Genomic DNA, 113,328 nt, shown 5'->3' with positions numbered 1-113,328 from the left:
GAACGTGCCGTAGTCCACCTCGAAGTCATTGCGCGTGTCCAGCATCACGACCGGCCGGCCACTGTCGTCCACGCCCTGGTCGAGCCAGCGCGACAGCGTCTCCGGCGTCACGGCTGGCGGGCGCTCGGCCTGGTCGGGCCGCACCGTGGGCATGTTCATGCGGATGATCTCGCCCTTGACCTTGACCAGCAGCTTCTTGAACGGCACGGCCTCGCTCCAGCTCTCCTTGGGATCGAGGTCGGCAAAGCGCGGGTCCTGCTTCAACTGCGCCACCCAGCCGCGTACCGCCTCGGCTGTGCCCGCGAGGAACAGGTTGATGCCTTCTTCAGCCAGCAGCACCGTGCCCTTGAGGCCGAGGGCGAGTGCGCGCTGGTAGAGCAGTTCGCGCAGCGCCGCGCAGTCGGGCAGGGCGACGAACTTGTAGGAGGAGATGTTGAGGACCTGAGCTTCTTGCATGGGCCGAATTTTACGGATCCTCGGGCCGCCGCCCTCAGCGATAGGCTGCCGCGGACCAGGGCACGACGTAGATGTCGCCATTGCCGTTGCCAGGGGCGCGCAGGCGACGCTGAATCTCTTCATGCCTCAAGGGCCGCAGTGGCGGGCTGTCGAACTGGCTGGAAATGCGGTCGGCGAAATAGAGCGTGCCGCCGTCGGCGCTCACGAAGGGCGTGAATGCGCCGCTGCTGCCCGCGCGGTTGATGCTGGGCCCCAGATTGCGCGGGCTGCTCCAGCGTTCGCCATTCCGGAAGCTGATGTAGAGGTCCGCCTGCCCGTGACCGCCCGGCCGGCTGGACAGGAAGATCAGGTGGCTCTGGTCCGGCGCGATCCAGTGGTTGGACTCGTCATGGCCGCTGTTGATCGGAGCCGGCAGGGGCTCGGGCTCTGCGTAGCCGTCAGCCCCGAGACGCGACCGGTACAGCGTGCGCAATTGGGGTGAGGTGCCGGGGCGGCCGTTGGCGGCGAAATACAGGCTGCCATCAGCGGCGATGGAACTGTTGGTCTCCGAACCGCTGCTGTTGACGCGCGGGCCCAGGTGCCACGGCGCGCTCCAGCTGCCGTCGGGGAGGCGGTCCACCGCCCAGAGATCGAAATCCTCGCGGGCTGGCTCGCCTTCACGCAGGGGACGCCGCGAAGCGAAGACCAGGCGTTTGCCATCGGGGCTCAGCGCCGGATCGATGTCGCGCCAGCGGCCGGAGAAGGAGGCCACCTCGGGTTCGCTCCAACGCCCGTCGCTGCCCCGTCGGGACTCAAGAATGGCCTGGTAGCGGTAGCCCCGGTCGGCCTTGTTGAACCAGACGCTGCGGCCGTCCGGGCTCATGGCGAAACCCCATTCGTCGTCCCCGGTGGAGATGATGCCGGGCGCAAAAAGCTGTGGCCGCAGCTCCTGGCCGAGTACCGGCTCGGCCCATGCCATCAAGGCACTCAGCCCCATGACAAGCGTCCATCCTCGCATTCGCGGCCTCCAGGCTCTGTTCGGGTGCGCCGCACTATAGCCAGCGCAGGCCTCCCTGCCATTGGTCCTGGCGGGACTGCCGGTCGAGGTGTCAGCGCACCATCCTGTGCAGCATGCCGGTGACGGCACGTTGCATCAGGCTGCTACCAGCCAGGTCGGTGGCCAGGCCTTCGGCGCGCAGCCGCTCCAGTGCCCGGCGTGTCATCGAATGCTGGCCGCCGGCCAACTGGCTGGTGAACATGTAGAAGCCGCCGTTGTCGCTGCGCCAGAGCAACTGGGCGCTGGTCCACTGGCCCTGCAGGAAGAGCTTGCACCGCGTGCCCGGCTGCAACTGCTCGGTCCAGCGTGCGGCGGCTACCAAGGGACCGGTCTCGTCGTCGAGTCCCATGTGGACCGTGGGCAGGGCGGCGATGCTGGTTTCCTGGCTGCCCCATTGGTCGGCATCGGTCTCGGGCGGCAGCAGCTCGTCCATCAGCTGATCTTCGCTGAGCTGGTCCACCGGCTTGAGGCCGGGCATGGCCGCAGCCAGGGGCGCCACCGGTGCAGGCGCCATGGCGGCCACCGCAACCGGGGGCTGTACCGGCGCGGCCAGGCGGGTGCGCTCGCGGTGGACTTGCATCAGCTCGTCCAGCACCGGCGCACGGTCAGCCGGCGGCAGCTCGATCAGGTCCATGCCGCGCTGAAGCTGCTTGATCAGGGCCGGCAGGCGCTGGCGCAAGGCATTGCGCTCGGTGTCATTGTGGGTGGGCTCCAGCGAAGCCAGCAGCGCCTCGACGCAGTCCAGCAGATCCTGGGTGAGCTCGCACGCTTCGCCCTGTTCGAGCACGGCGCGCGTCAGCGCCTCGCTCCAGGGGCCGAGCAGGAATTCGAACAAAAGCGGGCTCAAGTGGTGCGAGGCCTGGGCCTGCTCCAGCACCTGTTGGCGCAGCAGCGGCAGCAGCTCGTCATGGCGCTCCTGCTTGGACAGTGCGAGGCGCGCGAAGACCGAGGCCTGCAGCTCGTCTTCCTGCTCTTGCTGGATGAAGCCGCGCACCTCGGTGAGCGCTTGGCTGAAGTCGGCCACGGCCCCGGCGCCAGGCCGGTTCAGGCGGTCCACCAGTTGCTCGACGAAGGCGAGGAATTGCCCACCGCGCGGGTCGCTGGACAGCGGATGGTCGCCGGCATGGTCTGCGATCTGGTTGATCAAGGCCCAGGTCGGATGCTGGTCCGAGCCGAGCAGGCCAGGCTCGTCCACCGCCAGCCGCAGCACGCTGGCCTGCAGACGGCAGATGGTTTCCTTGACCTGCGGCTCCAGGTCGGGGTCGGCCATGATCTGCATGAACAGCTGGCTCAAGAGCTCGGCCGTCTGGTCGTGGTCGCTGGCCGGGGTATGGGCCGGATCGTTGGCGTGCATGCGCTCGCGCAGATCGAGCAGGGCGCCGCTGCGGCTGACGTCGATGTCCTCGACCACGCGCTCCTCGGGCAGGATGGCGGCAAAGCCGGCCGGCTCCAGGCCCCAGGCGCGCAGGCGCTGGCTGGCCTGGTGGGCCAGGTCGCGCAGCGCCTCGGCCAGTTCGGCCGCTGCCGCCGAGACGCACAGCGCGCGGCTTGCCCTGTCTGTGCCGAGGCCGGCCGTGGCCTCGCTGAGCGCGCGGGCAAAGGCCGCCGGCTGCAGGCTGCCTTCGCCCTCCAGCTTGGCGGCCAGCTGGCTGAGTTCGCGCAGCTCCCATTCGGCGCGCGACTCGATCTGCTGGATGACGCGGGAGATCTCGATGGCCTGGTCGGCCTGGTCTTCGTCGACCAGGGTCAGCTGGTCGATGTCGAGCACCACCGGCCGTTCCTTCAGCACCGGCGCGGCCACGGGCCGAAGTGCTCCCCGAAAGCCCGCCAGCAGCAGCGGCTCCAGTGCCTGCTGCTGGCTGCGCCAGGCGTTCAGCGCCGCCCTTGTCGTGTCATCGCTGTCTCGTGGCGAGCCCTCGCGCAAGCGTTTCTCGGTGGTATCGACCAGCGCTCGGCAGAGCTCGGGCAGTTGGGCTTCCAGCGCTTGCAGATGGCGTTCCAGCATGGGCTTTGATCCGTACGGCTTGGTGGGGGGACTGCTCAGATCGGAGGCCGGTGGTGCGGGTGGGTCAGGGCAGTCGTCGCGACGGCGGCAGGGCGCTGCACAAGTCCACGCGCTCGGGGCTGTGGACGAACCAGCCGCTGCGGTGGCGGCGTGAATCCAGCCAGCGACGGAAGGTTTCGGTGTCGGTGCGCAGGATCTGCAGCTTGGGCCGCTCGGCCTCGGGCACATCGGCCAGCATGCGTACGCGTTGGATGGCCGTGCGCTCCTCGGGCTTCTCGTAGAAGCCGAGCGTGCCGGTGCCGCGCGGCAGGGCGGAGAGGCGCTCCATGCCCAGCACCACGCGGCCCACGGTGGTGATGTTGAGGTCCAGCGCGCGCGGCGCATGGCCGATCACGGTGTAGAGGCCGCTGCCGTCGCTGGAGTCGGGCTCGTTGCCGCGCGCTGCGCCGACCATGCCGTAGCAGTGCGTCAGCCAGGCGCGGCCGGTCTTGGGGTTGGCGGCCACCGGCCAGCCATTGACGAAGCCGGCCTGCGGCGCCCATTCGTCGGCATCGGGCAGCTTGGTGAAGTTGAGGCCCTTGAGCGCGCGGTCGAATTCCACCGGCGCCTTGACCAGGCTCTCGGGCTTGGCCCGGGCCTTGCCGGGCTCCTCCTCGGCGTCGCCCCATTGGGTGACGTAGTTGTCCTGCACGCGGATGATGGCTAGTTGGTCGAAGTAGCCGGCACGCACCAGGGCGGCGATGTTCTGCGCATGCTTGGGCGCAAATTCATCGGCCAGCTCGATCACCACCGGGCCCGAGGCCAGCTCCATCAGCAGGGACTTGTCGAGCGCGACGTCGCGCCAGTCGCTGGCTGACGCGGCCGCCAGCACTTCGGCGCTGCTGGGTTGCTTGGCGGCGGGGGCGGCGGCCTTGGCAGGTGCCTTGGCGGCCGTCTTGGTAGCGGGTTTCTTGGCGGGCTTGGCCGCGTGAGCGGTGAGGGTGGAGAAGGTGCAGAGCGCCAGCACGGCGGCAGCGCACAGGGTCAGGAAGGGCTTGGTCATCGGGCGTTCAATCGGGCGGTCAGCAGGGGCTGCTGACGGTTGGAATCTTGGTGGGCGTCAGCATAGCGTGCGCGAAGCTCGCCCGGACCGCACTACGGGTTCGTGCGTAGCCTGTGCGATTGGCGTTCGGCGAGACGGCCGACCCCGCTATTTACAATCGCGCATGGCTTTTGCCTACCTGCAAAGCCATGCATCGCCTCGCGGCGATTCGCCATGCCTTTGACCTCAGGTCAAAGCCTTGTGCGGGCTCCCTACAATCGCGCATGGCTTTTGTTCACCTGCGTACCCATACCGAGTTTTCCGTCGTCGACGGCACCCTGAGAGTCGACGATGCCGCTGCGGCGGCGGCCAAGGACGGGCAGGTCGCCCTGGCCATCACCGACCTGGCCAATCTGTTCGGCGGCATCAAGTTCTACAACGCCTGCCGCAAGAAGGGCGTCAAGCCCATCCTCGGCGTGGACTGCTGGCTGGAGCCCGAGGGCACTGACAAATCACCGACCCGGCTCCTGCTGCTGGTGCAGAACAAGCAGGGCTACCTGAACATCAGCGAGCTGCTGTCGCGCGCCTGGATTCAGAACGTCATCCGCAACCAGGCCTGCCTGAAGCTCGAATGGCTGGAAGAGCTGAACGAAGGCTTGATCTGCCTCTCCGGCGCCCAGCACGGCGCCGTCGGTGTGGCGCTCACCAACGGTGACCGGGCCAAGGCCCGAGAGGCCGCCAAGCGCCTGGCCGGCATCTTCCCGAACCGCTTCTACATCGAGCTGCAGCGCGCCGGCCTGCCGGGCCAGGAAAGCCTGGTGGCGGCCTCGGTGCCGCTGGCGGCGGAGCTGCGGCTGCCGGTGGTGGCCACGCACCCGGTGCAGTTCCTGACCGAGGACGACTTCGAGGCGCATGAGGCGCGCGTCTGCGTGGCCGAGGGCGAGACCCTGGCCAACCCCAAGCGCATCAAGCGCTTCAACGCCGGCCAGTTCTTCCGTCCGCAGGCGGACATGGAAAAGCTGTTCGCCGACATTCCCTCGGCCATTGCCAACACGGTGGAGATCGCCAAGCGCTGCAGCCTTTCGCTGGTGCTGGGCAAACCGCAGCTGCCCGACTTCCCCACGCCCATCCTGGCCGACGGTTCGCGCATGCCGATGGACGAGTACTTCCGCCAGCTCTCGTTCGAGGGCCTGGAGTTCCGCCTGCAGCAGCTCTTCCCCGATGAAGCCAAGCGCGAGGCCGAGCGGCCGCGTTATGTGGAGCGGCTGGAGTTCGAGCTGGCCACCATCATCAAGATGGGCTTCCCCGGCTACTTCCTGATCGTGGGCGACTTCATCAAGTGGGCCAAGGAGAACGGCTGCCCGGTGGGCCCGGGCCGGGGCTCGGGTGCAGGCTCGTTGGTCGCCTATGTGCTCCTGATCACCGACCTGGACCCCCTGCAGTACAACCTGCTGTTCGAGCGCTTCCTGAATCCGGAGCGGGTGTCCATGCCCGACTTCGACATCGACTTCTGCCAGGGCAACCGCGACCGCGTCATTGACTATGTCAAGGACAAGTACGGCCGTTCTGCCGTCAGCCAGATCGCCACCTTCGGCACCATGGCCGCCAAGGGCGCGCTGCGCGACATCGGCCGCGTGCTGGGCATGGGCTTCGGCCATGTCGATTCCATCGCCAAGCTGGTGCCGGCCCCGCCCGGCAAGACGGTGACGCTCGCTAAGCTGCCGCCCGATTTCGACCCGGCCAAGGCCAAGATGGTCTATGCCCGCCATGAGTCGCCCGAGATCGAGGAGCGTGAGCAGCAGGACGAAGAGGTCGCCGGCCTGCTGGAGATGGCGGCCCGCGTGGAAGGCACGGTGCGTTCCATCGGCATGCACGCCGGCGGCGTGCTGATCGCGCCCGGCAAGATCACCGACTTCTGCCCGCAGTACCAGCAGCCTGGTTCCACCAGCGCGGTGAGCCAGTACGACAAGGACGACGTGGAGGCCATCGGCCTCGTCAAGTTCGACTTTCTGGGCCTGGCCACGCTGACCATTCTGGAGCTGGCCAAGAACTTCATCGTTGCGCGGCATCCGGACCAGAAGGACTTCGACTGGGCCAAGGTGCCGCTGGCCGACAAGAAGGTGTTCGACCTGTTCGGCAAGGGCTACTCGGAGAGCGTGTTCCAGTTTGAATCGCCCGGCATGCAGCGGCTCTTGAAGGACGCCAAGCCCTCGCGCTTCGAGGACCTGATCGCGCTGGTGTCGCTGTACCGGCCGGGGCCTATGGACCTGATCCCGTCCTTCGTGGCGCGCAAGCACGGCAAGGAAGCGATCGAGTACCCGCATCCGCTGCTGGGCCAGGTGCTGGAGGAGACCTATGGCGTCTTCGTCTACCAGGAGCAGGTGATGCAGGCTGCCCAGGTGCTGGGCGGCTACAGCCTCGGTGGCGCCGACATGCTGCGCCGTGCCATGGGCAAGAAGAAGGCCGAGGAAATGGCGGCCCACCGCGAGCTGTTCCGCAAGGGCGCGGCCGAGAAGGGGCTGGACCAGGCCAAGGCGGACGAGGTCTTCGACCTGATGGAGAAGTTCGCGGGCTATGGCTTCAACAAGTCGCACGCGGCTGCCTATGCGCTGCTGTCGTATCACACGGCCTGGTTGAAGACGCACTACGCGGCCGAGTTCTACGCGGCCAACATGACCATCGAATCGGACGACACCGACAAGCTCAAGGTGCTGCTGAACGATGCCAAGCTGTTCGGCATCGAGTTCGAGCCGCCCAATGTCAACCTGGGCGTGCACCGTTTCGAGCCGCTGGGGCCGAAGAAGATCAACTACAGCCTCAGCGCGATCAAGGGCACCGGCGTCGGCGCTATCCATGCCATCGTCGCAGCCCGCAACGAGGGCGGCCCCTTCAAGAGCTTCTTCGACTTCTGCGCCCGGGTGGACCGCAAGGCGGTCAACAAGCGCGTGGTCGAGGCCCTGATCAAGGCCGGTGCCTTTGACAGCATCGAACCCGAGCGCTCACGCCTCTTGGCCAGCGTGGCCCTGGGCTACACCTATGCCGACAACCTGACGGCCAATGCCGACCAGGGCGGCCTGTTCGACTTCGACGACACCCATGGCTCCTCGGTGGCCGAGCCGCCGCTGGTGGAGGCCGCGCCCTGGAGCATCAAGGAGCGGCTCTCGCTGGAGAAGACCGCCATCGGCTTCTACCTGAGCGGCCATCTGTTCGACCAGAGCGGCGAGGAGGTGCGCCGCATGGTGCGCCGCCAAGTGGCCGACCTGCAGGACAGCCGCGAGCCCGTCATGGTGGCCGGCATCGTCAGCGACCTGCGCATCATCAACGGCAATCGCGGCCGCGTCGGCATCTTCAAGCTCGACGACAAGAGCGATGCCATCGAGGCCGTGGCCAACGAAGAGCTGCTGAACGCCAACAAGGAGCTGCTCTGCGAGGACGAGCTCCTGATCGTGCAGGGCAAGGTGCAGAACGACCGCTTCTCGGGCGGGCTGCGCATGAATGTCACTGCGATCTGGGACCTGGCCGCCGCCCGCGCCAAGTTCGGCAAGTTCCTGCGTGTGCCGCCGAGCTCGGCCATGCCGGTGCTCGATGAAGTGCTGAAGACCTGGCCGGCGCGCGCCACTGAAACCGAGCAGGGCCGCCTGGTGCAGGGCCTGCCGCTGCGCCTCTCGATCCGCCGGCCCGGCGCCGTGGCCGAGCTGGACCTCGGCGAGGCCGCCAAGTTCTGGCCTTGCGACGAGGCGCTGAAGAAGCTCGGCGAGGCGCAGATCGTCTACGAGTGACGTTGCAATGACGACGCAGCCCGGGGCGAGCCCGCTCCCGGGCGCCGGGATTCTGGGCGATGATGGCCGCCAAGAGAATGCTGCCGCCTCCATGTCCGACCTGAACAGCGCCGATCGACCCAGCACCGGCCTCGTGCTGACCGGCGGCGGCGCGCGCGCGGCCTACCAGGTCGGCGTGCTGCAGGCCCTCGCGCAGCTGCGCCGCGATGCTGGCGTGATAGGTGGTAACCCCTTTCCCATCATCACCGGCACCTCGGCCGGCGCCATCAATGCGGCCACACTGGCTTGCCAGGCGGACGACTTCGATGCCGCCGTCGATGGCCTGGTCTACATCTGGCAGAACATCCACGTCGACCAGGTCTACCGTGCCGATTCCTTTGGCGTGATACGCACCGGCGCACGCTGGATCACGATGATGAGCCTCGGCTGGGCGCTGGCGCGCTGGAAGCGCAGCCGGCCCAAGAGCCTGCTGGACAACGAGCCGCTCGGTGAGCTGCTGCGCCGCTGGGTGAGGCTGGAGCGGCTCGACGAGATGCTGGAAGCCGGCCACATGCAGGCGCTGGCCATCAGTGGCTCCAGCTACAGCTCGGGCCAGCACGTCACCTTCTACCAGACGCTCAAGGAGATCCAGCCCTGGCTGCGCTCGCAGCGCCTGGCGGTGCGTGCGCGCCTGACCATCGAGCACTTGTTGGCCTCGTCGGCCATTCCCTTCATCTTCCCGGCCGAGCAGCTCGACCTGGAAGGCCAGCCCGAGTGGTTTGGCGATGGTTCGATGCGCCAGAGCGCGCCGATCTCGCCGGCCATCCACCTCGGTGCCGAGCGCATCCTCGTGATCGGCGCCGGCCGCATGCACGAGCCACCGGGCCGGCGCGCGGCGACGCCGCAGGCCGAGGCCCACCCGAGCATGGCCCAGATCGCCGGCCATGCGCTGTCCAACATTTTTCTGGATGCGCTGGCCGTCGACATCGAGCGCATGCAACGCATCAACAACACGCTGTCCCTGCTGCCGCCGGAGGCGCGCCGCTCGACGGCGCTGCGCCCGGTCGAGGTGATGGTGATCGCGCCCAGCCGCCGCATCGACGACATGGCCGGCAAGCACCAGGCGGCCCTGCCCGCCACCATGCGCGGCCTGCTGCGCAGCGTGGGCGTGTCGGGCGAGGGTCCGGCGGCCCATGGCTCGGCCCTGACCAGCTATCTTTTGTTCGAGCCTGACTTCACCGAAGAGCTGATCACGCTCGGCTTCACCGACACCCTGGCCCGCCGCAGCGAGGTGCAGGCTTTCTTCGGCTGGACCGGCGAGCCGCCGCCGTTCGACCCGCGCCAGCAGCGCCGCCGCAGTGCCGGTTTTGCGCAGGCGCGCGTGGCCGAGGTGGAAGGCGGGCGCTGAACGGCCCTGGCTTCAGGGCTTGTAAGGCTGGCCCTGCACGCGCAGGCCCTGGTCAGACAGCTTGGCAGCGAGTTTGGGGCCGACGCCCGTCACGCGGCGGCGCAGGTCGGCCCAGCTCTCGAAGGGCCTGGCGTCGCGGGCTTTCAGCAGGCGCTCGGCGAGGTCGGGGCCCACGCCGGCGAGAGACTCGAGCTGGGCCTGCGTGGCCTGGTTGAGTTCAAGCGGCTTGGCGGCGCTGGCCAGCAGCGGCAGCGAGGCCAGCAAGAGCAAGAGGCGCCGCCGCATCAGCACTCTCAGTCGTGCTGCGCCCGCACCATGGCCGCGTAAGCACCGTCAGTGGCGAGCAGCTCGGCATGCGAGCCCGATTCCAGCAGCCGGCCGTTGGCCATCACATGGATGCAGTCGGCCGCGCGCACGGTGGAGAGCCGGTGGGCGATCAGGATCAGGGTCTTCTTGCCCTGCCACAGTTCCAGCGCCTGCTGCACGGCGCGCTCGCTCTCGGTGTCCAGGGCCGAGGTGGCCTCGTCGAACACCCAGATCGGTGCCTCCTTGTAGAGCGCGCGGGCAATCGCCAGGCGCTGGCGCTGGCCGCCGCTGAGCTTGCTGCCATTGGCGCCGACCGGCGTCTCGACGCCCTGCGGCAGGGTCTGCACGAAGTCCCAGAGATGGGCGGCGCGCAAGGCCTGCTCGAGGCGGGCCGGGTCGCGCGGCTGGGCGTAGGCCACGTTGTCGGCCACCGAGGCGTCGAACAGCACGATGTCCTGCGAGACCACGGCGAACTGGCGGCGCAGCGCGGCACGCTTCAGGTCCTGGATGTCGTGGCCGTCCAGCAGCACCTGGCCGCTGTCAGGCTGGCCGAAGCCGAGCAGCAGGTGGATCACCGAGCTCTTGCCGGCGCCCGAGGCACCGACCAGGGCGGTGGTCTGGCCGGGCTTGAAGGCGAGGCTGAGGCCGTCCAGCGCGGGGCGTTCGGCGCCGGGGTATTGCAGATGCACGTCCTTCAGCTCGATCTCACCGCGCGACAGGGTCAGGTCTTGCGTGCCGCGGTCGGGTTCGGCCGGCGTGTCGAGCAGGCTGAAGCAGCCGCGCGCGATCACCAGGGCATTGGTGATGGGCTGGGCCAGATCGCTCAGGTGGCGCAGCCGCGAGGTCATCAGGAGCAGGGCGGTGACGAAGGCGGCGAACTCCTCGACGCCGGTGTTGGTCTGGCGCGCCTGCAAGAGCGCGAGGCTCACGATCAGCGACAGGCCAATGCTGGCGATCAGCTGCGACAGCGGCTGGGTCAGGGCATTGGTGGCCGAGACCTTGAGCGCGCTGCGCTGCACCTTGAGGGCCTGCTCGGCAAAGCGGCCGCGCTCATGCTCGGCCGCGTCGAAGCTGCGCACCACGCGCCAGGCGCGGGTGATGTCATCCACCTTGTTGACCAGCTCCAGCTGGGCGTCGTAGTTGCGCGCGCCGATCCGCTGCACGCGCCGGTTGACCTTCTTGACCACGAAGGCCATCAGCGGCGTGGTGATCATCGACAGCAGGGTCAGCTGCCAGTTCAGGTAGAGCAGGTAGCCGAGCATGGCGACGGCGGGCAGGCCGTCACGCAGCACCGAGACCACGGTGCCACTCAAGAGCGTCAGCACCTGGTTCGGGTCGTTCACCACCTTGGTCACGGCCGCGCCGGGCTGCAGGCTGGTGTAGGCGCTGGCGTCGGCTTTCAGGAGCGCATCCAGCAGCGAGCGGCGCATGTCCATCACCGAGCGGGTCAGCGTCCGGTTCAGCATGTACTGGCCGAGGAAGCTGAACAGGCCGCGCAGCGCGAACAGGCCGATCAGCACCACGGGCACCCACCAGACCGAGAAGGACGAGGCCTGGAAGCCCTTGCCGAAGACGGTCTTCAGCAGCTCGGGGATCAGCGGCTCGGTACAGGCGGCGCCCACGTAGGCGAGGATGGTCCAGGCCAGGCCGATGCGATGCGGGGCCACATAGCGCAGCACCCGGCGGGCGGTGGTCTTCAGGTCGGGCGCGGTAGCGGCGGCATCGGTCATGGGGGCGGATTGTCGCTGCAGTCTGCGGGAGGGCGGCGGGGCGGTTTTCTCGTGTATCGTGCGCGTCGCCGTGGCCTGCGACGGCCCCGTCTGACCACCCCCGATGAAAATTGCCCACGTGCTCCTGACCCACCGCTTTGCCGGCTCCGAACGGCATGCCGTCGAGCTCGCCAATGCCCAGGCGCAGCAGCACGAGGTCTGGATGATTCTTCACCGGCGCGCCGCCGAGCAGCGGCCCGATGCCATTGCCCATCGGCTCGACCCGCGCGTGCGCGTGATCTTGGTCGGCGGCTGGAGCTTTCTGGCGGCCCTGGCGGCACGACGGGCCCTGCGCTCGCTGCCGCTCGATGTGGCCCATGCCCACCTCAGCTGGGCCTGCCGGGCCTTGCAGGGCCTGCGAGGGCATGGCCTGCGGGTGGCCACGCTGCACATCGACTACAAGCCCCAGCAGCATCGCTCGTTGGACGCGCTGATCGCCATCGCCCCCTGGCAGATGGCCCATGTGCCGGCAGAACAGCGGTCGCACTGCACGCAGATCGACAACTGGACCGTGGCCGGCCCCTTCGACCCCGCGGCCCGCCAGCGCCTGCGCCGCGAGCTGGGCTTTGCGGACAGCGATTTCGTGATCGGCGCGCTGGGCCGTGTGGAGGCCAGCAAAGGGCTGGACCTGCTGGTCGAGGCCTTCGGGCAGGCCCGTCCGCCCGGCTGCCGCCTGGTGATCGCTGGCCATGGGCGGGACTGGGAGCGGCTGCGCCGTCTGGCGCCGCCCGAGGTGCTGATGCCGGGCTTCGTCAGCCATCCGCAGCAGTGGTTCAGCGCTTTCGATGCCTTCGTCAGCGCGGCCCATTCCGAGCCCTTTGGCCTGGTCTTCCTGGAAGCCATGGCGGCCGGCCTGCCTGTCTTGGCCACGGCCTCGCAGGGCGCGCAACTGCTGGCCGGCACCATCCAGCGCCCCTTGCTGCCGGTGGCCGACGTGCCGGCCATGGCGCAGGCCCTGGCTGGCCTGGCCGAGGAGCGGCCGGCGCGCCGCAGCTACGACCTGACGCCCTACCGCATTGAGCGCGCGACCGAGGCAGTCGAGGCCTTCTACCGGCAACAACTGACCCTTGTCGCGGCGGCAACAGACCCCTGATTGCAGGGTGATCGCGAGATCGCGGCGCAGGAATCGTTGCGATACTCGGTGCCGTCCAGGGAGTCCGAGACGCCATTGAAGCCCCAGCGCTGGGAGCTGGCGTCCGCTTGCATTGCTTGCCGGTCCACCATGCAGTTTCCATCGATATCACAACGTCTGAGGGTCCTGCACTTCGTCACCGGCCGCTTCACCAGTGCCACCCAGGTGGCGATCGACCTGGTCGCCGCCGCCCCCGAAGGCCGCAAGCTCGAAGCCATGCTGGTGCTGCGCCGCAAGCGCGACACCGATGAAGCCCAGGTGCAGGCCCTGCGTGACCGGGGCTTGCGGGTCGAGCTGGTGCCGGGCTGGTTCCACTGGCTTTCGATCTGGGCCTTGGCGCGGCTGTGCCGGCGCTGGCGGCCCGACGTGGTGGTGGCCCATGGTTTTCCGGAGCACCTGATCGGCCGCTGGGCGGCTCGCGCGGCCTGGGTGCGGACCATGGTGCAGGTGGAGCACAACTCGCGCGAACGCTATTCGGCCTTCAAGCTCTGGCAGGCACGTTGGCTGGCGCGGCGCACGGCAGGCATCGTGGGCGTGTCCGAGAGCGTGCGCGCTAGTCTGCTTCAGCTGGGCATGCCGGCCGAACGCCTGCTTTCGATTCCGAATGGCATCGACCTCGGCCGCTTTGCCGGTGCCGAGAAGCGGCTTTACGAGGAGCGCGCGCCGGGCATCGTGATGTCGGCCCGTTTCGCGCGCCAGAAGGACCAGCTCACGCTGATCCATGCGCTGGCGCTATTGAAGAAACGCGGCCTGGTGCCCAAGCTGCACCTGGCCGGCACCGGCAAGCCGGCGCTGCGCGCGCGGGCCGAGGCCCTGGTGCGCGATCTGGGCCTCGGGTCACAGGTCTGGTTCATGGGCCACCATGCGGAGCTGCCCCAGCTCTTGATGAGCCAGCAGATCTTTGTGCTCTCCACCCATTGGGAGGGCATGCCCCTGGCCCTGCTCGAGGGCATGGCCGCCGGCTGTGCCTGCGTGGCGTCTGACGTGCCCGGCGTGGAAGGCGTGTTCGAGCATGGCAAGAGCGGCCTGCTGGTGCCCGAGCGCGACCCCCAAGCGCTGGCCGCGGTGCTGGAGCGCCTGCTGCTGGAACCGGGCTATGCCGCCGGCCTGGCCTCGGAAGCGCGCCTCCATGCGATGCGCCATCACGACCGCAAGCTGATGATGCGGCGCTACGAGCAGCTGCTACTTTCGCTCTGAGCTTTCAGAGGCCTGCAGGATGAGGCTGAAGCGGCTGCCCTGGCCGGGCTGGCTCTCTACCTTGATGTCGCCGCCCATCTGCTGCGCCAGCAGCCGGGCGATGCTGAGCCCGAGGCCGGTGCCCGGGCGGTGCGCGCCGCTGTCGAGGCGCTTGAAGGGCTGGAACAGCTGGGCCTGCTCGGCTGCCGTGAGGCCCGCGCCCTGGTCCTGCACGCTGATGTGCACCTGCTCGGCCAATCGTTCGGCCTGCACCCGAACCAGGCCTTGCGGGCGGTTGTACTTGCAGGCATTGCTGAGCAGGTTGGCCAGCACCTGGCCGAGTCGCAGTGCATCCGCGTGCACGGCCAGACCCGGTGGCAGCGGCTGCAGTTCCATCGTCACGCCATAGGCCTGCTGCTCGGGCGCGGCCAGCTCCAGCGCGGCCTGCAGCGCCGGCGCGAGCAGCGTGGGCTGGCAGCTGATGCTGAAGCGGCCGGCGTCGATGCTGCTGATGTCCAGCACGTCGTTGACCAGGCTGAGCAGGTGCCGGCCCGAGTCGGCGATCAGTTGGATGCGGTGGCGCTGCTTGTCGCTCAGTGCCTCGCCGTTCGACTCCATCAGCATCAGCTCCGAGAAACCCAGCACCGCATTGAGCGGCGTGCGCAGCTCGTGGCTGAGGCGAGAGAGGAACTCCATGCGCGCGGCGGCGCTGCGCTCGGCGGCCTGCTTGTCCAGCGCGAGCTGCTCCTGCTGCAATTGCTGCGTGATGTCCTTGATCACGCCCACCATGCGCTGCTCGCCGGCGCCGGGCTGGCCGCGAAGCATGGCGCCCGTCACCTCGACATGGCGCAGTTCGCCGTCCGGCGAAGACTCGGGCCGGATGCGGAAACGCTGGCGCAGCGTGCCGCTGTCGCTGACGGCGGCATCGAGCGCGGCCTGCAGGCCCGGGGTGTGGCTCGAGTCGACCAGGGCGCGCACGCGGCTGCGTGGCACCTCCAGGCCATCGGGGCTGTTCGGATTGATGGGCAGGCCGTAGACGGCGCAGGCGCGGGCGTCGAGGTAGACGCGGTCGCTGTGCTTCTGCCATTCGAAGACGCCCAGGCCATCGACCTCGGCCGCGAGCGACCAGCGGTGATTGGCCGCCTCCAGCGCCGCCTCGTAGCGGCCCTGGCGCTTCAGACCGGAGCGCTGCATGGCATAGGCGCTCAGCGTCAGCAGCAGGGCGGTCAGGGCCACGGTGGCCGAGAGCACCTGCAGCGTGGCGCGTGAGGCCTTGCCCAGTTCGGCGCTGAAGCTCAGCTCCTGCTCCAGGAGCTTCAACGCCAGCTGGTCGAGCGCCGCCAGCGTCTGCGCGAGGCGCTGCGGCCGTGCCACCGGGTCTTCGTTCAGGGTCTGTTGCAGGACGCCGGCCAGGGCCTGCAGCTCGGCAATCAGCCCATCGCCCTGGCGCCAGGCCTGCACGGCGGGTGCCATCAGGCGGCTGCTGCCGGCCCAGCGGTAAAGCCGGATCATGCCCGGCACATCCTCGGGCGCATTGCGGCCGCGCGCGAAGCCCTCGCTGGCACGCTGCCAGTCGAGCTGCGGCTCGTCCATGGCCAGGCGGGCCTGGTGGTCGCCCAGCGGCACCTGCATGGCCCGCTCGAAGGCGTGCAGCCGCGCAGGGTCGGCGCTGGCCGCGTAGGCGCGCAGCTCGTCGATGGCCTGGGCCCGGGCCTTGGACCATTGGCTCTCGCCACCCACATAGGCACGCGTGGCCGACAGCACGTAGAAGCCGCCCATGCAGAGCGCCAGCATCACCACATTGCCCAGCAGCAAGGGTGTCAGCACCAGCGCGAAAGACAGCCGCCGGCGGCGCGGGCCGGTGGCGTCGCCCGGCTTGATGCCTGAATCCATGGCGCCCCCTTGTTGCCACGAGTCCCGCTGCTCTCAAGCCCTTGCTGGCCGATGCGGCGGTATGTGGGGCCCAGTATGCGGTAAGGCCAGCGGCCCCGGGGGGCAGATCTTCATCAGGTCGAGGCTTCCAGCCAGCGCCGCAGCCGCCGGCCCAGCCCGTCCTTGACCTGCTGCCAGCGCGAGCGTGCAGGGCCTTGCTCGAAGAGGCGCCGGAACCACTCGCTCTGCAGCAGCTCGGGCTGGCGCGACTGGATCAGGGCGATGCAATGGGCTTTGACGGCCGCCGCTTCCTCGCCGGCGCTGCGGCCGTTGCGGTAGACCTGCGGGCCCTGGCCGGCCGGCGGACGGTGGCAGGCCATCACGGCATCCACCAGCACGCAGCGCTTCAGCCCGGTGAGCTGCTGCAGCGTGGGCATCAGGTAGCAGTCCATGCCTGCAGACGAGACATGGCCCCGGTACTGCTCACGGCCGGCCATGAAGAGGCTGCCGCGATAGAAAGGCATCGTCATCTCGACCCAGTCCAGCTCGCGGAACATCAGGCTGGCCTGGCGCAGCGACCAGCGGTGGGCGCAGCTGCTGTCGTGGCTGAGCGCGGGCGCGCAGACGTCGAGGCCCTCGCTTGCAGCCAGGTGCAGCAGGCGGTTGATGCTGCTCGTGGAGAGCAGGACGGCGGCGTCGATCAGCGCCACGTAGTCCGGCACCTCGCTGTTGGCCGCCAAGTGATCGGCCAGGGCCTGGTAGACCTGGCCCTTGCCTTCGACCTCGGCCGACAGCACCCGGCAGGACTGGCCGCGCAACTGGCGCTGGCCGGCTGCCTGGCGGCCCGAGGTGTCGAACAAGATCCAGTCGAAGTCCGCAGGCGCGTCCAGCTGGATCCTGGACCAGGGCTCGCTCAGGCCGTCCCAGCACACCAGGACCTGGCTGCGCGTGCGCACCCAGTTGCCGGCGCGCGGCAGGGCCGCCACCGGGTCTTGCGCTGCTGGCTGTCCTGCGGTCTTCGCTTGCACATCCTCTCCTGGCTTGAGTTCAGGCGGCGAGGCTGGCAGCAGGCTGCCGTTCAGCCGCCGCTGGCCGACTGCTTGCGGGTGCGGCGCATGCGCCGCTGCGCATTGAGCTGGCGCAGCCACAGGCTCAGGCGCTCACCCCAACTCGGCTGCACCCGGGCGATGCCGCCATGCAGCTCGTACTTGCTGGTGGCCCGCTGCGACTCCATGCCGTATTGCGCGAGCAGCTTCTCGACATCGCGCTGCGGGTTGAGCTCGGGGTTGTTCTTGTAGAGGTCGCCACCCAGCGGCCGTGTGTGCTTGACCGGCGTCGCGTCGAGGATGGCGACGGCGTCGCGGCGGCCCTTGCCGACCAGCTTGGGCCAGACCAAGTCCAGCCCCCAGCCGCTGCGGCTTTCGCCAAAGGTCTTGAGGCAGACCTTCAAGGCCACGCGGTCGAACAGCGGCGCCATCACCTCGACGAAGCCGACGTGGCGCAGCACGTACTCGGGCCGTTGCAGCAACGTGTCCCAGCTGTAGTAGGAGTCGTGCGTCAGGGCCGGCTGGGCCAGGCTCAGGCCAAAGCCATGGAAGAGCGCGAACATGCGGTTCAGCGTCTCGGTGGTGGCGGCCAGGTCGTCATCGGGGAACCAGAAGGCGTCGTACTGGTCGATCAGCGAGGCGTGCTCGGCCATCAAGTCGGCAATGCAGGACCACTTCGGGCCCGGGCGATGCTCGTAGTACTCGGCATCGGCCTGGTGCAGGCCTTGCTGCTTGCCGTAGTAGCTGATGAAGAGGTCGAAGTCGCGGTTCGCATCGGCGATCCAGCCGCGGTGCAGCGAAGCATCGCCGGCGCGCAGGATCACCAGGTTCTTGCGGCGGATCGATGGCGCGTTCATGCCAGGATCTCCTCGCAGGCCTTCAGCGCCGTGGCGACGATCTGGTCCATGTTGTAGTAGCGGTACTGCGCCAGGCGGCCCACGAAGGTCACGCCCTGCTGCTGTTCGGCCAGCTCGGCATAGCGCTTGTAGAGCGCCTCGTTCTCGGGCCTCGGGATCGGGTAGTAGGGGTCGCCCTCGGCCTGCGGGTACTCGCGCACGATGGACGTGCCGGCGTGCTGTTGCCCGGTCAGGTGCTTGAACTCGGTGATGCGCGTGTAGTCGTGGTCGTTCGGATAGTTGACCGTGCCGACCTGCTGGAACTGCTCGACATCGGCCAGATGTTGGTGATCGAAGCGCAGGCTGCGGTAGGGCAGCGGGCCATGGCAATGGTCGAAGAAGGCGTCGATGGGGCCGGTGTAGACGATGTGCTCGGCCGGCGGCTCGGCACGCAGCTCGCGGAAGTCGCAGTTCAGCCGAAGCTCGATGCCGGGGTGGTCCAGCATGCGCTCGAACATGCGGCCATAGCCTGCTGCAGGGATGAACTGGAAGCTGTCGCCGAAGTAGCGGTCGTCGTCGTCATTGCGGGTCGGGATGCGCGCCGCGACGCCGGCCGAAAGCTCGCTCAGGTCGAGGCCCCATTGTTTCTTGGTGTAGCCACGGAAGAACTTGTCGCAGAGGTCGGGGCCGACCGAGTTCAGCACCACGTCCTCGCTGGTGGCGAGCGGGCTGCGGGGCTGGCGCACGCTGTCAAGGTAGGCCTGCACCTCGTCGCCCGTGAGGCTGAGGCCGTAGAGCTTGTTGATGGTCGTGCGGTTGATCGGGATGGGCAGCAGTTGCTCGCCGACCTGGGCCAGCACGCGGTGCTCGTAGAAGCGCCAGTCGGTGAAGCGCGAGAGGAACTCGAACACGCGCTTGCTGTTGGTATGGAAGATGTGCGGGCCGTAGGGGTGGATCAGCACGCCATGCTCGTCGACCCGGTCGTAGGCATTGCCACCGAAGTGGTCGCGGCGGTCGATCAGCAGCACCTTGCGGCCGGCCTCGGCCAGCATGCGGGCGCAGACCGAGCCGGCGAAGCCGGCGCCGACGATCAGGTGGTCGTAGTTCTTGCGGGCAGGGTTGTTCATGCGAGTGCTCCGCTCAGCGTGAGTGCAAGCGGTTGAGGAAGGAATAAGCCGCCTTGTGGCGGAACTTGCGCCAGCGCGCGGCCAGGCCGCCCTTGGGCTTGTCGCCGATGCTGCTCTCGAAACTGGTCTCGTCCAGTTCGATGGCCGCCGGCTCGATGCCCTGGATGACCAGGCCGTTCTCCCAGAAGTGGCGCAGGTCCACGTCGATGGGGCGGCCGAAGGGCAGGCGGCTCTTGACGAGCTTCTCGGCGCCGCTGCGGCTGATCACATAGCCGGCCGTCAAGCTGGGGATGCGGGCGTAGTCAACGAGCTGGCTGCTCGCCGTCAAAGGCCGCTGGCCACGCAGCTTCTCGCGCTTGCCGGTGGCGGGACGGCCGAGCAGCTTGACCATGTCCCAGCCTGCAGGCAAGGCAGCAATGGCCTCCACCACCGCGCCGAACTCGGGCTTGAGCTTGACGTCGTCCTCCAGCACGACCAGGGCGGCATGCGGCGAGTCGAGCAGCCATTGCCAGGCGCGCAGATGGCTGGCGTAGCAGCCCTTCTCGCCATTGACCAGGGGCTTGTGGAATCGCTGTGTGTTGAGTTCGGGCGAGTAATAACGTGATTGTTCGGCGTCCGTCAGCGCTGTCCACAGCGTGGCCGGGAATCGCTCAGCGGCCAGGCCCAGCCCGGCGAACTCGGCCTCCATGCGCTGCCTGCGTACAGCGTCCCGGTCCAGGTTCACATACAGGATGGGGAGCATCACTCGTGCCAGTGATCGGCAATCCAGGGCGCGGGCTTGGCATGGCGCCAGTTGCCGTTGCTGCGGCCTGCCAGCGCGTCGGGCGGGTTCATCACGCCGTGGAAGATCAGGATGCGGGCGTCCTTGGGGATGAAGGGCGCGCGGAAGTAGTTCGTGGGCCAGCGCGGGATGCAGTGGTACTTGTAGCTGGCGCACCAGGCTTCGTCCCAGTACCTCAGCATGCCCTTGGCCTGCATCTCGTCCGACAGGTAGGCCTGCTCGTTGCGGAACTTCTGGCGGATGGCGTCGAACTCGGCGCGGAACTTGACCAGCACCTCCGGATGGCGGCCCAGCTCGAAGCGGTAGACCGAGGAGTTGCCGGTGATTCGCCAGGGGCGCTTCCAGTCGTGAATGATCAGGAACTCGCCGGGCACGTAGAAGAACTGCGTGATGTCGCCGACGATGACCACGTCGAGATCGAGGAACAGGGCCGTGCCTTTGAGGCCGTAGGACTCGACCAGCTCGGTGCTGAAGGTGGTCAGCTTGGTCCAGCCGCGCTCCGGGCTGCCGGCGGGCAGCTCCAGGCTTGGAATCGGGAAGCATTCGACCTCGCTGCGTATGCCTTCGGTGCGGTCAGTCAGGCAGACGAAACGGAACTCGCCACGCAGGTGACGGCGCACCATGGCGTAAAGCCGGTTCACGTACTCGGGGCCGTACTTCGTGCCCCATTTCATGCAAAGGATGACGCGGTCTGGAGCCACGACGCCGGGCGCTTCCTGCGAGGGGAGGGTGGGAGTCGTCATCAGAGTTCTTCGACGTGGCGTGGCGGGTAGGAGTCCCAGGTCAGGCAACCGGGGCACTGCCAGAAGTAGTGCTGGGCCTCGAAGCCGCAGGCCGCGCAGCGGTAGCGCTGCAGGGGCCGGCTGGCGCGCTCCAGCGCTGTGCTGACCAGGGCCTGCTCGGTGTCGCCCTGCAGCGGGCCGCCTTGCAGCAGCAGCTTGGCGGCGGAGAGCATGGGCTGCTCGCGCAGGTGGCGCAGCAGGCGCTCGCGCTGGCGGCTGGGCTCGGTATCCAGCAGGGAGATGGCCTGCAACAGTTGCAGGCTGGGTGCACGCTGGTAGCGGGCGCTGAGCGTGTCCAGGGCGCGCTCGGTCAGCTCGGGCAGGCCGCTCGCCTTCGCGGCCTCGGCATAGTCCTTGGCCACCAGGTTGAAGGCTTCGGCGTTGGAGGCCAGCAGCTCGGCATAGGCGGCCATGGCCTGCTCGGGCTGTTGGCGGCGCGCCAGCATCTGGCCGGCCAGCACATGGGCGCGGGCCGCCTGCGGCGCGAGCTTGCGGGCTTCGGCCAGCAGTTTCTGGGCCTCCTCGTCCTGCTGACGGGCCTGGGCCTCGAGGGCCAGTTCGCACAGGAAATGGGCGATGCGGCTGCTGAACGAGCCGGTACCCATCTGCTCCAGATGGCGGGCCACGTCGGCGGCCTTGCGCCATTCGCGCGAGCGCTCATAAAGCGACAGCAGGGCCAGCTCGGCCTCGGTCTCGAAGCGGCTGCCGCTCAAGGCCCGGAATGCTTCTTCGGCCCGGTCGAACAGGCCGGCCTTCAGGAAGTCTTGCGCCAGCGCATGCTGGGCGCGGTCGCGCTCATGGGCCGGCAGGTCGCCGCGCTGCAGCAGGTGCTGATGCACGCGCACGGCACGCTCGTATTCGCCGCGGCGGCGGAACAGGTTGCCGAGGGCGAAGTGCAGCTCCGAGGTGTCGGGGTCCAGCTGCACGGCCTCGATGAAGGCGTCGATGGCCTTGTCCTGCTGCTCGTTCAAGAGCAGGTTCAGTCCCTTGAAGTAGGCCTTGGGCGCGTCGCGCTGCTCGCGCTTCAACTGGCGTACATCGAGGCGCGAGGCCAGCCAGCCCAGCGCGAAGGCCACGGGCATGGCGATCAGCAGCCAGCGCAGGTCAAAGTCCATCGCGGGGCAGGGGGGAGTGGTTCAGGGAATCGCCGCTCGGCTGGGCGGCCGGGGCCAGGTCTTGCTGGCGGCGCGCCAGGCGGCGGTGCCGCCACCAGGCCGGCACCATGGCCAGCACGCCGATGGCGCAGCCGAGGCCGAACACCAGCAGCACCACGATGACCAGGGGCGCATGCCATTCGTGGCCGAAGAACCAGCGCACGGCAACGTCCTGCTGGTTGTTCAGCGCGAAGGCGAACAGGGCGAAGAAGAGGAAGGCTCGCAGGAGCCAGGTGATCAAGCGCATCAGGCGGCGATTCTAGGCGCGGCCCGGTGTCATTCGTCAGCGAAATCAGTCTTGGGCGGCTGGGCGTCCACGGCTTCGCGCAGGGCCTTGCCGGGCTTGAAATGGGGCACCAGCTTCTCGGGGATCAGCACCTGCTCGCCGCTGCGCGGATTGCGGCCCATGCGGGGCGGGCGGCGGTTGACCTGGAAGCTGCCGAAGCCGCGGATCTCGATGCGGTGGCCGCGGGCCAGCGCGTCGGACATGGCGTCCAGGATGGTCTTGACGGCGAACTCGGTGTCGCGCTGCGTCAGCTGGGGAAAGCGGTCGGCCAGGAGAGCGGCGAGGTCGGATCGGGTCATGGGATGTTCTTGTGGTGTTGGCAAAAAAACAGGCTCGCACCCTCATCGAGTGGCGAGCCTGCGGCGGTCACCAGCGGCAACCCCGGAGGGTTGCCGGTTGGGTCACAGTTTAGCCGTTGTTGTTGTCCAGCTTGGCGCGCAGCAGGGCGCCCAGGCTCGTCGTGCCGGCGTTCTCACGCTCCGACGTGGCCGACAGGCGCTGCATGGCTTCCTGCTGGTCAGCGTTGTCCTTGGCCTTGATCGACAGCTGGATGTTGCGGGTCTTGCGATCCACGTTGACGATGATGGTGGTGACTTCGTCGCCTTCCTTTAGCACGTTGCGGGCATCTTCAACGCGGTCGCGCGAGATTTCCGAAGCGCGCAGGTAGCCCAGCACGTCGTCAGCCAGTTCGATCTCGGCGCCACGGGCGTCGACCGTCTTGACCTTGCCGGTCACCGACATGCCACGGTCATTGACCGAGGTGTAGGTGGTGAACGGGTCGCTGTCCAGCTGCTTGATGCCCAGCGAGATGCGCTCGCGCTCGACGTCCACGGCCAGCACGATGGCTTCGACTTCCTGGCCCTTCTTGAAGTTGCGCACGGCAGCTTCGCCAGTTTCTTGCCACGACAGGTCGGACAGGTGCACCAGACCGTCGATGCCTTGAGCCAGGCCAACGAACACGCCGAAGTCGGTGATCGACTTGACGGGGCCCTTGACGCGGTCGCCGCGCTTGACGTTCTCAGCGAACTCTTCCCACGGGTTGGCCTTGCACTGCTTCATGCCCAGGGAGATGCGACGCTTGTCTTCGTCGATTTCCAGGACCATGACTTCGACTTCGTCGCCCAGGGAGACGATCTTCGAAGGAGCGATGTTCTTGTTGGTCCAGTCCATTTCGGACACGTGCACCAGACCTTCGATGCCCGGCTCGATTTCAACGAACGCGCCGTAGTCGGCGATGTTCGTGACCTTGCCGAACAGGCGGGTGCTGGTCGGGTAGCGGCGAGCAACGCCGAACCACGGGTCATCGCCCAGCTGCTTCAGGCCCAGCGAGACGCGGTTCTTCTCGGCGTCGAACTTCAGGACCTTGGCGGTCAGTTCCTGGCCAACCGTCACGACTTCCGACGGGTGACGGACACGGCGCCATGCCATGTCGGTGATGTGCAGCAGGCCGTCGATGCCGCCCAGGTCAACGAACGCACCGTATTCGGTGATGTTCTTGACCACGCCATTGACGATGGCGCCTTCGGACAGCGTCTCGAGCAGCTTGGCGCGCTCTTCGCCCATCGAAGCTTCGACCACAGCGCGGCGCGACAACACGACGTTGTTGCGCTTGCGGTCCAGCTTGATGACCTTGAATTCCATGGTCTTGCCTTCGTACGGGCTCATGTCCTTGACCGGACGCGTGTCCAGCAGGGAACCCGGCAGGAAGGCGCGGATGCCGTTCACGAGGACGGTCAGGCCGCCCTTGACCTTGCCCGACACGGTACCGGTCACGAAGTCGCCCGACTCCAGTGCGGTTTCCAGCGACAGCCACGAGGCCAGACGCTTGGCCTTGTCGCGCGACAGGATGGTGTCGCCGTAGCCGTTTTCGATGGCGTCGATGGCCACCGACACGAAGTCGCCGACGTTGACTTCGAGCTCGCCCTGGTCGTTCTTGAATTCTTCGATGGGCACATACGCTTCGGACTTCAGGCCGGCGTTGACCACGACGAAGTTGTGCTCGACACGGACGACTTCGGCCGAGATGACCTCGCCGGAACGCATGTCAGCTTTTTGCAGCGATTCCTCGAAGAGGGCTGCGAACGATTCCATGCCGGAGGCTTGGGCGGTTTGGGTTTGGGACATTGTGTTTCCTGTGCCGACCTGACAAGGCGTTTGACGGGCGGCGGTTGCAAGCAGAGCTTGCGGGGTTAGGTTGATGAGTTCGCCGCCCTCGGTGAACTGACGTTCGAGAGGAAGGGCGGCGGGCCCGGTTTGGCCTTGCGGCCGGCTGCTCACTGGTTCAACGCTGAACCCTTGAACGGCCTGGCTTCGGCCCACCAGCTGAGCACCAGATCCCTTGATTCCTCAATGGTCTGGGCCGAGTTGTCGAGCTTCAGCGCGTCTGCGGCGGCCTGTAGCGGCGACGCTGTACGACCTTTGTCGCGGGCGTCACGTGCTTCCAAGTCCTCACGCAAGCCCGCGATATTAGCCGAAATTCCCTTAGCAATCAATTGCTTATGCCTTCTCTCGGCCCGCGTGGAGGCGCTGGCGGTGAGAAAAACCTTCAGCGGCGCGTCCTGGAAGACCATGGAGCCCATGTCGCGGCCATCGGCCACCAGGCCCGGCACGCGGCGGAAATCGAGCTGCAGCTCGTTCAGGGCGGCCCGCACCGGCGCGTGGGCGGCCACCTGGGAGGCAGCGAGGCCCGAGGCTTCCTCGCGCAGGGCCTCGGTGATGTCCTCGCCGGCCAGCCAGACGCGGCCCTTGGCGAAATGCAGGTCCAACTGGGCGGCGACGGTGGCCACGGCCTCGGGCTCGTCCAGGTCGATGCCGGCACGGCGGGCAGCCAGACCGGTGGCGCGATACAGCGCACCGGAGTCCAGCACCCAGTAGCCGAGCTCATGGGCGACCACGTCGGCCAGCGTGCCCTTGCCGGAAGCCGTGGGGCCGTCGATGGTGATCACCGGAATGTCTTCGGGCCGGGCCGTGACCACCTCGAACAGCGTCTCGAAGTAGTCCGGGAAGGTTTTGGCCACGCATTGCGGCTCGAGGATGCGCACCGGCACGGTGGCCTCGGTGACAAGACCATTGAAGGCCGCCAGCGAGAAGCACATGGCGACGCGGTGGTCGTCGTAGGTGTGGATGGCGGCCGGCTGCCAGTCGCGCAGCGGATGCACGCGCAGCCAGTCCGGCCCTTCTTCGACCTCGGCGCCCAGCTTGCGCAGCTCGGTGGCCATGGCCACGATGCGGTCGGTCTCCTTGACGCGCCAGCTGGCGATGTTGCGCAAGGTGGAGGGGCCGTTGGCATAGAGCGCCATCACGGCCAGCGTCATGGCGGCGTCGGGAATGTGGTTGCAGTCCAGGTCCAGCGCCTTCAGCGGCCAGGCGCCGCGCTTCACTTCGACGGCATTGGCCTCGGCACGCACCACGGCGCCCATGGCCTCGGCCGCTTCGATGAAGCGCACGTCGCCCTGCAGCGAGGCGCTGCCCACGCCTTCGACGCGGATCGGCTCGCCCGTGGCCGCAATGGCGCCCAGGGCCACGAAGTAGGAGGCCGACGAGGCATCGCCCTCCACATGGATCTCGCCGGGCGAGCGGTAGCGGCTGCCAGCCGGAATGGTGAAGCGCTGCCAGCCTTCGCGGCGCACCTCGATGCCGAAGCGCTTCAACAGCTCCAGCGTGATGTGGATGTAGGGCTTGGAGATCAGCTCGCCGATCACGTCGATGTGGATGTCCTGCTCGGCCACCAGGGGCAGGGCCAGCAGCAGCGCCGTGAGGAACTGGCTCGACACATCGCCGCGCACGCGCACCGGCTCGGAGAGCGTCAGCTTGGACGAGCCCGTCAGTCGCAGCGGCGGATAGCCCTCGTTGCCCAGGCAGGCGATCTCGCAGCCCAGGCCGCGCAGTGCGTCGACCAGGTCGCCGATGGGCCGCTCATGCATGCGCGGCACGCCGGAGAGCTCGAAGCTGCCGCCCTGCGTGGCGGCCAGCAGGGCGAGCGCAGCCGTGAGCGGCCGCATCGCGGTGCCGGCGTTGCCGAGGAAGAGCTGGGCCTCCTTGGTGCGCAACTGAGCGCCGATGCCAGTCACCTTCAAGGGCCCGCCGGCCACCTGCTCCAGCTCGCAGCCCAACTGCTTCAAGGAGGCCAGCATCACGGCCGTGTCGTCGGAATCCAGCAGGTCATGGACCAGGGTCTGGCCTTCCGAGAGGCCAGCCAGCAGCAATACGCGGTTGGAGATGCTCTTGGAGCCCGGCAGGCGCACCGTGCCGGCAGCCGAACGCAGCGGCGGCAGGTCGAGGAATGGAATCTTGAACATGAACGGGAAACGAAAAGAGGGGGCCTAGCGCTGCGAGCGCGGGGCGGTCAGCTGGCCCATCTGCCATTGGCTGCGGTCCTCGGAGACCTGGCGGATCATCTCCTCCAGGCCGCTCGCGTTGCCGCTGACGATCAGGGTTTCGAGCCGGTCCAGCGCCTTGCGGAAGGCGCGAGACTGCTTCAGCACCTCGGCCCGGTTGGCCATGAGGATGTCGCGCCAGACGGTGGGTTCGCTGGCGGCGATGCGGGTGAAGTCGCGGAAGCCCGGCCCGGCCAGGCTGAGGAAATCGCGGCCAGCCGGCTGCCTGGCCACCGACTGGTAGTAGGCAAAGGCCAGCAGATGCGGCAGGTGGCTGACGGCAGCAAAGGCGGCGTCGTGGTTCTCCGGCGTCATCTTGAGCACCTGCGTGCCCATCGCCGACCAGGCATCGGTGGCGCGTTGCACCAGCGTGGGCAGGGTCTCGGGCAGCGGTGTCAGGATGACCTGGCGGCCCTGGTAGAGCCCGGCCTCGGCATGCTGGATGCCGCCCGATTCCTTGCCGGCAATCGGGTGCGCCGGCACGAAGCTGGCCATCTTGTCGCCGAGCACACGGCGCGCCGCCTCGACCACATCGACCTTCGTCGAGCCCACGTCCATGAAGAGCGTGCCCGGCGTGACCAGGTGGCGGATGGCCTTCAGCGTGGGCTCGGTGGCCGAGACCGGCACGGAGATCAGCACGATGTCGGAGCCCGAGACGGCGAGGAGTGCCGATTCGGCGGCCACGTCGATCACGCCCATGCGCTTGGCGGTCTCGGTGGTGGAGGGCGACTTGCTGTAGCCCACCACGCGCTTGACCAGGCCGGCCTTCTTGAGGGCCAGCGCGAACGAGCCGCCCATCAAACCGCAACCGATGACGCCGAGCTGGTTGAACATTGCTTACTGCCTTGCTGCTGCGCTCAATGCACGTCCAGAGGATAGGTGCCCAGCAGCTTGAAGTAGGCGCAGACGGCGCGCAACTCGCGCAGCGCTTGCGCCATGTTCGGCTGCTCGGGGTGGCCCTGCAGGTCGATGTAGAAGTAGTACTCCCACTGGCCCGAACGCGCCGGGCGCGATTCGAAGCGCGACATCGAGACGCCATGCTCCTTCAAGGGCACCAGCATGTCGTGCACCGCGCCGGGCTTGTTGGTCACCGAGACCACGAGGCTGGTGCAATCGTGGCCCGAGGCCTTTGGCGCCGGGTGGCGGTCCGGGTGGGTAACGATGGCGAAACGGGTGCGGTTGTGGGCGTCGTCCTGGATGGCCGGCGCCACGATGTGCAGGCCGTACTCGCTGCCGGCGCGCTCGCTCGCCACGGCGGCCAGGCGCTTGTCCAGTGCCGCGAGGCGTGCGCCTTCGGCATTGCTGGAGACCGGGCGGCGCTCTGCATGCGGCAGGTGCGTGGACAGCCAGCCATGGCACTGAGCCAGCGCCTGCGGATGGGCGCAGACCGCCTGGATGTCTTCCAGCGAGTTCTCCTTGCGCAGCAAGTTGTGGCGCACGAACAGGCTGGTCTCGCCAATGATGAACAGTGGTGTGGTCAGGAACAGGTCGAGCGAGCGGGCGACAACGCCTTCGGTCGAGTTCTCGACCGGCACCACGCCGAAGTCGGCCGCGCCGGCCGTGGTGGTGCGGAACACTTCGTCGATGCTGGTGCAGGGCACTTGCACGATGGAGGTGCCGAAGAAGCCGAGCGCCGCCTGCTCCGAGAAGGTGCCGGCCGGGCCGAGATAGGCCACGCGCGTGGGCGTCTCGAGCGAGCGGCAGGCCGACATGATCTCGCGCCAGATCGGTGCCACCGATTCGCCGCGCAGCGGGCCGGGATTGCGGGTCTTGAGCCCGTCGATCACTTGCGCCTCGCGCTCGGGGCGGAACACCACCGAGCCTTCCTTTTTCTTCAGTTCGCCAACCTCTTGCGCCAGCGCGGCGCGCTTGTTGACGAGGTCCAGCAGTTCACGATCGACCGCGTCGATCTTGTCGCGCAGCGCCAGCAGCGCCGGGTCGGGGGTGGCAGGTGCGCCCTCAGCCATTTTGAGCCTCAAAGTCTTTCAGGTAGGTGCACAGCGCCTGCACGCCTTCCAGCGGCAGGGCGTTGTAGATCGATGCACGCATGCCTCCCACCGACTTGTGGCCTTTGAGTTGCAGCAATCCGCGCGCCTTCGCTCCGGTGAGGAAGGCGTCGTTCAGTCGCTCGTCGCGAAGGTAGAACGGAACATTCATGCGCGAGCGGCAGTTCGCCGCCACGCGGTTTTCGTAGAGACCAGACGCATCCAGCGTGCTGTAGAGCAGGGTGGCCTTGTCGATGTTGCGCTGCTCGATAGCGGCCAGGCCGCTCTTGCCGGCGTAGCTGAAAGCCTTCAGCCACTGGAACACCAGGCCGGCGATGTAGATCGAATAGGTGGGCGGCGTGTTGAACATCGAATCCGCTTCGGCCACGGTCTTGTAGTCGAAGGCCGAGGGGCAGATCGGCAAGGCATGGCCGAGCAGGTCCTCCCGCACCACGACGATGGTGAGGCCGGCAGGGCCGATGTTCTTCTGCGCACCGCCAAAGGCGAGGCCCACACGCGCCCAGTCGACGGGGCGCGAAAGCACATGCGAGGAGAAGTCGATCACTAGCGATGCGTCGCTGCCCAGCGCCTTCAGGTCGGGCAGCTCGTGGAACTCGATGCCGTCGATGGTCTCGTTACTGCAGACATGCACATAGCTCGCGCTCTTGCTGAGCGCCCAGCTCGCGGGCGCGGGCAGGCTGCGGTGCTGATCGTCGGCATTCGAGGCGGCGATGCGCACCTCGGCATAGCGGCGCGCCTCCTGGGCGCTCTTCTTGGACCAGGAGCCGGTGACGACGGCATCAACCACGCCACCTCGGCTCAGGTTCATGGGCACGATGGCGTTCTCGCCGAGGCCGCCGCCCTGCATGAAGAGGATGCGGAAGTTCGTCGGTACCTGCAGTAGCTCGCGCAGGTCGCCCACGGCCTGCTCGTAGATCGAGATGAACTCGCGGCCGCGATGGCTCATCTCCATCACGCCCATGCCTGAGCCTTGCCAGTTCAGCATCTCCTCGGCCGCCCGTTGCAGCACGGCTTCGGGCAGGGTGGCGGGGCCGGCGGAGAAGTTGAACGGGCGGGGTTGGCTCATTGGCTGCGGCGGAGGGCGCGGGTTACTTCTTTGCAGCGGGCTTGTTAGCCGTTGCTGGCGCTGCGGACTGCGGTGGCGGCGTCAGGCCCAGGTGCTTGACGATGTTGTTGCGCAGCGTGCTGAGCTTGGTGTTGAGCGTGGGCCCCATGTCGGCCAACAGTCGCTCCTGCAATGCTCGGCCCATCTCGGGGCTGACGGCATCGAACTTCTTCGCCAGCGGCGATTCCAGCCATGCGACCAGTTGGCGCAGCTCGTCCTCGTTGAACTTCTCGTCCAGCGACTTGCCGATGACCTCGGGCGCCACCTTGACGATGCGCTCCTTGACCAGGGGCACGGACTCGTCGCCGAACTTCTTGACCTCGGCATCAATGGCCTTGCCCACGGCCTCGCGCTTCTCGACAGGCACTTGCTGCATGGCGATGCGCACTTCCTGGCCCATGGGGCCCAGCGGCGCAGCGACCAGGGTCTTGGCGAGGCCCTCGGCGTTGCCGGTCTGGATGGCGATCAGCTTGGCGATCAAGTCCTTCTTGGCAGCCGTCGGAGCCGCAGCCGAGGCCGGCGTGGCTTGTGCGTTGGCCAAGCCAGCGCAGGCGGCGAGGGCCAGGGCGGCCAGCGTGTGCTTGTTGATCAAGTTCATTCCTTGGTGGAGGCGTCGTCGCCGGCGGTGTTGTCGGTGCCATCGGCTTCGCTGCCCTCGGCGTAGGCGCCTTGCTCGTTCGCATCGTTCTCGACGATGCGCTGCAGGCCCGACAGCTTCGCGCCGTCGTCCAGCGCGATCAGGGTCACGCCTTGCGTGGCGCGGCCCAGCTCGCGGATCTCGGAGACGCGGGTGCGCACCAGCACGCCCTTGTCGGTGATCAGCATGATTTCGTCGTCCGGATGGACCAGCGTGGCGGCCACGACGCGGCCGTTGCGCTCGCTCTGCTGGATCGCGATCATGCCCTTGGTGCCACGACCGTGGCGCGTGTACTCGGTGATGGCGGTGCGCTTGCCGTAGCCATTTTCGGTGGCGGTCAGCACGCTCTGGTTTTCGTCTTCGGCTACCAGCATCGCGATCAGGCGCTGATCGGGTTCGAGCATCATGCCGCGCACGCCGCGGGCGGTGCGGCCCATCGGGCGCACATCGTCTTCGTCAAAGCGCACGGCCTTGCCGCCGTCGCTGAACAGCATCACGTCGTGCTTGCCATCGGTCAGCGCGGCACCGATCAGGTGGTCGCCTTCATCCAGGTCCACCGAGATGATGCCGGCCTTGCGCGGGTTGCTGAAGTCCTTCAAGGAAGTCTTCTTGACCGTGCCCATGGCCGTGGCCATGAAGATGAAGTGATCTTCAGGGAAGCTGCGGAACTCGCCGGTCAGGGGCAGCACGACGGTGATCTTCTCGTCCTGCTGCAGCGGGAACATGTTGACGATGGGTTTGCCGCGCGAGTTGCGCGAGCCCTGCGGCACTTCCCAGACCTTCAGCCAGTAGACGCGGCCGCGGTTGGAGAAGCACAGGATCCAGTCGTGCGTGTTGGCGATGAAGAGCTGGTCGACCCAGTCGTCTTCCTTGGTCTGCGTGGCCTGCTTGCCGCGGCCGCCGCGCTTCTGCGCGCGGTACTCGCTCAGCGCCTGGCTCTTGATGTAGCCGGTGTGCGAGAGCGTGACCACCATGTCGGTGGGCGTGATCAGGTCTTCGGTGCCGAGCTCCTGCGCGTTGTGCTCGATCACGCTGCGGCGGGCGCCCAGCTTGGTCTGGCCGAACTCCAGCTTCACCTGCACCAGCTCTTCGCTGATGATGGTCGTCACGCGGGCCGGTGTGGCCAGGATGTCCAGCAGATCGGCGATCTGGGCCATCACGTCCTTGTACTCGGCGACGATCTTGTCCTGCTCAAGGCCGGTCAGGCGCTGCAGACGCATCTGCAGGATTTCGCTGGCCTGGTCTTCCGAGAGGCGGTAGAGGCCGTCGTCCTGCATGCCATAGGCGGCGGGCAGGCCTTCCGGGCGGTAGGCCAGGCTGCCGCCTTCGGCGCGGCTCAGCATCTCGCGCACCAGGGACGAATCCCAGCTCTTGCTCATCAGCGCCGTCTTGGCCACCGGCGGCGTCGGCGAGGTCTTGATGGTCTCGATGAACTCGTCGATGTTGGCCAGCGCAACGGCCAGGCCTTCCAGCACATGGCCGCGCTCGCGGGCCTTGCGGAGCTCGAAAATCGTGCGGCGGGTCACCACCTCGCGGCGGTGCTCCAGGAAGACCGTGATCAGGTCCTTCAGGTTGCACAGCTTGGGCTGGCCGTCGATCAGCGCCACCATGTTCATGCCGAAGCTGTCCTGCAGCTGCGTCTGCTTGTAGAGGTTGTTCAGGACAACCTCGGGCACCTCGCCGCGCTTCAGCTCGATGACGACGCGCATGCCGGACTTGTCCGACTCGTCCTGGATGTGGCTGATGCCCTCGATCTTCTTCTCGTGGACCAGCTCGGCTATGCGCTCCAGCAGCGTCTTCTTGTTAACTTGATACGGAATCTCGTCAACGATGATGGCCTGGCGCGCGCCCTTGTCGATGTCCTCGAAGTGCACCTTGGCGCGCATCACCACCTTGCCACGGCCGGTGCGGTAGCCATCACGCACGCCATTGATGCCGTAGATGATGCCGGCAGTCGGGAAGTCGGGTGCCGGGATGATTTCCATCAGCTCGTCGATCGAGCAGTCCGGGTTCTTCAGCGAATGCAGGCAGGCGTCGACGACCTCATTCAGGTTGTGCGGCGGGATGTTGGTGGCCATGCCCACGGCAATGCCGGAGGAGCCATTGACCAGCAGGTTCGGGAGCCGCGTCGGCAGAACCAGCGGTTCCTTGTGGCTGCCGTCGTAGTTCGGCCCGAAATCGACGGTTTCCTTGTCGATGTCGGCCAGCAATTCGTGGGCGATTTTGTCGAGGCGAATTTCGGTATATCGCATCGCCGCCGCGTTATCGCCGTCGATGGAGCCGAAATTACCCTGGCCGTCGATCAGCATGTGGCGCAGGCTGAATGGCTGGGCCATCCGCACGATGGTGTCGTAAATCGCCGAGTCGCCGTGCGGGTGATATTTACCCATGGTTTCACCGACCGCCTGTGCCGACTTGCGGTACTTGGCGTTGTAGGTGTTGCCCATCTCGTTCATCGCGAACAGCACGCGGCGATGCACCGGCTTCAGGCCGTCGCGAGCATCGGGTAGGGCGCGCCCAACGATCACGCTCATGGCGTAGTCGAGGTAAGAGCGGCGCATCTCCTCTTCAAGGCTGATGGGCAGTGTTTCCTTGGCGAACTGGGTCATGCGCTGGGCGCGGCTCGCACCCTTGCGGGCGGGCCGAGATGCTATGGATTCGGAAGCGCAGATTCTATTCGCGCCGCGCTGTAGTACCTGCGCAACAATGGTGCGGCAGCGCCCAGCGCCGGGGCGCCACAATGCAGGCGGACAAGTGCCCTATGGCACAATCGTTGAGTCCCTGGGAGAAACCCGCATGTGCGGTGTTCTGCTTAGGTTTCAATCCCCGTGTATGGGCATTCTCGCAGGGTCACTGCGGCATTCCTTGAGAGGAGAATCATGAAGAAATTGAATCGCGTGGCGTCGCTCTTCGCAGTCGCTCTTGTCGCCAGTTCCGGTGCATTCGCTCAAGCTTCGGCACCGCAGGTGATCGACAACTGGCGCGCCACCGACGGTACCGTCTGGAAGAACGGCACCAACGAATATTGCTGGCGCAACAACTTCTGGACGCCGGCCACCGCCGCCAAGGATTGCGACGGCGCTCCCAAGCCCGTTCCGGTCGCCGCACCGGCTCCTGCACCGGCCCCCGCTCCTGCACCGGCCCCAGCTCCCGCACCGGCTCCGAAGCCTGCTCCTGTCGCCCCGGCCGCTCCGGTCAGCGAAAAGGTCACCTTCGCTGCTGACGCCTTCTTTGACTTCGACAAGGCTGTCCTGAAGCCCGAAGCCAAGTCCAAGCTGGAAGACCTGGTCAGCAAGACCAAGGGCATCAACCTCGAAGTCATCATCGCCGTCGGCCACACCGACAGCGTCGGTAGCGACGAGTACAACCAGAAGCTGTCGGTCCGCCGCTCGGAAGCCGTCAAGGCCTTCCTGACGGGCCTGGGTGTCGAGAAGAACCGCGTCTACACCGAAGGCAAGGGCGAGAAGCAGCCCGTGGCCGACAACAAGACCGCTGAAGGTCGCGCCAAGAACCGCCGCGTCGAGATCGAAGTGGTCGGCACGCGCAACCGCTAAGCACTCGCTGAGCACTCGGTTCGCCGAGTCTCAAACCTCCCCTGGGAGGTTCGACAAAGCCCCGCCCCGGCGGGGCTTTTTACTTTCCGCCATCCGCTACGATTGCGCCCGCCATGACGATCAATGCCGACCCCCAAGAGCTGGCCAAATTCGGCGAGCTGGCCCACCACTGGTGGGATCCCGAGAGCGAGTTCAAACCGCTGCACCAGATCAACCCGCTGCGCCTGGCCTGGATCGACGGCCTGTGCCCGCTCGCTGGCCTGAGAGCCCTGGATGTGGGCTGCGGCGGTGGCATCCTCGCCGATTCGATGGCCCGCAAGGGAGCCCAGGTCCTGGGCATCGACCTCTCGACCAAGCCGCTCAAGGTGGCCCAGCTTCACGCGATGGAAGCCGGCACCGAAGGCGTGGACTACCGCGAGGTCGCCGTCGAGGCGCTGGCCGCTGAGCAGCCCGCCAGTTTCGACGTGGTGACCTGCATGGAAATGCTGGAGCATGTGCCCGACCCCGCTTCCGTGGTGCAGGCCTGCGCAACGCTCGTCAAACCGGGCGGCTGGGTGTTCATGTCGACGCTGAACCGCAACCTCAAGTCCTTCATGCTGGCCATCGTCGGCGCGGAATACGTGTTGAAGATGCTGCCGGCCGGCACGCATGAATACGCCCGCTTCATCAAGCCCAGCGAACTGGCCCAGTACTGCCGCAACGCTGGCCTGGAGCTGCACAGCAGCAAAGGTCTGAGCTTCAACCCGCTGACCCAGCACTACAGCCTGGGCACCGACACCGACGTCAACTACCTGCTGGCCCTGCGCAGACCCGCATGAGCGCGGTGATGGCGATGAACAAGCCCGCCCTGGGCTCTGCGCTGCGTGCCGTGCTGTTCGACCTGGACGGCACCCTGGTCGACAGCGCCCCCGACCTGGCCGGCGCCACCAACGAGATGCTGCTGGCGCGCGGCCTGCCGGCCCTGCCGGTGGACTACCTGCGCCCCATGGTCGGCGCCGGTGCGCGCGGCATGATGGGCCTGGCCTTCCAGTGCACGCCGCAAGACCCGCGCTTCGAGGCTCTGAAAGCCGAGTTCTTCGACCGCTACGAACTGCGTTTGTTACAGCAGACCCAGGCTTTTGCTGGTGTCCCTGAATTGCTGGACGCGCTGGAGGCCGATGGCCTCGCCTGGGGCATCGTCACCAACAAGTCCGAACGCTTTGCCTTGCCCCTGACCGCCGGCCTCGGCCTCGCTGTGCGAGCCGCGGCCGTGATTGGCGGCGACACCACGCCGCACACCAAGCCCCACCCGGCGCCGCTCCTGGAAGCCGCACGCCGCGCCGGCGTGGCACCCGAGCACTGCATCTACGTGGGCGACGACCACCGCGACATCCTGGCCGGCCGCGCCGCCGGCATGCAGACGGTGGCTGTGTCCTGGGGCTACCTGGGGCAGGGCGAGGCCATCGAGGACTGGGGCGCCGACCTGATCGCTCACACGCCCGCCGAGCTGCTGCGCTGGCTGCGCGCTTGAGTGAATCTGGCGCATATCCTGATGGTTATTCTTGGCCGCCGCTCTGCATAAATATGCAAGGCGGGGTCTTGAACTTCGACCAACTGGCATAATCTGCAGTCTTCTGGGGCCGACCAGGTTTCGACGTGGGTGCGGATCCGGAGTGGGGCATGCCGAGGACCAGTCACCTCGTAAATCCATCTGGAAACAAAGTAACTGCAAACGACTCTACGTTCGCACTCGCTGCTTAATTGCAGATGAGCTTCTCAACGGTTGGCCAATGGGCCGGGCTCAAGTCGCAAGACCGAAAGCTGAGAAGTCACTCACATTGGCTGGTTCCTTGCCGGGTCACTCGGCAGGGGACGAGATTCAGTGACTGGCGGGAAAGCTAGCGTGCCCATGCGCGAGTTGACCGCGAGATTCAAATCAGAAGGCTAAGCATGTAGATCTGCCCGGTGATGGCTGACGGACGGGGGTTCAATTCCCCCCGGCTCCACCAAACAAGCATCAGCGAGATGCACAAGAGTGCGAAAGGCCCAAGTTGATAGCAACTTGGGCCTTTTTCTTTGCTTGCCTTGCTGCTGCTGCGCAGTTCGGGTGAGCCGGGGAATTGAACCCCCGTCCGAGAGCGGCGGCGTGCAGCCGGTGCGATCAGCGCCGCATCATCAGCTCCCTGATCACATGCACCGGCGCACTCCCATAACTCAGGAACTGCTCATTGAATCCCTTGACCTTGAACTTGTCGCCGAGCTGGGCCTTGCGGGCTTCGCGCAGTTCCATGATCTCGCTGTAGCCTGAGAAGTAGCTGGTCAGTTGCACCGAGCTGAGTTGCACGCGGCGCCATTTTTCGCGGGCTTCCTGTTCGGTCTGGAAGGCCTGGCGGATCAGCATGTCCAGGGCCTCGGCTTCGCTGATGCCCTTCACGTGCACGCTGTAGTCGAGGATGGTGTTGGTGACGCTGCGCAGGTTCCACTTGCACCACATCAGCCACATCTCGGGCTCGTTGCCGCCGTAGCCGCTCTCCAGCATCAGGCGTTCGCTGAACACGGCCCAGCCTTCGACCATGGCGCCGTTGCCGAACAAGGCCTTCACCAGCGAAGGCGACTTGTTGGCGTAGACCAGTTGCGTGTAGTGGCCAGGAATGGCCTCGTGGATGTTGAGGATCTGCAGCATCCAGTGGTTGTATTCGCGCAGATTGCTCTCGGCTTGCGCGTCGCTGATGTCGTCCATCGGCGTCACGTTGTAGTAGGTGCGGTCCTGCGGGCGGTAGGGGCCGGGGGCCTCGATGCCGGCGCCGGCCACGCCGCGCTGGTAAACCGGCGTTTCGCGCACCACCAGGGGCTTCTTGGCGTCCATGGTGAGCAGGTCGTGCTTGATCACCCAGTCCTGCAGCACCGGGATCTGGCGGCGGATTTCCTTGAAGAAATCGGCGCGGGCCACGTGGCGCTCGCTGAGCTTGGCGATGACCTGGCCGACTTTGGCGGTGCGGTCGGCGGGCTTGGGCGCGTCGCCGAGGGTCTTGGTCCAGAGCTGGTCGGCGAGCTGGTCCATCTGCGCCAGCAGTTGCTCGCGTGCGGCCAGGGCCTTCTCGTAGGTCTGCTCGGCCGTGCGGCCGGACTGGATGTCGAGTTTGAACTTGGGCTCGTACAGGGCCGCGCCAATGCGGAAGGAGCGGGCGCTGGCCGGGTTGGCGAGCAGGTTCTTCTCTATGCCCTTGAGGAAGTCGACCTGACCGTTGATCGCGGCCTTGGCAGCGGCGATGCGCTCGGCCAGCAAGGCCTTCTCGGCCGGCTTCAGGGCCTTGGCGGCCTGGCCGGCCTTGGCCACGTCGTCCAGCACGCTCACATTGCCCGGTGCCTGCCGGATGGCCAGTTGCGTGTGCTCCAGCGTCGGGTGCTTGATGCTGGCCTGGGTGGCGAGGTAGTAGGCCGGGATGCTGGCAATGCGCTCGGACAGCGCGCGCAGGCGCTTGGGCAGCGGCGCGTAGTCGGTGCTGAGCATCAGGTCCAGTGCGCCAGCCACGCCGTAGCCGGCCGGGTTCCATTCGAACTCGCGGAAGGTGGCGAGGTAGAAACGGTCGGACTCAAGCTTGTTGCGCAACTGGGCCAGATCGGTGCGCTGGTTGACGGTGAGCTTCGCTTCTTCAACGGCGGCAAAGCGCTGGAGCCAGTCTTCTGCGAAAGCCAGTTGCCGCGCCCGCGTTGCCGCGTCTGGCAGGGGCAGCTTGGTGGCTTGCTCGTAGCGGCCGGCGTAGAGCGCGGCATCCGGGTCGACCTGCCACAGCGCTTCGATGAACTGATGCCTCAGTCGATTGAAGGCCGGGTCTTGCGCCTCGGCCTCGCTGGCGCTCGCTTTGGCTGGCGTGGCGGCCTGGACTGCAGGGGCGGCGCCCAGTGTCAGCGCGGCCAGCAGGCCGGCTGTGGTCAGGGCGGTACGGATGAAATTGTTCTTGGGCATGGGCTTCTTGTCTCCTCGAAGCCCGGCAGCATAGCGGCATCAACCCAGCAGCCAGCCACTCACCCGGTAGGTCACGAAGGCAGCGAAGTAGGCGAGGCCGAACAGATAGCCCGCCATGATCAGCGGCATGCGGTAGCCGCCGGTCTCGCGCTTGACGGCGGCCAGCGTGGCCATGCATTGCGGCGCGAACACATACCAGGCCAGCAGCGAGAGCGCCGTGGGCAGGCTCCAGCTCTGCGCGATCAAGGGGCTCAGGGCCTGGGCCGCGTCTTCGGCGGTGGAGGAGAGCGCGTAGACCGTGCCCAGCGCGCTGATCGCCACCTCGCGGGCGGCAAGACCTGGTACCAGGGCGAGGCTGATCTGCCAGTTGAAGCCGATCGGCTCGAAGATCACGGCCAGGCCGCGCCCCAGCCAGCCGGCGATGCTGTACTGGATGGGGGCGCCAGTGGCGCCTTCGGGCGCGCCCGGGAAGCTCGACAGCGCCCACAGCGCGATGGTCAGGATGAGGATGATGCCGCCCACGCGGCGCAGGAAGATCTCGGCCCGCTGCCACAGGCCGATGGCGATGTTGCGCGGATGCGGCCAGTGGTAGGTGGGCAGCTCCATCATCAGCGGCCGGGTCTGCTTGCCGCCCGTGAAGCGCTTGAGCACCCAGGCCACGGCCATGGCGCCGACGATGCCAGCCAGGTACAGGACGAAGAGCACCAGGCCCTGCAGCTCGATGCCGCCCCAGAGGCTGCGCTGCGGGATGAAGGCGCCGATCAGCAGGGCGTAGACGGGCAGTCGGGCCGAGCAGGTCATCAGCGGCGCGATCATGATCGTCACCAGGCGGTCGCGCGGGTTGGCGATGGAGCGCGTGGCCATGATGCCGGGGATGGCGCAGGCAAAGCTCGAGAGCAGCGGGATGAAGCTGCGGCCCGAGAGGCCGACCGAGCCCATCATGCGGTCCAGCAGGTAGGCGGCGCGAGGCAGATAGCCCGACTCCTCCAGCACGAGAATGAAGAAGAACAGGATCAGGATCTGCGGCAGGAAAGCCAGCACGCTGCCGGCGCCGGCAATGATGCCGTCGACCAGCAGGCTGCGCAGCCAGTTGTCGGGCAGCAGGGCCGTGGCTTGATGGCCCAGCCAGGCCACGCCGGCCTCGATCAGGTCCTTGGGCGGCTCGGCCCAGCTGAACACGGCCTGGAACAGCAGGAAGAGCAGCACGGCCAGCAGCGCCGGCCCGAAAACGGGATGCAGCACCCAGCGGTCCACACGGTCGCTCGGCAGCTCGCTGCTTTGGGCTGCCAGGCCCAGTTCGCCGAGGATGCTGTTGACGCGGGCCTGGTCCGCCTGTTCGACCTGGTCATGGCCGCCAATGCCCGAGATCTGCAGAGGGCGCCAGTTGTCGCGCTGCTCCAGCACGGCGGTCAGCTCGGCTATGCCTTCGCCGTGGGTGGCAACGGTCTTGATCACGGGCACACCGAGGCTGCGCGACAGCGCCTCGGCATCGATGTGGATGCCGCGTCGCGCTGCCAGGTCCGCCATGTTCAGGGCCACCACGCAGGGCAGGCCCAGGCGCTGGATGCCCATCAGGAGGCGCAGGTTGCGGCGCAGGTTGGTGGCGTCGAGCACGCAGACGACCAGATCAGGCTGGCGCTCGCCCTTGGCGCGGCCGGCCAGCACGTCGCAGGTCACGCGCTCGTCGGGCGAGCGCGGGTAGAGGCTGTAGGTGCCGGGCAGGTCGAGCAGGCGGAGCAGCTTGCCGCTGCTGGTCTTGATGCGGCCTTCCTTGCGCTCGACGGTCACGCCGGCGTAGTTGGCCACCTTCTGGCGGCTGCCGGTCAGGCGGTTGAAGAGGGCGGTCTTGCCGCAGTTCGGGTTGCCCACCAGGGCCAGTTGCAGGCCGGGCGGATGGACGTGGATGGGGGCGGTGTGCTGTGTCATGCCGCTTCAGGTCGCGGCATGCACGCTGATGCAGGCCGCCTCGGCCTTGCGCAACGCGAAAGTGGAATGGCCGATGCGCACCACCAGCGGGTCGCCGCCCAGTGCGGCCCGCGCCATCAGGCGCACCGGTTCGCCGGGCACAAAGCCGATCTGCTCCAGCCAGGGGCCCCATTCCGGCGCTTCGGCCGGTGCCTGGACGGCATGGACCAGCATGCCGGCGCCGATCTGGGCGTCGGCCAGGGTGGTGTGAGAGTGGGTGGGCTTCATGGGCTTGGGCAGAGCAATGAAGCGCATCTTAAACGAGATTGATTCTCATTGTCCTGGTCGGGTGCCTGAATCGGCACGTTCTTTGACGCCCCGCAATGGTGCCTGCATCAGCCTCCCCAAATGGATGCGCCGCAGCTGCTTTCAGAATTTGCGCAAACGCGCCAATGCTGGGGCGCAAACGTTTAGTATTTCCAGCAGGCTGCTTGTACACTGCGGCTCCTTAAAATGCCGGCAAAGCAGCTTCGGGCCCGGCCCGAGGGCGCGATATAAAGCGGCAGGCGCCGGGCAAGGCGCCACCTTCACAACAGCCAGATCGGTATTCCCATGAAGCTTGTGTCCTCCTCGTTCAGTCTCGGCGTGGTCGCGATGGCCTTGTCTGCGTTTGCCAGCCTGCCGGCTGCGGCCGACCCGGCGGTGATCTTCGACATGGGTGGCAAGTTCGACAAATCGTTCAACGAGTCGGCCTACCGGGGCGTGGAGCGCTGGAAGCAGGAAACCGGCAAGAACTACCTCGAGTTCGAGATCAGCAACGACACCCAGCGCGTGCAGGCGATCCGCCGCATGGCCGAGCGTGGCGCCAGCCCCATCATCTCCATCGGCTTTGCCCAGGCCTCGGCCCTGCTGCAGGTGGCCAAGGACTTCCCCAAGACCCAGTTCGCCATCATCGATGCCGAAGTGAAGGCACCCAACGTGCAGTCCGTGCTGTTCAAGGAGCACGAGGGCAGCTTCCTCGTTGGCGCCATGGCCGTGCTGTCGAGCAAGACTGGCAAGGTCGGCTTCGTGGGCGGCATGGACATTCCGCTGATCCGCAAGTTCCAGTGTGGCTACGAGCAAGGCGCCAAGGTCGCGAACCCCAAGGCCGAGGTGTTCTCCAACATGACCGGCACCACCTCCACCGCCTGGAACGACCCCACGCGTGGCGGCGAGCTCGCCAAGGCCCAGTTCGCCAAGGGCTCGGACGTGGTCTTCGCCGCAGCCGGCGGCACCGGCTCGGGCGTCTATCAGGCCGCCAAGGATGCCGGCAAGCTGGCCATTGGCGTGGACAGCAACCAGAACCACCTGCAACCCGGCACCATGCTGACCTCGATGGTCAAGCGCGTGGACGTGGCCGTTTACAACGTGCTGAAGGGCTGGACCGGCGGCGTGCAGGTGCTGGGCCTGAAGGAAGGCGGCGTGGACTACGCCATGGACCAGCACAACGCCAAGCTGGTGAGCGCCGCGCTCAAGACCAAGGTCGACGCCTACAAGGCCGACATCATCGCCGGCAAGGTGAAGGTGGCCGACTACATGGCCGACGGCGCCTGCAAGTACTGATAGCACGCGCTCTGGCATGTCTGAACTGAAACGCGGCGCGGGGGCTGCGCCTCCAGCCGTCGCCCTGTGCGAGATCGACAAGCGCTTCGGCGCCGTGCGGGCCAATCGCGGCGTGAGCCTGGCGGTGGCCGAGGGCACGGTGCATGGCATCGTCGGCGAGAACGGTGCCGGCAAGAGCACGCTGATGGCCATCCTCTACGGCTACTACCAGGCCGACGGCGGGCACATCGAGGTGCGTGGCGAGCGCGTCAGCATCGCCAACTCACACCAGGCGATTGCCCTCGGCATCGGCATGGTCCATCAGCACTTCATGCTGGTGGACACGCTGTCCTGCCTCGACAACGTGATGCTCGGCGCCGAGCCCAGCTTCTGGCTGAAGCCGGGTGCCAAGACGGTACGCGCCGGCCTGCAAAAGCTGATGGACGAGACCGGCCTGCAAGTGCGGCTGGACTCGCTGGTGGGCGACCTGCCCGTCGGTGAGCTTCAGCGCCTCGAGATCCTGAAGGCCCTCTACCGGGGTGCCCGCATCCTGATCCTGGACGAGCCCACGGCCGTGCTGACGCCGCAGGAAACCGTGCAGTTGTTCGAGACGCTGCGCAAGCTGCGCGAACGCGGCACGACCATCATCATCATCACGCACAAGCTGAAGGAAGTGATGGCCCTGTGCGATGCCGTCACCGTGATGCGCGCCGGCCAGGTGATCAAGACCTGCGCCATTGGCGAGACGAATCCTGAGGATCTCGCCGAGTCCATGGTGGGCCGCAAGGTCAACCTGGGCCGCACCGCTGGCGCTGCGAAGGCCGGCAGCGAAACCCGCCTGAGCGCCCAAGGCCTGAGCCTGCGCAACGAGCAGGGCGTGCCGGTGCTCTCCAACATCATGCTCCGCCTGCAGGCCGGCGAGATCGTCGGCGTGGCCGGTGTCTCGGGCAATGGCCAGAGCGAGCTGCTGGAAGTGCTGTCCGGCATGCATGCGCCCGACGCTGGCGAGCTGCAACTGGCCGGCCAGAAGTTTGGCGCGAGCAACTGGCTCAACCCCAGCCGGGCTCGTGAGCTGAAGCTGGCCCATGTGCCGGAAGACCGCCACCTCTGCGGCATGGTGATGAGCTTCCCGGCCTGGGAGACGGCGGCGCTGGGCTACCAGCAACAGTACGCGGCCGGGCCTTTGGGCTGGGGCATGGACCAGGCGCGCATGCGCAGCCTGACCCGCGAGATGCAGGAGCGCTTCGACGTGCGCCCGCGCGACGAGAACCTCGGCTCCAGCAAGTTCTCCGGCGGCAACCAGCAGAAGCTGATCCTGGCCCGCGAAATCGGCCAGGCGCCCACCGTGCTGCTGGTGGGCCAGCCCACGCGCGGCGTGGACATCGGCGCCATCGAATTCATCCACAACCAGCTGCGCGCCTTGCGCGATGCCGGCTGTGCCGTGCTGCTGGTCAGCTCCGAGCTGGACGAGATCCTGGCCCTCGCGGACCGCGTGGTCGTGATGAACGGTGGCCGCATTACCGGCGAGCTGGCCATCGAACAATGTGACGAGAAATCGCTGGGCCTCTTGATGGCGGCCCAGGCGAGCGAAGTGACGGAAGCCACCGCATGAGCCATCAAGCCATCTCACTGCCGCGCTGGATCGACATTGGCCTCTTGCCACTGTGGAACCTGCTGGTTGCCTTGCTGGTGACCGGCGCCGTCGTGCTGCTGATCGGGCAGAGCCCGGTCCAGGCCTTGAGCCTGCTGGTACAGGGTTCGCTCGGCAGCGTGCGTGGCCTCGGCTACACGCTGTACTACGCCACCACCTTCATCTTCACCGGCCTCGCGGTGTCGGTCGCCTTCCATGGTGGCCTGTTCAACATCGGCGGTGAGGGCCAGGCCACCTTCGGCGGCCTCGGCGTGGCGCTGCTGGCGCTGGCGCTCGGCCCGCTGCTGCCGGCGCCGCTGCTGCTGCCCTTGCTGGTGCTGGGTGCGGCCGTGTTCGGCATGGTGTGGGCGGCGATCCCGGCCTATCTGCAGGCATGGCGCGGCAGCCACATCGTCATCACGACCATCATGTTCAACTTCCTGGCCAGCAGCCTGAACGTCTACCTGCTGGTCAACCACCTGCGACCCAAGAGCAGCATGGCGGTGGAGAGCGCCGACTTCGTCGACGCCGCGCGCATGCCGGCCCTGCACGAGCTGGCTGCCAAATTCGGCGTGGAGCTGCCGTCCTCGCCGCTGAATCTGAGCCTGATCCTCGCGCTGTTGGCCTGCGCCTTTGTCTACTGGTTCCTGTGGCGCAGCCGGGCGGGCTATGCCCTGCGTGCCGTGGGCAGCGCGCCGCAGGCCGCGCATTACGCGGGCATCAAGCCGCGCATGCAGGTGCTGCTGGCCATGGGCCTGTCGGGCGCGCTGGCCGGCATGGTCGGCGTGAACGAGATTTCCGGCGTCCAGGGCAAGCTGACGCTGGATTTCGTGGCCGGTGCCGGCTTCACAGGCATCGCCGTGGCGCTGATGGGCCGTAACCATCCGGTCGGCATCATCCTCGCCTCGCTGCTGTTCGGCGTGCTCTACCAGGGTGGCGTGGAGGTGGCTTTCGAGATGCCCGGCTTCAGCCGCGAGATGGTGGTCACGGCGCAAGGCCTGATCGTGCTGTTCGCCGGTGCGATGGCGGCCGTGAGCGCGCCCATGTTCGCCAAGCTCTATGCGGCGTTCAAGAACAAGAAGGGAGCCGCCCATGGATGAGATCCTGATCGGCTCGGTGCTGGGTTCGACGCTCCGCGTCACCACGCCGCTGCTGCTCTGCGCGCTGGCCGGCCTCGTGTCGGAGCGTTCCGGCGTGATTGACATCGGCCTCGAAGGCAAGATGCTCGCCGCTGCCTTTGCAGCAGCCGCTGTCGCCAGTCTCACCCATTCCACCGGCTTTGGGCTCGTGGCCGCCATTGGCGTGGCCTGCCTGTTCTCGCTGATCCACGGCTTTGCCTGCGTCACCAATCGGGGCGACCAGGTGGTCTCGGGCGTGGCGCTCAACATGGTGGCGGCGGGCCTGACCGTGGTGCTGGGCATTGCCTGGTTCAAACAGGGCGGCCAGACGCCGCCCGTCGATGCCGATGTGCGCCTGACCGGCCTGATCCCGGCCTGGAGCGAGCCGGCTGGCGCGGCCGATGCGCTGGGTCCCTGGCTGGGCGCCATCGTCGGCCATGGCCTCTTGAGCCACAACATCCTGGTCTACCTGGCCTTTGCCGGCGTGGCCGGCGTCTGGTTTTTCCTGCAGCGCACCAAGCCGGGCCTGCGCCTGCGCGCCGTGGGTGAGAACCCGGCGATGGTCGATGCGGCCGGTGTCTCGGTCACCAAGCTGCGCTACGCCGCCCTGATGATCAACGGCCTGCTGTGCGGCCTCGCGGGCAGCTACCTGGTGCTGGCGCAGAACGCTTCGTTCTCTCCCAACATGACCGCAGGCCGTGGCTTCATCGCCCTGGCCGCCATGATCTTCGGCAAGTGGAAACCGCTGCCGACGATGTTCGCCTGCCTGCTGTTCGGCTTCCTCGACGCCGTGGCGATCCGCCTGCAAGGCGTGTCGCTGCCGGGCATCGGCGAGGTGCCTGTGCAGGCCATCCAGGCTTTGCCTTATCTGCTCACCGTGGTGCTGCTGGCCGGCTTCATCGGGCAGGCGCTGGCGCCCAAGGCGCTGGGCCGACCCTACATCAAAGAGCGCTGAAGGAACGCCGATGTTCGAGATTTCCGACGCGCTGCGGCAGCAATTGCTGGCCGCCTCGCTGGGTGCGCGTCAACATTCGCATTCGCCTTACTCGAAGTACGCGGTCGGTGCCGCCGTGCTGGACGAGCAGGGCCGCATCCACGTGGGTGCCAACATCGAGAACGCCGCCTATCCTCAAGGCTGGTGCGCCGAGACGACGGCCCTCGGCGCGATGCTGATGGCGGGCGGCCGCAGCGTGAAAGCGGTGCTGGTCACCGGCCCGGGTCCCGACGTCATCACGCCCTGCGGCGGGTGCCGGCAGAAGCTGCGCGAGTTCGGCGGCCCGGACCTGCTCATCATTGCCGGCGACCCGCGCGGCATCCAGCAGCAATGGACCCTCGAGGACCTGCTGCCTTTCAGTTTCGGCCCCGAGCATCTGAAGCTCTGAGCATCACAGGAGAACAACAATGATCGACAACAAGACCCTTGAACCCAAGATCGCCGACACCGTGGCCAAGCTGAACGCGCTGTTCGGCGCTGCGCCGGCCGTGGCCGTGGTGCTGGGCTCCGGCTGGGCCGGTGCCGTGAGCCATGTGCAGGACGCCAAGCATCTGGCCTACACCGAGCTGCCGGCCTTCCCGCAGCCGAAGGTCGAAGGCCATGTGAACGAGATCGTCGTCGGCAAGATCGGCGAGCAGGCCGTGGTGATGCTGCGCGGCCGCGCGCACACCTACGAGAGCGGCGATTGCACTGGCATGGCCGGCGCCTTGCGCAGCCTCAAGCGCTGGGGCGTGCAGGTCGTGATCCAGACCAATGCCTCGGGCTCGCTGCGTGCCCACACGCCGCCGGGCAGCCTGATGCTGATCGCCGACCACATCAATGCACCCCAGCGTTCGCCGCTGATCGGCGAGCAGGGCAGCGAGCGCTTCGTCGACATGAGCACGGCCTATGACCTGGAACTGCGCCAGCACGCCAAGAAGATCGCGCAGACCCAGAACCTGATGCTGGGCGAGGGCACCTATTGCTGGGCCGTGGGGCCGCAGTTCGAGACGCCGGCCGAGATCCGCATGTTCGCCGCCTGGGGCGCCGATGCCGTGGGCATGAGCACCGTGCCCGAGACCATCCTCGCGCGCCATGCCGGCCTGCGCGTGATGGGCCTGGCGCTGATGACCAATATGGCGGCCGGCCTGTCGGCCGAAGCGCTGACCCATGCGCTGACCTTGCAGCAGGCCCAGGCCTCGGGCGAGCGCGCCTCGGCCTTCCTGGCCGCCGTGATCAGCAGCCTCGCTGGCCTGGAATCGCTGAAGGCCTGACGCGATGCCCAAGCTTGAGCAAGCCGCGCGTCAAGCGCTGCAATGCCTGGACCTGACCAGCCTGAACGACGGCGACACCGCCGCCGACATCGAAGCCCTGTGCCGCCGCGCCCAGACGGCGCACGGCCCGGTGGCCGCCGTCTGCGTCTGGCCGCGCTTCGTGGCCCAGGCCCGCTCGCTGCTGCCCAAGGCCATCAAGGTCGCGGCCGTGGCCGACTTCCCCGACGGCGCGCTGGACCTGCCGCGCGCCCTGGCCGATATCGCCGCCATCGCGCAAGCCGGTGGCGATGAGGTGGACGTGGTCCTGCCCTACCAGGCCTTGATCGCCGGGCAGGGCAGCGAGGTGGCCGAGTTCCTGGCCGAGGTGCGCCACGCCAGCCAGCCGCTGACCCTGAAGGTGATCATCGAAAGCGGCGAGCTGAAGACGCCCGAGCTGATCGCCGAGGCCACGCGCCTGGCGCTGATGGCCGGTGCCGATTTCGTCAAGACCAGCACCGGCAAGACGCCGGTCTCGGCCACGCTCGAGGCGGCGGCCGTGATGCTGAACGAGATCAAGGCGAGCGGCCTCGCCAACGCCGGCTTCAAGGCCAGCGGCGGCATCCGCACGGTGGCAGATGCCGCCGCCTACATCGAGCTGGCTACGGCCAAGCTGGGTGCAGACGCGGTGCAGCCGGGGCGCTTCCGTTTCGGCGCGAGCGGCTTGCTGAACGACATCGAGGCGCAGCTGTCGGGGCGTACCGCTGCTGCGTCTACCAGCGGCTATTGAGTTAGAAGAAAAGCAGGTTGTCCATGCTGGCCCAAGAAATCATCCGCGCCAAGCGCGACGGTCGTGCGCTCGACGAAGCGCAGATCCAGAACTTCGTGCGCGGCCTGGTGGACGGCAGCTGGAGCGAAGGCCAGGTGGCCGCCCTCGGCATGGCCGTGTTCCTGCGCGGCATGGGCCGCGACGAGGCCGTGCTGCTCACCCGCGCGATGATGAACTCGGGCCGCGTGATGCGCTGGCCTGACATGCCCGGCCCGGTGCTGGACAAGCATTCCAGCGGCGGCGTTGGCGACAAGGTCAGCCTGATGCTGGCGCCCATGGTGGCGGCCTGCGGCGGCTATGTGCCGATGATTGCCGGCCGGGGCCTCGGCCACACCGGCGGCACGGTGGACAAGCTCGAAGCCATTCCCGGCTACCGCGTCACACCGCCGCCGGAAGACTTTGATCGCATCGTCCGCACGCTGGGCTGCGCCATCATTGGCCAGACCGGCGACCTGGCTCCGGCCGACAAGCGCTTCTACGCCACGCGTGATGTGACAGCCACGGTCGAGAGCGTGCCCCTGATCACCGCCAGCATCCTCTCGAAGAAGCTGGCCGCCGGCCTCGAAGGCCTGGCCATGGACATCAAGTGCGGCAATGGCGCCTTCTGCGATACCCGCGAGATGGCGCAAGACCTGGCCGAGAGCATCGTGGCCGTGGGCGGCGGCGCCGGACTGAAGATCCGCGCCCTGATCACCGACATGAACGAGGTGCTGGGCTTCGATGCCGGCAATGCCATCGAGATCCGCGAGACCATCGCTTACCTGCGCGGCGAGGTGCGCGAGCCGCGCCTGCACGAGGTGACGCTGGCGCTGTGCGCCGAGATGCTGGTGCTGGGCGGCTTGGCCGCCGACACGGCGGCCGCGCGCATCAAGCTGCAGGCCGCACTGGACAGCGGTGCTGCCGCCGAGAAGTTCGCCAAGATGGTGGCGGCCCTTGGCGGCCCCGCCGATCTGATGGACAAGCCCGACGCCTACCTGGCGAAGGCTCCGGTCATCGTGCCGGTGCCTGCGCAGCGCGCCGGCTTCCTGAGCCAGGTCAGCACGCGCGACATCGGCCTCGCCGTGGTGGAGTTGGGTGGTGGTCGACGCCAGGCCAGCGACAGCATCGACATGAGCGTTGGCTTCAGCAATTTCCGCCATCTGGGCGACAAGCTGGCAGCTGGCGAACCCATTGCCATCGTGCATGCGGCTGATCAAGCTGCGGCCGAGCGAGCCATCGCGGCGGTGCAGCAAGCCTGTGTGCTGTCCGACGTGGCCGTGGCCGCCACGCCCATCGTGATGGGCAGCGTTGGCTAAACTGCCGGCCCTGTTCTTGATTCCGAGTTCCCATGCCTGCCGACCCGTCCGATCAGCCCGTCCCTCCCGTCCAGCCGGAGGCGACTGACACCTCCAAGCACCGCCCGATCAAGAGCTTCGTCGTGCGGCCGGGTCGCATGGGCACGGGCCAGGTCAAGGCGTTGGCCGAGCTGGGCCCGCGCTTTGTGCTGCCGTTCAAGCAGGAGCGGCTGAAGCCGGCCGAGGCCTTCGGCCGCACAGCACCGGTGGTGTTCGAGATCGGCTTCGGCATGGGTGCCGCCACGGCACAGATCGCCACAACCTTGCCCGAGATCGACTTCATCGGCTGTGAGGTGCACGAGCCCGGCGTCGGTGCGCTCTTGAAGCTGATCGGCGAACAGGATCTGAAGAACATCCGCATCTTCCAGCACGATGCCGTCGAGGTGCTGGAGCACATGATCGCGCCCGGCTCGCTGGCCGGCATGCACATCTTCTTCCCCGACCCCTGGCACAAGAAGCGCCACAACAAGCGCCGCCTGATCCAGGCGCCCTTCGTGGCCAAGCTGGTCAACTACCTGGCCCCGGGCGGCTACCTGCATTGCGCCACCGACTGGGAGCCCTATGCCCAGCAGATGCTCGAAGTGCTGAGTGCAGAACCGGCCTTGCAGAACACGGCCGACGGCTATGCCGAGAAGCCGGCCTACCGCCCGCTGACCAAGTTCGAGAACCGCGGCATCAAGCTGGGCCACGGTGTCTGGGACCTGGTGTTCAAGCGTCGCCCTGCGGCGCCTTGACCAGGCTGGCAGCGGCCAGGATCACCAGGCCCACGGCCAGCGGCAGGGTCGCAATGAAACCCAGTTGCTTGAACCCCAGCGCCCCAAACAGGCCGCCGACGAAGAAGGCCAGCACCAGGCTGGCATGAATTCGCAATCGGCGGCGGTTGGCGAGCACCTTGGGCTGAGACCCGCCCCGGTTCCAGTAGGCCAGTTTGCCAAGTTCAAGGCCCAGGTCGGTCAGCAGTCCCGTCACATGCGTGGTGCGGATTTCCGCATTCGAAATCTTGGTGATCAGGGCGTTCTGCAGCCCCATCACGAAGCACAGCAGCAGCGCGGTCAGGGAAACCCGCTCGATCTGGTGCGGCAGCAACTGGCTGCCGATCAGGCCGAAGGCCAGCAGCAGCAGGGCCTCGAGCACCAGCGTCGGCACAAAGGCCCAGGCCGGCCGGTGGCGGCGGCTGAAGTTCACCAGCAGGGCGCAAGTCGACGCGCCTGTCACGAAGCTCAGCACGGCCAGCAGGGCGCCGAGTGCCGCCGAGATTTGGGCCAGCGCCAGGCTGTCGGCGGCCATCGAGACCATGCCCGTCATGTGCGAGGTGTACTGGCCCACGGCCAGGAAGCCACCGGCGTTCAGCGCGCCGGCCACGAAGGCCAGGCCGGCTCCGAGGTGCAGGTTCGCCCGCGCAGTGCGCACCGGCGAGGCGAGTTCGGCGAGGTAGTCGACGGGCATGGGAGGCGGCAGCGCGACAGGGTAGCGGGGAGGGGCTCAACCATAGCCGCTTTGGCCGGGCCTGCTAGAGTGCGCACCCATGTCGGATGCACAGCTACCACTCCAAGGCAGGCATGTCCTGCTCGGCCTCTCCGGCGGCATCGCCTGCTACAAGTCTGCCGAGCTGGTGCGCCTGCTGAGCAAGGCCGGCGCCACCGTCCAGGTCGTGATGACTGAGGCAGCCGAGCAGTTCATTACTGCCGTGACCATGCAGGCTTTGTCCAACGGGCCGGTGCTGACCAGCCAGTGGGACGCCCGCGAGCCCAACAACATGGCCCACATCAATCTGAGCCGCGAGGCCGACCTGATGCTGGTGGCCCCGGCCAGCGCCGACTTCATCGCCAAGCTGGCCCAGGGCCGGGCAGACGAGTTGCTGAGCCTCACCGCGCTGGCGCGCCCGATGGAACGCTGCCCGCTGCTGGTCGCTCCAGCCATGAACCGCGAGATGTGGTCGCACCCGGCGACGCAGCGCAATGTGGCGCAGATCGCGGCCGACGGTGCCACGCTGCTCGGCCCCGGCAATGGCGACCAGGCCTGCGGCGAGATCGGCGATGGCCGCATGCTCGAAGCGGCCGAACTGCTGGACGAGGTGATCGCCTTCCTGCAGCCCAAGCTGCTGGCCGGCAAGAAGCTCTTGATCACGGCAGGCCCGACCTTCGAACCCATAGACCCGGTGCGCGGCATCACCAATTTGTCCAGCGGCAAGATGGGCTTTGCCATCGCCCGTGCCGCGCGTGAAGCGGGCGCCGAGGTCACCCTGGTGGCCGGCCCGGTGCATCTGCCCACGCCGCGTGGCGTGCGCCGCATCGACGTGCAGACGGCTCAGCAGATGTTCGATGCCGTGCTGCCAAGCGCCCCGCGCCACGATGTGTTCATAGCCACAGCGGCCGTGGCTGATTGGCGCCCAGCGGCCAGCAGCGAGCACAAGATCAAGAAGGATGGTTCCGGCACGGCGCCCAGCATTGCGATGGCCGAGAACGCCGACATCCTGGCCTCGGTCGCCGCCCTGAAAGATCGACCCTACTGCGTCGGCTTCGCCGCCGAAAGCCAGGACCTGCTGAAGCACGCCAGCGAGAAGCGCCTGCGCAAGAACATCCCGCTGATCGTCGGCAACCTCGGCCCGGCCACCTTCGGCCGCGATGACAACGCCTTGCTGCTGATCGATGCAGCAGGCAGCCGCGAGATTCCCCACAACGACAAACTGAGCCTGGCGCGCGAACTGATTCGCGAGATCGCCGCGCGACTCCCACGATGACCACTGTTGACCTGAAAGTGCTCGATGCCCGCATGGCCGAGCAGCTGCCCGCCTACGCAACCCCCGGCAGCGCCGGCCTCGATCTGCGTGCCTGCCTCGATGAGGCGATCACGTTGGAGCCCGGCCAGACCACGCTGATCCCGACGGGCCTCGCGATTCACATCGCCGATCCGGGCCTGGCCGCGATCATCCTGCCGCGCTCGGGCCTGGGCCACAAGCATGGCATCGTGCTCGGCAATCTGGTCGGCCTGATCGACAGCGACTACCAGGGCCAGCTGATGGTCAGCTGCTGGAACCGCGGCCAGACGGCTTTTGTGATCAACCCCATGGAGCGCATCGCCCAGCTGGTGCTGGTGCCGGTGGTGCAGGCCACGTTCAAGCGGGTCGATGAATTCGATGCCAGCCACCGGGGAGAAGGTGGCTTCGGCTCGACCGGAAAAACCTGATCAGTGCAAGGGCTCGTCGGGAGGCGCGCCGTTCGTCACAAGACTGAACACCGGCTCGCCGATGGAGCCGGCTTCCAGTTCCTCTTCCGTCGCTTCGCGCACGTCGCGCACCTTCAGGTACATGCGCAGGCCGATGCCGGCGAGCGGGTGGTTGCCGTCCAGCACGACATGCTCGGGGTAGACCTCGGTGACGGTGTAGATCGCGTCCGGCGGCATGTTCTCGGTGGCAGCGCCTTCGGGCATGCCTTCGAACTGCATGCCAACAGCCACGTTCTCGGGCATCAGCGTGCGTGATTCAAAGCAGACGAGGCCGGAGTCGTAGTCGCCGAAAGCGTCTTCGGGCTCCAGGGCCACGCTGGCTTCGAAGCCGGCCTCCTGGCCGTCAATGGCTTCCTCGACCTTGGTGAACAGGTCCTGGCCGCCGTAGAAAAACTCAAGCGGCTCGGCCAGTTCGTCGATCAACTGGCCTTGGGCGTCTTCGAGTCTCCAGCTCAGGGAGACCACGCAGGGGGCGGAAATTTGCATCGCCGGATTGTTTCATACCCGCGATGCCGCGAAGCGCAGCACGGCTTTGCAGCCGGGCCCGTCCTCGCGCGGCGAGAGGCTCAGCGCGCCGCCATGGGCCTCGGCGATCTGGCGGCACAGCACGAGGCCTATGCCCGTGCCCTCGGGCTTGGTGCTGTAGAAGGGCACGAAGAGATTGGCCGGGTTGGCGATGCCCGAGCCCTGATCCAGCAGGCAGAGCTGCAGCGGCTCGGGCTGGCATTGCAGCAACAGCGGCGCGCCGCCGGCCTCGACGCCGTTCTTCAAGAGATTGATCAGGAGCTGCTCGATCTGCGCCGGGTCGCCGTAGAAGGGCAGGGGACCGGGGGCCTGGAACTGCAGTTGCAGTTTGGCCTCGGGCAGCATGGCCGGCAGGCGCTGCACCAGTTCCGCCAGGTCGAACACGCGCTTGCGCGGCTCCGGCAGGCGCGCGAGGGCGGCATAGCGGCGCACGAACTCGGCCAGGTGCTGCGAGCGCTCCTGCATGATGGCCAGGCCTTCGTCCAAGTCCTGGTTCAGGTCCTGGTTCAGCTTGCCGCCGTCGGCCCCGAGCTGCTTGCGCAAGGTGGCGCTCAGGCTGGCGATAGGCCCGAGCGAGTTGTTGACCTCATGGCTCAGCACCCGAAGCAGCCGCCGCCAGGCCTGCAGCTCCTCGTTGCGCAGCACCTGCTTCAGGTCGGTGATGAAGAGCAACTGCTGCTCCTGGCCCTCGACCTGGTAAGTCTGACGCCTCAGCCGCCACAGGCCCGCCGCACCGGGGAAGACATGCTCATGCAAGCGCTCCACATCGGCCTCCAGCAGCGAGGCGAGGCCCAGCGATTCGGCGCTGCGGCCGAGCACGGCCTCGCGCGGTTGCTGAAGGAGCGCGAGCGCGGTCGGGTTGGCAAGCAAAAGGCGCTGCGCGGGGTCGAACACGCAGATCGCCACGTCGATGCTGTCGACCACGCTGTCGACGAGCCGCAGCGCTTGCTCGGAGCGCAGGCGCTCGCGGTGCAGCACCTCGGCCAGGCGGTTGATCTGCTCGCCGAGTTCGTCCTGCTTGCTGGCGCGCCGCAGGCGCAGGCTGTAGTCGCCGATGGCCATGCCTTCGACCACATTGCCTATGGTCTGCAGCTGGAACTCGGCGCGCGTGCGCAGCGCCCAGGCCGCGCCCAGCCAGATGGCAGCGCTGCCGGCGAGCAGCAGCAGCTTGGGATAGATCAGCCAGGGCAGGGGCCACACCAGCACCAGAAGGGCCACCCAGGCCGGCGCGCCGCCCAGCAGCGCCAGCGCGAACAGCTGGTTCTTGAAGCCCAGGCGCGAGCGCGGGGTGTTGCTCACAGGCCGTGCTTCTCGAGCCGGCGGTAGAAGGCCGAGCGGCTGAGCCCCAGTGCCTGCGCGGCCTGCAGCGCATTGCCGCCGGAGCGCCGCAGCGCGGTGGCGATCAGCAGCTTCTCGGCTTCGTCCAGCGTCATCGCCTCGGGGTCGAACGAGGACGAGGCCTGCGGCGCGAGGCCGAGGTCGGCCGCCGTGATCTGCTCGCCGCTGGCCAGCAGGCTCACCCGCTCCATGCAATGCGCCAGCTCGCGCACATTGCCCGGCCAGCGGTGCAGGGCCAGCGCGCGGCGCGCCTCGTCGGACCAGGCGCGCAGCGGCCGCCGGTAGCGCTCGGCGAAGCGGGCCAGGTAGAGGTCGGCCAAGGCCTGGATGTCCTCGCCGCGCTCGCGCAGCGGTGGCAGGTGCAGTTGCACGCTGTTCAGGCGGTACAAGAGATCGCGGCGGAACAGGCCTTGCTCGACCATCTGCGTGAGGTCGGCATTGCTGGCCGCGATCAGGCGCACGTCGGCGCGGCGGGCCTTGGCCGCGCCCAGGCGCTCGAACTGTCCGCTCTCGAGCACCTGCAAGAGCTTGGCCTGCTGGTTGAGCGGGATGTTGCCCACCTCGTCGAGGAAGAGCGTGCCGCCATCGGCCAGCTCGAAGCGGCCGATGCGGGCCTGGCGCGCATCGGTGAAGGCGCCGCGCTCATGGCCGAACATCTCGCTCTCGAACAGGCTGTCCGGGATCGCGCCCATGTTGATGCTGATGAACGGGCCGGCCGCCCGCGCCGAGGCCTGGTGGATGGCCTGCGCGAGCTGGGTCTTGCCACTGCCGTTCTCGCCGGTGATCAGCAAATTCACGTCGGCGCCGGCCACGGCCTGCACTTGCAGCATCAGGGCCTGCATGGCCGGCGAGCCGCTGACCCAGGGCCGCGCCGGCGAGGCCGACGCTTTCAACAAGGCGTTTTCGGCTGCGAGCCGTTGGCTGGCCTGGCGGCTCAGGCGCAGCTGGCTCAGCGTGCGCAGCATGCTGGCCAGGCGGTTGTTGTCCCAGGGTTTTTCGATGAAGTCGCTGGCCCCGAGGCGCATGGCCTCGACCGCCAGGGCTACCGTGCCCCAGGCTGTCATGGCGATGATGGGCAGGCCAGGGTCCTGGCTGCTGATCTGCCTGATCAGGGCCAGGCCCTCGGCACCCGAGGTGGTGTCGGCGGCGTAATTGAGGTCGGCCAGCAACACGGCGGGTTCGCAGGTCGACAGCTGGGCCAGCGCCTGCGCCGGCGAGTCGGCCAGTTCGACCTCGTAGCCCTCGCTTCTCAGGAAGATGCGCAGGGCTGCGCGCACGGCGGCATCGTCATCGACGACCAGGATCAGCGGTTGGGCGGGCATGCGGGCGGGTTCTGAGTTGCGCGCATTCTCCACTCACTCATAGCGCAATGCCGCATTGGGGATCAGCGCGATGGCGCGGCGGGCTGGCAGCCAGGTGGCGAGCATCACGACCGCCGCTATCAGCGACCCCACGAGGGCCGCGCCTATCAGCAGGTCGGGCCCTATCTCGGCCATCTGGGCGAGGATGGTCCAGCCGAGGAACAGCCCCAGCGGCAGACTCAGGCCGATCTGCCACAGGCCCTGGCGCAGCAGCAACCACAGCACGGCCGAGTCGCTGGCACCGACGGCGCGGCGCACGCCGATCTCCTGCGTGCGCAGGGTCACGGCGCGGCTGGCCACACCGTAGATGCCGGTCACGGCCAGCAGCAGGGTCATCAGGCCCAGGACCAGGCACAGCGCGGCCTGTACGTCATTGCCCGATTGGGCCACGCGCTCGCGCTCCTCGGCGCTGTAGACACGCTCCAGCGCCAGCGCCGGATCGGCCTTGGCCACGGCACGAATCAGCAGCTCACGGCTGGCGGCGTTGTCGGGTGCGCCGACCAGGGCGATGTCGACCTGGTCCGGCACGGACTGGCTGAGCGGCAGGTAGACATTGGGGAAGCCGCGGCCTTCCTGGTTGTTGACGCCATGCGTCATGTGGGCCGTCACGCCGACCACGGTGATCCAGTTTTGTCCGGTCTTCTTGTCGTCGGGCGAGATGGCAAAGCGCTTGCCCAGCGGGTCCTGGCCGGGCCAGTGCTGCTCAGCGAAGTTGCGGTTGACCACGGCCACCTTGAGGCTGTCGGCCCGGTCGTTGGCATCGAACTCGCGGCCGGCCAGCAGCTTGACTTCCATGGTCTTGAGATAGCCGGCATTGATGCTGTAGGCCCCGACGACCGGGTAACGGTCATCCTGCACCACCATGCCCTCGGGCTGCATGTCCTCCCAAGAGCGCGCGCCGCCGCCGGGCAGTGAGGTCGTCAGGCCCACGCCGAAGCCACCGGCCTGCTCGCGCAGCGCGGTCTCCAGACGGGCCCACAGCTGGCCGCGTGCAACCGGGTCTTGGTACACACGGAAGCGCGGCACCAGCTGGGCCGTGAGCACGTCTTCCATGCGTGCCCCGGAACTGGCATTCAAGCGTTGTTGCGCCTCGTAGCTCTGGCCGCTCGAAACCAGCAGCAGCAGGCTGGACAGCGTGATCTGCACCCACACCAGGCCGCGGCTGAAATAGCCGGCGGCGCGCCCCGAGGCGCCGCGTTGGCCGTCGCGCAGCACGGCTGCCACATCGACCCGCGAGGCGCGCCAGGCCGGCAGGCCACCGACGCCCAGCGTGACCAGCAGGCTCATCAGCAGGCCATAGGCAGCGGCCTCCGGGCTGAGGCGGAAATGCAGCCAGAACGGGATCTGCTCGCCCGCGGTGCGGGTGATCTGCTGCTGCGTGATCTCCAGTGCCCAGGCGCTGAAGAACATGCCGATCAGGGTGGCGGCCAGCGACAGCAACAGTGCCTCGCCCAGCATCTGCTGGATCAGGCGGGCGCGCGGTGCGCCCAGGGCGGCGCGCACCGCCACCTCTTGCCGGCGCTCGTTGGCCCGCGCCAGCAGCAGGTTGCCGGTGTTGATGCAGACCAGGCTCAAGAGCAGGCCTACTGCGACTGCGAGGGCCAGGTAGATGCTGTCGCCATCGGAGAAGCCCCAGGCGCTGTAGTTCAGCGCCCGCACGCCGACGCGGCCATTGCTCTTGGGGAAGCTGGTGGCCAGTTGCTGGGCGATGAGGTTCAGCTCCAGCTGAGCCTGGGCCGGCGTGGCGTCGGGCCTGAGCTTGCCCAGGGCCATCACATGCTGGGCCGTGCCCATGCTGTAAGCCTGCGCACGGGCGGCGCCGGCTGGCGGCTCGAAGGGCGTCCAGACCTGCTGGTTCATCGGGAAGCGCAACTCGGCAGGCGCCACGCCGACGATCTCGGTGTCGATGCCGTTGATTTTGATGTGGCTGCCCACGATCTTGGCGTCGCTGCCGAAGAAGCTCTGCCAGACGCCGGCGCCGATCACGGCCACCGGGGGCGCACCGGCTTGTTCGTCGCTGGCCTGCAGCAGGCGGCCGAGCACCGCGCGTTGGCCCAGCCAGGGCCAGATGGCGGCGGGCACCTGGGCGGCCTTGAAGTTTTGCGGCCGGTGTTGCGCATCGCTCAGCGTCACCGTGGAGATCGTCAGCGCATGCAGGCCCTCGAAGCTCTTCACGCCCGCGGCATAGGCCAGGTAGTCCAGGTAGTGGATGCTGCGGGACTGCGTGCGGTCGCCGTCGCGCGTCGCTTCCAGCGGCAGCAGGCGGTGAGCGTCGGGGAAGGGGATGTCGCCCCGGGCCGAGCCCAGGAAGAGGGCGCTGCAATAGATGGCAAATCCGAGGCCGCTGCCCAGAGTCAGCAGGGCCAGCAGCGTGAAGCCGGGCGCCTTGGCCAGCGACTTGAAGGCCTGGCGCAGATCGTCGAGGAGGTTCCGCATCTCAGATCACCTCGGCAGCGCCGGCGCGGCTGGACTGCTCATGCAGAGGCGTGGGCATGTCGGCCACCACACGCCCGTCGAACAGCGAGACGGTGCGCTGGGCGGCTGCCGCATAACGCGGATCGTGCGTGACCATGCACAGCGTTGCGCCGCCGGCATGCACGTCGGCCAGCAGCTGCATCACCAGCTCGGCATTGCGCGAGTCCAGGTTGCCGGTCGGCTCGTCGGCGAGGATCAGGCTGGGTTTGCCGACGAGGGCGCGCGCAATGGCCACGCGCTGCTGCTGGCCGCCCGAGAGCTGGGCCGGGTAATGGCGCGCGCGGTGGCCCATGTCGACCTGGGCCAGCACCTCGGCCACGCGCTCGCGGCGCTCGGCGCGGCCGAGGTCGCTGCGGTAGGTCAGCGGCAGGGCCACGTTGTCTTCCACGCTCAGGTCGCCGATCAGGTTGAAGGCCTGGAACACGAAGCCGATCTGGCGGTTGCGCAGTGCGGCGCGGGCCCGGTTGTCCAGCCCGTCCACGCGCTGGCCGGCCAGCTCGTAGCTGCCGCTGCTCGGGCTGTCCAAGAGGCCGAGGATGGCGAGCAGGCTGGACTTGCCGCAGCCCGAGGGGCCGCTCACCGCCAGGAACTCGCCGCGCCGGATCTGCAGGTTGATTTCGTCCAGCGCGCGCGTTTCCAGCTCGTCGGTCAAGAAGGTCTTGGCGATGCCGCGCAGTGAAATCACGATCTCGTTCTGTTTGTCGTTCATGGTTTTCTCCTCGTTCTCCATCTGGGTGTTCATTGTTGAATGCTGACGCGCTGCGACTGGCGCCAGCCGCTGGTGTCCGAGACGACGATGCGCTCGCCCAGCTTCAATCCGCTCTTGATGGCGATGCGGCTCACGGCCGCCGCGCCGAATTGCACCTGGACCGGCACGGCCACTCCATCGGGGCCGATGCGGTAGACGCTGGCAGCGGTCTCGCCCTGGCTGAACACCGGGCGCTGCACCTGCAAGGTGTCGGCCAGGTGGGCCAGCTCTATCGTGCCGTCCACGCTGAGGTCGGGGCGGGCGCCGCGCGGCAGCGCGCCTTCCAGGCGGATGTCGACCTTGACCACGCCATTGCTGACCTTGGGCGCCACGCGGCTGACCACGCCGGTGATCACGCCATCCGGGGTGCCGCTGCGCAGGTCCACCGAGGCGGAGAGGCCCGGCGCCAGGTCGCGCGCCTGCGCTTCCTGCACCTGGATCTCGGCGTAGAGGGCGTCGGCGCGGGCGACCTTGGCCAGGGCGGCGCCGGGCAGCACGCTCTGGCCCGGCTGCAGGGCCAGTTCCTGCACGATGCCGTCGATGGGCGCGCGCAGCTCCAGCGCGGCGGCCAGCTCCCGGTCGCGCTGCAAGGCCTTGGCGAAACGGGCCACGGCGGCCTGCTTGGCAGCGAGTTGGGCCTGGCCGTTGGCGCTGCAGCGCTCGAGCAACTGGCGCTCCAGGGCCAGGTTTTGCTTGGCCTGCTCCACGTTGAACTGGCTGCGCTGGTAGGCGAGCTTGGAGACCATGCCGTCCTTCTGCAGCTCCTGGTCGGCCGCCCATTGCAGATCGGCGCTGCGCAGGGCCAGCTCGGCCCGCTGCAGGGCGGCGCGCTGGTTCAGCTGGCTGCTGTCCAGCGTGGACTGCAGCGCGCGCAGCTCGGCCTCGGCCTGCTGCAAGGACCAGCGGCTTTCCTCAACCCGCTGCAGCAGCTGCGGGTTGAGCAGGCGCAGCAGCACGTCGCCCGCCCTGACCCGGCTGCCCGCCTGGGCCTCGATGCGGTCCACCCGGCCCTCGGCCTGGGCGGCGACCCAGCGCACGTCGCTCGGCAGCAGCACGCCGCTGGCACGCAGGTTCAAGGTCAGCGGGCCGCGCTCCACCGTGGCCACGGTGACCGTGCCCGAGCGAACCGACATCTCGGCCGGGCGCGCCCGCAGTCCAGCCACCAGCAGGGCGAGCAGGGCCAGGCCGGCCAGTGCCAGGCGTGGCTGGCGGCGGCGCCACCAGGCTTGGTCGGAAGAGGTCCGTTGGATGTCCATGGCCCTTCATGAGCAGGACGCGTGCCAGGGCGGAATCGAAGCTTCAGCGAACCCATTGCACAGTGAGCGGGCCCTGATGCAAGGCAAGCTGTCCTGAAATCGGGACGACAGCCGTCTCAATTCCGGAACGCAGGGCGGGCAGAATGCCGGCCATGGACATCACCGCAACCACCCCACTGCTGGGCGGCCTCTCGCCCGAGCAGTTCATGCGCAAGCACTGGCAGAAAAAGCCGCTGCTGGTACGCCAGGCCTTGCCCGGCATCACGCCGCCGGTCGACCGCAAGCAGCTCGCCGAGCTGGCGGCCGACGAGGACGTGGAGTCGCGCCTGGTCACTGCCTTTGAGGGTCGCTGGGCGCTGCGTCAGGGGCCGGTTCCCAGGCTGCCGCCGTTCAGCAAGCCGGGCTGGACGCTCTTGGTCCAGGGACTGGAACAGCACTCGGACGCAGCCCGTGAACTGCTGGACCGCTTCCGCTTCGGCCCCGAGGCGCGGCTCGATGATCTGATGATCTCCTACGCCAGCGAGGGCGGTGGCGTCGGCCCGCATTTCGACTCCTACGACGTCTTCCTGATCCAGGTGGCCGGCAAGCGCCGCTGGCGCATCGCCGCGCAGAAGGACGCCGTGCTGCGCGAAGACGTGCCGCTGAAGATCATTGCCAACTTCCAGCCCGAGCAGGAGTTCCTGCTGGAAGCCGGCGACATGCTCTACCTGCCGCCCGGCTGGGCCCATGACGGCGTGGCCGAGGGCCCGGATTGCATGACCTGTTCGGTGGGCTTCCGCTCGCCCTGGCGCGCCGAACTGGCCCAGGACCTGCTGCAGCGCCTGATGGACGACGAGGACGAACCCCGCGCCAACCGCATGTATGCCGACCCCAAGCAGGAAGCCACCGTCAATCCGGGCTTGATCCCGTTGGCTTTGCAAAACTTTGCACGTGAGGCCGCCGAGCGCGCCCTGAACGAACCGCGGGCGCTCGAACGCTCGCTCGGCGAGGCGCTGACCGAGCCCAAGCCGCGGGTGTTCTTCGAACCTGGCGAGCCGCTTGAGCCCGGCCGGGGCGTGAGTCTGGACCGCCGCAGTCGCATGCTCTACGACGCCGACCATGTGTTCATCAATGGCGAGTCCTACCGCGCGGGGGGCAAGGATTTCAAGCTGATGAAGCAGTTGGCTGACAGCCGCCAGCTGAGCGCTCGCGAGGTGGCCGGCCTGTCCGAAGGCGCACTCGACCTGCTGGCGCAGTGGTGCGAGGACGGCTGGGTACAGGCGGCCTGACCCCCGGGGGAATTCGGACCATGGAACACGGCGTCTTCACCGGGAGAGAGGCCTTTGTGGCCGCGTTGCGCGAGGGGCTGGTGTTGGCCGAAAAGCAGGGTGCTCGCGAGCTCTGCTGGCTGGATGCGGACTTCGTCCACTGGCCGCTTTCCGAGCCCGCCGTGCTGGATCTGCTGACCGCCTGGGCCCGGCCGCACCGCCGGCTGCGCATGCTCGCACCGCAGTTCGAGGCGCTGCAGCAGCGCCATCCGCGCTTCGTCACCTGGCGGCGCAACTGGGGTCATCTGATTGCAGCGCGGGCCTTCGAGCCCGAACTGCTCAGCGGCTCGGACCTCGTCGGCCTGATGCTGGCACCGGGTGCGGCTTGCGTCCGGCTGTTCGATGCCGAGCATTGGCGAGGTGCGATCAGCGCACCGATGGCCGGCGTTCGCGCCGATGAGCTGCTCAGCCGGCAGTGGTTTGATGCAATTGAGCAACGTTCCAGCGAGTCCTTTGCTGCCAGTACCTTGGGACTTTAAGGCCGGCTTTAAAACAGCCGCTACAATCGCCGGCTAGGTGTTGGGAGCGCTCGAGGCTTCCATGCCTTGCTCTTAGAAACTTCGGGCACGCAAGTGCCCGATGCTTCAAAAATTACCGGTAATTAGTTCTTCGTCAATCAGATCTGAGGAAAAGTGATGAAAAAGTCGATCCTGTTGGCCTCCCTGCTGGCTGCTGTTGCTCTGGCTGCTTGCGGCAAGAAGGAAGAAGCTGCTCCTGCTCCGGCTCCCGCCGCTGCTCCGGCTCCCGCCGCTTCGGAAGCCGCTTCGGCTCCCGCCATGGAAGCTTCGGCTCCCGCCGCTGACGCCGCTTCGGCCGCCGCCAGCAAGTAATCGGCTCTCCGATCACGCACAAGCCGCCTGGCGCAAGCCCGGCGGCTTTTGTCATTTCTGGTCGGCTGCAACAGCGCCGATAGGCTCAGCTGATGTCAAACCAGGCCGTGCCTTCCAGCTGGTCGGCCACCTCGAGCGCCGCCTGAAGGATCACCGGCTGCAAGGCCTCACGGACCAGCTCGGGCCGGTTGTTCTGGGCGCTCAGATGGGCCGCCACCACGCGGCCCAGGCCCGCATGCTGGCATTGGCGCAGGATCTCGGCAGCTGTCTCGTTGGACAGATGGCCGTGGCTCCCCAGGATGCGCCGTTTCAGCGAGGCCGGGTAACTGGAGGCGCGCAGCAGCGCCTCGTCGTGATTGCACTCCAGCAGCAGCGCGTCGCAGCCCTGCAGGGCCGCCAGCAGCTGCGGAGCAGGAGAGCCCACGTCGGTCAGCACGCCGAGGTTGTGCAGGCCATCGCCGCAGCGCAGCTGCAAGGGCTCCTCGGCGTCATGCGGCACCGAGAAGGGCCGGAGCTCCAGGTCCCCGAGGGCGAGCGTCTCGCCGTCACGCGTGAGGTGCAGCAGGGTGGGATCGAAGTCCTCGTTGCCGACGGCCCGCCAGGTGCCCCGGCTCATCCAGAGCGGGATGCGCCAGCGCTGGGCAAAGCCGAGCGCGCAGCCTATGTGGTCGCCATGTTCATGGGTGATGAAAATGGCGGCCAGCTCGGTGGCCGCACTGCCGGCGCGCTCCAGGCGGCGGTTCAGTTCGCGCTGGCTGAAGCCGCAGTCGATCAGCACCTGGGTGCTGGTGATGCCCTGGCTGGCCTCGACCAGGGTGGCATTGCCACCGCTGCCGCTGCCCAGGCTGCAAAAGCGCATGTCTCGACCCGAGGTCCGTATCAGTTCGAAAGCGGCCAGGCGGCGCTGTTTTCTTCGACCGTCAGGCCGCGGGCGGGCACCGGCGGGACCACGATGGGCGTGACTGCTGCTCCCGGCAGCGCCGGGCCTTGCGGGTCCAGCGCTTTGCGGGCCAGGTCCTGCAGCTGTTCCCAATGGGCTTGCAGCATCGCGTCCTTGCTGCTTCGTGCCGCTGCGGCAGCAAACTGGCGCTCCAGCCCGCGCAGCTCGACACGGGCCTCGGTGCGGCTTTCGTCGCTGGCCAGCAGGGCGGTCAGCTGCTCCATGTAGATGCGGTGCATGCGGCGGCGCAGCGGCGCCGGTGCCGGCTGGCCCGGCGCCAGCTCGCTCAGCACGGTCTGGCGCAGGTCGGCCAGCAGCAGCGGCAGGCGGTAGGCCTTGTCGCCGAGACTCAGCTCCTGGTCCTGCAGGCGGGCCAGGCGGGTGCGGTCCAGCAGGGCGCGCAGGGCACCGCGCTGGTTGGACTGCAGGCGACCGGCCGGTTCCTGCGGCGGCAGACGCTCAATGACACCGGGTTCAAACAGCCATTGCGGCGTGCCGAACAGCTGCTCGGCCAGGAAGCGCACGGCGCGCGACTGGCGCTGCCGATCCAGCGCCTGGAAGGTGGCGCCGGCTTGCTCGCCATGTTTGTTCTGCGTGTCGTAGCCGCCCACCTGGTTCAGCACATGGGCGAGTTCTACCGTCCACTGATTCCAGACGGCGTCATACAGCACGGCCAGCAACTGGTCGTCCTCGCCGGCCTGCAGGGCCATGGCCGGCAGGTGCTTGACGATGCGCTGCAGGTTCTTGGTGCCGAGGCCCGTGGCCACCACCGGATCGGCGTCGCCGACGGCTTCCACGTTCTCGCCCGCGTCGCCCAAGCGGTTGGGCGAGGTGAAGCGCAGCCAGGGCTTGCCGTCCTGCTCGCGCAGCCAGCCGTTCAGCGTGCTGCGCTCTTCCTCGGGTGTGGCCGCATTGGGCAGCGGCGTGTAGCCCCAGCGCGTGGCGAACAGGTCATAGGGGCCGACCTTGGGAATCAAGAGGGCCGGGTCGACCTTGTCCTCGGGCTGGACCAGGTAGTTGAAGCGGCTGTAGTCCATGATGGAGGCCACATGGCCCATGGTCTTGAGCCAGGCCGGGTCGCGCAGCTTGTCGACCGGGTAGAGCGAGCTGGACTTCATGTTGTGCGGGAAGCCGAGCGCATGGCCCATCTCATGGCTGACCACGTAGGCGATCAGATCGCCCATCAGCGGGTCGGGCAGCGGCAGCTTCTGGGCGCGCGGGTCGACAGCGCCGGCCTGCACCACGTACCAGTTGCGTGCCAACTGCATCATGTTGTGGAACAGCACGATGCTGGAGTTCAGGATCTCGCCGCTGCGCGGGTCGGTGATGGCCTGGCTGTAGGCCGTGGCAGCGACCGAGGGTACCCAACGGATGACGTTGTAGCGCATGTCCTCGGCATCGAACTCGGGATCCTCGGCCTTGCTCGGGAAGGGGCGGGCCTGCACCGCGTTCTTGAAGCCGGCGGCCTCGAAGGCCACGTTCCAGGACTCGACGCCTTGCTTGATGTACGGCATCAGCCACTCGGGCGTGGCCTTGTCCACGTACCAGACCAGGGGCTTGACCGGCTCGCTCAGCGCTGCGGCGGGGTCCTGCTTCTCCAGGCGCCAACGGGCGATCAGGCGCTGCGGCTTGATGCCGTGGGCGTCGACGGCAAAGTCGATGCGGCGCACTTCCTGGAAGCCGATGCGGTCGTCGGCCAGCCGTGGCCGCATGGCCTCGCGGGGCAGGCGCACGAGGTTGTAGGCCACGTCTACCGTGCCGCTGCGCACGGGCACGGCCAGCGCCGCGGGCAGCCCGGGGATGGCCGGCGTGCCGCCGAAGCTGTAGGTGTGGGTTGCGTTGATGCGCACGCTCTCGGCAAAGGCCTTGAACTGCTCGATCTGGCTGCGGCTGCTGTCCATGCCAACGGCGCGCAGGGCCGTGCGGGTGGCGAAATCGCCCCATTCGCTGGTGAACAAACGGCTCACGTCGACCACCGGCGCCCCCGACTTGGCATAGGCATCGACCGGCAGGGTCAGCAGGATGGCTTCGCGCTGCGAGTCCTGCACGGCCCCCGCCAGCGCCTGCCCGGTCGGGCTCACATAGGACTGCGAGACGCCTTGCAGCGAGATCTTGTTGTTCTTCAGGTTGAAGCTCAGCAGCTGCTGGTTCAGCGTGCGGCCCACGTGCTCGACACCGGCCGGCACGGCCGTGGCGGTGGCCGCCAGCAGCAGCGGCTGACCCAGCAAGGCCTTGGGAATTTCGAAGTACAGCTTGCCCTTGACCATGTGCACCGTCAGCAGGCCGCGCTGCGTGGTGGCGTCGGGCGTGATCACGCGCTCATAGGGGCGCGGCTCCCCGGGCACGCCGCCCATGGCTGCGGCCATGGCGGCCATCGCGGACAGGTTGGGCGCGGTGGTGGGTGCTGTGGTCGGCGTCGGCGCTGATGCCGGCGTGGCTGGCGGCGGCACCTGGGCCGCGGCCAGGCTGCAAGCGATGCCGAGGCTGGCGGCGACGATCTTGAGGTGATGTTTCATCATGACTTTGTAGTTCCCCCTTAGCGAAATGGATACGGCGCGATGGCCTGCACTGGCGCTGAATGGAAAACGGCGGCGCGGTGCAATACCGGGCCGCCGTCATTCACCGAGAACGCTGTCCGGAACTCAGCGCAGATCGTCCATCAGCAGGCCGAGGATGCGCTTGGCGTTTTCGTTCGTCTGCTGCTGGCCCTTGTCGTCCAGCACCATGACCGTGCTCTTCTCGCCCTCGGACTTGACCGAGACGCGGTAGCGCGAGGTGGTGGAATCCTTGGCGCCGAACAGCTTGGCGAAGAAGCCCGGCTCTTCCTTGCCGACCATGTTGGGGTCGGCGTAGCGCAGGAAGAACAGGCCCTGGCTGCGGTCACGGTCTTCAATGGTGAAGCCATGGCGGTCCAGCGACTGGCCGACACGGCGCCAGGCGCGCTCGAAGCCTTCGGCCACCTTCAACTCATTGGGCACATCGCTCAGGGCGCGGCGGCTGGCGCCGGGCAGCAGGGCATCGGCGGCCGTGGCCGGCGCGGCGGCGGAGGCGGCGGCCGTCACGGTGGCGGCAGCGGCCTTGGCCTGCTCTTCCTTGCCACCGAGGCGCAGCAGCAGGCGCGACAGCATCTCGGCTTCCAGCGACGGGTCGCTGGCACGAGCCTGCCAGGCCGTGTTCTTGCTCTCGGAGTTCGAGGTGTAGACCTCCTGCATGCCGCGATGCGTGACGCGCACCTCGGTGCCGCCATTGGCGCCGCGCTCCAGGCGGACGCGGTATTTGTCGCGCTCGCCGGTGGAGTACATGCCGTCGATCAGCCATCCGAGGCTCTTGCGCAGGAAGTCCTGCGGCAGCTTGGCGCGGTTCTCGTTCCAGCTGGTTTCGAGCAAGCCCAGCTCAGGCTGCTCCTGCGAGATCTCGAAGCCCTGGTCCAGCCAGAAGCCGCGCACCAGCGGCCACAGCTGCTCGGGCGTCTGCGGGCTGAACAGCCAGCGGTCGTTGCCGTTGCGTTCGACCTTCAACTCGCCGATGCGGCTCAGGGCCACCTTGTCGCTGCTCGGCACGGCCGTGGCCGCGCTCTGCTGTTGCTGCTGCATGGCCGAGGCGCTGATGCTGGCGCCTGGGGCCACCTGGCCGCGCGCGTCGCGGGCCAGCTGGGTCAGGTCGGGCGGCACGTCGAGGCCGGTGGTCTGGCGGGCGCCGGTGCGGTAGTCGACCTTGTCGCCGGACACAAGGCCGGAGAAGGCACTGCAAGCACTCAGGGCGACAACAGCCAGGGCCAGCGTCGAAAGGCGCAGGGCCTGCTTGGAAACTTGGTGGTAACGGATCACGCTTGAAATCTCCACGGCAGTGCCGGGTCAGGATGAGGGTGCGATTAGAGCAGAGATCGAGGGCCGCTCTTCAGAGCAGCCCGGCCTCGCGCATCGCCTGCTCGACGCTGGCCTGACCGGCCGGCGTCAGCTCGGTGATCGGCAGGCGCAGCGCCTTGCCGCAGCGGCCCAGGCGCGACAGCGCCCACTTGGCCGGGGCCGGGCTCGGCTCGCAGAACAGCTGCTTGTGCAGCGAGAGCAACTGGAAGTGGATGCGGGTGGCCTCGCGCACATTGCCGGCGAGGGCCGCCTTGCAGAGTTCGCTCATCGCCCGCGGGGCGACGTTGGCCGTGACGCTCACATTGCCATGGCCGCCGAGCAGCATCAGGGCGATGGCCGTGCCGTCGTCGCCGGAGTAGATCGAGAAGCCTTGCGGGGCGTTCTTGATCAGCCAGGCGGCGCGCTCGATGTTGCCGGTCGCTTCCTTGACGCCGAACACGCCGGGCAGCGAGGCGCAGCGCAGGGTGGTCTCGGGCGCCATATCGGCCACGGTGCGGCCGGGCACGTTGTACAACATCATCGGGATGTCGACGGCCTCGGCGATGGCCTTGTAGTGCTGGTAGATGCCTTCCTGCGAAGGCTTGTTGTAGTAGGGCACGACTGACAGCGTGGCGTCGGCGCCGACCTGCTTGGCGTAGTGGCTGAGCTCGATGGCCTCGGCCGTGTTGTTCGCGCCGGTGCCCGCGAGGATGGGCACGCGGCCCTTGGCATGCTCGACGGCGATGCGGATCACCTCGCGGTTCTCCTCCATGCTGACGGTGGGCGATTCGCCGGTGGTGCCGACGACGCCGATGCAGTCCGTGCCTTCGGCGATGTGCCAGTCGATCAGGGCACGCAGCGCGGGCTCGTCAATGCTGCCGTCCTCGTGCATCGGCGTGATCAGCGCGACGATGCTGCCAACAATCGGTTCCATGGGGGAGGGTTCCTAGGTCAATTTGGGCGGATTCTACTGAAGCCGCCGGGGCGATCTCTCAGGGCAAGGCGTGCCTGGGATGGGCCGGCCCGCCTGCGGCGAGCCGAACGGCGGCAACGCGCTGGACGAAGCGGCCGTTGACCCCGGCCTCCTCCTCCGTCCAGCCATTCTCATAGCCGACGATCTGCAGCCCCGCGCAGGCCTGCAGCAGTTCGCCCGGCTGCAGCAGGAACTCGGGCCGTGCCGGGCGGCCGACGGTCTGCTGGCCGTCTGCGAAGGTTTCGTAGATCAGCCAGCCACCTGGCGCGACCGCCTCGACGATGTTCGGCAGCAGCGGCCGCCACAGGTAGTTGCAGACCAGCACCAGGTCGAACTGCCGGCCCGCCAATGGCCAGGTGCCGCTTTCGATGTCGGCCTCGATGATCTCGGCCAGCCCTCGCAGCGGGGCGATGGCGGCGGCATCGCGGTCCACGCCGGCGACTTTCAATCCCAGCGATGCCAGGTGGCGCAGGTGGCGCCCCGAGCCGCACGCGAGATCCAGCGCCGTGGCGCCGGGACGTAGCGCCTGGGGCCAGCGGCGCAGCCAGGGAGAGACCTCGCTCATCAGAAACAGGCCCAGAGCTGATCAGCCAGGTGCTGCACCAGCGAGGGCTGGGCATAGGCCATGAAAATCAGGCCCAGCACGCCGGCGCCGGCGATCCACAGCAGCCAGCGTTTGAACATCATGCGGCGGCCACCTGGGGCCTGACGATGGCCGTCTCGCGCACCGGCAGATTGATCAGCGCGGCCACCACGCCAAAGCCCACGGCCAGGTACCAGACGATGTCGTAGCTGCCCGAGAGGTCGTAAAGCTTGCCACCCAGCCAGACGCCCAGGAAGCTGCCGATCTGGTGGCTGAAGAACACGAAGCCGCCGAGCATGGACATGTGCTGGATGCCGAAGATCTGCGCCACCACCGCATTGGTCGGCGGCACGGTCGAGAGCCACAGCACGCCCATCAAGGCAGAGAAGATGTAGACGCTCATCGGCGTCAGCGGCGCCAGCAGGAAGATCACGATGACCACCGAGCGCGCCGCATAGATGCCGCTGAGCAGGTAGCGCTTGGGGAAGCGCTGGCCCAGCGAGCCGGCCGCGTAAGTGCCGAACACATTGAACAGGCCGATCAGCGCCAGCGCATAGGTGGCGACCTGGGGCGAGAGGCCATGGTCCTTCAGGTAGCTGGGCATGTGCACGCCGATGAAGACGACCTGGAAGCCGCAGACGAAGTAGCCGGCCATCAGGAGCTGGAAGCTGCGGTAGCCGAAGGCCTCGCGCAGCGCCTGGCCGATGCTTTGCTGATGGCCCACCGGACCGGCGGCCTTGGGCTCACGCAGGCCGAAGGCCAGCGGCAGTATCAGGAGGGCCGCCAGAGCCAGATAGAAGAGGGCGTTCTGCCAGCCGGTGCCGGCGATCAGCCAGTTCTCCACCGGCACCATCAGGAACTGGCCGAAGGAGCCGGCGGCCGCCGCCACGCCCATGGCCCAGCTGCGCTTCTCGGCCGAGACATTGCGGCCGATCACGCCGTAGATCACGGCATAGGTCGTGCCCGATTGGGCCATGCCGATCAGGAGGCCGGCACTGCCGGTGAACGCGAGGCCCGAGGTGGACAGCGCCATCAGCACCAGGCCCAGCGCGTACAGCAGGCCGCCGACCATCAGCACCTTGAAGGCACCGAAGCGGTCCGCCAGCATGCCGGCGAAGGGACCGGCGGCGCCCCAGGCGATGTTCTGGATGGCCAGGGCGAAGGCGAAGGTCTCGCGGGTCCAGCCCCGCTCCAGCGTGATCGGCTGCAGCCACAGGCCGAAGCCGTGGCGTATGCCCATCGAGAGCGTGACGATCATGGCGCCGCACAGCAGCACCTGGGTCATCGAGAGTTTGGCGGCGGGGGTGGGGGCGGCGGCTTGCATCGGGCCAATGTAGCCAGATCAGGAATTCCTTGCCGACGCCGGGGCGACAGGTTTGGCGGCCGGCTTGGTGGAAGCTTGGGTTTTGGCCGGGGCCGGCTTCTTGGTGGGCGCCTTCTTCTTCGCCGCCGGAGCGTCGGTGCTGATGCCGGGCTGTTCGGCGCCGTCGGCCACGCCGTCCATCTGGGTCAGGATGCGGCCCTGCTTCACGCGCAAGAGCGGTGTGGTGATGGCCTTGGCGTCCTGCAGCGGGTCGGTGCCGAGCAAGATAAAGCTCGCCTCGCAGCCCTCGTCAAAGCAGCCGAGCTTGCGCTTGGGATAGAGGGCCTGCGGTGTGTCCATGCTGGACATCTTCAAAAGCTCGGCCGCGCTGAAGACGCCGAATTCGGCCAGCTGCTTGATCTCGGCCTGGGCCGTGCCGGTGAACAGGTCCGAGCCCACCAGCAGTGGCACGCCCGCCGCCTTGAGCCGCTCCAGATTGCGGCGCTGCACGCTGCGCAGCTTGTCGAGCTGCTGCGGCGTGGTCGGGAACAGCGAGGTCGCGGCGGTGGCCGTGATCACGGCGACCTTGGCCTGGGCCGCGCGCGCTGCCGCCTCGGGGCTGATCAGGAGCCGCTCCGGATCTTCGCCCAGCGGATTGAAGAAGCCGGGTAGGTCGGCAATCAGGTCTACGCCCAGCTTCACGGCGGCCTCGAAGTCGGGCGGGCTGTCCACATGGGCGACGACCCGCAGGCCATCGCGGTGCGCCAGTCGCACCACGGCCGCAGCGGTGTCGAGGTTGAGACCCAGCCGGCCCTGCAAGTCGGGCCGCGCGCGCAGCTCGGGCCGCTCATGGTTGCTCAGCACGATCTTGACCAGGTCGGGCTTTCGCTCGGCCACCTTGGCCCATTTGCGCTCGGCATCCAGCGCGCTGTCCATCACCAGCACGGCGCTGTCGTCCTTGCGGGCGGCCGGCGTCAGCTGGGCCAGCGGATGGCCGTCGGAGGAGGTGATGCAGGCGCTGGCGAACAGCGTGTCCACGCTATCGTGTCCATTCAGCCTGGCACGCGCGACCTCGGTGCCGGCCGGGTCGGCGCAGAGCTGGGCGCTGTAGAACACGCCATCCTGCAGGTAGCGCTGGCCGTAGTGCTCCACGCCCCAGGCGTTCTGCAGGTTGTGGTTGTGGGCTTCGGCCAGCGGCGGCACCAGGTACTGGCTGTGCAGGTCCATGCTGCGGTGGACCTTCTTGGGCTTCTTGCGGGTGAACTTGCCGTCCACCACGTAGAGCGTGGCGCGCTGGAAGACCTGGCCATCGAACCAGCGGGCGCTTTTCAGCTCCAGCGTCAGCGGGCTGCTGGCCTTGAAGGGCTCGGGCGATGCCGTCTGAGCCACGGCAGGGCCGGCGAGGAGATCCATGAGGGCCAGAAGGGCCAGGCAGGTCAGGGAGGGAAGGCTTCGCATGCTCGGGCGGAAATGAGAGCGCGCATCCTAAGCCCTGCGAGCCTCGCGAACGGCCTTGCGCCCTCCCTACAATCGCCGCCCATGGCGACATCCAAAGGCAGTACCCCAAGCGCCGAATACGGCGAAGGCTCGATCCGCGTCCTCAAGGGCCTCGAGCCGGTCAAGCAGCGTCCCGGCATGTACACCCGGACCGACAACCCGCTGCATGTGATCCAGGAAGTGATCGACAACGCGGCCGACGAGGCGCTGGCCGGCTTCGGCAAGCGCATCGACGTGACCCAGCATGCCGACGGCTCGGTCTCGGTGGCCGACGATGGCCGCGGCATTCCCTTCGGCCTGCACCCGGAAGAAGGCGTGCCGGTCGTCGAAATCGTGTTCACCCGGCTGCATGCCGGCGGCAAGTTCGACAAGGGCTCGGGCGGCGCCTACAGCTTCTCGGGCGGCTTGCACGGCGTGGGCGTCTCGGTGACCAATGCCCTGGCCAAGCGGCTGGAGGTGCAGGTCTGGCGCGACAAGCAGGTGGCGAACCTGGCCTTCGAGCATGGTGACGTGGTCGAGCCGGTGAGTTCGCGCGCCGCCACCAGCGGTGACCGCAAGCAGGGCACGACGGTGCGCGTCTGGCCCGAAGCCAAATATTTCGAGGCGGTGGAACTGCCGAAGAACGAGCTGGTGCACCTGCTGCGCAGCAAGGCCGTGCTGATGCCGGGCGTCACCGTGACGCTGAAGAACGAGAAGTCGGGCGAGGTCCAGACCTGGCTCTACAAGGGCGGTCTGCGCGACTACCTGATGCAGACGCTCAACAACGACCCGCTGATCCCGCTGTTCGAGGGCGAGCAGTTCGCCACCTCGGCCGAGAGCGAGAACTTCGCCGAGGGCGAGGGTGCCTCCTGGTGCGTGGCCTTCACCGAGGAAGGCGCGCCGGTGCGCGAAAGCTATGTGAACCTGATCCCCACGGTGGCCGGTGGCACGCACGAGTCGGGCCTGAAGGACGGCCTCTTTGGCGCGGTCAAGGGTTTCATCGAGATGCACAGCCTCACGCCCAAGGGCGTCAAGCTGATGCCCGACGACGTGTTCTCGCGCGCCAGCTTCGTGCTCTCGGCCAAGGTGCTGGACCCGCAGTTCCAGGGCCAGACCAAGGAGCGCCTGAACTCGCGCGATGCCTTGCGCCTGGTGTCGGCCTTCGTGAAGCCGCAGCTGGAGCTCTGGCTCAACCAGCATGTGGAGCATGGCAAGAAGCTGGCCGAGCTCGTGATCAAGCAGGCGCAGACGCGCCAGCGTGCCAGCCAGAAGGTCGAGAAGCGCAAGGGCTCGGGCGTGGCCGTGCTGCCCGGCAAGCTGACCGATTGCGAAAGCCGCGACCTGAACCTGAACGAACTCTTCCTGGTGGAAGGCGACTCGGCCGGCGGCAGCGCCAAGATGGGCCGCGACAAGGAGACGCAGGCCATCCTGCCGTTGCGCGGCAAGGTCCTGAATTCCTGGGAGGTCGAGCGCGATCTCTTGTTCAAGAACAACGAGATCCACGACATCTCGGTGGCCATCGGCGTGGACCCGCATGGCAAGAACGATTCGCCCGACGTCTCAGGCCTGCGCTACGGCAAGATCTGCATCCTTTCGGACGCCGACGTGGACGGCTCGCACATCCAGGTGCTGCTGCTGACGCTGTTCTTCCGCCATTTCCCCAAGCTCGTGGAGCTGGGCCATGTCTACGTGGCGCGGCCGCCGCTGTACCGCGTTGATGCGCCGGCACGTGGCAAGAAGCCCGCTGCCAAGCTCTATGCGCTGGACGAGGGCGAGCTGGTGGCGACGCTGGACAAGCTGCGCAAGGAAGGTGCCCGCGAGAACTCCTGGAGCATCAGCCGCTTCAAGGGTCTCGGCGAGATGAGCGCCGAGCAGCTGTGGGACACGACGCTGAACCCCGAGACCCGGCGCCTGGCCGTGATCCGCTTCGGCCTGTTCGACGTGCCGCAGACGGAGGACGCGATGAACAAGCTGATGGGCAAGGGAGAGGCCGCTTCGCGCCGCGAGCTGATGGAGATCCACGGCGATTCGGTCGAAGTCGATATCTAGGCATGCGCACGGTCTACAACCAGCGGCATGCTGCGCACGCCGCCACGCACGAGTTCTTCCGAGGCCGGCTGGTGCCCGCCTTCGAGGTGCCGGCGCGGGCGGACTATGTGCTGCAGGCGGTGCAGGCCGCGCAGCTCGGCGAGATCCTGAGCCCCTTTGACCACGGCATCGCGCCGCTGGAGCGCGTGCATGCGCCTGCCTATCTGCGCTTCGTGCAAGGTGCGCATGCCGAATGGCGCTCTCTGGGCGGCGAGGGCGACGCCTTCCCGGCCGTCTGGCCGGTGCGCAGCCTGCGCTCGGACGTGGAGCCTGCCAGCTTCGCCGCCCGCATGGGCCTGTACTCGATGGACAGCGGCACGCCGCTGACCGCTGGTAGCTGGGAGGCCTCGTACTGGGGCGCGCAGGCCGCGCTCACCGGCCTCGACCTGGCGCTCGGAGATGAGGGCTCGGCCTATGTGTTGACGCGCCCGCCCGGCCACCATGCCGGCGCCGATTTCTTCGGCGGCTACTGCTTCATCAACAACGCGGCAGTGGCCGCCCAGGCGGCGCGCGACCGCGGCATGGCGCGCGTGGCCATCCTCGACGTGGACTACCACCACGGCAACGGCACGCAGGCGATCTTCTACGAGCGCAGCGACGTGTTCTATGCCAGTGTCCACGGCGACCCGAGTACCGAGTTCCCGTTCTTCCTCGGCCATGCCGATGAGCGCGGCGCCGGCGCGGGCCTGGGCTTCAATGCGAACTACCCGCTGTCGGCCGGTGCGAGCAACGAGGCCTGGTTCGCCGCGCTGGAAGGCGCGCTGGCGCAGGTGGCGGGCTTCGCGCCCGAGCTGCTGATCGTGTCGCTGGGCGTGGATACCTATGTCGAGGACCCGATCTCGCACTTCAAGCTCGACCGGCCCGAGTTCGCGCAGCTGGGCCGGCGCATCGCCGCGTTCGGTGCGACGAAGACGCTGTTCCTGCAGGAGGGCGGCTACGCCACCGAGGCGATCGGCCACAACGTGGTGGCCGTGCTGCGCGGCTTTGAGGAGGGCCAAGGGTGAGAGTCCACCTGCGGCCCACGATGCTGTCCGACCTGGACTATGTGGTCTCGGTCGAGCAGGATGGCTCGAACCTGCCCTTCATCACGCCGTGGGAGCGCACGCAGCACGAGGGCGCCATCCGCTTCCCGGACTCGCGTCACTTCATTGTTGAGGTGGGTGATGGCGCCGAGCGCGCCGGCTTCGTGATCCTTCAAGGTTGCCGCAATCCCAACCGCTCGGTGGAGCTCAAGCGCATCGTGCTGGGCCCCAAGGGCCAGGGCATAGGCCGGGCCTGCTTGCGGCAGCTGAAGAAGCTGGCTTTCACGCAGTTGCAGGCGCACCGCTTCTGGCTCGACGTGAAGGGGCTCAATGTGCGCGCGCAAGAGCTGTACCGCGATGAAGGCTTTGTCGAGGAAGGCCGCTTGCGCGAAAGCGTCAAGGTGCTGGGCGCCGATGGTTACGACAGCCTGATCGTGATGTCGATGCTGGACCGCGAATACCAGGCCCGCGTGGCACTGGGCGAGGAGGGCGCTTGATTCGCGTTTTTCTCTTGCTTGCACTGAGCCTGTTTGCCCGCTCGGCCCAGGCCCAGCTGTGGGGCTATGTCGATGCGGGCGGCGTGGCCCATCTCGCTTCGACCCAGCTCGATGGCCGCTACAGCCTGGTCATGGGCCGCAGCGAGATCGGCCGCGTGCCGGGCAAGCTCGATGGCAGCCATGAGCTGCTGACCTGGCTCGAGATCGCGCCCGAGGTCAAGGCCGTACAGCCCTGGCTGCGCGAGGCAGCGAGCCGGCATGGCGTCGATATGGAGTTGCTGAAGGCGGTGATCACCGTCGAGTCCGGTTTCAAGCGCGATGCCGTGTCGCCGCGCGGTGCCGTCGGGCTCATGCAGATCATGGCCCCGGCCGGCCAGCAGCAGCGCCTGCTGGAACCGCGCCGCAACATCGACACCGGCGCGCAGATGCTCGCCGCCCTCATCAAGAAATTCGGCCGCATCGATGCGGCCCTGGCGGCCTGGAACGCCGGCGAAGGCACGGTGCGCCGCAACGGCGGCCGCATGCCCGACATCGCCGAGACCCAGGCCCATGTCCACCTGGTGCTGGAGCTGTACTGGGCGCTGCTGCAACGCAGCCTGCCCGCCACGGCCCAGAGCCTGCAAATCCACGGCAGTCCCCGATGACCGAGAACAACGAGCAGAACCTTTCCTTCGATTTCGACGCGGAGCAGCCGCCCTCGCCACCATCCCCGCCCGCGCCGCCGCCGCCTCCGGAACCGCCGGCCGAGGATGACGGCACCAGCCTGACGCTGGCCGACTACGCGCGCCAGGCCTATCTCGAATACGCGCTGTCCGTCGTCAAGGGCCGCGCCCTGCCGGATGTCTGCGATGGCCAGAAGCCGGTGCAACGCCGCATCCTGTACTCGATGGAGCGCATGGGCCTGAGCTATTCGGGCAACACCGGCGCCAAGCCGGTGAAGGGCGCCCGCGTGGTCGGTGATGTGCTGGGCCGCTTCCATCCGCATGGCGACCAGTCGGTCTACGACGCCCTGGTGCGCATGGCCCAGGACTTCAGCCAGCGCTATCCGCTGATCGACGGCCACGGCAACTTCGGCAGCCGCGATGGCGACGGCGCCGCCGCAATGCGGTACACCGAAGCGCGCCTGGCACCCATCGCGCGCCTGCTGCTCGAAGAGATCGATGAAGGCACGGTGGACCTCGTGCCCAACTACGACGGCTCGACCGACGAGCCGCGCCAACTGCCCGCGCGCCTGCCCTTCGTGCTGCTGAACGGCGCCTCCGGCATTGCCGTGGGCCTGGCGACTGAAGTGCCCAGCCACAACCTGCGCGAAGTGGCGGCCGCTGCGGTCGCGCTGTTGAAGAACGAGAAGCTGTCGGACGACGAGCTCTACACCTTGCTGCCTGGCCCCGATTTCCCCGGCGGTGGCCAGCTGATCAGCAGTGCCGACGACATCCGCTCGGCCTATGCCAGCGGCCGGGGCAGCTTCAAGCTGCGCGCGCGCTGGAAGATCGAAGATCTGGCCCGTGGTCAGTGGCAACTGGTGGTCAACGAGCTGCCACATGGCACCAGCTCGCAGAAGGTGCTGGAAGAGATCGAGGAGCTCTCCAACCCCAAGGTCAAGGCCGGCAAGAAGGCGCTGACGCAGGAGCAGATGCAGCTGAAAGCCTCGCTCTTGGCGGTGCTCGACGGCGTGCGCGATGAGTCGAGCAAGGACGCGCCGGTGCGCCTGGTGTTCGAGCCCAAGAGCCGCACGGTGGAGCAGCAGGACCTGATCAACACGCTGCTGGCCCACACCAGCCTCGAAAGCTCGGCCCCGGTCAACCTGACCATGATCGGCGCCGACGGCCGCCCGACGCAGAAGAACCTGCGCCAGATCATCAGCGAATGGCTGGGCTACCGCCTGGCCACCGTGCAGCGCCGCACCGAGTACCGGCTGCAGAAGGTCAACGACCGCATCCACATCCTTGAAGGCCGTCAGCAGGTGTTGCTGAACATCGACGAGGTGATCCGCATCATCCGCGAGAGCGATGAACCCAAGCCGGCGCTGATCGCTCACTTCCGCTTGAGTGACCGCCAGGCCGAAGACATCCTCGAAATCCGCCTGCGCCAGCTCGCGCGACTGGAGGCGATCAAGATCGAGCAGGAGCTGGCCAAGCTGCGCGAGGAGCAAGCCAAGCTGCAGGACATTCTCGGCAACCCGGGTGTGCTCAAGCGCACCGTGGTCAAGGAAATCGAGGCGGACGCCAAGCAGTTCGGCGACGACCGCCGCACGCTGATCCAGGAAGAGAAGCGCGCCAGCGCCGAAGTGAAGATCGTCGACGAGCCGGTGACGGTGGTTGTCTCGATGAAGGGCTGGGTGAGGGCCTTGAAGGGCCATGAGGTGGACCCCGCAGCACTGAGCTTCAAGTCGGGCGACCAGCTCTACGGCACCTTCCCCTGCCGCAGCGTGGACCCGCTGATCGTGTTCGGCACCAACGGCCGCGTCTACTCGGTGCCTGTGTCCCTGCTGCCTGGCGGCCGTGGCGACGGCACGCCCATCACCACGATGATCGAGCTGGAAAGCGGCACGCAGATCGCGCACTACTACGCTGCCAGCGCTACGCAGCGCCTGGTGCTGGCGGGCACCGGTGGCTTCGGCCTGATCGCGCAAGTCGGCGACCTGGTCGGCCGTCAGAAGGCGGGCAAGACCTTCCTGTCGCTGGAAGGCGAAGAGAAGCCTTTGCCGCCAGCCGCCGTGCCGCATGGCGAGGTGCTCGGCATGCAGCTCGCCTGTCTGTCACTCAATGGCCGCTTGCTGACCTACGCGCTGGATGAGCTGAAGCACCAGCCCAAGGGCGGCCGTGGCCTGACCCTGATCGACCTGGAACCCAAGGACGCGCTGATCAGCGTGGCCGCCTTCACCACGGCTTTGCAGGTTATGGGCCTGGGCCGGGGGGACAAGCTCAAGGACGAGCCGCTGAAGGGCGCCACGCTGGCCGGCTATGCCAGCAAGCGGGCGCGCAAGGGCAAGGCCGTCGAAGGCTTCAAGAAGGTCTTGCGCGTGCTCGCGGGCTGAGGCTTCAGCCCGCTTTCATGCATGGGCCGGTTCAGTACTGGCCCATGTAGTCCTTCTTGCCCACTTCCACGCCGTTGTGCCGCATCAGGCCATAGGCGGTGGCCACATGGAAGAAGAACTGAGGCAGGCCGTAGTGCAGCAGATAGGCCTGGCCGGCAAAGCGGCGCTCCTTGGGCGTGCCCGGGCGCAGCACGATCTCGCGTGCAGCGGCTTCGCCGAACTGCGCCGGGCTCAGCTTGCCAATGAAGTCCAGGCTGGTGGCGATGCGTGCCTGCAGGTCGGCAAAACTCTGCTCGGTGGCTTCATAGGCCGGCACTTCAGCGCCGGCCAGGCGGGCCGAGACGCCGGTGGCGAAGTCACAGGCGATCTGGACCTGACGCACCAGGTTGAACATGTCGGGGAAGAGCCGCACCTGCAGCAGGGCGATGGGCTCGATGTTGCGGGCCGTGGCATGGGCCTCGGCCTTGGCCAGCACGTCGCGCAGGCCGCCCAGCATCTGGGTGAAAACGGGGACGGAGGATTCGTACATCGGTGTGCTCATGGAGGTCTCGGATGAATGGCAGGAGGGGGGCGGATTCTGGCAGGTCGACCAAGACCGCGCTGGGTCAAGTCCATGTCAGGCGTTGCGTTCAGACTGGGCGCTTGACCCGTCGTCAGCGAGCCCGCCATGCCTTCCGTCCAGGACCAGTACCGCCACAAGCTCCAATCCGCCACCGAAGCCCTGCGTCAGGTCCGCGATGGCGACTTCATCGTCGTGCCGACCGGCGTGGCCGAGCCGCCGACCCTGCTGGGCGCGCTGTCTGAGCAGCGCCGGAGCTTTCGCGACGTCAAGGTGGCGCAGATCCTGCCGGTGCGCAAGTTCGGCTACTTCGATCCCGAGACGGTCGAGCATGTGAGGCATGTGGCCTTCTTCTACGGTGGCGCCTCGCGGGCCGGCGGCAAGGAGGGCTGGGTCGACTTCATCCCGAGCTACTTCTCCGAGATGCCGGGCCTGATCGCGCGCGGGCTGATCCCGTCCGACGTGGTGTTCACCATGGCCTCGCCGATGGACGAACACGGCTACTTCTCGCTCAGCCTCGGCGCCGACTACACGATGGCCGCCGTGGCCCGCGCCCGCGCCGTGGTGCTGGAGGTCAATCCGAACGTGCCCTTCGCCTTCGGCGCCTGCCAGGTGCACATCTCGCAGGTGGCGGCCGTGGTCGAGAGCAGCGAGCCGGTGACGGAGGTGGGCCTGCCCAAGATCGGGCCGGTGCAGCAGGCCATCGGCAAGTACGTGGCCGACATGATCGACGACGGCTCCACCCTGCAGATCGGCTACGGCGGCATCCCTGATGCGGTGGTGATGCAGCTCACCGCCAAGCAGGACCTGGGCATCCACACCGAAATGATCGGCGACGGCATCCTGACGCTGATCGAGGCCGGCGCCGTCACCAACCGCCGCAAGAACCATCTGCCGGGCAAGAGCGTGGCCACCTTTGCGCTGGGTTCGAAGAAGCTTTACCAGTTCATGCACCGCAACCCGGGGCTCGAGATGCACCCGGTCGACTTCACCAACGATCCCTATCTGGCGGGCCAGAACGACAAGCTGATGGCGATCAACGCCACGCTGCAGATCGACCTGCTGGGCCAGTGCGGCTCCGAGAGCCTGGGCCCGGTGCCTTATTCGGGCACCGGCGGCCAGGTGGACTTCGTGCGCGCCGCCAACCGCTCACGCGGCGGCAAGGCCTTCATCGTGCTGCCGTCCACCGCCAAGGACGACAGCATCTCGCGCATCGTGCCGGTGCTGAGCCCCGGTACGCATGTCACAACGGGCAAGAACGACATCAACTACGTCGTCAGCGAGTTCGGCGTGGCGCAACTGCGCGGCAAGTCGGCGAAGCAGCGGACGCAGGAGATGATTGCCATCGCACATCCGGACTTTCGCGCGGAGCTGCGCGAGGCGGCCCGCAAGCTCAACTACGCCTGATCAGATCTTCGACAGCGCGCGGGCGCATTCGCTCACCAGCGCCGGCCCCTTGTAGATCAGGCCTGTGTAGACCTGCACCAGGTCAGCCCCGGCCCGCAGCTTGGCTTGCGCATCGGCACCGCTGAGCACGCCGCCCACGCCGATGATGGGGTAGTCCTTGCCGAGTGCGGCGCGCAATAGGCGGATCACGCGGTTGCTGGCTTCGAACACGGGTCTGCCTGAGAGACCGCCCATCTCGTCGGCATGGGCCATGCCCTTGACTGCGTCGCGCGAGATCGTGGTGTTGGTGGCGATCACGCCGTCAATGCCGTTCTTCAGCAGCGTCTGCGCGATCACGGCCACCTGGTCTTCTTCGAGGTCGGGCGCGATCTTCACGAACATGGGCACGCTGCGGCCGCTCTGCTTTTGCAGTTCCTGCTTGCGGGCCTGCAGCTGCGAGAGCAAGGCGTCCAGCGCCTCGTCGCTCTGCAGCGCGCGCAGGTTCTTGGTGTTGGGGCTGGAGATGTTGACGGTGATGTAGTCGGCATGCGGGAACACGCCTTCCAGTCCGATCAAATAGTCGTCCACCGCGTTCTCGATCGGCGTGGCCGCGTTCTTGCCGATGTTGAGACCGACCAGGCCGCCAGCGGCGCGGAAGCTGTGGGCGCGCTGCACGTTGGCGAGGAACGAATCGAGGCCTTCGTTGTTGAAACCCAGGCGGTTGATCAGCGCCTCGGCTTCCGGCAAGCGGAACATGCGGGGCTTTTTATTGCCGGGCTGGCCCTTGGGCGTGACCGTGCCCACCTCGATGAAGCCGAAGCCCATGGCGCCGAGGCCGTCGATGCAGCGGCCGTTCTTGTCGAGGCCCGCGGCCAGGCCGATGCGGTTGGGGAACTTCAGGCCCGCCACGGTCACCGGGGCCGCCACTCGGGGCTGCGACCACAGGCATTGCAGCGGCGTGTTCTGCAGCCGGGCGATGGAGCCCAGCGTCAGCTCGTGGGCATGTTCGGGATCGAGGCCGAACAGGAAGGGGCGGGTGAGGGCGTAGGGAACGAGGGACATGGGGCACGATTGTCGCATCGCAACATTTGCTCGAAGGCCGGCTGATAATCGACCCTCTTTGCAGGACCTGCCGGACCACCGCCATGAACGCTCTCGACGCCACCGCCGACTCCACCCGTACCGATGACACCCGAATTGGCGCCGTGCGCCCGCTGATCTCGCCGGCCCTCTTGCTGGACGAGCAGCCGCTGCCCGATGCCTCGCTGGAACTGGTGGAGCGCGCGCGGCGCGAGATTGGCGATGTGCTGCATGGCCGCGATGACCGGCTGCTGGTCGTCGTCGGCCCCTGCTCCATCCACGACCACGACCAGGCGATGGACTATGCCCGCCTGCTCAAGACCGCCGAGCAGGAGCTGCGCGGCGAGCTCTTGATCGTGATGCGCGTCTATTTCGAGAAGCCGCGCACCACGGTGGGCTGGAAGGGCTACATCAACGACCCGCGCCTCGATGGCAGCTTCCACATGAACGAGGGCCTGCGCCTGGCGCGCCAGCTCTTGCTGGACGTGACGGCCCTCGGCCTGCCGGCCGGCACCGAGTTCCTGGACCTGCTGTCGCCGCAGTACATCTCCGACCTGATCGCCTGGGGCGCCATCGGTGCCCGCACGACCGAGAGCCAGAGCCACCGCCAGCTGGCCTCGGGCCTGTCCTGCCCAGTGGGCTTCAAGAACGGCACGGACGGCGGCATCAAGGTCGCGTCCGACGCCGTGCTGGCCGCCAGTGCCAGCCACGCCTTCATGGGCATGACCAAGATGGGCACGGCTGCCATCTTCGAGACGCGTGGCAATGCCGACTGCCATGTGATCCTGCGCGGCGGCAAGGCGCCGAACTACGACGCAGCTTCGGTGGCCGCCGCCTGCGAGGCGCTGCGCGGCTCGGGCCTGCGCGAGCAGGTGATGATCGACTTCTCGCATGCCAATTCGAGCAAGAAGTACGAGCGGCAGATCGACGTGGGCCACGACGTGGCTGGCCAGATCGCTGGTGGCGACCATCGGATCACCGGCGTGATGATCGAGTCGCATCTGCAGCCGGGCCGGCAAGACCTGGCCCCGGGCCAGACCAAGGCCGACCTGAAGCCGGGCGTGTCCATCACCGACGCCTGCCTGGGCTGGGGCCAGACCGAGCCGCTGCTGCGCGAGCTGGCCGAAGCGGTCAAGAAGCGCCGCAACTGACGCGGCAACTGACGCCGGCCGGCGGCATTTCGCGCCGCCTTTCGACGCCCGGTCTCATCGCGCTGGGCGGCCGTGCCGGGGATTCCTATCGTTCAGACCTCATCAATCTGAACGGAGGAGATCCCCATGAACCAGGCAATCAAGACGGGCGTTCGACTGGCCCTGCTGGCGGCAGCCATGACGGCCGGGCTGGCCCAGGCCGCCGAGATCGAGCTGGAGGTCACGGGCCTGAAGCAGGCCGAGGGCCAGCTGATGGTGGCGGCCTTTGTCGATGTCGGCAACTGGCTGCGCAAGCCGGTGGCGGTGGCCACCGTGGCCGCCAGCAAGCAGGAGGGCGGCCGTATCGTCGTGCGCATCAAGGACCTGCCCGAGAGCGGCGATCTGGCCCTGAGCGTGCTGCATGACGTGAATGGCAACGGCAAGATGGACAGCAATCCCATGGGCATGCCTCTGGAGCCCTTTGCTTTCTCCAACAATGCCGTCGGCAACTTCGGGCCGGCCAGCTTCGAGCAGGCCAAGTTCACTGTCAAGCCCGGTGCGCGCATCAGCGTGCGCCTGAACTGAGCGGCGGCCGCCATGCAGCGCCGTCAGCTTCTCCAAGCCGGCCTGGCCGCCACCGGGCTCGCCCTGCGGCCCTTGCAGGAAGCCCTGGCCCTCGGCCTGCCTACAGCGGGCTTTGCGGCGAACGCGCCCGAGCTGGCGCCGTTGCGTGGCCTGGCTGGCCAGGATCTCGAGGCCCGCGACCTGCGCGTCGAAGGCCGCCTGCCGCCGGGGCTTGCGGGCGTCTATTACCGCAACGGCCCTGGCCTGATGGAGCGCGCCGGCCAGCGCTACCGCCATTGGTTTGATGGCGACGGCCTGGTGCAGGCCTGGCGCTTCGAGGGCGGCCGCGTGCGCCACAGCGCGCGCTTCGTGAAGACGCGCAAATTCCAGGCCGAGTTCGAGGCCGGCCGCTTCCTGCTGCCGGCCTTTGGCACGGCGATCAAGCCGGAGATTCCGGTCACCGGCTCCGACAGCCTCAGCGTGGCCAATACCAGCGTGATGCTGCAGGATGGCAAGCTCTATGCGCTGTGGGAGGGCGGCAGCGCCCATGAGCTGGATCCGCAGACCCTCGCCACGCGCGGGCCCAAGGCCTGGGCGCCCGAGCTTGCCGGCATGCCGTTCTCGGCCCATCCCAAGGTCGAACCGGACGGCATGACCTGGAACTTCGGCACCAGCGGCAAACTGCTGGCCCTGTACCAGATTTCGCCCCGAGGCCAGCTGCTGCGCCATGCCGTCGTGCCCCTGCCCATGCCGGCGGCGATGGTGCATGACTTCGTGGTGACCGAGCGCTACCTGGTCTTCCTGCTGGCGCCCATCGCCCTGGACCGCGAGGCGCTGCAGGCCGGCTCCAGCATGCTGGACGCGATGCGCTGGCAGGGCCGCGACGCGACCCAGGTCTTGCTGATCGAGAAAGCCGACTTCAACCGCCGCCGCGTGCTGGAGATGCCGGCGGCCATGGTCTTTCACTTCGGCAATGGCTGGGACGATGGTCAGCAGCTGCAGCTTGACTATGTGCAAACGCGGCCACTGCCCGCTGTCAATGCCGAGCTGCACAGCCTGATGCGTGGTGAGCGGCCCTCGCAGCCCCAGCCTTCCACGCCGCGCTTTCTGCGCATCGACCTGCTCAGCGGACGCATCAGCCTGCATGCGCGCGACGAGACGGTCGAGTTCCCGGTGGTCGACCCGCGCGTGGTGGCACAGCGCTACCGCCATGTCTACTACCCCACGGCCATGGACACCGGCACGCGCTGGGGATTCAACGGCCTCTTGCACCTGGACCTGGAGAGCGGCCGGCGCGAGCGCTTCTGCTTCGGGCCCGAGGTGGTGGTGGAGGAGCATGTGCTGGTGCCCAAGCCCGGCCGCAGCGAGGAGGGCCGGGGCTGGCTGCTGGGCCTGTGCTACGACACCCGCCGGCAGCGCAGCTTCGCGAGCATCTTCGACGCCGAGGCGCTGAGCGCCGGGCCGCTGGCCAAGGTTTGGCTGCCTTACTGGGTCACTTACGGTTTCCACGGCAAGTTCTACGCGGGCTGAGCGAGGAGGGAAGGGCGGCTGGGGATAATGCAGCATCGATTCCCGCTTACCCCTATCGCCATGACTCAAGACGAACTCAAGACCCTGGTCGGCCAGGCCGCTTTGCAATACGTGACTGCCGGCAGCATCGTCGGCGTGGGCACGGGCTCGACGGTGGACAAGTTCATCGACGCGCTGGCCGCGAGCGGGTTGAGGATCGCCGGCGCCGTGTCCAGCTCGGTGCGCTCGACCGAGCGCATGAAGGCCCTCGGCATCCAGGTGCTGGAAGCCTCGGAAGTCGAGAGCCTGCCGGTCTACATTGATGGTGCCGACGAGATCGATCAGCAAGGCCACATGGTCAAGGGCGGCGGCGCGGCGCTGACGCGCGAGAAGATCGTGGCCGACCTGGCCGAGCGCTTCGTCTGCATCGCCGATGAGTCCAAGCTGGTGCCGGTGCTGGGCCAGTTCCCGCTGCCGGTCGAGGTGATCCCGATGGCGGCCGCGCAGATTGCGCGCCGCTTTGCGGCGATGGGCGCCACGGCGACCTTGCGTGCGGGCGTGGTGACTGACAACAGCTGCCACATCCTCGACGTGCGCGGCCTGCAGATCAGTGACCCGCAGGCCTTCGAGGCCGATGTCAACCAATGGCCGGGCGTGGTCACCGTGGGCGTGTTCGCCCGCAACAAGGCCTCGGTCTGCCTGCTGGGCACGGCCACCGGCGTGAAGACGCTGAGCTTCTGAAGCATCAGCATGCCGCGGGGCAAGCCGGTCTACGACGCCCAGCGCCATGAGCGCTGGCACATGACCACGGCACGCTGGATCAAGCTCGCCGTCTGCCTGGGCGGCACGCTGCTGATGCAGTACTGGCTCCACAACTGGGCCGTCACCCTGGTGCTCACGGCGACGCTCTGGGCCATCTTCCTGGCGCCCGAGCTGATTGGCCTCGGTAGCGGCATCGGGCGCTGGTTGCGCTGGGCACGCTGGCATGAACGCGAGGGCTTGCACTACGAGTTCAAAGGCGTGCACGTCCGCGTTCAGGAGGAATACCGGGAACGCTGGCTCTGCCTTGAAGACCTCGGGCGCGCCCTGGGCGAGTTGCCGAACGAGGCCTTGCTGCGGCGCATGAACGCCGAAGGCCTGCGTGAGTACGACCGTCGCCTCTTCGTGCAGGACGAGCTGCTGCTGAACTACCTGGCCGAGCGCAGCAGCGACCGCGCCATCAGCTTGCGCACCTGGGTTCAGCGCACGGTGTTCCACCCGATCCGGCAACGCCGCTGAGCGAATAGAAATGGGGCGCCCGAGGGCGCCCCAATCGTTACAGCGTTAGGAATCGGTCAGGACCGCTCAGTTGACGCCGACGGCCGACCAGGCGGCAGCCACAGCACTGGCCTGCGTCGAGCCGGCGCCGTAGAGGTCGTTGGCGGCGGAGATCGAGGCGGCGCGGGCGCCGGCATAGTTGGTGTTCGAGGTCATCTTCACCGTCAGCGCGCGATACCAGATCTTGGCGGCGGCGTCGCGGCCGATGCCCGCGAGCGAGCCGCTGCCGGTGGCCACGCGGGTGTTGCCTGCCACGCAGGTCGGGCTGCTGCCGAAGCTGCTGTTCGTGCCTTCGGCCAGCAGGAAGAACCAGTGGTTGGCCACGCCCGAGCTGTAGTGCACGTCCAGGCTGCCGACGCCGGAGTACCAGCAGTCGGAGGAACCGCCGTCGCTGCTTGGCTTCATCATGCTGCGCAGAAAGGCAGACTTGATCATCACCTTCTCACCGATCAGGTAGTCGCCCGCATCGTTGGCATTGTTCGCGTAGAACTCGACCATGGTGCCGAAGATGTCCGAGGTGGCTTCATTCAGACCACCAGATTCACCCGAGTAGGTGAGGTTGGCGCTGCGGCTGGTCACGCCGTGGGTCATTTCGTGGCCGGCCACGTCCAGCGAAACCAGCGGGCGCAGGCTCGTGCCGTCGCCGTCGCCGTAGGTCATGCAGAAGCAGGAGTCCGACCAGTAGGCGTTGGCGTAGTTGCGGCCGTAGTGGACGCGGTTGTAGGCGCCCTTGCCGTCATTGGCGATGCCGTTGCGGCCATGCACGTTCTTGTAGTAATCCCAAGTCATGGCCGTGCCGTACTGGGCATCGACGGCCGCCGAGGCGGCGTCACTCGTCAGGTTGTTGCCCCAGATGTTGTCGGCATCGGTGAGGACGGAACCGCCGTTGGTCTTCTTGTTCAGGTTGATCGTGTAGGTGCTGCCGCGGCTTGGGTCGCGCAGCTCGTAGCCACCGGTCACCGTGTTGGTCGTCAGCACCACGTTGCCGCTGTACAGGCTCTTGCCGGTGCCGGTGGCAGCAGCCGTGTGAACGTCGTTCCAGACGTCGAGCAGATTGCCGGTATCGGCCGACACAATGCCGTGCTTCTCAAACGGTGTGCCGTCGGCTTCTTCGCCGACCACGAGCACGTCCCAAGCCAGCACGGGCATGTCGCCGCGGGCATAGATCACCAGTTCGGGCGACTGGCCGTTGGCATCACCGCCCAGGGCGGCCTTGGCGGCCTGCAGCGCCTGGCCCTGCTTGATGGCCGGCTTCAGCTCTGCCTTGGGTGCGCGCGTCAGCGTACGGCGCATCTCGACCAGGGTGCCGTTGCGGTCCGAGCGCACGATCAGGTCGCCGCCTATCACGCGCAGGCCCTTGTAGCGGCGGTCCAAGCGAACATGCTCGCTGCCATCGGCGTCGATCACGATGTCGCGCAGGCTGTAGGCCTGGTCGTTGTCGTCCAGGCTGTGGCCGGGGAAATTCTTGATGTGTCCGAGGGCCTTGCCTTCGGCATTGGCCTTGTCGGCATGGGCGCTGAGCGGCGCCAGGGCGAGCGTGAGCAGGGCCAGGCAGATGCTGGAGAGCGCTGGCGAACGACGTGCTTTCATGGGGGCTGTCTCCTTGTGGTTGGTTTCCATGCTCGTGCCTTGCCACCCGGTAGGGTGATGTCAGCAGGCAATGACTTTTGGCACGGTGCGACTATCGCCCCAGGTGGCAACAGCCGGCCATCCAGCCCAACCCTGTCGGTGCAGCCCCCTCTTGCCAAGCTCTCCGGATGATGGTTATTGAGAAATAACCAATGTTTATGGTTCGATACCAGTTCAGTGCAGCCGGAACACGCCGATGGCCCCCGCCAGGCGACCGGACTGCTCGCGCAGGCTTTCGGCTGCTGCCGTGGCTTCTTCCACCAAGGCGGCGTTCTGCTGCGTCATCTGGTCCAGCTGGGTGACGGCGGCATTGACCTGGTTGATGCCGTCGCTCTGCTCGCGCGAGGCGGCGCTGATCTCGCCAATGATGTCCGAGACCCGCTGCACGCTGGCCACGATGTCGCCCATGGTCTGGCCGGCGTCCTGCACCAGGCGGCTGCCCGACTCGACCCGCTCGGCGCTGGCGCTGATCAGGGTCTTGATCTCCTTGGCGGCTTCGGCCGAGCGCTGGGCCAGCGAGCGCACCTCGCTCGCCACCACCGCAAAGCCGCGGCCCTGCTCGCCGGCGCGGGCGGCTTCCACAGCGGCATTCAACGCGAGGATGTTGGTCTGGAAGGCGATGCCATCGATGGTGCCGATGATGTCGCCGATGCGCTTGGAGCTGGCGGTGATGTCGTCCATGGTCGTGACCACCTGGGCCACGACGCTGCCGCCACGCTGAGCCACGTCGGCGGCCGAGTTGGCCAGCTGATTGGCCGTGGTGGCCGAGTCGGCGGTCTGCCGCACGGTGCCGGTCAGCTGCATCATGGAGGCCGCCGCTTCCTGCAGGTTGGAGGCGGTCTGCTCGGTGCGGGCGGAGAGGTCTTGATTGCCGGTGGCGATCTCGGCGCTGGCGGTGGAGATGCTGTCGGTGGAGGTGCGCACCTCGCCGATCAGTTTCAGCAGGGCCTGCTGCATGCCTTGCAGCGAGGCCATCAGGCGGCCGGTCTCGTCCTGGCCGCGCACCTGGATCGTCTGCGTCAGGTCGAAGTTGGCGATGGCATCGGCCACTTCCATGGCCTGCTGAAGCGGCACGGTGATCGAGCGCGTGAGCCACAGCGAGAGCGTCGCGCCCACGGCCAGGGCCACGACGGCGAACACGATCAGGCTGGTACGGGCCGTGCTGTTGGCCGACTCCACGCGCTTGGCGGCGGCATCGAGGTCATCGCGCTGGGCCTGCACGATCAGCTTGATCGCGTCCTGGAACTGCGCGGCCGCCGGCTGGAACTCGGCTTCGAAGATCTGCTTGGCCTTGTCGGCATCGCCGGCCTTCTTGGCGGCGCTGACCGCATCGCGGCTGCTGAGATAGCCCTTGCGCGCGGCCGAGAGCTTGTCGAACATCGCCTTTTCGTTGGGCGTGGTCAGCTGCTGTTCCAGGGCCTTTTGCAACTCGGTGGACTGCTTGGTCGACTCGGCGGCCGTGGCGGCGAAGAACTGGGCCAGGCTGGCGTCGCTGCTGACGGCGATGGCGCTGGTGCGGTTCACACCATTGGTGATGTTGCGGTACCAGTCCGAGGCGATGCGCTCGGTCACCAGGGAGCTCTGGTACATGTCGTTGGTCTCGGCGGCCACGCGGCTCAAGGCCCAGTAACCAATGCCCGAGCCGGCGAAGGCGATCAAGAGCACCAGGCTGAGCACCAGGCCCAGGCGTTGGCCGATGGATCGGCCGGAAAAAATACTGTCCAACATGCAAGTCTCCCAAGTTCGTCGAGCACCATAGCGGGAATGCCCTGGGTCTCGATATCAACCGTGCGACAGGCGCTGTTATGACAGGTTTTTGCGCGTCTGTCGCACCTGGAAGCGTGCAGGATCTATCGTATCTAGCAAGCTGGATTCCAGCGGCTGCGGCGCGCCGGTGAGCCAGGCCGCCGCCACCTGGGCGCACAGGGCCGCCCAACTGATGCCGCGCGAACCGAGGGCCGTGCACAGGACCAGGCCAGGCAGGCGTGGCAGCAGGCGCGGCTGGTCATCGCGGCCGCTGTAGCCCGGCGCTGGCAGGCCGCCCACCAGGGGCAGGCGGTCGGGGGCCAGCAGACGCCAGCCAACGCGGCCGCTGAGCGGTGCCTGCGGCGCATGGGGGAGGCCGGCCAGCGCTGCCCATTGCGCGAGGTTGTGGTCCTGGTCCGCCTGGCGTAATGCTGGGCCCGGGTCTTCGTCCTGCGAGGTGGCGCCGCAAATCAGGCCGCCGCGGCCATCGGCCAGCGCATAGCCGGCACCGGCCACCGGCATCAGCGGCAGCGGCGAAGCCTCGGCCAGCTGGCTCAGTTGGCCCCGCTGACGCAGGAGCGGCAGGCCGGGGGCCAGGTCTTGCAGCAGGGGCAGGGCCGCATGGCCGCCCGCCAGCACCACGGCGGGCGCCTGTGCCAGCAGCCGGCCCTCTGCATCGAAGGCCTGCCAGCCTTCGCTCTCGCTGCGGGCCAGGCGCGCAACGCGGTGGCCCATCAACAAGGGCGTGTCCGCCAGCAGCGCGCGCACCAGGGCCTGCGGCGGCAGGGCACCGCCGGCCGGATAGAACCAGGCGGGCTGCTGCAAGGGCAGGCCCGAGCGCCGTGCCGCTTCCTCGGCTGGCAGGGCCTGCACGTAGTCCGGCGGCAGGCCGAGCCGGGCAATCTGCGCCTGCATGCGGGCCAGGTCGCGCTCCAGCTCCAGGCGCAGCAGGCCCCGTTGCAGGCCGGCTATCGGCAGCTGTTCCAGCAAGGCGGCGGTGGCGAGGGCGGCGGCGCGGTTGAAGCGCGCATGCAGGCCGTCGTCCGGATTGAGCGTGCCGTGGAACAGGCCGGCCGGATTGCCCGAAGCCTCCTCGGCCGGCCCGGTGTGAGCATCGAGCACGGTGCAGGCCAGGCCCTGCTGCCGCAAGGCATGGGCACTGGCCGCGCCGGCCAGGCCCGCGCCAATCACCAGCACCTCGCGGGCTTGCGGTGCCAGCGGCTCACGGCCGGCCGGGCGTTGCAACACGTGGCGCGGCGCGAAGCGGGCGGTGCTCATGTGCCACTTGGGCGGCAGGCCGGGTTTCTTCTTCACCTCGAAGCTGGCGGCGCGCAAGGCCTGGCGCACCGGGCCGGCGCTGCACCAGCTGGCCAGCGTGCTCTCGGGCCGGGCCAGGCGGCCGAGCAGCTTCAAGGTGTAGGGATCCCACATCTCGGGATTGAGCGTCGGTGCGAAGCCGTCGAGGTAGATGGCATCGACCTCGGCCACCAGCTCCATGAGCCAGGCCCGCACTTCGCCGAAGGCCAGCAGCAGCTGCACGCGGCCGGCCTCGAACTCGAGGCGGTGCAGGTTGTGCGTCAGCGGCGGCCATTGCTGGATCAGCTGCGCGCCGAGTTCCGCTTCCGGCGAGCCCTCGTGCGCGCACGCCAGGTCCTCGTGCCTCAGCGGATGCTTCTCGATGCTGATGAAGACCAGGCGCTCGCAGCGCGCTGCATCGGCCCGCCAGGCGGCCCAGGTGGCGAGGAAGTTGTTGCCAAGACCGAAGCCGGTTTCCAGGATGACGAAGCGCGTGCGGCCTTGCCAGCGGCCGGGCAGGCCGTTGCCATTCAGAAAGGTGTGGCGTGCCTGGTCGAAGGCGCCGGACCGGCTGTGATAGACGTCGCCGAAGTCGGGCGCCTGCAGTGTGTCGGGTGTGGAGAAATCGACCCGCGCTGGGACGATGGGCGTGGTCTTCATGCCAGCAGGACCAGGCCTGCCGCCGTGGCCGATGCCGCCAGCGCCGCAATGACCCAGCGCGCAAACTCCCAGCCGCCGCTCAGGCTGGCCACCAGGCAGCGTGTCAGGCTGTTGCAGGCGATGGCCAGGATCACACCCTGCTGCAGTTGCTGCAGACTGATCTGGCCCGAGGCCTCCAGCGCGGCGAGCGAGGCCACCGGCGCATGGGCGTCACCGAGGCCAGCCAGCGCCACGGCACCGAACAGGCCCTGTGCACCGAAGCGCTGCTGGGCTGCATTCACCAGCACGGCCACCAGCAGCAACAGGCCGGTGATCAGCAGCGTCTCGCGCAATTGCAGCGGCGCACGCTTGGCGCGTGGATTGACGCGGCCGCGCACACCGCCGCGCCTGGCCAGCCAGGCGCCGCCGCCACCGGCCACGGCGAGGCCGGCCAGGGCTGCCGGGGCGAAGGCGAGCGCGGCCGTCGGGGCGAGCATCAGCAGCATCAGCAAGGCCTGCAGCCAGGTGGCGGCAGTGGACATCACGGCGCCCGCAGCGCAGGGCGTGGCGAGCGTCGGCGTGCGCCGCGCATGCCGGCCCATCGAGGCGATCGCTGCCGTGCTAGAGACCAGGCCGGAGATCAGGCCGGCCACGGCCAGGCCGAGTTGCGGGCCCAGGCGCTCGAGCGCGATCTGGCCCAGGGTCTGCAGCGACAGTATCAACAGCAGCAGGGTGAGCAGGGCGCGCGGGCTGATGCCAGCCAGCCAGGGCAGGGGGGTGTTCGGCAGCAGGGCGGACACGGCCAGGCCGGCGCCCAGCATCAACAGGGGCAGCAGGATGTCTCGTCTCACAGGTTCACGGTCTCCCCGTGCTGCGGCACGCGTACGTTCCAGCCCAGCTCGTCCTGGATGCGGCTGCGCAGGGCGTCGCTGGCCTCGGGCTCGCCGTGGACGACGAAGACCTGGCTCGGGGGCTGCTTGAAGCCGCGCATCCAGGCCATCAGGCCGTCGGCATCGGCATGGCCGGAGAAGCCTTCGAGATGGCTGATCTCGGCATTCACCGGCACGAACTCACCCTGCATCTTGATCTCGCGGGCGCCGGCGATCAGCTTGGCGCCGCGCGTGCCGCCGACCTGGAAGCCGGGGAAGCAGATGTGATGGCGCGCCGAAGGCGCCAGCGTGCGCAGATAGTTCAGCACACGGCCGCCGGTGGCCATGCCGCTGGCCGAGATGACGATGGCGCTGCGCCGCGCCACTTCGGCAGCCAGCTTCATCGACTCGGGTGCCTTGGCCACCAGGTGCACGCCATCGGTCAGGCGGCGCAGTTCGGCCGCGCTCACGCGCAGCAGGCGGCCATGCTTGAGCGTGATCTCGGTGGCCTCGCGGGCCATCGGGCTGTCCAGGTAGATCGGCAGGTCGGCCGGGATCTCGCCGCTTTGGCGCAGCCGCTGGATGACGAGCAGCAGGGCCTGTGCGCGGCCGACGGCAAAGCTGGGCAGCAGCAGGCTGCCGCCGCGCTGCAAGGTGCGGCGCACGATCTGCGCCAGCGCCAGTTCCAGGTCTTGCGCCGGATGCAGGCGGTTGCCGTAGGTCGATTCGATCAGCAGCACATCGGCTTGCTCGATGGGCTGCGGCGGTGGCATCAGCAGGTCGTTGCTGCGGCCCAGGTCGCCGGAGAAGACCAGGGTCTTGCCGCCGTGGCTGACGCTGATGGAGCTGGCGCCGAGCAGGTGTCCGGCCGGCGTGAAGCGGATCTCGCTGTGGCCGAGCTTGAGCCGACCATCGCGCGGCACGCCGACGAAATGGGCGAGGGCGCGCTGGGTGTCTTTCACGCTGTAAAGCGGCAGCGCCTTCTCGTGGCGCGAGCTGCCGATGCGGTTGGCATGGCGCGCATCCTCTTCCTGCAGGTGGGCACTGTCCGTCAGCATCACCTCGCAGAGCTCGCGCGTTGCGCCGGTCGAGAAGATCTGGCCATGGAAGCCTTGCCGCACCAGGGCCGGGATGTAGCCGCTGTGGTCCAGGTGCGCATGCGACAGCAGGACCGCGTCGACCGTGACCGGCGCCACGCCGAGCGGCGCCCAGTTGCGCTCGCGCAGCATCTTGTAGCCCTGGAACAGGCCGCAGTCGAGCAGCAGGCGCTGCTCGCCGGTGTCGAGCAGGTGGCGGGAGCCGGTGACGCTGTCGGCAGCGCCGAGGAAGCTGAGTTTCATGGCGCCGATCTTAGGGGCGTAGCCCTCAACAACAAGGGCCCGTCACCTTGCGGTGCGGACCCCGGTTTGCCTCGCGTCAAGGAATCAGCGCGACTTGGGCTGCGTCAGGCGGCCGCCATCGCGGCGCTGGCCATTGCCACCCCCTCGATTGCCATCGCTGCTGCGTGCCGGCTGGGCGCCGCTGCTGCGCTGGCCTTGCGGCTGCTGCCCGGCCGGGCGGCCCTGGCCTTGCGGCGCGGGACGGCCCTGGACTTGGCGAGCCGGTGCCTGGCCAGCGTGGGCCGGACGGCCGCCGCCACCGCCACCCGCACCTGGGCGACCACCGCCACCACCACCACCAGGACGGCCACCACGGCCGCCACCACCACCGCCCGGACGGCCACCACGCTGGGTGCCACCGACGCCGATGGTCATGCGGCCCAGCACGATGGGCTCGGCCTTCTCGCTGGGATCGGGCGCGAAGCCGGCCACGATCTCCTTCGGGATCTCGCGCTTGATCAGCTTTTCGATGTCGCGCAGGAAGATGTTCTCGTCCACGCACACGAGGCTCACGGCCTCGCCTTGAGCGCCGGCACGGCCGGTGCGGCCGATGCGGTGCACATAGTCTTCCGGCACGTTCGGCAGCTCGTAGTTGACGACGTGGGGCAACTGGTCGATGTCGATGCCGCGGGCCGCGATGTCGGTCGCTACCAGGCAGGTCAGCTCGCCGCTCTTGAATTCGGCCAGGGCCTTGGTGCGGGCACCCTGGCTCTTGTTGCCGTGAATGGCCATGGCGCTGATGCCCTGGTCGTTCAGGTAGTCGGTCAGGCGGTTGGCGCCGTGCTTCATGCGGGTGAACACCAGCACCTGGTGCCAGTCGCCGCTCTTGATCAGATGGGCCAGCAGTTCCTTCTTGCGCTCGCGGCCGACCGGGTGGACCTTCTGCGCGATCGCGTCATTGGTCTGGTTGCGGCGGGCGACTTCGATCAGCGCCGGCTGGTTCAGCAAGCGGTCGGCGAGGGACTTGATGTCGTCGCTGAAGGTGGCCGAGAACAAGAGGCTCTGCTTCTTCTGCGGCAGGATGGCCAGCACCTTCTTGATGTCGTGGATGAAGCCCATGTCCAGCATGCGGTCGGCTTCGTCGAGCACCAGGATCTCGACCTTGGACAGGTCCAGCGTGCCTTGCTGGTGATGGTCGAGCAGGCGGCCCGGCGTGGCGACGAGGATGTCGACGCCATCGCGCAGCTTGTTGACCTGCGGCTGCATGCCCACGCCGCCAAACATCACCATGCTCTTCAGCGGCAGGTACTTGCCATAGGTCTGCACCGATTCCTCGACCTGGGCGGCCAGTTCACGGGTGGGGGTGAGCACCAGGGCGCGCACCATGGGGCGGCCGCGGGCGTTCTTCACCGGCTGGCCAGCGGCAAGGCGATGCAGCATGGGCAGCGTGAAACCGGCGGTCTTGCCGGTGCCGGTCTGGGCGCCGGCCAGCAGGTCGCCGCCTTGCAGGACGGCGGGAATTGCTTGGGCTTGGATGGGGGTCGGGGAGGTGTAGCCGGCGTCGGCAATGGCCTTCAGCAGCGGTGCTGCAAGGCCCAGGGATTCGAAGGTCATTGACTGCTTGGTGAGCACGGTGCCAGAGTTGCGGGGCCACACAGCTGTTGCGGCTGTGCCAGTCCTAGGGCCCTGCGAGGCGTGTGCGTTGGCTCAAAAAATGAAACGCCGCACAAAGACTGTGTTGTGCAGCGTTGGCGCGCATTATAGCGGCGGCTTCATGGCGCGATCGTGACCCAGTTCAGCTCCAGCCAGTTGTCGGCACGGTGCTGGGCCGTGATTTTTCCACGCATCGCCCAGGGTGCCATCTGCCGGTGAAGCGGCAGGATGGGCAGGGCTTCACGGTATTCGCGCAAGGCGCCACGCACCAGCTGCTCGCGCTTGGCCGGATCGGGTTCGATGCTGGAGGCGGCGGCCAGCGCATCGGCCTTCTCGACCTTCCAGCCGCCGAAGTTGGCATAGCCCACGCCTTGCTCGCTGCGCGAGCGCAGCACCGGGGTCAGCATGGTCTCGGCGTCGGTGATGGCGCCGCCCCAGCCGTAGAGGAAGAGGCTGGTGTCGCCCTTCTCGAGCTTGGGGAAGAGCAGGGCGCGCGGCTGGGTGTTGACCTTGACGGTGATCTTCAGCTTCTTCCACATCGCCGCCAGGGCCTGGCAGATTTCGTCGTCATTGACGTAGCGGTTGTTGGTGCAGTCGAGCGTGACCTCGAAGCCCTCTGGATAGCCGGCCTCGCTCATCAGCTTCTGTGCGCCAGGCAGATCGAGCGGCAGACGCGCCTCCAGCTGCGGGTCGTTGAAGCTGCCGAGTGGCGAGGGCGTCATGGCGCCGGTGGGGGCGCTCTGGCCGTTCATCAGGCGGCGCTTGATCGCCTCGATGTCGATGGCCTGGTAAAGCGCCTTGCGCACGCGCAGGTCCTTGAAGGGGTTCTTGCCGCCGGGCACCTTGGCGTAGAGCAGGCTGTCGCGCGACTGGTCCATGCCGATGAAGATCAGGCGGTTCTCCAGGCCCTCGACCAGCTTGATGCCGGGCGACTGGCGCAGCCGGGCCAGGTCGCGGGGCGCCGGGTCCAGCACCAGGTCGACCTCGCCCGAGACCAGGGCGGCATTGCGCGTCGCGTCGTTGGCAATCGGGATCAGTTGCGCTTCCTGCACATTGCCGGCCGGCTTGTCCCACCAGGCCGGGTTGCGCTTCAGCACGGTCTTGATGCCGGGCTGGCGCTCGGCGAGCCGGTAAGGGCCGGTGCCATTGGCGTGCAGGGCGGTGTAGCTTTCTTCGCGCTCCTTGAAGTTCAGGGGGCGCGTGACCTTGTGCTGCTCGGCCCAGGGCTTGCTCATGATCCACAGCTGGACCAGGTGTTCGAGGAACAGCGGGTTGGGCTTGTCGAGCTGGAACTCGACGGTCGACGCGTCCACCTTGCGCGGCTTGCCCACCGGCGCGGCGTAGACGCGAATCAGCGAGTTCGGTTCCATCGCGCGCTGGATGGAGAAGACCACGTCATCAGCGGTGAACGGCGCGCCGTCATGGAACTTCACGCCTTGGCGCAGCTTGACGCGCCAGACCAGCGGCGAGACCTGCTTCCATTCGGTGGCCAGACCCGGCGCGACCTTGAGCTGGCGGTCGCGCTTGACCAGGGTCTCGTAGATCTGGCCATTGACCATATTGGTCAGGATCTCGTTCTGCGAATGCGGGTCCAGCGTCTGCACATCGCCCTGGGCGGCCCAGCGCAGGGTTTGGGCGCCGGCCGAGGCGACGAGCGAGAGGAGAACGGTGAGGAAGAGAGCGATCTTTTTCATGCGAATTTCTTGCGAGGCCGCAGTGTAGGTTTGCCCTCATGACCTTTGCAGGACAGAGGGCTCGCATTGGTAGCAAGGGCAGCGGCGGCGAGATGCGACAATGCGCCGTTCAGCGCAGCGCCGGCCGGCGTCGCGCGCGGGCCCAGGCCTGCAGCCTCAACAAAATCCCCCAGCAATTCCAGGAAGCCCCATGGCGCAATATGTCTTCTCGATGAACCGTGTCAACAAGACGGTTCCCCCCAAGCGTCACATCCTGAAGGACATCTCCCTGTCCTTCTTCCCCGGCGCCAAGATCGGCGTGCTGGGTCTGAACGGCTCGGGCAAGTCGACCTTGCTGAAGATCATGGCCGGCGTCGACAAGGAAATCGAAGGCGAAGCCATCCCGATGCCCGGCATCAAGATCGGCTACCTGGAACAGGAACCCAAGCTGAACCCGGACCAGACCGTCCGTGAAGCGGTGGAAGAAGGCATCGGTGGCGTGCTGGCCGCGAAGAAGCGCCTCGATGAGGTCTATGCTGCCTACGCCGAAGAAGACGCCGACTTCGACGCCCTGGCCGCCGAGCAGGGCGAGCTGGAAGCCATCATCGCCGCCGCTGGTTCCGAGAACACCGACCTGCAGCTGGAACTGGCCGCCGACGCGCTGAACCTGCCGCCCTGGGACGCCAACATCGGCGTGCTTTCCGGCGGTGAAAAGCGCCGCGTGGCGCTGTGCCGCCTGCTGCTGTCCAAGCCCGACATGCTGCTGCTCGACGAACCGACCAACCACTTGGACGCCGAGTCGGTCGAGTGGCTGGAGCTGTTCCTGCAGCGCTTCCCCGGCACCGTGGTGGCCATCACCCACGATCGCTACTTCCTGGACAACGCGGCCGAGTGGATCCTGGAACTGGACCGCGGACACGGCATCCCCTGGAAGGGCAACTACTCCGACTGGCTGGACCAGAAGGAACGCCGCCTGGAGCAGGAGCAGAAGAGCGAAGACGCCCGCACCAAGGCCATGAAGGAAGAACTGAAGTGGGTGCGCTCGAATGCCAAGGGCCGCCAGGCCAAGAGCAAGGCGCGTCTGGCCCGCTTCGAGGAACTGTCCGACGTCGAATACCAGAAGCGCAACGAGACGAACGAAATCTTCATTCCCGTGGCCGAGCGTCTCGGCAATGAGGTGATCGAGTTCAAGAACGTCACCAAGAGCTTTGGCGACCGCGTGCTGATCGACAACCTGTCGTTCAAGGTGCCGCCGGGTGCCATCGTCGGCATCATCGGCCCGAACGGCGCCGGCAAGTCCACTCTGTTCCGCATGATCCAGGGCGTCGAGACGCCGGACAGCGGCGAGGTTGTGATCGGCAAGACCGCCAAGCTGGCCTTCGTGGACCAGAGCCGTCAGAGCCTGGATGCGAACAAGACGGTCTGGGAAGACGTCTCGGGCGGCCTGGACAACATCGTGGTCGGCAAGTTCATCATGCCGAGCCGCGCCTACATTGGCCGCTTCAACTTCAAGGGCAATGACCAGCAGAAGATGGTCGGCCAGCTCTCCGGCGGTGAGCGCGGCCGCCTGCACCTGGCCAAGACCCTGGCCCAGGGCGGCAACGTGCTGATGCTGGACGAACCGTCCAACGACCTGGACGTCGAAACCCTGCGCGCGCTGGAAGAGGCGCTGCTGGAGTTCGGCGGCTCGGCCATGGTGATCTCCCACGATCGCTGGTTCCTGGACCGCATCTGCACCCACATCCTCGCCTGCGAGGGCGACTCGCAGTGGTTCTTCTTCGACGGCAACTTCCACGAGTACGAAGCCGACAAGAAGAAGCGCCTCGGTGAGGAAGGCGCGCGCCCGAAGCGCGTGCGCTTCAAGCCGATCCGCTGAGCGTCAGCGACTGCTGCAAGAGCCGCCTCTCGGGGCGGCTTTTTCGTTTACGGATCTTTACCGCAAGGGCATGGCGGCGTTACGGTCGGCCGCGAACATTCGCTCACACCATCCCCGTTGAGGAGTCCCTGATGAGCACCAAGACCTTGAAGCAATTCGCCCTGGCCGGTCTGCTGGGCCTGGCCGCCCTGGCCTCGCAAGCACAGCCCATGGGCGGGCATGGCCGCCACGGTGGCCCTGGCGGCCCCGAAGGCATGATGCCTTTCGGTCGCATGGAGCGGATGCTGGAAGACGTGGATGCCACCGACGCCCAGCGCAAGCAGATCCACACCATCATGGCCGCCGCCATGAAGGACATGAAGGCCCAGCACGACGCCGGCCGCAAGCTGCAAGAGCAGGGCATGACTTTGTTTGCCGCTCCGACCATCGATGCCGCCGCCTTCGAGTCGCTGCGCCAGCAGCGCCAGGCCCAGCACGAAGCCGCCAGCAAGCGCATGAGCCAGGCCTTCGTCGAGGCTGCCAAGGTGCTGACGCCCGAGCAGCGCGCCAAGTTCGCCGACAAGATGAAGAAGCGCCAGGCCCGCATGGCCGAGCACATGAAGCAGGCCGAGCAGAAGCGCGGCCCCAAGCCCAGCCAGTAAGCACAGGACAGTCGGGCTATGCTCAGCGCTCTCACAACCAGCCCCTCGTGGGGCGCCAGCCCGGAGCAGCCTGCGGCCCGGCCGGTCGCCCCGACTGCTTCCATGAGTACCAAGCTGCTGCTGATCGATGACGATGCCCGCCTGACCGCCATGGTGGGCGACTACCTGAGCCATGCCGGCTTCGAAGTGGCGGTGGCTGGTTCTCTGACGGCCGGCCGCGCGGCGCTGCAGGAATCCCTGCCCGACCTGCTGGTGCTGGACCTGATGCTGCCGGATGGCGACGGCCTCGACTTCTGCCGCGAGCTCCGCGCCAACCAGCGCTTGAAGCGATTGCCGGTGCTGATGCTGTCGGCCCGTGGCGAGCCCATGGACCGCATCCTTGGGCTCGAGCTCGGCGCCGACGATTACCTGCCCAAACCCTTCGAGCCGCGCGAGCTGCAAGCCCGCATCAAGGCCTTGCTGCGCCGCGCCGAGCCGGGTGCCAGCGATGAAGAGGTGATGCGCTTCGGCCGCCTGGAGATCGACATGGCGGCCAGACTGGCCCGCCTGGATGGCAAGCCCTGCGACCTGACCAGCCACCAGTTCGACCTGCTGGTCGTGCTGGCGCAAAGCCCGGGCCGCGTGCTCTCGCGCGACCAGATCATGGATGCGTTGAAGGGCCATCCGCTCGATGCCTTCGACCGCTCCATCGACGTTCACATCTCGCGCATCCGTGCAGTCATCGAAGAAGACCCCAAGGCTCCGCGCCGCGTGCTGACGGTGCGCGGTGCCGGCTACGTCTTTGCTCGCAAGCAGGATGCGGATGCTTGAACGCTGCCCCCCGCTTGCGGGTACGCAAGCAGCCCCCCGAGGGGGCGCAGCATCGTCGGGCGAATGCACCGGACGATGCTGCCGCGCGCCAGCTTGGGAGCGGCCCGGCGCTGACGCAAAATCCCCGCAATGAAAGCGCTCTACGTCCGCATCTACCTGACCGTCGTCCTCGTGCTGGCGGCCTTCGCCTTTGCCTCGGCCTGGTTGTTCCAGCACCAGATCGAGCAGGAGCGTGGCAGCGCCGATGCGGCGGCCAGCGAGCGCCTCACCGCCATTGCCCTGCTGGTGCATCGCGCCTTGCCACCGGCCAGCGCGCCCCGCGAGGACCAGGCCGCCTCGCTGCGCGAATGGGGCCAGCGCCTGCGCATGGCCATCGCACTGGAAGATGTGCAGGGCAAGCGCATTGCGGCCTCCGATGCCTTCCTGCGCCGCGAGGACGAGCCCGGTGCGCGGCGTCTTGCCGTGGACCTGGAAGACGGCCGCAGCCTGGTCATCATGCGGCAGTTCCGGCCCCAGGGCGCAGCGGTTGGTGGTCCGGCCGGCGCTCAAGGTCAGCGTCCACCGCCCCGGCGGGAAGACACTTTCAACCTGGGCATGCTCAACCACCGTCTGGGTGGCGAGGCCCTGGCTCTGCTGCTGGTGCTGCTGTTCTTTGCGGTGGCGGCCGGTGCCTACCCGGTGGTGCGCCGCCTGACGCGACGGCTCGAGGGCCTGCAGCGCGGCGTCGAGCGTTTCGGCGAGGGCAACCTGAGCCACCGCGTCGACGATGAGGGCAAGGACGAAGTCGCGCGCCTGGCGGCCAGTTTCAATCGCGCTGCCGGCCAGATCGAAACCCTGCTGCGCTCGCACCAGAGCCTGCTGGCCAACGCGAGCCACGAGCTGCGTTCGCCGCTGGCCCGGCTGAAGATGGCCTTCTCGATGTTCGAGGAAGCGTCGCCCGCCCAGCGCGAGCGGCTGCGCCGCGAGATTGAAACCAATATCGGCGAGCTCGATGCCCTGGTCGAGGAAGTGCTGCTGGCCAGCCGGCTCGAGAGCGGCAGTGGCGAGCCGCACCGTGACCCGGTGGACCTGCTGGGCGTGGCGGCCGAAGAGGCGGCCAAGTCTGGCGCCGAGCTGGACGTGGGCAATGGCATGTCCGACCTGCGTGTGCTGGGCGAGGAGCGGCTCCTGCGTCGCGCGCTGCGCAACCTGCTGGAGAACGCGCGCCGCTACGGCGGCGGCGAAGTGAAACTGCAGATGCAGCGCGATCTGCGCGAGGCCCAGCTGCGTGTCTGTGATCGCGGGCCTGGCGTGCCGCCCGAAATGCGCGAGCGCATCTTCGAACCCTTCTTCCGCCTGCCCGGCCATGCCGAACAGGCGGGCGGCGTGGGCCTCGGGCTCAGCCTGGTCAAGCAGATTGCCCAGCGCCACCAGGGCTCGGTGCGCTGCGAGGCGCGCGACGGTGGCGGCAGTTGCTTCGTGCTGACGCTGCCACTGGGCTGAATCAGACGGCTGATGCCGCCTCGCGAGCCTCGGTCCTATGGACCCAGGCCAGCACGGCCGTCATGCCGGCCGCGGCCAGCACCAGGCCGGCCGTGGCGGCCGACCAGAAGCCTTGGGCGCCGCTGAGCCGGGGCAGGGTGTTGCTGAAGGCCAGCCAGTAGCCGCCGCCGATGCCCACACCCCAGATCGCCAGCGCATAGACGACCATGGGCGCCGTGGCGATGCGGTGCGAGCGCAGCACGAAGGCCGCCACTGTCTGCGCCGCATCAGCCACGTGGAAGATCCAGACCCACACCAGCAGCGGCATCGCCGCCGCGATCACGAGTGCATTGCCGGTGTAGAGCCCCAGCACCTGTTCGCGCAGCAGGAACAGCAGGCCGCCATTGAAGGCCGACAGCGCCATGGCCGTGAATAGGCCGTGCCAGCCGAGCCGGTGGGCGTCGAGCGGATCGCGTGCCCCGAGGCGCTGCGCCACCAGGGTGGAGCTGGCGTTGGCCAGGGCCAGCGGCAGCATGAACATCAGCGAGATCAGGTTCATCGCCAGCTGATGGCCGGCCACCGCCGTGGCGCCGAGCCGCGCGATGAAGATGGCCATGAAGGTGAAGCCGCTGACCTCGATCAGGATGGAGCCGCCCATGGGCACGCCCAGCTTCATCAACTCCTTCAGCGCGGCCCAGCGCGGGCGGTGCAGGCCCTGGTCGTCAAGCAGGCCGAACTGCGCGTAGAACTCATCACGGCGCAGCAGCCAGACTGCGACCAGCACCTGGGCCCACAGCACGATGGAGGTGGCGATGCCGCAGCCGGCAACGCCAAGGGCTGGCAGGCCGGCCGAACCGTGGATCAGGGCGGCGGTCAGCGGCACCTTGAGCACCAGGCCGCCGAGCTGCAAGGCCATCACCATCTTGGGCCGCGAGACGGCGGTGTTGAAGCCGCGGTAGGCCGTGAACAGCAGGGCCGCAGGCAGGCCCGGTGACAAGGCTTGCAGGTAGAGCCGCACCTTGGCCTCGACCTCGGGCGTGGTCTGCGCGATCCACAGGAAGGGGTCGGGCATCAGCATGATGGCCAGGCCGATGACCGAGAGCCCCAGCGCGGCCCAGACGGCCTGGTGCAGTTCGTCGCCTGCTTCGCGCAGCCGGCCGGCGCCGAAATGCTGGCCAGCCAGTGGCATCACGGCCAGCACCACGCCCATCAGGCCGACGAAGACCGTGGTGTAGACGGCCGCGCCAATGGCCAGCGCCGCCAGGTCGTTGGCCGAGTAGCGGGCCACCAGCACGGTGTCGACAGTGGAGAGTGCCAGCACGGCCACCTGGCCGATGAAGACCGGCCAGGCCAGCGGCAGGATGCGGGAGAGGCTGTTGCGCAGGCCGCTCAAGACCTGACCCCGTCGGCCGTACCCGTGCCTTCGAGGGCGCGCTCGGCGTAGCGGTTGAAGCGCCAGGCCGTGGCCTCCAGCGTGATGCGCTGCCAGGTCTCGCGCTTCTCCACCGGTGTCAGCACCGGCCAGTTCTGCACCTCGTCGAACGTGCGGCCGCAGCCCTTGCAGAGCTCGTCGCCCTGGCTGGTGGAGCAGATGGCGATGCAGGGCGCGTCGGGCGTGCTTTCGTACCAGGCCAGCCAGGCGTCCATGGCGGCCGGGGGCATGGCTTCCTCGTCGCGGCAGCGCTGGCGGTGGTAGGTCATCAGGCCATAGACCTCGGCCAGTGCCCGCACCTCGGCGCAGGCCTGCACGCCATCGGCGCTCGGCCGGCGCTCGCGCCACCAGTTGATGGCGGCCTCGATGTCGGTGAGGTGCAGGACGGCCATGTCGCGCTGTCTTGCTTCAGTAGGCCAGGCCGATGGCGCCGCGCACCTCGCGCAGGGTCTTGCGTGCGACGGCGCGGGCCCGCTCGGTGCCGACCTCGACGATCCAGTGCACCTTCTTCGGGTCGGCCAGCAGCTCCTGGGCGCGCTCGCGCCAAGGGGCCTGCTCCTTTTGGATGGATTCGATCAGAGGGCGCTTGCAGTCCAGGCAGCCGATGCCAGCGGTGGTGCAGCCTTCTTGCACCCAGGCGCGGGTTGCCTCGTCCGAATAGACCTGGTGCAGCGGCCAGACGGGGCATTGCGCCGGGTTGCCCGCATCGCTGCGGCGCACGCGCTGCGGGTCGGTGGGCATGGTGTTGATCTTGGCCTCGACCACCTCGGGCGCGTCGCGCATCGCGATGGCATTGCCGGCGCTCTTGCTCATCTTCTGGCCATCGAGGCCGCTCAGGCGCGAGGTCTCGGTCAAGAGGGCTTGCGGCTCGGGCAGGATGGGCGCCTCGGGGCTGTAGAGGCGGTTGAAGCGGCGCGCCACCTCGCGGGTGACTTCCACGTGCGAGGTCTGGTCTTCGCCAACGGGCACGCCCGAGGCCTTGTAGATGAGGATGTCGGCCGCCTGCAAGAGCGGGTAGCCGAGGAAGCCGTAGGTGGCGAGCTCGCGGTCGCGGGCGACCTGGTCCTTGTAGCTCGGGATGCGCTCCAGCCAGGAGGAGGGCGTGCTCATCGCGAGCAACGTGAACAGCTCGGCATGCTCGGGCATGCGGCTCTGGATGAAAAGCGTGGCCTGCTCGGGGTCGATGCCGGCGGCCAGCCAATCGACCACCATGTCGTAGACATTGCGCTCGATGTCTTCGCGCTGCTGGTAGTGCGTGGTCAGGGCGTGCCAGTCGGCCACGAAGAAGAAGCAGTCATGCGTGTGCTGCAGCTTCACCCAGTTCTTCAAGGCGCCGTGGTAGTGGCCCAGGTGCAGGGCACCGGTCGGACGCATGCCGGAGAGCACGCGCTCGCGGGACTGGATGGGGGTGTCGCTCATGGCTGGCTCGGGAGGGGGAGCGGCATTGTAGGCAGCTACACTGCCGACGGATGAAACGCATCGTCATTCTGATCTCGGGCCGCGGCTCCAACATGGAGGCCATCGTGCGGGCCCGCGCGGCCGAGCAATGGCCGGCCGAGATTGCCGCCGTCATCAGCAACCGGCCCGATGCGGCCGGCCTCGCTTTCGCTCAATCGCACGGGATTGCCACGGCCGTGGTGGATCACAAGGTCTTCGGTCCGGGCCAGTCAGGTCGTGAGGCCTTCGATGCCGAGTTGCAGCGCGTGATCGATGGCTTTGCGCCCGATCTCGTGGTGCTGGCCGGCTTCATGCGCATCCTCACGCCGGCGTTCACCGCGCATTATGCGGATCGGATGCTCAATATCCATCCTTCGCTGCTGCCGGCGTTCACTGGCCTGCACACGCACCAACGTGCCATCGGGATGGGCTGCAAGTTTGCGGGCGCCACCGTGCATTTCGTGACGGCCGAGTTGGACCATGGCGCCATCGTGGCCCAGGCGGTGGTGCCGGTGCTGCCGGGTGACGATGAGGCCGCGCTGTCTGCCCGCGTGCTCAAGCTGGAGCACCGCATGTACCCGAGCGCGGTGCGCTGGTTCGTGTCGGGTCAGCTGGCGCTTGAGAGCGGCAGGGTTCGCCAGCTCGCTGGCGAGTCGCAGTCCTTCAGCTGAGTTTCAGCTGATCAGGCCCGCCAGGACGTTGATCGTCAGGGCCAGCACGCCGGTGTTGAACACGAAGGACAGCACGGCCTGCACCAGCACCAGGCGGCGCATGGGGCGGGCGCTGACGGCCACGTCCGAGGTCTGCGAGGTCGCGGCCAGCGTGACCGAGAAATACAGGAAGTCGCTGTAGTCCGGTAGCTCGCCCTTGTCGCTGCATCCCGGGAACTCCAGGCCGTGCGGCCCGTTGCCTCCGCGGTGGTAGAGGCTGGCATAGGCCAGCGCAAACTCCACGGGCAGCAGCAGCCAGGAGCCAGCCACCGTGCCGATGGCCAGCAGCAGATAAGGCCAGCCCTTGACGACGTCGAGCCCGTGCCGCACCTGGTTCAGTTCCAGGGCAATGGCAGCGAGGCTGGCCAAAGCGCCGATGACGGCGAGCAGCAACACCGCCCCCATGCCATCTGCTTGGGCCCGCGCCCGCTGCTTCAGGTGCTGGGCGTCGGCGCGGTGCATCAGCACGAACATCAGGCTCAGGTAGAGCCAGACGCCGCTGGTCCAGCCCAGCAGGGCGCGGGTCACCGAGGGCAGGGCGCCGGGCCAGAGCCAGGCCAGCGCGGCGCCGACGGCTATTGACGCCAGCAGGCGCGGCCGCATGCGCAGTTGCTGCAAAAAGCTCATGCTTCGATGCGCGAGAAGCGCTGGCGCTCCACGCCGTCCACCCTCAGCGTGCCGAAGAACATGGCATGCGGCCGCACCCACAGGCCGCTGGCGTTGTAGAGCGGCTTGTAGACGACCAGGGGCTCCAGCGTTTCACTGTGGCGAGCCACGCCCAGTACCTCGTAGTCGCCGCCTTTGTAATGGCGGTAGCGGCCGGTCGGCGTGTCGGGAAGCGGGGGCAGGTCGTCGTCGTTCATCGGGGCTGGGATAATCGCGGCATGCATCCTAATGCCCTTCTCGAAATGAGCTGCGAGCTCCTGCGCAGCGTCCTCAAACTCGATGCCCCGGCCGACGCGGTGGTCTCGAGCTTCTTCCGCAAGAACAAGGCCCTCGGTCAGCGCGAACGACACACGCTGGCCGAGACTGTCTACACCGTGCTGCGCCAGCGCCTGCTGCTGCAGCATCTCGCGCAGTCGGGCTCCGGCCCGCTGGAGCGCCGCCTGTGCCTGCTGGCCTGGCAGGGCAGCGACAGCTTCCTGCAGGGCGCGCTGAGCGAGCCTGAGCGGCACTGGCTGCAGCAGATGGCCAGCATCGACCGAGCCTCACTGGCGCCCAAGCTGCGCCACAACCTGCCCGACTGGCTGGCGGAGCCCTTGCAAAAGCGCCTCGGCGAGGCGGGCTTTGAGGCTCTGGTTGCCAGCATGAACCAGGCCGCGCCGCTGGACCTGCGCGTCAATGCGCTCAAGCTCAAGCGCGAAGAAGCCCAGGAGCAGCTCAGCAAGAACGGCATTGCCACCACGGCCACGCCGTTCTCGCCCTGGGGTCTGCGCGCCGAGGGCAAGCCGGCCCTGAACAAGCTGGAGATCTTCACCAGTGGCGGCGTCGAGGTGCAGGACGAGGGCAGTCAGTTGCTGGCCTTGTTGCTCGATGCCAAGCGCAGCGAGATGGTGGTCGATTTCTGTGCCGGTGCCGGCGGCAAGACCCTGGCCATTGGCGCTGCCATGCGGAACACCGGCCGGCTCTACGCCTTCGACGTGTCGGGCCACCGCCTCGATGCGCTGAAGCCGCGCCTGGCGCGCAGCGGCCTGTCCAATGTCTACCCGGCCCAGATCGTCCATGAGCGCGACGATCGCATCAAGCGCCTGGCGGGCAAGATCGACCGCGTGCTGGTCGATGCGCCTTGCTCGGGCCTTGGCACGCTGCGCCGCAATCCGGACCTCAAATGGCGCCAGTCTCCGCAAGCCATCGCCGAGCTGCAGGCCAAGCAGACGGCCATCCTGGACAGCGCGGCCCGGCTGCTGAAGTCTGGCGGCCGCCTGGTCTATGCCACTTGCAGCTTGCTGGACGAGGAGAACGAGGCCATCGCTCGCGCGTTCACCGAATCGCATCCCGATTTCGAGTTCCAGCCGGCGGCCGAACTGCTGGCCAAGGCCCAGGTGGCGGATGCCGACCAGCTCTGCAGCGACGGCTATCTGCGGCTCTGGCCGCATCAGCACCAGACCGACGGCTTCTTCGCCGCCGTCTGGACCAAGCGCTGAATTTGCACGAACGAGCCTGGAATCCGCCTCGCCTTGACGGCGCTCAAGGATTCCACCGGTTCAGGCACTCGGCGATTTAGAGCGCGTCGCCTACAATCCCAGCACTTCTTTTCGCCCAGTCGTTGGGTAAGGGTTTGGACTGAATGAATGAATTGATGATTGTTCGCGATGCCTTGGTGCAGTGGCTTGGCTACGGCCTGCTGGATGCCAGCGTCTGGCAAATCGTGGGCTACACCCTGGTTCTGACCCACTTCACCATCCTGGGTGTCACCATCTTCCTGCATCGTGCTCAATCGCACCGTGCGCTGGAACTGGGTCCCATCCCCTCGCATTTCTTCCGTTTCTGGCTGTGGCTGACCACGGGCATGGTGACCAAGGAGTTTGTCGCCATCCACCGCAAGCACCACGCCAAATGCGAGACCGAGGAAGACCCGCACAGCCCGCAGACGCGCGGCCTGAAAGCCTTGCTCCTGACGGGCGTCGAGCTCTACCGTGCCGAATCCAAGAACATGGAGACCATGGCCAAGTACGGCACGGGCACGCCGGACGACTGGATCGAGCGCAACCTGTACACCCGCTATTCCTGGCAGGGCGTTGGCCTGATGCTGGTCATCAACCTGGCGCTGTTCGGTGCCATCGGCGCCACCATCTGGGCGATCCAGATGGCCTGGATCCCGGTCTGGGCGACCGGCGTGATCAACGGCATCGGCCACTACTGGGGCTATCGCAATTTCGAGGCACCTGACGCTTCGCGCAATGTCTCGCCCTGGGGCATCCTGATCGGCGGCGAAGAACTGCACAACAACCACCACACCTATCCGGTGTCGGCCAAGTTCTCGGTCAAGCCCTTCGAATTCGACATCGGCTGGGGTTACATCCGTGCCATGGAAATGATCGGCTGGGCCAAGGTCCGCAAGACCGCGCCCAAGCTGCAGCTCGGCGAGATCAAGCCGGCCGACAAGGACACGCTGGAAGCCCTGATCGCCAACCGCTACGAAGTGATGGCCGCTTATGGCCGCAGCCTGAAGGCTGCTTGCGCGGCCGAACTGGCCAAGCTGAAGGCGCAAGGCGAGCAGAACGGCGCCAAGCTGGCCCAGTTCAAGCTGGCCAAGCGCTGGCTGCACCGTGACAGCGACTTCATCCCGGCCGAGGCCAAGGCCGAGATCGATGGCGCCCGCGCCGCCAGCCCCGCGCTGGACAAGCTGGTGTCCATGCGCGAAGAGCTGCGCCAGATGTGGACCCGGACCAATGTGTCGGCCGAACAGCTGGTCAGTGACTTGCAGGCCTGGTGCCGCAAGGCCGAGGAAAGCGGTATTGCCGAGCTGCGTGCCTTCTCGATGAGCTTGCGCGCCGCCCGCGCCTGAGACTGTTCGCGACGCGTGCGTTAACGCGAGTAAAAGGCGCCGCAAGTCGGCGCCTTTTTCATGGTCGCTGCCTATACTTTGCCCATCCACATGACGCCAAGGAGGGCTCCATGAACACCAAGCTCATTCTCAAGCCGTTGCTCGCGGCCGGCCTGCTGGCGATCGCCGCTGCGGCTCAGGCCGGGATCACGGTCAAGTTCGTCAGGTCCGAGAGCTTCGCCGACATCAACCGCTTCCGTGGCAATGGCGATGAGATCCTCAAGCAGATCGAGGCCCATTTGCAGGCCCAGGCGGCCAAATACATGACGGGCTCGCAGGAGTTGGTGATCGAGGTCACCGATATCAACCTCGCGGGCGAAGAAGAGCCTTGGGGTCGCCACATGGACCGCCTGCGCGTGATGCGCCCGATGACCATCCCGACCATGGACATGAGCTACAAGCTCAGCGATGGCGATCGGGTGCTCAAGGAAGGCAAGGCCCATGTGTCCGACATGAGCTACCTCGACCGCTTCAACCGCTACTCGACTGGCGATGAGCTGCGCTTTGAGAAGCGCATGCTGGACGACTGGATCAAGGCTGAATTCGGCAAGCCGGCTGGCACGGCCACGGCCTCGGGACGCTGATCGTCGAGTCGGCGTGCAAAACAAAAAACCCGCCAGCGGCGGGTTTTTTGTTGTCAGGCTTTCAAGCCCCATGCTGAATTACTTCAGCTTGGTTTCCTTGTACAGGACATGCTTGCGGGCCTTGGGATCGAACTTCATGAATTCGAGCTTTTCGGGCGTCGTCTTCTTGTTCTTGTTCGTGGTGTAGAAGTGACCGGTGCCGGCTGTGGATTCCAGCTTGATCTTGTCGCGTCCGCCTTTGGATGCCATGGTAGTTCTCCTTGTTTCCTAGTGGACGATTACAGCTCGCCCTTGGCGCGCAGATCGGCAACGACTTGGTCGATACCGACCTTGTCGATCAAACGCAGAGCGGCGTTGCTGATGCGCAGGCGCACCCAGCGGTTTTCCGATTCCACAAAGAAACGGCGGTATTGCAGGTTCGGCAGGAACCGACGCTTGGTTTTGTTGTTGGCGTGGGAAACATTGTTCCCGACCATGGGCTTCTTGCCCGTGACTTGACAGACGCGTGCCATGACGCTTCTCCGGTTTGATGTCTATCTACCCAGCTGCAGCACCGACAGGCGCTGCAGCCACATGACCGCTCTATGCCTGTCAAACCCACGTCGCTGAAGACCAGCTTCAACGCCGCAGGGGCGGTCCATCCAACAGGCAAGCCCGCGATTATGCCACAGGATTCGGGGAATCCCGGGTGGCGCGGGCCTGTGCGGACTCAGGTGCTGGCGTTCTCGAGATAGCGCTGGGCGTCCAGGGCGGCCATGCAGCCCGTGCCGGCGCTGGTGATGGCCTGGCGGTAGACGTGGTCCTGCACGTCGCCTGCGGCGAACACGCCGGGCACGCTGGTCATGGTGGCGAAGCCGTTCAGGCCGCTCTTGGTAACGATGTAGCCGTCCTTCATCTCGAGCTGGCCCTTGAAGATGTCGGTATTGGGCTGGTGGCCGATGGCGATGAAGCAGCCTTGCAGCTTCAGCTCGGTCTCGGCGCCGTCATTCGTGCTCTTGATACGCACGCCGGTGACGCCGCTCTGGTCGCCCAGCACTTCTTCCAGGGTGTTGAAGGTGTGCAGCACCATCTTGCCCTCGGCAACCTTGGCCATCATCTTGTCCACGAGGATGGGTTCGGCGCGGAACTTGTCGCGGCGGTGGATCACGTGGACCTTGGTGGCGATATTGCTCAGGTACAGCGCTTCTTCGACGGCCGTGTTGCCACCGCCGACCACGCAGACTTCCTGGCCACGGTAGAAGAAACCGTCGCAGGTCGCACAACCGCTGACGCCACGGCCCATGAACGATTCTTCAGACGGCAGGCCCAGGTACTTGGCCGAGGCGCCGGTGGCGATGATCAGGGCGTCGCAGCTGTAAGTGCCGCTGTCGCCCTTCAGGGTGAACGGGCGCTTGCTGAAATCGACCTCGTTGATGTGGTCGAACACCATCTGCGTGTTGAAGCGCTCGGCATGCTGCTGAAAGCGCTGCATCAGCTCCGGACCCTGCACGCCCATCACGTCGGCCGGCCAGTTGTCGACCTCGGTGGTCGTCATCAGCTGGCCACCCTGGGCGATGCCAGTGATCAAAGTGGGCTGCAGATTGGCGCGCGCTGCATAGATGGCAGCCGTGTAGCCGGCAGGGCCGGAGCCGAGGATCAGCAGCTTGTGGTGTTGGGTGGTCTGGGTCATGGGAGGCTAGATGGGGTTGCTTGCAACGCACACAAGTTGTGTTGGCCGGCGCTTATACGGCCTAAACCCTATGTGAATGCGTGAAGCAGTTGGCACAATGCGCCCATTTTAGGCGTGCGTGCCTTGCCCGAAGCTGAGCAAGGTCATCGCAAAACAATCCAACCCGGAGGCTATACACATGGCGATGCTGTCGAACCTGGATCTGATCCGCAGGGTGCCCCTGTTCTCTCTGCTGACCACCGACCAGGCCCAGTCGATTGCGGACAGCGTGGTCAAGCGCCGCTTCAAGCGCGGTGAGGTCATTGTTGAGCAAGGGACCAAGTCCAATGCGCTGTTCATCCTCTTGAACGGCCGCGCCCGCGTGCTGACGGCCGACAGCCGGGGCCGCGAGGTCATCCTGGCCGTGCTGCAGCCCGGCGACTACGTGGGCGAAATGAGCTTGATCGACAACGAGCCGCATTCGGCCACCGTGCGTGCCGAGGTCCAGACCGACATGCTGGTGCTGGGTCGCATGGAGTTCTCGCGCTGCCTGCCTGAGAGCAGCAGCCTGTCCTACGCCATCCTGCGCGGCCTGGTCGCGCGTCTGCGCAATGCCGACCGCCAGATCGAGTCGCTCGCGCTGCTGGACGTTTATGGCCGCGTGGCTCGCACGCTGCTGGACATGGCCGAGGAAGAGAAGGGCATCAAGATCATCCGTGGCAAGGTCTCGCGCCAGGACATGGCCAAGGTCGTCGGCGCCTCGCGCGAGATGGTCAGCCGCGTGATGAAGGACCTGGAAGACAAGGGCGTGATCGAGACGCTGGAGAACGGCTCCGTCGTCATCAAGGAACGCCTGCAGCACGATTGAGGCTGGCCGCCTCGGGACGAGGCGGTTGTGATTGGTGAAAACTCATGAGCGAAGGGGCGGTTCGCTTGCGCCACAATGCGCGGCATGAGTTTTCCCTTAGGTTCTTTGCTGGGTGGCGGCGATGCCGCCGCACCCGCTGACAAGGTCTACAAGCGCCAGGGCAAGAAGGCCAGCGCCGCGCCGCCGCCGCCGGCGTACACCATGCGCACACCTCTGTGGCTGGTCATCGGCGCCGTGCTGTGGTGCCTGGCCTTGCTGGCCCTGGTCAGCCATGACCGCGCCGACGCCGCGTTTTCCGTGTCGGGCAGCCGCGAGCTCTTCGTCAACCGCGTGGGCGCCTTGGGCGCCTGGTTCTCCGATCTGCTGTTCTTCTGCTTCGGCTACTCGGCCTGGTGGTTGATGCTGGCCGCGCTGCGGCTGTGGCTGGGCTCGCTGGCGCGTGTGCTGCGCGCGCAGGAGGCAACACCTGCCCCCGAGCACCCGATGCGGGGCATTGGCCTCTTTGCCCTTGGCCTCGTCCTTCTGATGTCGGCCAGCTGTGCACTGGAATGGTCGCGTCTCTATGGCTGGGAGCCCCGGCTGCCCGGCCATGCCGGTGGTGTCTGGGGCTACACGCTGGGGCCCTGGAGCATGAAGGCCCTGGGCTTCGCCGGCTCCGGTGTGGTGTGGATCGCCTTGCTGCTGCTGGGCGCCTCGCTGGCCTTCCGGTTCTCCTGGTTGAACCTCGCCGAGCAGCTCGGCACCTGGCTGGAAAGCCTGAGAGAACGCCGCCAGGAGCGCCGCGAAATGGCCGAAGACCAGAAGGTCGGCGAGCAAGCGGTGCTGGAACGCAAGCAGGTGGTCGAGGTCGAGCGCGAGCGCGAGGTGGTGGCGGAGCATGTGCCCATCGTCATCGAGGCGCCGGTCATCGAGGTACCCAAGTCCACCCGCGTCGCCAAGGAGCGCCAGAAGACGCTGTTCAGCGACCCAGCCGACACCAAGCTGCCCCAGGTCGACCTGCTGGACGCCGCACCGCTGCGCGTGGAGTCGGTGACGCCCGAGTCGCTCGAGATGACCTCGCGCATGATCGAGAAGAAGCTGCGCGACTTCGGGGTCGAGGTGCGCGTGGTGGCGGCCTCGCCGGGCCCGGTGATCACGCGTTACGAAATCGAACCGGCCACCGGCGTCAAGGGCTCGCAGATCGTCAACCTGGCCAAGGACCTGGCACGTTCCCTGAGTCTCGTGAGCATCCGCGTGGTGGAGACCATCCCCGGCAAGAACTACATGGCGCTGGAACTGCCCAATGCACGGCGCCAGACCATCCGCCTGTCCGAGATCCTCGGCTCTCAGGTCTACGCCGATGCGTCCTCGCTGCTGACCATGGCCCTCGGCAAGGACATCATTGGCGCGCCGATGGTGGCCGACCTGGCCAAGATGCCGCACTGCCTGGTGGCGGGCACCACCGGCTCGGGCAAGTCGGTGGGCATCAATGCGATGATCCTGTCGCTGCTCTACAAGGCCGAGGCGCGCGATGTGCGCCTGATCATGATCGACCCCAAGATGCTGGAAATGAGCGTCTACGAGGGCATCCCGCACCTGCTGGCGCCGGTGGTGACCGACATGAAGCAGGCCGCCAACGCGCTCAACTGGTGCGTCGGCGAGATGGAGCGGCGCTACAAGCTGATGTCCAAGATGGGCGTCCGCAACCTGGCCGGCTACAACAAGAAGATCCTTGACGCCGACGAGCGCGGCGAGAAGATCGGCAACCCGTTCAGCCTCACGCCCGAGGAGCCGGAGCCGCTGGAGCGCCTGCCCCACATCGTGGTCGTGATCGACGAACTGGCCGACCTGATGATGGTGGTTGGCAAGAAGATCGAAGAGCTGATCGCCCGCCTCGCGCAGAAGGCCCGTGCCGCCGGCATCCACCTGATCCTGGCCACGCAGCGGCCCTCGGTGGACGTGATCACCGGCCTGATCAAGGCCAACATCCCGACCCGCCTCTCGTTCCAGGTCAGCTCCAAGATCGACAGCCGCACCATCCTCGACCAGATGGGCGCCGAGGCGCTGCTCGGCATGGGTGACATGCTCTACATGGCCTCGGGCACCGGACTGCCGGTGCGCGTGCACGGCGCCTTCGTCAGCGATGACGAGGTGCATCGTGTCGTCGAATACCTGAAGGCGCAAGGCGGCGAGCCCAACTACATCGAAGGCATCCTCGAAGGCGGCGTGCTCGAAGGCGGGGAGGGCGGCGAAGCCCCGGCGCCTGGCGAGGCCAACGGCGAGGCCGATCCGATGTACGACCAGGCGGTCGCCATCGTCCTGCAGCACAAGCGCGCCTCGATCTCGCTGGTGCAGCGCCATCTGCGCATAGGCTACAACCGCGCTGCGCGCTTGCTGGAGCAGATGGAGAAATCCGGCCTTGTGGGCTCCATGAACACCAATGGCAGCCGCGACCTGATCGTGCCGAGGCGCGAGGAATGACGATGATGAACCTGCTCTCCCGGTCTCTGGCGGCTCTTGCACTGAGTGTCGCTGCCGCTGCCGCCCATGCCGACTCGGTCGACACGCTCAACAGCTTCCTGAAGGACGTGAAGAGCGGTCGCGCCACCTTCACGCAGACGGTCACCGCGCCCGATGGCAAGCGCACCAAGAAGTCGTCTGGCAGCTTCGAGTTTCAGCGCCCCAACCAGTTCCGCTTCGTCTACCAGAAGCCTTTTGAGCAAACGATCGTGGCCGACGGCCAGAAGGTCTGGATCTACGACCCCGACCTGAACCAGGCCAGCAGCCGCAAGATCGACCAGGCCCTCGGTGCCACGCCGGCGGCCCTGCTGGCCGGCGGCAATGTCTCGCGCGACTTCATCCTCAAGGCCCAGCCCAGCGACAAGGGGCTCGACTGGGTGCTCGCGACGCCGCGCCAGGCCGAGGGCAGCATCCAGACCCTG

The 113,328-nt window shown here is 67.4% G+C and carries 100 protein-coding genes and 1 other RNA gene (2 of these 101 running past the window's edge); 44 read left to right on the top strand and 57 right to left on the bottom strand.

Annotated features, from left to right (window positions below):
- The 4 genes from J7U46_RS02245 to J7U46_RS02230 form a co-directional block, all read right to left on the bottom strand.
- Positions 1-456, bottom strand: partial view of a sulfurtransferase gene (locus J7U46_RS02245; protein ID WP_282823196.1) — the 5' portion only. Its footprint begins 327 nt before the window's first position; only the first 456 of its 783 coding nucleotides appear in the window; it begins with the start codon at positions 454-456; its stop codon lies beyond the left edge, outside the window.
- 34 nt (positions 457-490) lie between these two features.
- The gene (locus J7U46_RS02240) at positions 491-1,432 is read right to left on the bottom strand and encodes a hypothetical protein (RefSeq protein ID WP_282823195.1); all 942 of its coding nucleotides are present in this window, start codon (positions 1,430-1,432) and stop codon (positions 491-493) included.
- 112 nt (positions 1,433-1,544) lie between these two features.
- Entirely contained in the window at positions 1,545-3,497 is a 1,953-nt protein-coding gene (locus J7U46_RS02235; protein ID WP_282823194.1) for a DUF1631 family protein, read from the bottom strand.
- A gap of 64 nt (positions 3,498-3,561) precedes the next feature.
- Complete coding sequence (locus tag J7U46_RS02230) at positions 3,562-4,539, bottom strand: peptidylprolyl isomerase (RefSeq protein ID WP_282823193.1); 978 nt, start codon at positions 4,537-4,539, stop codon at positions 3,562-3,564.
- Positions 4,540-4,802: 263 nt separating this feature from the next.
- On the opposite strand from J7U46_RS02230, the gene dnaE reads away from it, so the two are divergent.
- A complete protein-coding gene (gene dnaE, locus J7U46_RS02225) occupies positions 4,803-8,297 on the top strand; it encodes a DNA polymerase III subunit alpha (protein ID WP_282823192.1) in 3,495 nt (1,164 codons plus the stop codon).
- 91 nt (positions 8,298-8,388) lie between these two features.
- Positions 8,389-9,684 (top strand): patatin-like phospholipase family protein, encoded by a 1,296-nt coding sequence (locus tag J7U46_RS02220; RefSeq protein WP_282823191.1) that lies wholly within the window; start codon positions 8,389-8,391, stop codon positions 9,682-9,684.
- A gap of 12 nt (positions 9,685-9,696) precedes the next feature.
- Here J7U46_RS02220 and J7U46_RS02215 read toward each other — a convergent pair whose 3' ends face one another.
- Positions 9,697-9,969, bottom strand: a complete 273-nt coding sequence (locus tag J7U46_RS02215) for a DUF655 domain-containing protein (protein WP_282823190.1) — start codon at positions 9,967-9,969, stop codon at positions 9,697-9,699.
- Between the two features lie 8 nt (positions 9,970-9,977).
- Positions 9,978-11,720, bottom strand: coding sequence for an ABC transporter transmembrane domain-containing protein (locus J7U46_RS02210; protein WP_282823189.1), 1,743 nt, complete (start codon positions 11,718-11,720; stop codon positions 9,978-9,980).
- A 103-nt stretch (positions 11,721-11,823) separates the two neighbouring features.
- Between J7U46_RS02210 and J7U46_RS02205 the strand changes: the two genes are divergently transcribed.
- Both J7U46_RS02205 and J7U46_RS02200 read left to right on the top strand, forming a co-directional pair.
- The gene (locus J7U46_RS02205; protein WP_282823188.1) at positions 11,824-12,852 is read left to right on the top strand and encodes a glycosyltransferase; all 1,029 of its coding nucleotides are present in this window, start codon (positions 11,824-11,826) and stop codon (positions 12,850-12,852) included.
- Between the two features lie 129 nt (positions 12,853-12,981).
- Positions 12,982-14,088, top strand: a complete 1,107-nt coding sequence (locus J7U46_RS02200) for a glycosyltransferase (protein WP_282823187.1) — start codon at positions 12,982-12,984, stop codon at positions 14,086-14,088.
- Here the strand turns inward: J7U46_RS02200 and J7U46_RS02195 are convergent.
- From J7U46_RS02195 to gyrA, 16 genes are all read right to left on the bottom strand, one after another.
- Positions 14,074-15,960 (bottom strand): sensor histidine kinase, encoded by a 1,887-nt coding sequence (locus tag J7U46_RS02195; protein WP_282823186.1) that lies wholly within the window; start codon positions 15,958-15,960, stop codon positions 14,074-14,076. The genes J7U46_RS02200 and J7U46_RS02195 overlap by 15 nt on opposite strands.
- Positions 15,961-16,073: 113 nt before the next feature.
- On the bottom strand, positions 16,074-16,967 hold the full coding sequence (locus tag J7U46_RS02190) for a hypothetical protein (protein ID WP_282823185.1): 894 nt from the start codon (positions 16,965-16,967) through the stop codon (positions 16,074-16,076).
- A gap of 50 nt (positions 16,968-17,017) precedes the next feature.
- On the bottom strand, positions 17,018-17,842 hold the full coding sequence (locus tag J7U46_RS02185) for a hypothetical protein (RefSeq protein ID WP_282823184.1): 825 nt from the start codon (positions 17,840-17,842) through the stop codon (positions 17,018-17,020).
- A complete protein-coding gene (gene glf / locus J7U46_RS02180) occupies positions 17,839-18,948 on the bottom strand; it encodes a UDP-galactopyranose mutase (RefSeq protein WP_282823183.1) in 1,110 nt (369 codons plus the stop codon). The genes J7U46_RS02185 and glf overlap by 4 nt, the downstream gene beginning before the upstream one ends.
- A 13-nt stretch (positions 18,949-18,961) precedes the next feature.
- Entirely contained in the window at positions 18,962-19,690 is a 729-nt protein-coding gene (locus J7U46_RS02175) for a glycosyltransferase family 25 protein (RefSeq protein WP_282823182.1), read from the bottom strand.
- Entirely contained in the window at positions 19,690-20,472 is a 783-nt protein-coding gene (locus J7U46_RS02170; protein ID WP_282823181.1) for a glycosyltransferase, read from the bottom strand. The genes J7U46_RS02175 and J7U46_RS02170 overlap by 1 nt, the downstream gene beginning before the upstream one ends.
- Entirely contained in the window at positions 20,472-21,626 is a 1,155-nt protein-coding gene (lapB, locus tag J7U46_RS02165; RefSeq protein WP_282823180.1) for a lipopolysaccharide assembly protein LapB, read from the bottom strand. The genes J7U46_RS02170 and lapB overlap by 1 nt, the downstream gene beginning before the upstream one ends.
- Positions 21,616-21,912: a LapA family protein gene (locus J7U46_RS02160; RefSeq protein ID WP_282823179.1), complete on the bottom strand. Its 297-nt coding sequence runs from the start codon at positions 21,910-21,912 to the stop codon at positions 21,616-21,618. Before J7U46_RS02160 ends, lapB begins: the two co-directional genes overlap by 11 nt.
- A 29-nt stretch (positions 21,913-21,941) precedes the next feature.
- On the bottom strand, positions 21,942-22,250 hold the full coding sequence (locus tag J7U46_RS02155) for an integration host factor subunit beta (RefSeq protein ID WP_282823178.1): 309 nt from the start codon (positions 22,248-22,250) through the stop codon (positions 21,942-21,944).
- A gap of 109 nt (positions 22,251-22,359) precedes the next feature.
- On the bottom strand, positions 22,360-24,075 hold the full coding sequence (rpsA, locus tag J7U46_RS02150; protein ID WP_282823177.1) for a 30S ribosomal protein S1: 1,716 nt from the start codon (positions 24,073-24,075) through the stop codon (positions 22,360-22,362).
- Between the two features lie 149 nt (positions 24,076-24,224).
- A complete protein-coding gene (locus J7U46_RS02145; protein WP_282823176.1) occupies positions 24,225-26,249 on the bottom strand; it encodes a bifunctional 3-phosphoshikimate 1-carboxyvinyltransferase/cytidylate kinase in 2,025 nt (674 codons plus the stop codon).
- 24 nt (positions 26,250-26,273) lie between these two features.
- On the bottom strand, positions 26,274-27,161 hold the full coding sequence (locus J7U46_RS02140; protein ID WP_282823175.1) for a prephenate dehydrogenase/arogenate dehydrogenase family protein: 888 nt from the start codon (positions 27,159-27,161) through the stop codon (positions 26,274-26,276).
- A 23-nt stretch (positions 27,162-27,184) separates the two neighbouring features.
- Entirely contained in the window at positions 27,185-28,294 is a 1,110-nt protein-coding gene (pheA, locus tag J7U46_RS02135) for a prephenate dehydratase (protein WP_282823174.1), read from the bottom strand.
- Positions 28,287-29,399 (bottom strand): 3-phosphoserine/phosphohydroxythreonine transaminase, encoded by a 1,113-nt coding sequence (serC, locus tag J7U46_RS02130; protein WP_282823173.1) that lies wholly within the window; start codon positions 29,397-29,399, stop codon positions 28,287-28,289. Before serC ends, pheA begins: the two co-directional genes overlap by 8 nt.
- Before the next feature lie 22 nt (positions 29,400-29,421).
- Positions 29,422-30,030, bottom strand: a complete 609-nt coding sequence (locus tag J7U46_RS02125; RefSeq protein WP_282823172.1) for a DUF2059 domain-containing protein — start codon at positions 30,028-30,030, stop codon at positions 29,422-29,424.
- A gap of 2 nt (positions 30,031-30,032) precedes the next feature.
- Complete coding sequence (gyrA, locus tag J7U46_RS02120; RefSeq protein ID WP_282823171.1) at positions 30,033-32,684, bottom strand: DNA gyrase subunit A; 2,652 nt, start codon at positions 32,682-32,684, stop codon at positions 30,033-30,035.
- A gap of 270 nt (positions 32,685-32,954) precedes the next feature.
- Between gyrA and ompA the strand changes: the two genes are divergently transcribed.
- The 4 genes from ompA (at position 32,955) to ssrA (ending at position 35,617) form a co-directional block, all read left to right on the top strand.
- The gene (gene ompA, locus J7U46_RS02115; RefSeq protein ID WP_282823170.1) at positions 32,955-33,629 is read left to right on the top strand and encodes an outer membrane protein OmpA; all 675 of its coding nucleotides are present in this window, start codon (positions 32,955-32,957) and stop codon (positions 33,627-33,629) included.
- Positions 33,630-33,742: 113 nt separating this feature from the next.
- Complete coding sequence (ubiG, locus tag J7U46_RS02110) at positions 33,743-34,447, top strand: bifunctional 2-polyprenyl-6-hydroxyphenol methylase/3-demethylubiquinol 3-O-methyltransferase UbiG (RefSeq protein WP_282823169.1); 705 nt, start codon at positions 33,743-33,745, stop codon at positions 34,445-34,447.
- Positions 34,444-35,139 carry a phosphoglycolate phosphatase gene (gph, locus tag J7U46_RS02105; RefSeq protein ID WP_282823168.1) on the top strand — a complete coding sequence of 232 codons (696 nt, stop codon included), beginning with the start codon at positions 34,444-34,446 and terminating at the stop codon, positions 35,137-35,139. The genes ubiG and gph overlap by 4 nt, the downstream gene beginning before the upstream one ends.
- Positions 35,140-35,244: 105 nt before the next feature.
- Positions 35,245-35,617, top strand: a transfer-messenger RNA (tmRNA) gene (gene ssrA / locus J7U46_RS02100).
- Positions 35,618-35,769: 152 nt separating this feature from the next.
- Here ssrA and J7U46_RS02095 read toward each other — a convergent pair.
- Genes J7U46_RS02095 through J7U46_RS02085 form a run of 3 tightly spaced genes read right to left on the bottom strand, consistent with a single transcriptional unit; the run spans position 35,770 to position 39,768 of the window.
- Positions 35,770-37,575, bottom strand: coding sequence for a DUF885 domain-containing protein (locus J7U46_RS02095; protein ID WP_282823167.1), 1,806 nt, complete (start codon positions 37,573-37,575; stop codon positions 35,770-35,772).
- A gap of 39 nt (positions 37,576-37,614) precedes the next feature.
- A complete protein-coding gene (locus J7U46_RS02090; protein ID WP_282823166.1) occupies positions 37,615-39,501 on the bottom strand; it encodes a ferrous iron transporter B in 1,887 nt (628 codons plus the stop codon).
- Between the two features lie 6 nt (positions 39,502-39,507).
- Positions 39,508-39,768: a FeoA family protein gene (locus J7U46_RS02085; RefSeq protein WP_282823165.1), complete on the bottom strand. Its 261-nt coding sequence runs from the start codon at positions 39,766-39,768 to the stop codon at positions 39,508-39,510.
- A gap of 324 nt (positions 39,769-40,092) precedes the next feature.
- On the opposite strand from J7U46_RS02085, the gene J7U46_RS02080 reads away from it, so the two are divergent.
- Genes J7U46_RS02080 through trmB form a run of 9 tightly spaced genes read left to right on the top strand, consistent with a single transcriptional unit; the run spans position 40,093 to position 48,929 of the window.
- Positions 40,093-41,082 carry a BMP family ABC transporter substrate-binding protein gene (locus tag J7U46_RS02080; protein WP_282823164.1) on the top strand — a complete coding sequence of 330 codons (990 nt, stop codon included), beginning with the start codon at positions 40,093-40,095 and terminating at the stop codon, positions 41,080-41,082.
- A gap of 16 nt (positions 41,083-41,098) precedes the next feature.
- Positions 41,099-42,673 carry an ABC transporter ATP-binding protein gene (locus J7U46_RS02075; protein ID WP_282823163.1) on the top strand — a complete coding sequence of 525 codons (1,575 nt, stop codon included), beginning with the start codon at positions 41,099-41,101 and terminating at the stop codon, positions 42,671-42,673.
- Positions 42,670-43,791 carry an ABC transporter permease gene (locus tag J7U46_RS02070; protein ID WP_282823162.1) on the top strand — a complete coding sequence of 374 codons (1,122 nt, stop codon included), beginning with the start codon at positions 42,670-42,672 and terminating at the stop codon, positions 43,789-43,791. Before J7U46_RS02075 ends, J7U46_RS02070 begins: the two co-directional genes overlap by 4 nt.
- Entirely contained in the window at positions 43,784-44,764 is a 981-nt protein-coding gene (locus J7U46_RS02065; protein WP_282823161.1) for an ABC transporter permease, read from the top strand. The genes J7U46_RS02070 and J7U46_RS02065 overlap by 8 nt, the downstream gene beginning before the upstream one ends.
- 10 nt (positions 44,765-44,774) lie before the next feature.
- A complete protein-coding gene (gene cdd / locus J7U46_RS02060; protein ID WP_282823160.1) occupies positions 44,775-45,191 on the top strand; it encodes a cytidine deaminase in 417 nt (138 codons plus the stop codon).
- 19 nt (positions 45,192-45,210) lie between these two features.
- Complete coding sequence (locus tag J7U46_RS02055; RefSeq protein ID WP_282823159.1) at positions 45,211-46,056, top strand: purine-nucleoside phosphorylase; 846 nt, start codon at positions 45,211-45,213, stop codon at positions 46,054-46,056.
- 4 nt (positions 46,057-46,060) lie between these two features.
- Positions 46,061-46,822: a deoxyribose-phosphate aldolase gene (gene deoC, locus J7U46_RS02050; protein WP_282823158.1), complete on the top strand. Its 762-nt coding sequence runs from the start codon at positions 46,061-46,063 to the stop codon at positions 46,820-46,822.
- A 23-nt stretch (positions 46,823-46,845) separates the two neighbouring features.
- Positions 46,846-48,156, top strand: coding sequence for a thymidine phosphorylase (gene deoA / locus J7U46_RS02045; RefSeq protein ID WP_282823157.1), 1,311 nt, complete (start codon positions 46,846-46,848; stop codon positions 48,154-48,156).
- A gap of 32 nt (positions 48,157-48,188) precedes the next feature.
- Entirely contained in the window at positions 48,189-48,929 is a 741-nt protein-coding gene (gene trmB, locus J7U46_RS02040) for a tRNA (guanosine(46)-N7)-methyltransferase TrmB (RefSeq protein WP_282823156.1), read from the top strand.
- Here the strand turns inward: trmB and J7U46_RS02035 are convergent.
- Entirely contained in the window at positions 48,904-49,641 is a 738-nt protein-coding gene (locus J7U46_RS02035; protein ID WP_282823155.1) for a YoaK family protein, read from the bottom strand. The two genes, trmB and J7U46_RS02035, sit on opposite strands and share 26 nt — an antisense overlap.
- 79 nt (positions 49,642-49,720) lie before the next feature.
- On the opposite strand from J7U46_RS02035, the gene coaBC reads away from it, so the two are divergent.
- Positions 49,721-50,935 (top strand): bifunctional phosphopantothenoylcysteine decarboxylase/phosphopantothenate--cysteine ligase CoaBC, encoded by a 1,215-nt coding sequence (gene coaBC / locus J7U46_RS02030; RefSeq protein ID WP_282823154.1) that lies wholly within the window; start codon positions 49,721-49,723, stop codon positions 50,933-50,935.
- Entirely contained in the window at positions 50,932-51,381 is a 450-nt protein-coding gene (gene dut / locus J7U46_RS02025) for a dUTP diphosphatase (RefSeq protein ID WP_282823153.1), read from the top strand. Before coaBC ends, dut begins: the two co-directional genes overlap by 4 nt.
- On the opposite strand, the gene J7U46_RS02020 is transcribed toward dut, so the two are convergent.
- Genes J7U46_RS02020 through J7U46_RS01995 form a run of 6 tightly spaced genes read right to left on the bottom strand, consistent with a single transcriptional unit; the run spans position 51,382 to position 59,123 of the window.
- Positions 51,382-51,906, bottom strand: a complete 525-nt coding sequence (locus tag J7U46_RS02020; RefSeq protein ID WP_282823152.1) for a peptidylprolyl isomerase — start codon at positions 51,904-51,906, stop codon at positions 51,382-51,384.
- A gap of 12 nt (positions 51,907-51,918) precedes the next feature.
- A complete protein-coding gene (locus tag J7U46_RS02015; RefSeq protein ID WP_282823151.1) occupies positions 51,919-53,244 on the bottom strand; it encodes an ATP-binding protein in 1,326 nt (441 codons plus the stop codon).
- Complete coding sequence (locus J7U46_RS02010; RefSeq protein ID WP_282823150.1) at positions 53,241-54,605, bottom strand: sigma-54 dependent transcriptional regulator; 1,365 nt, start codon at positions 54,603-54,605, stop codon at positions 53,241-53,243. The genes J7U46_RS02015 and J7U46_RS02010 overlap by 4 nt, the downstream gene beginning before the upstream one ends.
- A gap of 33 nt (positions 54,606-54,638) precedes the next feature.
- Positions 54,639-57,080 (bottom strand): FtsX-like permease family protein, encoded by a 2,442-nt coding sequence (locus tag J7U46_RS02005; protein WP_282823149.1) that lies wholly within the window; start codon positions 57,078-57,080, stop codon positions 54,639-54,641.
- A 1-nt stretch (position 57,081) separates the two neighbouring features.
- A complete protein-coding gene (locus J7U46_RS02000) occupies positions 57,082-57,828 on the bottom strand; it encodes an ABC transporter ATP-binding protein (protein WP_282823148.1) in 747 nt (248 codons plus the stop codon).
- Positions 57,829-57,857: 29 nt separating this feature from the next.
- Entirely contained in the window at positions 57,858-59,123 is a 1,266-nt protein-coding gene (locus tag J7U46_RS01995; RefSeq protein WP_282823147.1) for an efflux RND transporter periplasmic adaptor subunit, read from the bottom strand.
- A 152-nt stretch (positions 59,124-59,275) separates the two neighbouring features.
- Here J7U46_RS01995 and J7U46_RS01990 point away from each other — a divergent pair, with 152 nt between their 5' ends.
- The 3 genes from J7U46_RS01990 to J7U46_RS01980 all read left to right on the top strand — a co-directional run bounded on the left by J7U46_RS01990 (position 59,276) and on the right by J7U46_RS01980 (position 61,260).
- Complete coding sequence (locus J7U46_RS01990; protein WP_282823146.1) at positions 59,276-60,391, top strand: cupin domain-containing protein; 1,116 nt, start codon at positions 59,276-59,278, stop codon at positions 60,389-60,391.
- Between the two features lie 20 nt (positions 60,392-60,411).
- The gene (locus J7U46_RS01985; protein ID WP_282823145.1) at positions 60,412-60,909 is read left to right on the top strand and encodes a hypothetical protein; all 498 of its coding nucleotides are present in this window, start codon (positions 60,412-60,414) and stop codon (positions 60,907-60,909) included.
- A 156-nt stretch (positions 60,910-61,065) separates the two neighbouring features.
- Complete coding sequence (locus J7U46_RS01980; protein WP_282823144.1) at positions 61,066-61,260, top strand: hypothetical protein; 195 nt, start codon at positions 61,066-61,068, stop codon at positions 61,258-61,260.
- 85 nt (positions 61,261-61,345) lie between these two features.
- Here J7U46_RS01980 and J7U46_RS01975 read toward each other — a convergent pair whose 3' ends face one another.
- The 8 genes from J7U46_RS01975 to J7U46_RS01940 all read right to left on the bottom strand — a co-directional run bounded on the left by J7U46_RS01975 (position 61,346) and on the right by J7U46_RS01940 (position 70,317).
- Positions 61,346-62,119 carry an MBL fold metallo-hydrolase gene (locus tag J7U46_RS01975; RefSeq protein WP_282823143.1) on the bottom strand — a complete coding sequence of 258 codons (774 nt, stop codon included), beginning with the start codon at positions 62,117-62,119 and terminating at the stop codon, positions 61,346-61,348.
- Between the two features lie 20 nt (positions 62,120-62,139).
- Entirely contained in the window at positions 62,140-64,719 is a 2,580-nt protein-coding gene (locus J7U46_RS01970; RefSeq protein WP_282823142.1) for a zinc-dependent metalloprotease, read from the bottom strand.
- A gap of 123 nt (positions 64,720-64,842) precedes the next feature.
- Positions 64,843-66,027, bottom strand: coding sequence for an outer membrane protein assembly factor BamC (gene bamC, locus J7U46_RS01965; RefSeq protein ID WP_282823141.1), 1,185 nt, complete (start codon positions 66,025-66,027; stop codon positions 64,843-64,845).
- A 70-nt stretch (positions 66,028-66,097) separates the two neighbouring features.
- The gene (gene dapA, locus J7U46_RS01960) at positions 66,098-66,979 is read right to left on the bottom strand and encodes a 4-hydroxy-tetrahydrodipicolinate synthase (RefSeq protein WP_282823140.1); all 882 of its coding nucleotides are present in this window, start codon (positions 66,977-66,979) and stop codon (positions 66,098-66,100) included.
- Between the two features lie 58 nt (positions 66,980-67,037).
- Positions 67,038-67,583, bottom strand: a complete 546-nt coding sequence (locus tag J7U46_RS01955; protein WP_282823139.1) for a class I SAM-dependent methyltransferase — start codon at positions 67,581-67,583, stop codon at positions 67,038-67,040.
- Positions 67,583-67,705: a hypothetical protein gene (locus J7U46_RS01950; protein ID WP_282823138.1), complete on the bottom strand. Its 123-nt coding sequence runs from the start codon at positions 67,703-67,705 to the stop codon at positions 67,583-67,585. The genes J7U46_RS01955 and J7U46_RS01950 overlap by 1 nt, the downstream gene beginning before the upstream one ends.
- A complete protein-coding gene (locus tag J7U46_RS01945; RefSeq protein WP_282823137.1) occupies positions 67,702-68,925 on the bottom strand; it encodes an MFS transporter in 1,224 nt (407 codons plus the stop codon). Before J7U46_RS01945 ends, J7U46_RS01950 begins: the two co-directional genes overlap by 4 nt.
- An 18-nt stretch (positions 68,926-68,943) precedes the next feature.
- Positions 68,944-70,317 (bottom strand): amidohydrolase family protein, encoded by a 1,374-nt coding sequence (locus J7U46_RS01940; protein ID WP_282823136.1) that lies wholly within the window; start codon positions 70,315-70,317, stop codon positions 68,944-68,946.
- A gap of 126 nt (positions 70,318-70,443) precedes the next feature.
- Here J7U46_RS01940 and J7U46_RS01935 point away from each other — a divergent pair, with 126 nt between their 5' ends.
- Genes J7U46_RS01935 through parC form a run of 5 tightly spaced genes read left to right on the top strand, consistent with a single transcriptional unit; the run spans position 70,444 to position 77,024 of the window.
- Positions 70,444-72,429, top strand: a complete 1,986-nt coding sequence (locus tag J7U46_RS01935) for a DNA topoisomerase IV subunit B (RefSeq protein WP_282823135.1) — start codon at positions 70,444-70,446, stop codon at positions 72,427-72,429.
- A gap of 2 nt (positions 72,430-72,431) precedes the next feature.
- On the top strand, positions 72,432-73,472 hold the full coding sequence (locus tag J7U46_RS01930; RefSeq protein WP_282823133.1) for a histone deacetylase family protein: 1,041 nt from the start codon (positions 72,432-72,434) through the stop codon (positions 73,470-73,472).
- Entirely contained in the window at positions 73,469-73,987 is a 519-nt protein-coding gene (locus tag J7U46_RS01925) for an N-acetyltransferase (RefSeq protein ID WP_282823131.1), read from the top strand. Before J7U46_RS01930 ends, J7U46_RS01925 begins: the two co-directional genes overlap by 4 nt.
- Positions 73,984-74,631, top strand: coding sequence for a lytic transglycosylase domain-containing protein (locus tag J7U46_RS01920; RefSeq protein ID WP_282823130.1), 648 nt, complete (start codon positions 73,984-73,986; stop codon positions 74,629-74,631). The genes J7U46_RS01925 and J7U46_RS01920 overlap by 4 nt, the downstream gene beginning before the upstream one ends.
- The gene (parC, locus tag J7U46_RS01915) at positions 74,628-77,024 is read left to right on the top strand and encodes a DNA topoisomerase IV subunit A (protein WP_282823129.1); all 2,397 of its coding nucleotides are present in this window, start codon (positions 74,628-74,630) and stop codon (positions 77,022-77,024) included. The genes J7U46_RS01920 and parC overlap by 4 nt, the downstream gene beginning before the upstream one ends.
- Before the next feature lie 31 nt (positions 77,025-77,055).
- Here the strand turns inward: parC and J7U46_RS01910 are convergent, their stop codons facing one another.
- Positions 77,056-77,565 (bottom strand): DUF1993 domain-containing protein, encoded by a 510-nt coding sequence (locus tag J7U46_RS01910; RefSeq protein ID WP_282823128.1) that lies wholly within the window; start codon positions 77,563-77,565, stop codon positions 77,056-77,058.
- Between the two features lie 126 nt (positions 77,566-77,691).
- Between J7U46_RS01910 and J7U46_RS01905 the strand changes: the two genes are divergently transcribed.
- On the top strand, positions 77,692-78,990 hold the full coding sequence (locus J7U46_RS01905; protein WP_282823127.1) for an acetyl-CoA hydrolase/transferase C-terminal domain-containing protein: 1,299 nt from the start codon (positions 77,692-77,694) through the stop codon (positions 78,988-78,990).
- Here the strand turns inward: J7U46_RS01905 and J7U46_RS01900 are convergent, their stop codons facing one another.
- Positions 78,991-80,031: a quinone-dependent dihydroorotate dehydrogenase gene (locus tag J7U46_RS01900; RefSeq protein ID WP_282823126.1), complete on the bottom strand. Its 1,041-nt coding sequence runs from the start codon at positions 80,029-80,031 to the stop codon at positions 78,991-78,993. It lies immediately after the preceding gene.
- 83 nt (positions 80,032-80,114) lie between these two features.
- Between J7U46_RS01900 and J7U46_RS01895 the strand changes: the two genes are divergently transcribed.
- The 5 genes from J7U46_RS01895 (at position 80,115) to J7U46_RS01875 (ending at position 84,530) form a co-directional block, all read left to right on the top strand.
- Positions 80,115-81,200, top strand: coding sequence for a 3-deoxy-7-phosphoheptulonate synthase (locus J7U46_RS01895; RefSeq protein WP_282823125.1), 1,086 nt, complete (start codon positions 80,115-80,117; stop codon positions 81,198-81,200).
- A gap of 126 nt (positions 81,201-81,326) precedes the next feature.
- The gene (locus tag J7U46_RS01890; RefSeq protein ID WP_282823124.1) at positions 81,327-81,764 is read left to right on the top strand and encodes a DUF2141 domain-containing protein; all 438 of its coding nucleotides are present in this window, start codon (positions 81,327-81,329) and stop codon (positions 81,762-81,764) included.
- Between the two features lie 12 nt (positions 81,765-81,776).
- The gene (locus J7U46_RS01885) at positions 81,777-83,273 is read left to right on the top strand and encodes a carotenoid oxygenase family protein (RefSeq protein ID WP_282823123.1); all 1,497 of its coding nucleotides are present in this window, start codon (positions 81,777-81,779) and stop codon (positions 83,271-83,273) included.
- A 60-nt stretch (positions 83,274-83,333) separates the two neighbouring features.
- Positions 83,334-83,993, top strand: a complete 660-nt coding sequence (rpiA, locus tag J7U46_RS01880; protein WP_282823122.1) for a ribose-5-phosphate isomerase RpiA — start codon at positions 83,334-83,336, stop codon at positions 83,991-83,993.
- Positions 83,994-84,002: 9 nt separating this feature from the next.
- Complete coding sequence (locus tag J7U46_RS01875; RefSeq protein WP_282823121.1) at positions 84,003-84,530, top strand: hypothetical protein; 528 nt, start codon at positions 84,003-84,005, stop codon at positions 84,528-84,530.
- A 66-nt stretch (positions 84,531-84,596) separates the two neighbouring features.
- Here J7U46_RS01875 and J7U46_RS01870 read toward each other — a convergent pair whose 3' ends face one another.
- From J7U46_RS01870 to J7U46_RS01840, 7 genes are all read right to left on the bottom strand, one after another.
- Positions 84,597-86,159 (bottom strand): M4 family metallopeptidase, encoded by a 1,563-nt coding sequence (locus J7U46_RS01870; RefSeq protein WP_282823120.1) that lies wholly within the window; start codon positions 86,157-86,159, stop codon positions 84,597-84,599.
- A gap of 213 nt (positions 86,160-86,372) precedes the next feature.
- Positions 86,373-87,926, bottom strand: coding sequence for a methyl-accepting chemotaxis protein (locus J7U46_RS01865; RefSeq protein WP_282823119.1), 1,554 nt, complete (start codon positions 87,924-87,926; stop codon positions 86,373-86,375).
- 75 nt (positions 87,927-88,001) lie between these two features.
- Positions 88,002-89,900, bottom strand: a complete 1,899-nt coding sequence (gene mnmC / locus J7U46_RS01860) for an FAD-dependent 5-carboxymethylaminomethyl-2-thiouridine(34) oxidoreductase MnmC (RefSeq protein WP_282823118.1) — start codon at positions 89,898-89,900, stop codon at positions 88,002-88,004.
- Complete coding sequence (locus tag J7U46_RS01855) at positions 89,897-90,730, bottom strand: DUF4010 domain-containing protein (RefSeq protein WP_282823117.1); 834 nt, start codon at positions 90,728-90,730, stop codon at positions 89,897-89,899. The genes mnmC and J7U46_RS01855 overlap by 4 nt, the downstream gene beginning before the upstream one ends.
- Positions 90,727-92,088, bottom strand: coding sequence for an MBL fold metallo-hydrolase (locus J7U46_RS01850; protein ID WP_282823116.1), 1,362 nt, complete (start codon positions 92,086-92,088; stop codon positions 90,727-90,729). The genes J7U46_RS01855 and J7U46_RS01850 overlap by 4 nt, the downstream gene beginning before the upstream one ends.
- Before the next feature lie 84 nt (positions 92,089-92,172).
- Complete coding sequence (locus J7U46_RS01845) at positions 92,173-93,681, bottom strand: DEAD/DEAH box helicase (protein WP_282823115.1); 1,509 nt, start codon at positions 93,679-93,681, stop codon at positions 92,173-92,175.
- A gap of 158 nt (positions 93,682-93,839) precedes the next feature.
- Positions 93,840-95,414 (bottom strand): ABC transporter substrate-binding protein, encoded by a 1,575-nt coding sequence (locus J7U46_RS01840; RefSeq protein WP_282823114.1) that lies wholly within the window; start codon positions 95,412-95,414, stop codon positions 93,840-93,842.
- Between the two features lie 190 nt (positions 95,415-95,604).
- On the opposite strand from J7U46_RS01840, the gene ettA reads away from it, so the two are divergent.
- The 4 genes from ettA to J7U46_RS01820 all read left to right on the top strand — a co-directional run bounded on the left by ettA (position 95,605) and on the right by J7U46_RS01820 (position 100,202).
- Complete coding sequence (gene ettA / locus J7U46_RS01835) at positions 95,605-97,269, top strand: energy-dependent translational throttle protein EttA (protein WP_282823113.1); 1,665 nt, start codon at positions 95,605-95,607, stop codon at positions 97,267-97,269.
- A gap of 131 nt (positions 97,270-97,400) precedes the next feature.
- Positions 97,401-97,910, top strand: a complete 510-nt coding sequence (locus J7U46_RS01830; protein ID WP_282823112.1) for a periplasmic heavy metal sensor — start codon at positions 97,401-97,403, stop codon at positions 97,908-97,910.
- A gap of 102 nt (positions 97,911-98,012) precedes the next feature.
- Positions 98,013-98,720: a response regulator transcription factor gene (locus J7U46_RS01825; protein WP_282823111.1), complete on the top strand. Its 708-nt coding sequence runs from the start codon at positions 98,013-98,015 to the stop codon at positions 98,718-98,720.
- A 129-nt stretch (positions 98,721-98,849) separates the two neighbouring features.
- Positions 98,850-100,202 carry an ATP-binding protein gene (locus J7U46_RS01820; protein WP_282823110.1) on the top strand — a complete coding sequence of 451 codons (1,353 nt, stop codon included), beginning with the start codon at positions 98,850-98,852 and terminating at the stop codon, positions 100,200-100,202.
- A 1-nt stretch (position 100,203) separates the two neighbouring features.
- Here J7U46_RS01820 and J7U46_RS01815 read toward each other — a convergent pair whose 3' ends face one another.
- Genes J7U46_RS01815 through trpS form a run of 3 tightly spaced genes read right to left on the bottom strand, consistent with a single transcriptional unit; the run spans position 100,204 to position 103,032 of the window.
- Entirely contained in the window at positions 100,204-101,574 is a 1,371-nt protein-coding gene (locus tag J7U46_RS01815) for an MATE family efflux transporter (protein ID WP_282823109.1), read from the bottom strand.
- On the bottom strand, positions 101,571-102,005 hold the full coding sequence (locus J7U46_RS01810; protein WP_282823108.1) for a DUF3717 domain-containing protein: 435 nt from the start codon (positions 102,003-102,005) through the stop codon (positions 101,571-101,573). Before J7U46_RS01810 ends, J7U46_RS01815 begins: the two co-directional genes overlap by 4 nt.
- A gap of 16 nt (positions 102,006-102,021) precedes the next feature.
- Positions 102,022-103,032 carry a tryptophan--tRNA ligase gene (gene trpS / locus J7U46_RS01805; RefSeq protein WP_282823107.1) on the bottom strand — a complete coding sequence of 337 codons (1,011 nt, stop codon included), beginning with the start codon at positions 103,030-103,032 and terminating at the stop codon, positions 102,022-102,024.
- Between the two features lie 50 nt (positions 103,033-103,082).
- Here trpS and purN point away from each other — a divergent pair, with 50 nt between their 5' ends.
- Positions 103,083-103,721, top strand: a complete 639-nt coding sequence (gene purN / locus J7U46_RS01800; protein WP_282823106.1) for a phosphoribosylglycinamide formyltransferase — start codon at positions 103,083-103,085, stop codon at positions 103,719-103,721.
- 3 nt (positions 103,722-103,724) lie between these two features.
- Here the strand turns inward: purN and J7U46_RS01795 are convergent, their stop codons facing one another.
- Both J7U46_RS01795 and J7U46_RS01790 read right to left on the bottom strand, forming a co-directional pair.
- Complete coding sequence (locus J7U46_RS01795; protein ID WP_282823105.1) at positions 103,725-104,387, bottom strand: DUF1345 domain-containing protein; 663 nt, start codon at positions 104,385-104,387, stop codon at positions 103,725-103,727.
- A complete protein-coding gene (locus tag J7U46_RS01790) occupies positions 104,384-104,623 on the bottom strand; it encodes a DUF1653 domain-containing protein (RefSeq protein ID WP_282823104.1) in 240 nt (79 codons plus the stop codon). The genes J7U46_RS01795 and J7U46_RS01790 overlap by 4 nt, the downstream gene beginning before the upstream one ends.
- Before the next feature lie 21 nt (positions 104,624-104,644).
- Here J7U46_RS01790 and J7U46_RS01785 point away from each other — a divergent pair, with 21 nt between their 5' ends.
- From J7U46_RS01785 to J7U46_RS01775, 3 genes are all read left to right on the top strand, one after another.
- Positions 104,645-105,904, top strand: a complete 1,260-nt coding sequence (locus J7U46_RS01785) for an RsmB/NOP family class I SAM-dependent RNA methyltransferase (protein ID WP_282823103.1) — start codon at positions 104,645-104,647, stop codon at positions 105,902-105,904.
- A 155-nt stretch (positions 105,905-106,059) separates the two neighbouring features.
- On the top strand, positions 106,060-107,268 hold the full coding sequence (locus J7U46_RS01780; RefSeq protein ID WP_282823102.1) for a fatty acid desaturase: 1,209 nt from the start codon (positions 106,060-106,062) through the stop codon (positions 107,266-107,268).
- A gap of 110 nt (positions 107,269-107,378) precedes the next feature.
- Complete coding sequence (locus tag J7U46_RS01775; protein WP_282823101.1) at positions 107,379-107,891, top strand: DUF3016 domain-containing protein; 513 nt, start codon at positions 107,379-107,381, stop codon at positions 107,889-107,891.
- Between the two features lie 78 nt (positions 107,892-107,969).
- Here the strand turns inward: J7U46_RS01775 and rpmG are convergent, their stop codons facing one another.
- From rpmG to trxB, 3 genes are all read right to left on the bottom strand, one after another.
- The gene (gene rpmG, locus J7U46_RS01770; RefSeq protein ID WP_282823100.1) at positions 107,970-108,140 is read right to left on the bottom strand and encodes a 50S ribosomal protein L33; all 171 of its coding nucleotides are present in this window, start codon (positions 108,138-108,140) and stop codon (positions 107,970-107,972) included.
- Positions 108,141-108,169: 29 nt separating this feature from the next.
- Positions 108,170-108,403, bottom strand: a complete 234-nt coding sequence (gene rpmB / locus J7U46_RS01765) for a 50S ribosomal protein L28 (protein ID WP_268153841.1) — start codon at positions 108,401-108,403, stop codon at positions 108,170-108,172.
- Between the two features lie 197 nt (positions 108,404-108,600).
- On the bottom strand, positions 108,601-109,560 hold the full coding sequence (gene trxB, locus J7U46_RS01760; RefSeq protein WP_282823099.1) for a thioredoxin-disulfide reductase: 960 nt from the start codon (positions 109,558-109,560) through the stop codon (positions 108,601-108,603).
- 178 nt (positions 109,561-109,738) lie between these two features.
- On the opposite strand from trxB, the gene J7U46_RS01755 reads away from it, so the two are divergent.
- The 3 genes from J7U46_RS01755 to lolA form a co-directional block, all read left to right on the top strand.
- Complete coding sequence (locus J7U46_RS01755) at positions 109,739-110,407, top strand: Crp/Fnr family transcriptional regulator (RefSeq protein ID WP_282823098.1); 669 nt, start codon at positions 109,739-109,741, stop codon at positions 110,405-110,407.
- Positions 110,408-110,608: 201 nt separating this feature from the next.
- Entirely contained in the window at positions 110,609-112,867 is a 2,259-nt protein-coding gene (locus J7U46_RS01750) for a DNA translocase FtsK (protein ID WP_282824935.1), read from the top strand.
- Between the two features lie 2 nt (positions 112,868-112,869).
- A protein-coding gene (lolA, locus tag J7U46_RS01745) for an outer membrane lipoprotein chaperone LolA (RefSeq protein WP_282823097.1) crosses the window boundary here: on the top strand, positions 112,870-113,328 show its 5' portion. It continues 162 nt past the right edge of the window; 459 of the gene's 621 nt are visible here — the first part of the coding sequence; it begins with the start codon at positions 112,870-112,872; its stop codon lies off the right edge, out of view.

The sequence above is a fragment of the Pelomonas sp. V22 genome (assembly GCF_030014915.1).
In the GTDB taxonomy this organism is placed as follows: Bacteria; Pseudomonadota; Gammaproteobacteria; order Burkholderiales; family Burkholderiaceae_C; genus JAUASW01.
The sequence above is the reverse complement of the archived record's forward strand: the minus strand, read 5'-3'. Positions and strand labels throughout refer to the sequence as shown.

Coding starts and splice junctions, on each gene's coding strand:
- J7U46_RS02170 (WP_282823181.1), bottom strand. CDS start 20,472: ATGACGACTCCCACCCTCCCCTCGCAGGAAGCGCCCGGCGTCGTGGCT.
- J7U46_RS02160 (WP_282823179.1), bottom strand. CDS start 21,912: ATGCGCTTGATCACCTGGCTCCTGCGAGCCTTCCTCTTCTTCGCCCTG.
- J7U46_RS02095 (WP_282823167.1), bottom strand. CDS start 37,575: ATGCCCAAGAACAATTTCATCCGTACCGCCCTGACCACAGCCGGCCTG.
- J7U46_RS01885 (WP_282823123.1), top strand. CDS start 81,777: ATGCAGCGCCGTCAGCTTCTCCAAGCCGGCCTGGCCGCCACCGGGCTC.
- J7U46_RS01780 (WP_282823102.1), top strand. CDS start 106,060: ATGATTGTTCGCGATGCCTTGGTGCAGTGGCTTGGCTACGGCCTGCTG.
- J7U46_RS02185 (WP_282823184.1), bottom strand. CDS start 17,842: ATGAACGCGCCATCGATCCGCCGCAAGAACCTGGTGATCCTGCGCGCC.
- J7U46_RS02090 (WP_282823166.1), bottom strand. CDS start 39,501: ATGACACAGCACACCGCCCCCATCCACGTCCATCCGCCCGGCCTGCAA.
- pheA (WP_282823174.1), bottom strand. CDS start 28,294: ATGGCTGAGGGCGCACCTGCCACCCCCGACCCGGCGCTGCTGGCGCTG.
- J7U46_RS01775 (WP_282823101.1), top strand. CDS start 107,379: ATGAACACCAAGCTCATTCTCAAGCCGTTGCTCGCGGCCGGCCTGCTG.
- glf (WP_282823183.1), bottom strand. CDS start 18,948: ATGAACAACCCTGCCCGCAAGAACTACGACCACCTGATCGTCGGCGCC.
- J7U46_RS01830 (WP_282823112.1), top strand. CDS start 97,401: ATGAGCACCAAGACCTTGAAGCAATTCGCCCTGGCCGGTCTGCTGGGC.
- ubiG (WP_282823169.1), top strand. CDS start 33,743: ATGACGATCAATGCCGACCCCCAAGAGCTGGCCAAATTCGGCGAGCTG.
- trmB (WP_282823156.1), top strand. CDS start 48,189: ATGCCTGCCGACCCGTCCGATCAGCCCGTCCCTCCCGTCCAGCCGGAG.
- J7U46_RS01990 (WP_282823146.1), top strand. CDS start 59,276: ATGGACATCACCGCAACCACCCCACTGCTGGGCGGCCTCTCGCCCGAG.
- J7U46_RS01945 (WP_282823137.1), bottom strand. CDS start 68,925: ATGCAAGCCGCCGCCCCCACCCCCGCCGCCAAACTCTCGATGACCCAG.
- ompA (WP_282823170.1), top strand. CDS start 32,955: ATGAAGAAATTGAATCGCGTGGCGTCGCTCTTCGCAGTCGCTCTTGTC.
- J7U46_RS02215 (WP_282823190.1), bottom strand. CDS start 9,969: ATGCGGCGGCGCCTCTTGCTCTTGCTGGCCTCGCTGCCGCTGCTGGCC.
- J7U46_RS02010 (WP_282823150.1), bottom strand. CDS start 54,605: ATGCCCGCCCAACCGCTGATCCTGGTCGTCGATGACGATGCCGCCGTG.
- J7U46_RS02140 (WP_282823175.1), bottom strand. CDS start 27,161: ATGTTCAACCAGCTCGGCGTCATCGGTTGCGGTTTGATGGGCGGCTCG.
- J7U46_RS01875 (WP_282823121.1), top strand. CDS start 84,003: ATGCCGCGGGGCAAGCCGGTCTACGACGCCCAGCGCCATGAGCGCTGG.
- J7U46_RS02155 (WP_282823178.1), bottom strand. CDS start 22,250: ATGACCCGATCCGACCTCGCCGCTCTCCTGGCCGACCGCTTTCCCCAG.
- J7U46_RS02205 (WP_282823188.1), top strand. CDS start 11,824: ATGAAAATTGCCCACGTGCTCCTGACCCACCGCTTTGCCGGCTCCGAA.
- purN (WP_282823106.1), top strand. CDS start 103,083: ATGAAACGCATCGTCATTCTGATCTCGGGCCGCGGCTCCAACATGGAG.
- J7U46_RS02005 (WP_282823149.1), bottom strand. CDS start 57,080: ATGCGGAACCTCCTCGACGATCTGCGCCAGGCCTTCAAGTCGCTGGCC.
- J7U46_RS01820 (WP_282823110.1), top strand. CDS start 98,850: ATGAAAGCGCTCTACGTCCGCATCTACCTGACCGTCGTCCTCGTGCTG.
- J7U46_RS01985 (WP_282823145.1), top strand. CDS start 60,412: ATGGAACACGGCGTCTTCACCGGGAGAGAGGCCTTTGTGGCCGCGTTG.
- J7U46_RS01995 (WP_282823147.1), bottom strand. CDS start 59,123: ATGGACATCCAACGGACCTCTTCCGACCAAGCCTGGTGGCGCCGCCGC.
- deoC (WP_282823158.1), top strand. CDS start 46,061: ATGCCCAAGCTTGAGCAAGCCGCGCGTCAAGCGCTGCAATGCCTGGAC.
- J7U46_RS01790 (WP_282823104.1), bottom strand. CDS start 104,623: ATGAACGACGACGACCTGCCCCCGCTTCCCGACACGCCGACCGGCCGC.
- J7U46_RS02240 (WP_282823195.1), bottom strand. CDS start 1,432: ATGGGGCTGAGTGCCTTGATGGCATGGGCCGAGCCGGTACTCGGCCAG.
- J7U46_RS01905 (WP_282823127.1), top strand. CDS start 77,692: ATGCCTTCCGTCCAGGACCAGTACCGCCACAAGCTCCAATCCGCCACC.
- J7U46_RS02000 (WP_282823148.1), bottom strand. CDS start 57,828: ATGAACGACAAACAGAACGAGATCGTGATTTCACTGCGCGGCATCGCC.
- J7U46_RS02070 (WP_282823162.1), top strand. CDS start 42,670: ATGAGCCATCAAGCCATCTCACTGCCGCGCTGGATCGACATTGGCCTC.
- J7U46_RS01975 (WP_282823143.1), bottom strand. CDS start 62,119: ATGCGCTTTTGCAGCCTGGGCAGCGGCAGCGGTGGCAATGCCACCCTG.
- J7U46_RS02235 (WP_282823194.1), bottom strand. CDS start 3,497: ATGCTGGAACGCCATCTGCAAGCGCTGGAAGCCCAACTGCCCGAGCTC.
- gyrA (WP_282823171.1), bottom strand. CDS start 32,684: ATGACCCAGTTCGCCAAGGAAACACTGCCCATCAGCCTTGAAGAGGAG.
- parC (WP_282823129.1), top strand. CDS start 74,628: ATGACCGAGAACAACGAGCAGAACCTTTCCTTCGATTTCGACGCGGAG.
- J7U46_RS02210 (WP_282823189.1), bottom strand. CDS start 11,720: ATGACCGATGCCGCCGCTACCGCGCCCGACCTGAAGACCACCGCCCGC.
- J7U46_RS01810 (WP_282823108.1), bottom strand. CDS start 102,005: ATGGCCGTCCTGCACCTCACCGACATCGAGGCCGCCATCAACTGGTGG.
- J7U46_RS01850 (WP_282823116.1), bottom strand. CDS start 92,088: ATGAAACTCAGCTTCCTCGGCGCTGCCGACAGCGTCACCGGCTCCCGC.
- J7U46_RS01930 (WP_282823133.1), top strand. CDS start 72,432: ATGCGCACGGTCTACAACCAGCGGCATGCTGCGCACGCCGCCACGCAC.
- J7U46_RS02080 (WP_282823164.1), top strand. CDS start 40,093: ATGAAGCTTGTGTCCTCCTCGTTCAGTCTCGGCGTGGTCGCGATGGCC.
- J7U46_RS01845 (WP_282823115.1), bottom strand. CDS start 93,681: ATGACCTTCGAATCCCTGGGCCTTGCAGCACCGCTGCTGAAGGCCATT.
- J7U46_RS01890 (WP_282823124.1), top strand. CDS start 81,327: ATGAACCAGGCAATCAAGACGGGCGTTCGACTGGCCCTGCTGGCGGCA.
- J7U46_RS01825 (WP_282823111.1), top strand. CDS start 98,013: ATGAGTACCAAGCTGCTGCTGATCGATGACGATGCCCGCCTGACCGCC.
- J7U46_RS02230 (WP_282823193.1), bottom strand. CDS start 4,539: ATGACCAAGCCCTTCCTGACCCTGTGCGCTGCCGCCGTGCTGGCGCTC.
- deoA (WP_282823157.1), top strand. CDS start 46,846: ATGCTGGCCCAAGAAATCATCCGCGCCAAGCGCGACGGTCGTGCGCTC.
- trxB (WP_282823099.1), bottom strand. CDS start 109,560: ATGACCCAGACCACCCAACACCACAAGCTGCTGATCCTCGGCTCCGGC.
- gph (WP_282823168.1), top strand. CDS start 34,444: ATGAGCGCGGTGATGGCGATGAACAAGCCCGCCCTGGGCTCTGCGCTG.
- J7U46_RS01970 (WP_282823142.1), bottom strand. CDS start 64,719: ATGATGAAACATCACCTCAAGATCGTCGCCGCCAGCCTCGGCATCGCT.
- rpmG (WP_282823100.1), bottom strand. CDS start 108,140: ATGGCATCCAAAGGCGGACGCGACAAGATCAAGCTGGAATCCACAGCC.
- dut (WP_282823153.1), top strand. CDS start 50,932: ATGACCACTGTTGACCTGAAAGTGCTCGATGCCCGCATGGCCGAGCAG.
- J7U46_RS01940 (WP_282823136.1), bottom strand. CDS start 70,317: ATGGATCTCCTCGCCGGCCCTGCCGTGGCTCAGACGGCATCGCCCGAG.
- lapB (WP_282823180.1), bottom strand. CDS start 21,626: ATGGACTTTGACCTGCGCTGGCTGCTGATCGCCATGCCCGTGGCCTTC.
- coaBC (WP_282823154.1), top strand. CDS start 49,721: ATGTCGGATGCACAGCTACCACTCCAAGGCAGGCATGTCCTGCTCGGC.
- J7U46_RS01950 (WP_282823138.1), bottom strand. CDS start 67,705: ATGATGTTCAAACGCTGGCTGCTGTGGATCGCCGGCGCCGGCGTGCTG.
- J7U46_RS01980 (WP_282823144.1), top strand. CDS start 61,066: ATGAAAAAGTCGATCCTGTTGGCCTCCCTGCTGGCTGCTGTTGCTCTG.
- J7U46_RS01910 (WP_282823128.1), bottom strand. CDS start 77,565: ATGAGCACACCGATGTACGAATCCTCCGTCCCCGTTTTCACCCAGATG.
- ettA (WP_282823113.1), top strand. CDS start 95,605: ATGGCGCAATATGTCTTCTCGATGAACCGTGTCAACAAGACGGTTCCC.
- dapA (WP_282823140.1), bottom strand. CDS start 66,979: ATGGAACCGATTGTTGGCAGCATCGTCGCGCTGATCACGCCGATGCAC.
- J7U46_RS02065 (WP_282823161.1), top strand. CDS start 43,784: ATGGATGAGATCCTGATCGGCTCGGTGCTGGGTTCGACGCTCCGCGTC.
- dnaE (WP_282823192.1), top strand. CDS start 4,803: ATGGCTTTTGTTCACCTGCGTACCCATACCGAGTTTTCCGTCGTCGAC.
- J7U46_RS02175 (WP_282823182.1), bottom strand. CDS start 19,690: ATGCTCCCCATCCTGTATGTGAACCTGGACCGGGACGCTGTACGCAGG.
- J7U46_RS01955 (WP_282823139.1), bottom strand. CDS start 67,583: ATGAGCGAGGTCTCTCCCTGGCTGCGCCGCTGGCCCCAGGCGCTACGT.
- J7U46_RS02035 (WP_282823155.1), bottom strand. CDS start 49,641: ATGCCCGTCGACTACCTCGCCGAACTCGCCTCGCCGGTGCGCACTGCG.
- J7U46_RS02145 (WP_282823176.1), bottom strand. CDS start 26,249: ATGTTCAAGATTCCATTCCTCGACCTGCCGCCGCTGCGTTCGGCTGCC.
- J7U46_RS02085 (WP_282823165.1), bottom strand. CDS start 39,768: ATGAAGCCCACCCACTCTCACACCACCCTGGCCGACGCCCAGATCGGC.
- J7U46_RS01870 (WP_282823120.1), bottom strand. CDS start 86,159: ATGAAAGCACGTCGTTCGCCAGCGCTCTCCAGCATCTGCCTGGCCCTG.
- J7U46_RS01865 (WP_282823119.1), bottom strand. CDS start 87,926: ATGTTGGACAGTATTTTTTCCGGCCGATCCATCGGCCAACGCCTGGGC.
- J7U46_RS01795 (WP_282823105.1), bottom strand. CDS start 104,387: ATGAGCTTTTTGCAGCAACTGCGCATGCGGCCGCGCCTGCTGGCGTCA.
- J7U46_RS01900 (WP_282823126.1), bottom strand. CDS start 80,031: ATGTCCCTCGTTCCCTACGCCCTCACCCGCCCCTTCCTGTTCGGCCTC.
- J7U46_RS02055 (WP_282823159.1), top strand. CDS start 45,211: ATGATCGACAACAAGACCCTTGAACCCAAGATCGCCGACACCGTGGCC.
- J7U46_RS01750 (WP_282824935.1), top strand. CDS start 110,609: ATGCGCACACCTCTGTGGCTGGTCATCGGCGCCGTGCTGTGGTGCCTG.
- rpiA (WP_282823122.1), top strand. CDS start 83,334: ATGACTCAAGACGAACTCAAGACCCTGGTCGGCCAGGCCGCTTTGCAA.
- J7U46_RS01785 (WP_282823103.1), top strand. CDS start 104,645: ATGCATCCTAATGCCCTTCTCGAAATGAGCTGCGAGCTCCTGCGCAGC.
- mnmC (WP_282823118.1), bottom strand. CDS start 89,900: ATGAAGACCACGCCCATCGTCCCAGCGCGGGTCGATTTCTCCACACCC.
- J7U46_RS02075 (WP_282823163.1), top strand. CDS start 41,099: ATGTCTGAACTGAAACGCGGCGCGGGGGCTGCGCCTCCAGCCGTCGCC.
- J7U46_RS02020 (WP_282823152.1), bottom strand. CDS start 51,906: ATGCAAATTTCCGCCCCCTGCGTGGTCTCCCTGAGCTGGAGACTCGAA.
- J7U46_RS01935 (WP_282823135.1), top strand. CDS start 70,444: ATGGCGACATCCAAAGGCAGTACCCCAAGCGCCGAATACGGCGAAGGC.
- rpsA (WP_282823177.1), bottom strand. CDS start 24,075: ATGTCCCAAACCCAAACCGCCCAAGCCTCCGGCATGGAATCGTTCGCA.
- serC (WP_282823173.1), bottom strand. CDS start 29,399: ATGAGCCAACCCCGCCCGTTCAACTTCTCCGCCGGCCCCGCCACCCTG.
- cdd (WP_282823160.1), top strand. CDS start 44,775: ATGTTCGAGATTTCCGACGCGCTGCGGCAGCAATTGCTGGCCGCCTCG.
- rpmB (WP_268153841.1), bottom strand. CDS start 108,403: ATGGCACGCGTCTGTCAAGTCACGGGCAAGAAGCCCATGGTCGGGAAC.
- J7U46_RS02220 (WP_282823191.1), top strand. CDS start 8,389: ATGTCCGACCTGAACAGCGCCGATCGACCCAGCACCGGCCTCGTGCTG.
- J7U46_RS01840 (WP_282823114.1), bottom strand. CDS start 95,414: ATGAAAAAGATCGCTCTCTTCCTCACCGTTCTCCTCTCGCTCGTCGCC.
- J7U46_RS01895 (WP_282823125.1), top strand. CDS start 80,115: ATGAACGCTCTCGACGCCACCGCCGACTCCACCCGTACCGATGACACC.
- J7U46_RS02200 (WP_282823187.1), top strand. CDS start 12,982: ATGCAGTTTCCATCGATATCACAACGTCTGAGGGTCCTGCACTTCGTC.
- trpS (WP_282823107.1), bottom strand. CDS start 103,032: ATGAGCGACACCCCCATCCAGTCCCGCGAGCGCGTGCTCTCCGGCATG.
- J7U46_RS01755 (WP_282823098.1), top strand. CDS start 109,739: ATGGCGATGCTGTCGAACCTGGATCTGATCCGCAGGGTGCCCCTGTTC.
- J7U46_RS02195 (WP_282823186.1), bottom strand. CDS start 15,960: ATGGATTCAGGCATCAAGCCGGGCGACGCCACCGGCCCGCGCCGCCGG.